The organism is Dactylosporangium darangshiense (assembly GCF_039537565.1).
GTDB classification, from domain to species: Bacteria; Actinomycetota; Actinomycetes; order Mycobacteriales; family Micromonosporaceae; genus Dactylosporangium; species Dactylosporangium darangshiense.
Genome location: NZ_BAABAT010000028.1, coordinates 57672 through 151607 on the forward strand (window position 1 = coordinate 57672; position 93936 = coordinate 151607).

A 93936-nucleotide genomic window follows, 5' to 3' on the forward strand; every position below is an offset into this window, starting at 1 on the left:
ATGTCCGGCACCTGGTCGACGCCGCTGGCGACCAGGACCATCTGCGCGCGGGACAGCTGCTGGCCGTCGGGCCGGAACGTGACGGTGAGGTCCTTGGAGCTGCCGGGCCACCGCTGCACGACCGTCTGCACCAGGTCGTGCGTGTTCGGGTCCTCGCCCTCGGCGTACGACGCCGGCGCGCCGCGGACCTCGACCGGCGTGGCGCCCTGCAGCGGGTTGCCGAACGGCGCGAATGTCGCGGTCAGGGTGCCCTCCAGCTCCATGGAGGCGTCCGCGGTGGCCGAGGCGGCCCAGGTGCCGCGGTCGTCGCCGCCGACGGCGTAGGTGACCCGCGGTGCAACGCCGGGCGCCCACGCGAACGCGAACGGCCTCTCGAACGTCGCCGGCGCGGGCCGGACGCGGGTGGAGTAGGTGATCAGGGCGGTCCGGTCGATGCCCATGCCGGCGGCCTCGAGCTCGGCGACGTGCCCCGGGTCGGGCGCCCAGGCCAGGCGCCGGGCGTCGCCGTCCTCGGCGTAGGTGCCGGACGCCGAGCCGGGGCCGGCGCCGCCGACCTCGTCGCCGTCGGGCAGGGTGGCGCCGGGCCGCACGGTCAGGGTCAGCCGCGGCGCGTCCGCCGGGACCTGGGTCTTCGCGCCGATGCTGCGGCTGGTGTACACCCGGGCGGAGATCGGGCCGTCCGGCGATTCGGTGACGGTGCGCAGCCGCTCCCGGAACCCGGCCGGCGGGTCGCTCAGGCCGTAGGGCATGACGACCACGCGGTCCTGCGCGGAGCCGCTCGGGTCCGGCGAGGCGGGGTGGCGCCCGGCCGGGCGGTGGTCGCCCGGCGGCCCCGAGCCGAGCAGCGCGGCCACGCCGGCGAGCACCGCGACGACGGCCACGGCGACGGCGGCGTACCCGGCGCGGCGCCGCTGTGCCCGGCGCCGGGCCAGGATCGGCAGCGCGCGCCGGATGCGTTCGAGGTCCGGCTCGGCGGCGCGGGCGCGGGCCTCCTGCGCCTGGCGCACGAGCGTCTCCAGCCGGTCGCTCATCGCGGCTCTCCCGTCGGCACCAGGGCGCCGGGCAGCGACTCGCGCAGCGTGGCCATCGCCCGGAGGAGGTGGGTGCGGACCGTGCTGACGCGGCAGCCGAGCAGGTCGGCGATCTGCTCGACGGCCAGGTCCTCGTAGAAGCGCAGCGCGATCACGGCGCGCTGGCGGGGCGGGAGGGTGCCGATCAGCCGGATCACGGCGTCGCGGTCGTCGTAGCCGCCGGTGGGGTCGGCCTGCGGCGCGAGGAGCCCCTCGATCTGGTCGCCGACCTGGACGGTGCGCGAGGCCCGCCGCCGGCGCCACGACAGGAACTCGTTGACGACCATGCGCTGCACGTAGCGCTCGGGCGCGTCGAGCTCCTCGATGTGCGCCCATCGCGCCTGGGCCCTGACCAGGACGTTCTGCACGATGTCCTCGGCCAGGTGGGCGTCCCAGGTGACGACCGCGGCGTAGCGCACCAGCGCACCGAGCCGCGCGGCCACGAACTCCTCGAACGTCACGAACGGTCAACGCCTCGGGGCGGTCGGAACTGCTACGCGGGGCACGAACAATTTCTATCGGTGCCATCACCACGGCGATTGGCCGCCCCCGCCGAAGGCCACCTAGCGTCGGTCGTGTGCTGAATCTTGCTGGCATGCCCGCATACGTGGCCCGCCCCGGCGGCCCCGGCCCCCACCCCGGCGTCGTGGTCGGGCATCTGATCTTCGGCGTGGACGAGAGCACGCGCCGCTGCGCCGACCGGCTCGCCGCGGCCGGCTTCCTGGCGATCGTCCCGGACCTGTACCACCGCACGGCGCCCGGCGCGGACCTGCCGCGCGACGACGAGGGCCGGCGGCGCGGCCTCGAGCTGATGCGGACGCTGACCCGCGACGGCGTCGTCGAGGACGTCGGGCGGTGCGTCGAGTGGCTGCGGGGGCCGGGCCGTGCCGGCCCCCGCGTCGGCATGCTGGGCGTGAGCCTCGGCGGGCACGTCGCCTTCGTCGCCGCCGCGCGGCTCGGCCTGGCGGCGACCGCGGCGCTCTTCCCGGGGTGGCTCACCGGGACCGAGATCCCGCTGAGCACGCCCGAGCCGACCGTCGCGCTCGCGCCCGGCATCCGCGGGCGGGTGCTGTTCCTCGTCGGCGACCGCGACCACGTGGTGCCCGCCGCCGACGTCGCGCGCGTCGGCGAGGCCCTGTCCGGGGCCGGGGTCGCGCACGAGGTCGTCGTCTACCCGGATGCCGAGCACGGGTTCTTTCCGGACGGGCCGGGCCCGGCCGCCGAGGACGCCTGGCGGCGGGTCACCGACCTGTTCGCGACCGCACTCTGAAACAGCTCAGAAGGTCTTCGCCAGCTCGACGGCCTCGGCGTGGGACCGCGAGCGGCGGGCCTCCACCTCCGTGGTGGCCAGGTTGGGGCGGAAGGTCACCTCGGACACGTCGGTGATGCCGGCCCAGCGCAGCCAGTCGTCGAAGTACGGCGCCTGGAAGTCGGAGCCGAACGCGGGGCCGCGGCCCTCGCCGTAGACCGCGCTCGTGTACAGCACCGCCGCCTTGCGGCCCGTCACCAGGCCGGTGTAGCCGAGCTCGCCGTCGAAGCCGAACACCAGGCCGGGCTGGCTCACCACGTCGATGAACTGCTTCAGGATGTACGGGACGCCGGCGTTCCACATGGGTACCGAGAACAGGTATTTGTCGGCGTCGGCGAAGCGGCGGAACGTGTCCCCCGCGGCGCGCCATGCCGCGGCTCCGGCGCCCGTGGGCTCGAGGCCGGCGAAGACGTCCATCTTCGCGGCCGCGGCGGCGGGGCCGAACTCGGGCAACGTGCCGTCCCACAGGTCCCACTCGACGACCTCGTCCTCGGGGTGCAGCTCGCGGTACGCCTGCAGGAACGTGCGGGCCAGCGCGAGCGACTCCGAGCGCTCGCCGCGCGGTGAGGCCGAGATGTGCAGCAGCTTGGACATGACAACCAACCCTTCGTAATAAGTGCGTGCGCACGCACGTTAGCCAATCTGCGTGCGTGCGCACAAGACTGGTACGGTGTGAGCATGGACTCCACCGCCGCCTGGGCGACGCTGCTGCGGGTGCACGCGGCGCTGACACCGCTGCTCGACCAGGAGCTGCAGGCCGCGCACGGGCTCCCCCTGACGTGGTACGACGTGCTGCTCGAGCTCAACGCGGCGCCGGGCCGGCGGCTCACCATGTCGGCGCTGGGCGCCGCCGCGGTCGTCAGCCGCAGCCGGGTCAGCCGCGTCGTCGACGAGCTCGAGCGGGCCGGGCTGGTCGAGCGCGAGGCCAACCCCGACGACCGGCGCTCCGCGTTCGCGAAGCTCACCCCGGCCGGGCGGGCGCGGCTGCGGGCCGCCTCGCCCACCTATGTCGCCGGCATCGAGCGGCACTTCACCGGCCGCATGAGCCGCACCGAGGCCCAGGCGGTGGCGGCCGCGCTGGGCAAGGTCCTGCGGGCGCACGACGCATCGACGGTGGTGCCGCTGCAGACCCGCCCGTAACGGGATCGTGCGCGGCCCGCCGGCACGGTAGGGTGACGCCCATCATGATGCGCGTGCTGCCGCCCCTGCTCGTCATCGGCGGCCCGGCGGGGGCGGGCAAGACCAGCATCGCCGAAGCCGTGGCCAAGCGCGCCGACGCGCCGGTCGTGGGGCTGGCCGACAGCGCCGGCGAGGACCAGCACAGCGTCGACCTGGTCGCGCTGCAGCACCGGCTCGACGTCTTCGAGGACGCCTCGCTGGTCGTGATCGAGGGCGTGTTCGCGCTGACCCTGCCCCCGATTCGCTGGGCCGCGCGGTGGACTGTCTACGTCGACACGCCGCCGGACATCAGCCTCGCCCGCCGTGCGCTGAGCCAGGACGACCCGCGGGCGGTCCTGCGCGCCTACCTCGACGGCGGCCGCGACGCGCACGCCCGCAACGTCGCGCCCGGCCGCCAGCTCGCCGACCTTGTCGTCGACGGCACCGTGGCCCTGCCGGCGCTCGCCGTGCGGATCCACGACTTCATCGCGGCCCGGCCCTGACCAACCATCGCCTGAACACCACCATCACCTGACACTGTCGAGTTGACATCGACGGCCATTGGGGGCGATGCTCCCGAGAGAGCGCTCTCTCCGTGATCATCCACACCCGCCGCCCGATCACACTCCAAGAGCCGAGGTACGCCCCGCCATGACGGTAGAAGCCCTACCGGCGCTGCAACGCGCCCGACAACTGCGCAAACCGCTCCTGCTCGCCGCCGCCACGCTCGCGCTGGTGGCCTGGACCGCCCTGGTCGCGCTGCCCGCCAGCGCCGCGGCCACGCTGCTGTCGCAGGGCCGGCCCGCCACCGCCTCCTCGACCGAGAACGCCGTCTTCCCGGCCACCTCCGCCGTCGACGGCGACGCCGGCACCCGCTGGTCCAGCGCCTTCAGCGACCCGCAGTGGATCCAGGTCGACCTGGGCGGCACCGCCACCATCAGCCAGGTCGTCCTGCAGTGGGAGACCGCGGCCGGCAAGTCGTTCCAGATCCAGACGTCCGCCGACGGCGCGAACTGGGCGAGCATCTACTCGACCACGACCGGCGCCGGGGGCACGCAGACGCTCAACATCACCGGGACCGGGCGGTACGTGCGCATGTACGGCACGGCCCGCACCACCGCCTACGGCTACTCGCTGTGGGAGTTCCAGGTGAACGGCACGCTGGGCACCGGGCCGACCGGCACCCCGACGACGCCGGGCACGCCGACCACGCCGGCCGGCGGCTGCGGCACCACCAACGCCGCCCTCTACGGCACGGCGAGCGCCTCCTCGGCCGAGAACGACGGCAGCAGCGCCGCCGCCGCCATCGACGACAACACGGGCAGCCGCTGGTCCAGCCTGTTCAGCGACCCGCAGTGGATCCAGGTCGACCTCGGCGCCGGCCTGCCGGTCTGCCAGGTGAAGCTGCAGTGGGAGGCGGCGTACGCCACCGCGTTCCAGATCCAGCTGTCGAGCAACGCGAGCAGCTGGACGACGGTGTACTCCACCACGACCGGCAGCGGCGGCACCCAGACGATCACGGTGAGCGGCACCGCGCGGTACGTGCGGATGTACGGCACCGCCCGCGCCACCGGCTACGGCTACTCGCTGTGGGAGTTCGGGGTGTACACCGTCGGCGGCGTCGTCGCCACGCCCACCCCGACCCCGACGCAGCCGGCGCCGGGCAACTGCGCGTGGGTGAACTCCTCGGCGCCGACGGCCACGAAGGTCGCCCAGCTGCTGGGGCAGATGACGCTGCAGCAGAAGACGATGCTGCTGCACGGCACCAACCCGACGAAGACGTACATCGGCGAGGTGATCGGCATCCCGTCGCTGTGCATCCCGACCATCAACTTCCAGGACGGCCCGTCCGGCGTCGGCGACGGGCTCGGCGGCGTCACCCAGATGCCCGACGGCGTGACGACCGCGGCCACGTTCGACTCCGCCTACGCCAAGCTCTACGGGCAGACGATCGGCGCCGAGTTCGCCGGCAAGGGCGTCAACGTCGCGCTCGGCCCGACGATCAACATGATCCGCGACCCGCGCTGGGGCCGCTCGTTCGAGACCTACGGCGAGGACCCCTACCTGGCCGGGCAGATGGCCGCCGCCGACGTGCAGGGCATCCAGAGCCAGGGCGTCATGGCCCAGGTCAAGCACGCGGCCGCGTACAACATCGAGCAGCCGGCCGGCACGATCATCGTCGACCAGCGCACCCTGCAGGAGATCTACCTGCCGGCGTTCCAGACCTCGATCACGCAGGGCGGCGCGGCGTCGGTGATGTGCGGGTACAGCAACGTCAACAACGTCCCCGCGTGCCAGAACCCGCAGCTGCTGAACATCCCGCTGTACCAGCAGGCCGGGTTCACCGGCTTCGTCGGCTCCGACTGGGGCGGTGCGCACTCGACGGTCGAGTCCGCCAACGCCGGCATGACGATGGAGATGCCCGGCGGGTACTTCTACGCCGACTTCCTCGCCCAGGCGGTGCAGAACGGCCAGGTCAGCCAGGCCACCCTCGACACGATGGTGACCCGGGTGCTCACGAAGATGTTCGACTTCGGCATGTTCAACAAGGCGCCCAGCGGCTCGTCCACGGCCACCGTCACCACGTACGCGCACCAGCAGGTCGCCGTGCAGGGCGCCCTGGAGGGCACGGTCCTGCTCAAGAACAACGGCGTCCTGCCCCTGGCCACGACCGGCGGCAGCTCGATCGCCGTGATCGGCGTCGACGCCGGCGCCGGCACGCAGACCATCGGCGGCGGCAGCGGCACGGTCACCAGCTCCGGCACGATCTGGCCGATCACCGGCATCCAGAACCGGGTGGCCGGCACCGGCGTCACCGTCACCTACAACGAGGGCGCCGACCAGGCCGCGGCCGCCAACCTCGCGCGCTCCTCCACCGTCGCGGTCGTGTTCGCCAGCGACAACTACGGCCACGAGGAGGGCGACAACACCAGCCTCAACCTGCCCAACAACCAGGACGCGCTCATTGCCGCGGTGGCCGCGGCCAACCCGCGCACGATCGTGGTGCTCAACAACAACGCCGCCATCCTCATGCCGTGGCTGAACCAGGTGGCGGGCGTGTTCGAGGGCTTCTACGACGGCCAGGGCTGGGGCAAGGCGATCGCCGCGCTGCTCTTCGGCGACGCGAACCCGTCCGGGCACCTGCCGATCAGCTTCCCGACGTCGCTGTCCAACATGCCGACGAGCACCGCCGCGCAGTGGCCCGGCGTCAACGGCCAGGTGCAGTACTCCGAGGGCATGAACATCGGCTACCGCTGGTACGACGCGCGCAACGTCGCGCCGATGTTCCCGTTCGGCTTCGGCCTGTCGTACACCACGTTCGGCTTCAGCAATCTGCACGTGAACGCCATCGCCGGCAACCAGGCGACGGTGACCGCGACGGTGACGAACACCGGCTCCCGCGCCGGCACCGAGGTGGCGCAGCTCTACGTCGGCCACCCCGCCGCCAACGGGGAGCCGCCGCACCAGCTGCAGGGCTTCCAACGGGTCACGCTCAACCCGGGCGCGTCGGCGACGGTGACGTTCACGCTGCCGATGCGGGCGTTCGCGCACTGGGACACCGCGTCCAACGCGTGGGTGGCCTCCGCCGGGGCGTACCAGATCCTGGTCGGCGACTCCTCGCGCAACCTGCCGCTGGCCGGGACCGAAACGGTCCCGGCCACGGTGACGGTGCCACTGCACTGACTAGGAACCGACCACCTCGAAGGGCAACCGAACCGAGGTCACGGTGCCGAGGTCGGCGTTGTTCACCCGGACATCGTCGGCCTCGGCCGCCGTCAGCGAGCGGCGGAAGACCCGGAACTCGTCGAGGGAGCCCTTGAATTGGTCACCGCCGCCCGGCTTCGCGCCGAGCTGGAGGCCGTCGACGGCGAACGCGTCGCCATACGTGGCCGAGCCGGGCGGCGCCGTGCCGGTGGCCAGCGCGACGCCGTCGACGGACAGCGACAGCGTGCCGCCGGCGCGGCTCAGGGCGACGTGGTGCCACTGGTTGTCGCCGAACGCCACCGCCGCCGAGGCGTCGGTCGCGGTCAGCATCGTCGTGGCCGCGTCGGTTTCGAACGCGGCGTAGAGGCCGTCGCGGGACGGGCTCGCCCGCAGCCACAGCTGCCGGTTGGCGGCGCCGACGCCGTACGCCCACAGCAGCACCTGGTCGCCGGCTCCGGAGGCGTACCGCAGCCAGAACGACACCGTGAAGTCCCCGGCGCCGATCGCGGTCGCCGACGAGTACGGGACCTGCACGGCGTCGTCGACGCCGTCGAAGGCGAGCGCCGCGCCGAACCGGCCCGCCGTCGTCGGCTGTGCGCCGCCGCGCACGTAGGCGGTGTTGCAGTGCACGGTCGCGTCGTAGGTGGTCGGCCCGCTCGCCGGGCTCGGGCGCACCACGTTGTGGGCCTGCGTGTAGCCGGACTCGAAGGTCCAGCGCACGGCCGGGTTGTCGCCCGGGTAGGCGCCGCCGGCCAGGGCGGTGGTCTCTGCCGGTGTCAGGGCTCGGCGGTACACCCGGAACTCGTCCAGGTTGCCGGCGAGCACGTCGGCGCCGTCGAGCCGCGAGCCCAGCCGGAGCCCCGAGAGGCCGTGGCCCGCGGTGATCGAGCCGGTCAGCCCCGTGGCGGTGGCCGCCGCGCCGTCGACGGCGAGCCGCACCTGCCCGCCGGTCCGCGTGAGCGTCACGGCGTGCCAGGCCCCGTTGCCGAACGCGGTCGCCGACGAAGAGTCGGGCAGGGCGACGCCGACCGGGCCGGCCGCGGTCTCCACCCAGGCGTAGAGCCGGTCCTGCGCCGGCTGCGCGCGCAGCCAGACCTGCGGGGTATCGGCGCCCATGCCGTACGCCCAGAACAGCACCTGGTTGGGCGAGGCGCTCGTCGCGGAGTACTGCAGCCACGTCGTGAACGTGAAGTCACCGGCGCCGACGTCCAGCGTCGGCACGAACGGCGCCTCCACGCCCGGGTGCGCGGTGTTGACGGCGAGGGCCTTGTCGTTGACGTGCCCGGCCACGAGGCTCGGCGCACCGCCGAGCAGGGTGGCCGTCGCGCAGTGCCCGGACATGTCGTCCTCGACGGCCACCTTGACCCGCGTGGGAACGGTGGCGCCGTCGATGACCTGGAACGGCAGCCGCACCCCGAGGGCGGCGCCGGGCACGTCGGCGTTCGCGCGGACCTGGTCGAGCTGGCCCGTGCCGAGCGCCGTGCGGTACAGCCGGAACTCGTCGAGGGATCCGGCGAACGCCTCGGTGGCGGTGCCGTCGGGCCGGGAGCCGAGGCGCAGCCCGTCGACGCCGCCGGCCGCGGAGCCGGTGACCGAGCCCGACAGGCCCGTCGCGGAGCCGGTGACGGCGCCGTCGACGGTCAGGGTGGCCTGCGCGCCGGCGCGGACCAGGGACAGGTGGTGCCAGGCGCCGTCGCCGAAGGCGGTGGCCGCCGACGGGTCCGGCAGGGCGATCTCGGCACGGCCGCCGACGCCCTCGACCCAGGCGTAGAGGCGGTCCTGCGCCGGCTGGGCGCGCAGCCACAGCTGGGGCTCGCCGGCGCCGAAACCGTAGCCCCACAGCAGCACCTGTTGCGGGCTCGCCGCCGTGGCCTGGTAGTTGAACCACAGCGAGTACGTGAAGTCGCCGGCGCCGGGGTCGATCGTGCGGGCGTAGGGGATCTCGGCGTAGTCGCCGGCGCCGTCGAGGGTGAGGCCCTGTCCGAACCGGCCGGCGGCGAGGGCGGCGTTGCCGCGCAGCAGGGCGTCGTTGGCCTCGCCGGTCACGTCGGGCGTGCTGGCCGCGGCGGCCGGTGAGGCCTGCGGCCAGGGCACGCCGGTGAACGTGCCGGGCAGCCCGAGCTGAGCCGGCGTGAAGCGCACGAAGCGGATCTCGTCGGCGGAGAAGCCGGTGTTGCCGAGCTCGTCGGTCGTCGCGCCGCCCTCGTAGAGCACGCCGATCTCCCCGTCGGTGAGCTCGGCGAGGTCGGAGTAGCCGGACCGCTCGTCGGTGACGAGCCCGCCCGCCGGGCTCTTCCAGGTGACGCCCTTGTCGGTCGAGTAGCGAATTTGCAGCTGGTTGCGAGTCGTCGGGTTCGACGGGCCGGAGAAGAGCATCGTGTCGAGGGCTTTGCTCTGGTACGTCGAACGCAGCGTCAGCACCGCGCCCTCCACGTCCGGCGAGACGAGCGACGGCACCGCGGTGAAGGCGGGCATGGTGTCGCCGCCGTCGGCGCTCACGGCCCGGGCCCGGTGGTTGCCCGTCGACCCGATCTGGTTGCGGGCGGCGGCGTAGACGCTGCCGTCGGGCAGCTCGGCGACGGAGACCTCGCCGGGGTTCATCACGCCTTCGACAAAGGAGTTCGCGGCCACACTGGCGTGCCAGGTGTCGCCGTGGTCGTCGCTGTAGAGCACGCCCGCGTTGACGGTGGTGCTGTTCGGCTGCTGGTGCGCGCCGACGACGAGCCGGCCGGCGTGCGCGCCGGTGGTGAGCTGGATGCCGTGCGACGGCCCGGTGGCGAACCAGCCGGAGTCGCTGCCGCTGAAGTTGACGTTCATGGCCCGGGCCGCCGACCAGGTGAGGCCGTCGTCGTCGCTGCTCTGGACCCAGGGCAGGCGCTTGCCGGAGAGGGTGGCCGGGTTGGAGGTGGTGACGAGCAGGATGCGGCCGGTGGTCATGTCGACGACCGGCGCCGGGTTGCCGCGCGTGTAGGGGGCCGCCGGGTCGGTGTCGCTGCCGGACAGCACCAGCCGGATCGGGCCCCAGGTGCGGCCGTTGTTCGTGGAGCGGCGGACAACGAGGTCGATTTCGCCGCGGTCGGCGCACGTCGGGGACTTACGGGCCTCGGCGAAGGCGAGCAGGCTGCCCGCCTTCGTGCGCAGCAGCGCGGGGATGCGGAAACAGCCGTATCCCGCGGTACCGCTGCGGAAGAGCACCTGCTGCACACCCACCTTGCTGGTGGACAGGCTCACGGATGCGGCGGCCGGTCCGGGGACCGCGGCGGCGGTGAGCACCACCGCCACGGCCCCGGCCAGTACGGCGCGGTTCACGAAGGACATCTCGAGGACTCCATAGCGTTCAAGCCGGGGAAGGTTCATCGGTTCCGGAAGCGGCGCCAGGCGTTGCGCAGGCCGACCCCGAGCGCCGCGGCCACCATGGCCAGGGAGCCGATCGGGTCGCCGGACATCGCGCCCGCCGCCGGGGCGCCGTGCATGATCGACGTCACGGTCTTGCCGACGGTGGCGACGTTGGCCACCGCGTCGCTGCGGGCCTTGTCGAGCTCGGCCGCGTTCGCGAAGTCCTTGCGGTGGTTCTCCTGCCGCTCCTCCCCCTCCGACGCGGCGGTCTTGCGCTTCTTGGGTGTGCCGCCGCCGTTGCCACCGTTGCCCGCGTCGGGGCCGTCGCCCTCCTCGCCGCAGTTGTGCACCAGGACGGGCGCCCCGGCGGTCACCACGTAGTAGGTGTGCACGCCCTCGACGGTGAGGTCGTCCATGTCCTGCTCGCCGGTGAAGCTCTGCACGCCGGTGACGCGCAGGGTCCGCCCGTCGGGGCCGGTGAGCGTGGAGGCGCCGGCCCGCAGCAGCGCGGCCTCACTCCACTTGCCGGCCGCGGCGTCCCAGAACGGGTGGTGGTCGGTCGTGTGGATGACGCTGACCCGCCCGCCGTCGTCGACGGTGACGTCGGTCAGGTCCCGGTCGCGGTTGCGGTGCAGCAGCTGCACCGTCCGCGCCGTGGTCCGGCCGGTGGCCGGGTCGGTGGCCAGGACCCGGTCGCCGAGGCGGACGTCCTCGATCGCCCGGGTGGTGCCGTCGGCCATGAGCACCCGGGTGCCCGGTGCGAAGCTGTGCCGGCAGCCGGACACGCCGCGCTTGGGCGAGCCCTCCGGCTCGGGCGTGCGCCGGGCGCCGCCGCTGAAGCCGCCGAACACCGCGCCGATCCCGGCGCCGGTCACCACGCCCTTGACGTTGACGTGCCCGGTGAGCATGAACTGGCTGACCGCGTCTCCGGCGCCGCCGTTGACCGCGCCGGACAGGGTGCGCCCGGCGAACGACGCCGCGAACGGGCCGAGCTTGCTCATCACGCCGGTGGCCAGTCGGCCGCCGACCGCGCCGCCGACGCCGCCGGCGAGGCCCGACAGCGCGCCGGTGCCGGCCGACTGTGCGAGGTCGCCGAGGTCGTGGATGTTGCCCTCGGCGGCGTCCTTGGCCACGTTGATGATGGCCGCGGCGCCGACCATGCAGGCGACCGCGCCGGCGCCGGCGGTGGCCGCGGTGCACGCCAGGGCGCCGACGATGCCGACACCGATGGCGGCGATCTCGATGATCGCGTTCTTGTGGTCCTTCACGAACTTCTCGGTGGCGTGGTAGGCGTCCCTGACGTGCGTGGCGACCTTCTTGGTGACCCGCACGACCCGCGCGGCCACGTGCTTGGCGGCCTGTTTCACGCGGTGGTACACCTGCCGGACCTTGCGTTTGACCTGCGCGACCTTGCGGGCCACGTAATGGCGCACCTGTCTGATCTTGCGGGTGACGTACTTCTTGACGCTGTGGTAGACGTGCTTGACCGCGTGGACGACCCGGTGCACCACCTTGCGCACCGCGTGCACGACCTTCTTGACGACCTTCTTCACGGCGTGCACCACCTTGTGCACGACCTTCTTCACCGCGTGCACGACGGCGTGCGTGACGTGGGTGGCCGCCTTCTTGACCTTCTTGAAGATGCTGCCGATGCCCCACTGCCCGGTCGGGTCGGTCTCGGTGAGCGGGTTGTCGTCGGCGTAGGCGAAGCGGTTGGCGGCGACCGAGTCCGGCACCGGGTCGACGTCGGCGCCGTCGCGGCTGTCGAACTGGCCGGTGTCGGTGTTGTACCAGCGCGCCTGCATGTTGACGCGGTTGGTGAGCCCGTCGGTCCACTCCGACTGGTAGCCGAGGCTGCCGATCATGCCGGTGCTGGTGGTGACCTTGCCCAGCGGGTCGTACGTCGTCGAGCCGGTCAGCGCGGTGCCGGTGGGCAGGAACTGCCCGACGACGTCGTCGTGCTGGTCGGTCCAGGCTATGCGTTTGAGCGTGCCGGACGTCTCGGCGGCCAGGTCGCCGTCCGGGTCGCGGACGTAGGTGCTGGTGCCGTCGGCGGCGAGGTCGTTCTCGGCGCCGCTGTAGGAGAACCCGGGCCGCAGGGCGCGGCCGAGCGCGTCGTAGGTGTAGGTCTCGTGCACGCCGCCCGGCGCGTCCTGGCTCAGCGCCTGCCCGAAGGCGTCGGACTGGGTGGCCATGGCGCCCTCGCCCGGCACCACCGTGGCCTTGAGGGTGCCGCGGGCGGTGTACTGGTACGTGGTGCCGTCGCTGGAGCTCGTGAGCTGGTTGCGCTGGTCGTAGTTGAACGTCCGGGTGCCCGCCTGGATGCGGTTGCCGGACTTGTCGTAGGCGTAGGCGGTGGTGACGCTGCCGTTGTTCCACGACGTGAGCCGGTCGGCCAGGTCGTAGGTGTAGGCGTTGGCCGCCGCGCCGGCGAAGCCGGTGGTCGTCTTCGACGTCTCGTTGTCGTTGGCGTCGTAGCCGTAGCCGATCTTGCCGACCGAGGCGCCGCCGGCCGTCTTGAGCTCGTCGGTGACGAGGCGGTGCAGGGTGTCGTAGCCGAACGAGCGGGTGTCGCCGCCGGTGCCGTACAGGATGCTCTTGACCTGGGACAGGTTGTTGTAGCTCAGGGTCGCCGCGAGGCCCGCGCCGGCGTTGGTGACGCTGGAGAGCCGGTCGGCGGTGTCGTAGCCGTAGGTGGTGGTGCCGGCGGCGTCGGCCCGGGAGGCCACGAGCCCGTCGGCGGTGTAGGTGAAGGTCGAGCCGCCCGACGGGCCCGACGCCGTCAGCAGCAGGCCCCGGTCGTCGTAGGTGAAGGTGTTCGTGCCGTCGACCGCGGTGGCGCTGGTGAGCCGGCCGGCCAGGTCGTAGCCGAAGCTGCGGTCGGCCGTGGCCACCTCCGCGCCCGTGCCGGTCTGCTTGACCAGGTTGCCGACGTTGTCGTAGGTCATCGCCACGCTCGCGCCGCCGGGCAGCGCGAGCCGGGTCGGCTGGCCGTTGGCGTCGTAGGTGATGGTGTACGTGCGGTCGGCGGCGTTCGGATACCAGCTCGTGGCCGGCTCGATCGTGGACTCGGGCAGGTTCCACGCGTTGTACGTGGTGAGGAACTGGTTGCCGCGCCCGTCGGTGAACCGGGTGCGGTTGCCGCCCGCGTCGTAGCCGAACGACGTCGTGATCGACTCGGTGGCCGTGACCGGCTGGACCTCCGAGAGCACCAGGCCGGTCGGGTCGTAGTTGAACGTGGTCGTGGTGCCGCGCGCGTCGGTCGAGGCGACCACGTTGCCGGCGGCGTCGTAGCGGCTGGTGGCGCGCCGCAGCAGGGTGCCCGCGGCGTCGTAGTCGGCGTCGGCGGTCTGCCGGCCGGCCATGTCGTAGCTGGTGACGCTGTAGGTGCCGTCGGCCAGAGTGGTGCGGGTCGGCCGGCCGGCGCCGTCGTAGGCGTAGTTGGTGACGATGCCGGCCGCGTCGGTGCTGGTGACCGGCTCGCCGGCGGCGTTGTAGGTGGTCGACTCGACCGTGCCGGCCGGGGTCTTCTCGCCGGTCAGCAGGCCGTTGGTGCCGTAGGTGTAGGTGCTGGTGTACGCGGCGCCGGTCTGGCGTACCGCATCCGTCTTGGTCACCACCCGGCCGAGGTAGTCGTAGGTGCTGGCCGAGCGGGCGCCCGTGGCGTCGGTGTCGGTCAGCTCGTCGCCGAGCGCGTCGTAGGTGAAGCTGCGCACGCCGCCGCTGGGCTCGGTGACCGACGCGAGCCGGCCGAGCTGGTCGTAGGCGTAGCTGGTCACCCGGCCGAGCGGGTCGGTGGTGGTGCTGAGCTGCCCGAGGCTGTCGTAGGTGCTGATCGTGACCGGTGTGATCGCCGCGCCGCCGCCGGGCGGGGTGTACGCGGGCAGGCGGGTCGAGGTCTCGCGGCCCTCGGCGTCGTAGCCGGTGACGACGACGTTGCCGTTGGGGTCGCGCTCCTCGACCTGCTCGCCGAAGGTGTCGAAGCCGGCGGCGGTGACCGGCCGCGCCAGCACCGGCGAGCCGCCGCTGCGCTCGGCCATGACCGCCGGGCCCGTGGTGACGGTGAGCTGCCCGGCCTCGTCGTAGTCGTAGTCGGTGACGTTGCCGTTCGGGTCCGTCATCGAACGGGCCAGCCCGTCCTGGTCGAGGCGGTAGCTGGTGCGCACCACCCCGGCGTCGGCGGCGGGCGCGGTGCCCCCGGCGACGGCGGAGACCTCGGTCGCGCTCAGCACCCGGGAGTACACCTGGACGTCGCTGATCCCGCCGGCCCACGGGTTGCCCCGGGTACCGTCGGCCAGGCCCGTGCCGATGAGCAGCGGCCCGCCGGCGGTGAACGACGCGGCGGTGGTGCCGCTGGCCTGCAGTGCGCCGTTGACGTAGAGCCGCATCGCCCCGCTGCCCGCGTCGTACACGGCGGCGAGGTGCGTCCAGGTGCCCAGCGCCGGAGCGCTCGTCGACGTCACCGTCGCCGAAGCCGCGCCCGGCGCGTCGGCGCCGCGCATGACGAACCGCCAGCGGTTGACGTCGTTGTCGTAGCGCAGCTCGAAGGCGTCCTGCTGGGCGCCGGAGCCGCTGACGGCCTTGTGCACGGCGGTGCTGTCGGCGAGGTTGACCCACGCCGACACGGTGAAGCTCGCCGCCGTGTCCAGCGCCGGCCCGGCGGTGGTGATCGCCGACGTGGTGCCGTTGAAGGTGGCGGCGCCGCCCCGGTCGGTACTCCAGGTGACCGCGGTGGCGGTGCCGGCGTTGTTGCCGGCCGAGTCGGCCGCGTTCTGGTTGAGCCGGTAGCGGGCGACCGGGGTCATCGGGCTGTTGTGCAGCGTCTGCGCGGTGACGCGGCCCATCGGGTCGTACATCGTGTCGACGGAGGCGACCAGGCCGGTCGGGTCGGTGAGGGTCTCGCCGACGAGCCGGTCGTCGCGGGAGTAGGTGTAGGTGCTGGTGCGCTTGAGCCCGGCCGGGTCGAACGTCGAGCTCGCCGGGCGACCGGCCGCGTCGACGACGTAGGTGGTGCGGGCGGTGCCGTTGCCGGTGACCTTCGCGACGATGTTGCCGGCGGCGTCGTACGTGTCGTCCTGCAGCACGAACGTGGCGCCGGTCGCCGGGTCCCTGCGGGTCTGCTTCGCCGGCAGGCCGTTGTCGGTGTAGGTGTACTCGGTGACCCAGTTCATCGCGTCGGTCTCCGACGCCAGGCGCCCGGCCGGGTCGTAGGCGTTGCGCTCGATGACGAGGTCCGCCGGAGCGCTCGGGTTGTTCGGGTCGCCGGTGTACCCGGCGATCGTGGTCGTCAGCAGGTTGCCCTCGGAGTCGAACGCCGAGTCGACCTCGGTGCCGTCGGCGTCGATCTCGTGCACCGGGTTGCCGTAGACGTCGTACTCGTATCGGGTCACCTTGCCGGTCCCGTCGGTGACGGTCGCGGGCTGCCCGATCGCGTTGTACGTCGTGGTCTGGCTGCGCGACGCGTCGCCGCCGGTGGCGTCGGAGAGCACGATCGAGGTGGTCAGGCCGTCGCTGTCGAACGCCGTCGTGGTGACCTGGGTGTGCACGGCGCCGCTGACGCGGTTGGTGGTCGGCGGGTCGCTCTGGCGCACGACCCGGTCGAGCTTGTCGTACTGGTACGAGGTGACCAGCCCCGACGGGTAACTGTCGGTGGTCTCCTTCTGCGTGAGCGCCCGGCCCAGCGCGTCGTAGGTGTACTCGGTCACCTTGCCGGCCGGGTCGGTCACCTTGGCCACGTCGCCGCTGCGGTTGTACACGATGCGCTGCACCGCCCCGCCCGGCGTGGTCAGCGTCATCGGCAGGCCGGGCGGCGCGAACCCGCCATCGGCCGCGGCGACGGTGGTGCCGTCGGTGTACGTGGTGCGGGTGACACGCCCGAGCGGGTCGGTGACGGCCGTGCGGTTGCCGGCGGCGTCGTAGGTGTAGGAGGTCAGGTACGTGTTGTCGGTCGCCGACGCCGACCGCCCGTCGCGCATCGTCAGCATGACGTCGTTGCGCGGGTCCGGGGTGAGGATCTTGGTCGTGGCGTCCGGGTAGTAGGTGAAGTAGACCGTCGAGCACTTGTTCGCCGAGCGGTCCTGGCACGTCGTCGACGACACCGTGTTGCCGCGCACGTCGTGCTCGGTGGTGGTGACGTTGCCGTTGGGGTCGGTGACGGTGCGCAGGAAGCCGCCCTCGTCGTAGCCGTACTTCGTCTGCCCGCCCAGCGTGTCGGTCTCGGCCAGGGCGCGGCCGGTGCCGACGTCGTACACGTACGTCATGGTCTTGTTCGTCGGGTCGGTGACGGTGACGGTGCGCGCCGGGGTGCCCGCGGTCGCGTCCCGGGCCGTGTACTGCGCCGTCACCTGGGCCGCGGACAGCTCGCCGCGGAAGAGGGCGACCTCGGCGATCTGGCCCTTGAAGTACGTCGGGTAGGCGGTGTTCGTGCCGGACGTGTTGAGGTTCTGGTCCGGCCACTTGCCGCCGAGGAACCCGGCGCCGACGTAGGTGTAGGGCTGGCCGGTGACGCCGATCGTGCCCGCCTTCGTGCCGACGAGCGCGCCGTCGAGGTACATCGACTGGCTCGTGGTGCCGGCCGACAGCACGACGTGGTGCCACTGGCCGTCGTTGACGGCCTTCGTGGAGGTGAACATGCCGCTGTCGGAGTGCCAGAACTGGCCCAGCAGCTTGCCGCTGGTGCCGACGTACAGCGCCGGCGTGAACGCGGTCGGCGTCGAGGCGTTGGTGATCGGGTCGGCGGAGTAGCCGAAGATGGTGCGATTGGTCGTGGTCGTCTTGAACCACAGGCTGACCGAGATCGGGCCGGCCGCCGGCACGTAGCCCTGCGCCAGGCGCAGGTTGGACTTCGTGCCGTCGAAGCCGGCGACGGTCGCGTCGGGGAACGGGCCGCCGGTCACGCCGAGGGAGACCCCGTCGTAGGACGCGACGGTGCCGTTGACCTCGTTGATGGCGTCGCTGGTGCCGGTCTCGCCGAGGCGCCAGTAGTCGGCGGCGCCGGCGCCGAGGACCGTGCTGGCGTACACCTTGCTCGAACCCGACACCCGCGGCTGGTTGAGCTTCCACACCCCGCCGTTGGCGTCGGTCACCTGCGTGACCGCGCCGCTGCCCGGGTCGTAGGCGACGACCGCCGAGGCGTTGCCCGACGGGCGCACGATCGAGGTGAGCGGGTGGGCGGCCGCGGTCGCGGTGCGGTAGAGCGCGGCGACGTCGGGCGCGGTCAGCGACCGGTCGAAGTAGACGGCGTCGCTGATGGCGCCCTTGAAGAACGAGGCGTAGCCGGTGTTGCTGGTCGTGCTGGCGTGCGGCTCGTCGGGCCAGTCGCCGCCGAGGAAGCCGGCGCCGACGTACTCGTTGGCGGCGCTGAAGTTGTTGATCGTCTGGATGCGGCCGCTCTTCGTGCCGACCTGCGCGCCGTCGAGGTACAGCCACTGCTGGCTGCCGGCGCCGGACAGCAGCACGTGGTGCCACCGGCCGTCGGCGACGGACGCGGCGGTGGACATCGGCGCCGTGCCGCCGTCCCAGAACTGCCCGTAGAGCTTGCCGCTGGCGCCGACGTACAGCGCCGGGGTGAAGTTGCCGGTGGTCGTGGGGTTGTCGATCGGGTCGGCCTGGTAGGTGAACAGCGGCCCCTGGTCGCCGGCGGCGGCCTTGAACCACAGCCCGACCGACATGTAGGTGGCGGTGCTGACCAGCTGCGCGGGCAGCCGCACGGCCGAGGACGTGCCGTCGAACGCCGCCGCCTTCGCCGCCGAGCCCGGCAGCGGGCCGGCCTGGCCGAGGGTGACGTTGCGGTAGGTCGCCACGTCGGTGCCGTAGTTGTCGAGCACGGCGCTGGCCGCCTGGGCGCCGCTGGGCTCGGCCAGCCGCCAGTAGGAGCGCGGGCCGGCGTTGAGCACCGTCGTCGGGAACTGCGAGTTGGTGCCGTACGTGTAGGTGGTGCAGGCCGTCGCGGACGTCGGCGGGCAGACCTTGGTGAGCAGGTCGCCGGTGTAGCCGTACTGCCACGTCTCGGCGATCGACGCGTCGCCGTCGGTGTAGACGCTCGCCACGTGCGCGGCGGTGGCGCCGGACGGCGTCGACCACGTCAGGTGCAGCGATCGGCCCGACACCGCGGTCATCGTCGACAGCCGGCCCGAGCCGTCGTAGCCGAACGTCTCGGCGCGGCCCTGCGCGTCGGCGATCGACGTGATCCCGTAGCGCCCGGTGACGCCGGTGGCCGCGGTGAACGTGTAGACGGTGCCGTCCTTGTCGACGAACCGGTAGCCGCCCGTGATCGCGGTGAACGTCGCGAAGCGGCCCATCGGCGGCGCGTAGCTGCCGTCGGGGTTGCGCCCGAACACCACGTCCTGCCCGCCCGGGTAGGTGACCATGACGGTGCGCAGGGTGCCGCCGTTGTCGCGCTGCTCCTCGGCGTGGGTGTCGACGATGCTGGACCAGCCGGCGCCGAACGCGGATGCGGTGCGCGGGTCCTGGCTGTTGTACGAGCGGGTCACCTCCAGCGCCGGGCCGACCGTCTCGACGGAGGCGTCGGTGGCGCTGGTCGTGTAGTTGGCGACGCTCGGCTCGAAGCCCTGCCCGCCGTTCTGCGCCAGCTCCGAGGTGACCAGCGGCTGCGGCACCGGTGTGCTCAGCGCGTTGACGGTCTGCGACGCGCTGGTCGAGTAGCCGTCGCTGGCCACGACCGACCAGTTGTAGGACTGGCCCCACGCGAGGGTGCCGGCCGGCACGACCCAGCTGCGGGAGGAGATCCAGCCGGACTCGGTGAGCTTCGCGCCGTTCTTGTCGTAGACCGCGAAGTCGTAGGTCAGCGGGCTCGGGAAGGAGTCCGGGTCGTGCGCGGCGACGAGCAGCTCCGGGGTCAGCGTCGGCACGGCGTAGCCGCTCGGCGGGAACTGCTCGTCGACCTGCGGCGACATGCCGGCCGCGTAGGTGACCTGCAGGTACGGCCCGAGGTTGGCCGGTCCGTTGAGCGACGTGAACCGCTTCCACTGCGTGATGTCGGTCTGCGACGCGGTGATAGCCAGGCCGTAGTTCGTGCCGCCCAGCGCCCAGCTCTGGAACGTCGCCGTCTGCAGCGGCACCGTCATCCAGGTGCCGATGCTGCGGTCGCCGCCGGTGTTGGTGCAGGCCGCGCCCGGGTTGGCGGTGACGGTGCCGATCGAGGCGCCGAACGGCGGGCCGGGGTAGGCGCTCACCGAGGCGTTCGTCCACGACTGGGTGATCGGGTTGACGGAGAACGGCTTCGCGGTGCAGGTCGCCGCCCACGAGTCGTAGATCTTCAGCGAGACGGCCGACATCTTCGCGCCGCCGAACGTGGTGCCGAAGGTGTCGAAGTGGATGAACGAGTACGCCTTCGCGGTGCCGTTCCAGGTGCCGGCGAGCAGCTCGTTGTCGCCGCTGTTGTTGCCTGGCTGGGTGCTGTACGCGTAGGTGTCGCCGGACCCGTCCAGCGCGACGGTCGGGTCGACGGTCACCGGGAACACCCGGTCCTTCGCGCGCAGCCACTCGCCGTCGATGCTGATGCGCAGCGCCGGGCCGTCGACGAGCTCGTAGCGCACGCCGCCGGAGCGGGCGAACGAGCCGGAGCGCTCGTCGAACTTCGAGTCGGTCATGTAGCCGGCCGGGATCGTCGCGCGCACCGCGCCGCTGGCGTCGCGCAGCGACACCGAGCCGTCGGTCTCCAGCGCCGGGGTGAGGCCCTGCAGGCGCAGCGGGAAGGTGTACGACGTCGGCGCGTCCGCCGAGTGCAGGACCAGCGACTCCTTCACGCCGGTGGCCCGGGTCTCGAAGCGCAGGTCGACGCCGGGCAGCACGCCTTCGTACACGGCCGTGTCGCCGTCGACCCGGGCCGGGACGTTGCCGGCGCCCGCGAGGGCGTAGGACAGCCCGTGCCCGCCGTCGACGCGCAGCTCCACGAGGCTGGGGTCGGCCGCACCCGGCGCGAGGTCGGTGGCCAGGCCGTTGGCCCGCTGCCGGTAGCGGCCGTCCCCGCCGCGGGCGAGGGTGGTGTCGATCGGCACCCAGCCGCCGGGCGTCTTGTAGTTGACGGGCTGCTGGTACACCTTGCGCGTGTACGAGCCGTCGGGGTTGGCGTAGACGTCGGAGTTCGCCGCCGCCGCCGAGGCCAGCCGCTGGCTGTGCTCCGGGCTGAAGCTCGCGTCGCCGGCGAGGGACGGTGTCGTGCCGGCCGCGGCCCGTTTCTGGCCGGCCGAGTTCGGGTCGACGTACTCGGGCAGCGCGCCGATGCCGTGCCCGGGCGGCCGGCCGGAGCCGCGGTGCGCGTCCGTGTCGTCGGCGGAGACGTGGGATGGCCCGGGGTCGCCGCCCCGGGCCTGTGCGGGAAGACCGCCCACCACCGGCAGGCCGCTCTCGCGCCAGTCGTTGAGGAACCATTGCAGCCCACCGAGCGGGAACCCGCTCCCCGGCCGCTGCGGCTCGGAAACGCCGCCGACACTCAGCACCAACGCCACCATCGTGGCGAGGACGACCCAACGCTTGGCGCGTACGCGCCAGCGGCCCCGCTCCGGAAGCTCCACGGCACGTAGCCTGGTGGACGTCCTACGTTGACGCTATTGAATGTCGCGCTTCTTGAGGATTCCTGGAGACTGGATCAAAACTCGTCGAATCCGGACAGACGCGTAGAACATAGGACGTTGGATGTTGTGGCCCTCAGGAGACGGCCAGGCGCAGGGCCAGGGGCGGGCCGGAGGCGGCGCCGGTGCCGACCGCGACCACGGTGCCGCCGGCCGAGTCGACGGCGGGCAGGGCGGTCGCGCCCGGCGAGGCGGTCACGGTCCACGCGCCGCCGCGCAGCCGGGCAACGCGGGGCTCGGCGCCGGCCGCGCCGCTGACGGTGCCGGTGGCCCACACGTCGCCGCCCGAGACCGCCACCGAGGTGAACTGCACGGGCGAGAGCGCCACGACGGACCAGGCGGTGCCGTCCCAGTGCAGGACGCCGCCCTGCCAGTCGGCGCCGATGGTGGCGTCGAGGTTCAGGCCCGGCGGCGGATGTTGGTGAGCACGGCGACGACGGTGATGCCGGCGTCGAGGTTCAGGCCCGGCGGCGGATGCTGGTGAGCACGGCGACGACGGCGAGCGCGGCCATGGCGGCGCCGAGGGCGACGGCGGGCGGCCCGGCGGGCGGGAGGCCGCGCAGCTGCGCCGGCGCGGCGGCGGCCCTCGCGGCCGCGGCGACCGGCTCGGCGACGAGCCCGGCCGCGAGGACCAGCAGCACGGCGGCGAGGGGTTCCACGGTCGCGGCCCGCCGCGCGGCGAGGCCCTGTGCCCGCAACGCTGCAAGGTCGGGCGTTGCTGCCTCGACGGTACCGCTGAGCAGCGCCGCCGCGGCCAGCGCGACGGCCAGGACGCCGGCGACGAGGTAGAAGCGCAGCCCGAGCGCCGCGCCCTCGCCGGCGAGGGCCGCGCGGGCGTCGGCGACGGTGTGCCGCGCGTCGATCGTCAGGCCGCCCGCGGCGAGGGCCTCGGCGATCGCGGGCGGCGCGTCGGCGCTCAGCCACACCTCGGCGTCGTGGGCGGCGCTGTCCACGGCGAGGCGGTCGGCGTACTCGAGGTCGACGAGCGTCCCGCTGGTGCCCAGCCGCGGCAGCCGCGGTATCGAGGCGACCACGGCGGCCGGGGCCGGGTGCTGCTTGTCGAAGCCGACGAAGAGCCCGTCGGGCGGCAGGGGGCCGGTGCCGGCGACGGGCAGGACGGCCGGCCCGTCGTCGGGGCGCAGGATGCCGGCGCCGGGCCCGGTGCCCGGCGGCAGCGTGACGGACACGTCGGCGCCGGACGCGGTGGCGGCGCCGCCGGGCGGGGGCTGCCACGCGGTGGACGGTGCATTGTGGACGGTCAGCTCGACGGGCTCGGTGCCGAACGCGGCCAAGCGCACGGCCACCTGCACGATCCGGCAGCCGGCCGCGCACGGCATGTCGGCGGAGTAGGTCTTCCGCCCGGCGGCGAGCGCGCCGAGCTCGACGGCGGCGGTGGGGCGCCCGTCGAGGGGCGCGACGGCGACCGACAGCGAGTCGTCGGCCCGGTCGAGGCGGGTGACGGTGATGTCGAGGCTCAGCCTGGTGCCCGTGACCGTCACCGCGTCGCCGGCCGGCTTCGGGTGCAGGCGGTCGGCGAGGCCCTCGGGTGCGGCGCCGCCGGGCCACAGCGGCACGCTCGCCAGCCGGGAGGAGTCCACGGCGAGGGCGCCCTCGAGGGGTACCACGGCCATCGCATACCGGCCGCCGGGGTCCGCGGCGTGGACTGCGTCGAGCAGCTGGCGGCGGCTGCTCGCCCCGACGGACAGCACGACCGGTGCGCCGGTCTCGGCCTCGGCGCGCTCCTGCTGGCGCTGCTGGGCGGTGGCGGTGGCCGCGGCGGCGAACCCGAGCGAGGACAGCGCGACGACGAGCACGGCGAGGAGCCGGGCCGCGGACGGGCGGCGGGCCAGGCCCAGCCCGGCGAGCCCGGCGGTGAGCCGGCCGCGGCGCAGCGCCGCGGCGCCGAGGCGGGCGGCCAGCGGCGGGGCGACGACGGCGGCGAGGAGCCCGGCGGCGAGCAGGACGAGCGCGGGCGCGAGGGCGGCGACCCCGCCGCCGGAGCCGCGCACCTGCACGGTGGCGGCGGCCGCGGCGACGGCGGCGAACACAGCGATCCGCGCGCCCCACCGCCCGGCGCGCACGTCGACGCGGCGCAGCAGCGCGGACACGGGCGCGGAGACGGTGGCGACACCGACGGCCAGGCCGGCCAGCAGCGCGCCGACGACGGCGACGGCGGCGTAGGTGAGCGCGCCGGGCGTGCGCCAGCCGCCCGCGGCGGTGAACCCCGCGAGGGCGCCGGCGACCATCGGGATCAGCGTCTCGCCGGTCGCGAGCCACCAGCGGCCGGGCCTGGCGACCCCGCGCAGCGCGATGACGCCGTGCTCGAAGCGGCGGGCCCGGGTGGCCGCGGAGACGGCCAGGATGATGACCGCCCAGGCGAGGACGAGCACCGGCGCGACGGCGAACGGCACGGTGCGGCGCACGTCGGCGCGGCGCTCGGCGATGCGGTCGAGCAGGTCGCCGAGGTCGGTGTCCAGGCGAGCGGCGCCGCTGCTGCGCTCCTGCGACTCGTCGAGCCAGGTCCGCAGCTTGCCGAGGTTGGCGACGCTGATCGCGCCGGGCCGCGGGTAGGCGTCGTAGGTCTGCAGGTCGGCGGGGCGGATGAACGTGGACAGGGTGCGCCGGTCGATGGAGAACGCCGGGCCGCCGGCGTCGTTGAGCGCTCCCCCGCTGCCCCAGTAGGGCTCGGTGCCGTCGCGGGCCCGCACGATGCCGACGACCGTGAGCGGCGTCGCCGGGCCGGCCCGCAGGTAGTGGTTGGCCGTCGAGTCGTAGAGGGAGGCGCTGAGCTGCACGGCGTCGCCGGGCTTCAGGGCGAGCTGGCGGGCGGCGGCCACGCCGAGGACCGCGTCGCCGGCGCCCATGAGGCAGCGGCCGGCGACGACCACGACGTGGTCGCACAGGCCCTCGCGGTAGGACACCCGGCTGAGCTGCTCGGCGGAGGCGACCTCGAGCTCGGCCGGCTGCGCGGCGAACTGGGCGCTGAAGACGGTGGCGTAGCCGGGCGCGTCGAGCCAGCCGGAGGCGAGCCGCTCGAAGGTCGGCGGCATCGAGCCGTCGCCGCCGGCCTCGACGGTGCCGTTGACCACGATGTTGCGCTCGCCGGCGCCGGCGCGGGCCACCTCGGACTCGACGATGCGCCGGTCGGTGCGGTCGAGGTACACGGGCGCGGCGACCGCGGCCACCGTCGCCAGCGCGGTCAGCACGGCGACGGTGAGTGCCCGCGCCCAGCGGGAGCGCAGCATGGCGAGCACGAGCGCGGTCATCGCCGCCGCCCGGGATGCAGGACGGCGACCGCGCCGAACAGCGCGAGCGCGACGGCCCCGGCGACGAGCAGGGCGAGCGGCTGCACGGACGGCTCCGGCACGGGCCAGCGATCGGAGAACGGGCGGACCGGCGGCGGCGCCAGCAGGCGCAGCAGGACCGAGGCGGCGACGCCGACGAGCACGGCGACGAGCACGGGCGCGAGGGCGGCGCGGCGCTCGACCCGGCGCACGGTGCCGTGCGCGACGCCCTGCCGGCGCAGGGCGGCGAGCTCCGCATCGCGGTCGCGGCGGTCGACGGCGGCGACGACGAACGCGGCGACCGCGGCCAGCAGCAGCACGACGCCGGCGGCGGCGAGGTCGCCGAGCAGCGTCACGGCCGGCGCGAGCCGACCGGCCCGCTCCTTCGCCGCGGCCACGCTGTCGCCGCCGCCGACGTCCAGCCCGGCGGCGCGCAGCCGGTCCACGACGGCGCCGCTTGCGCCGGGGGCGAGCCACACCTCGGGGTGCTCGGCGGCGGGGATCACACCGACGGCCGCGGCGGCGATCCGGGCGGAGTACTCGAGGTCGACCAGCACGCCGTTGCCGCCGCCGCGGGGCACGAGGGCGGCCGGGCGGAGATCCAGCGGTACCGAAACGCCGAAAACGCTCGCCGAAGGCTGGTCGTTGGTGTTGTTCTCCGCGGCCTCCCCCGCGGCGAGGGCCGGCAGCGGCACGGGGGTGTCGACGGCGTAGAGGCGGCTGTCGACGGGCCGGTCGGTGCGCGGGCGCACGTCGGTGAGGCGCAGCCCGCCGCCGCCCTGCGCGACCTGGACGCCGCTGGCCTGCTGGCCGATCGTGGTGCGCCACCGCACCGGGTCGGCGAAGACGTCGCCGGCCACCACGACGGTGCCGCCGGCGGCGAGCTCGCGCAGCTCGACCGGGCCGTGGTCCTGCCCGGTAACAGCGGCGGCGGTCTCGAGGGCCTCGACCCGGCAGCCGCGCACGCAGGCCGGCACCGTCGCGCGGTAGCGGGCCGGCTGCGCGCTCAGCGGCCCGAACTCGGCGACGACCTGCTCGCCCGTGCCGTCGACGCCGAGCAGCAGCCGCACCCGGGCGCCGTCGCCGGACGCCGCGAGCTGCAGGTCGGTGCCGGAGAACGCGAGCGGTGCGGGCGCTGCCGGGTGCAGGGCGGCGCCGTCGACGCCCGCGACGGAACGCAGCCGGGCGCTGTCCACGGCGATGACCGGAGGCCCGCCGGACGGCCCGGTGACGACGACGGCCATCGCCTCGTGGCCGCCCGGGTCGGCGGCGCGCACGGCGGCGAGCAGCCGCTCCCGGTTGACCGGCGCGACCGGCAGGACCCGGTCGGCGCCGAGCTCCACGCCGGCGCGCCGGGCGCGCGCGTCGGCGCCGCCGGCGTAGTCCTGCGCCGCGAGCCCGAGGACGCAGGTGGCCGCGGCGAGGACGGGGATGATGCGGTAGGCCGTGCGGCGCCGCCCCAGCGTCAACCCGGCGAGGGCCGCGGTGAGGCGCCCGGCGGCGAGCGCGTGGCGCCCGTAGAGCCCGGCGGCGGCCAGCAGCACGCGGGTGCCCAGCACGCCGAGCGCGGCGGCGACGAGCAGCGGCGCGACCTGTGCGAGCCCGAAGCCGGCGTCGCGACGCACGTCGGCGGCGGGCGCGGCGACGATCTGGAACAGCGCCGCGGCGCCGAGGCCGAGCGCGCACACCTCGGCGGTGGCGGCGACGAGGGGCCGGCGCGGCCGCACGTCGCGCATGAGCTCGCCGACCCCGCCGCGGGTGGCGCTCCAGTCGGCGGCGGCGACGATGACGACGCCGGCGGCGAAGAGCCGCGGCGCCCACACCGACCCGAGGGCCAGCGGCAGGATGCTCTGCCCGGCGGTCGCGGCCCGGATGCGCCACGTCGGCAGCCCGCGGATCGCCATCCGGGCGGCGTCGCCGCGCCGCTCCTGCGCCGCGTACGCGGCGGCGACGGCGATGGCGAGCCCGCCGAAGAGCAGGATCTCGACCTCGGCGAGCCCGATGCCGCGGCTCACCGCCCGCCGGTCGGCGGCGACGGCGTCGGCGAGCGCGGGCGCGCCCGAGGTGGCCTCGAAGCGGGCGCCGCGCAGCCGGTCCAGGCCGGTGCGCAGCCCGCCGGCGTCGTCGAACGCCTCGGGGCGCAGCAGCGCGGCCATCGTGACGGTGACGGTGGCCTTGGCGGAGTCGATGGTCGCCGCGGTGGTGTACGCCGCGACGCCGTCCTGCCCGGACCAGAACCAGCCGCCCGCGTCGGCGGGCGCGTAGACGCCGACGACCCGCAGCGGCACGGCGGTCGCGACGAGCCCGGACTCGTGCTGCAGCCGGTCGCCGACCCCGGCGCCGAGCAGCCGCGCGAGGTCGTCGGGCAGGACGACCTCCCCGTCGGCGGCCGGGCAGCGCCCGTCGCGCAGCGTGAGGTTGTCGCACAGCCCGTCGGCGTACCGCAGCTCGGCCGTCTGCCGCCGCCCGCCGGACTCGTCGAGCAGGCTGCCGGGCAGCCGCATCCCGCCGGCCTTGCGCTCGACGGGCGCGTCGACGAGCGAGTCGATGCGCCGCAGCGCGTCCTCGGGCCGGTCGCCGGCGGCGACGAGGCCGCGCACCCGCAGCGTGCGCTCGGCGACGGTGGCCTGGTCGATGCGCGCCCGGGCAGCGTCGCGCCCGGCCGTGCCCGCGGCTCGCCCCGCGACCATGGCCGCGACCACGGTCAGCGCGGCGAGGACCACCATGACGAGTGCCTGCACCCACCGGGCCCGCAGCGCGCCGAAGACCAGCCCCAGCACGCAACGACCCTAGCGGAGATCGTCTCCGTGTAAAGGCCCTGTCTATCTGCTCGCTGCGCTCGCGGTGGGGGAGCTTCGCTCCACCCACACCACCTCAAAGTCTCCGGCGGCGTGCCCTGGCAGCGGAAGGTGCTCGGTACGCTGCCGCGCACCCGCGGAGTCCGGCAGGCGGATCACCGGGAGAAGACGGCCACCAGGAAGTTGGAGTCCGGGGTGAACGGGCGCAGGTCCCAGGTGCTGAGCAGGACGTCCTGGTGCAGGCCCGCCGCGGCGGCGTCGGCCAGGAAGTCCTCGAAGGCGTAGCCGCGCCCGGCGCCGAAGCCGATCACCACGCGGCCGTCCGGCGCGGCGTGCGCGCCCAGGCGGCGCAGGATCTCGACGCGGGTGGACGGTGCGACGAACGCGATGACGTTGCCGGCGCAGACGACGGCGTCGAAGCCGTCCTTGATGCCGGCGGCCGGGAGGTCGAGCTCGGCGAGGTCGCCGGTCAGCCAGGTCGGGCCGGGATGGTCCTGCTCGGCGACGGCGACCAGGTCGGGGTCGAGGTCGACGCCGACGACCTCGTGGCCGGCGGCGTGCAGGCGGGCGCCCACCCGGCCGGTGCCGCTGCCCGCGTCGAGGATGCGGGCGCATCGCGGGACCATCGCGTCGATGAGGCGGGCCTCGCCGGCCAGGTCGGCGCCGCTCGCGGCCAGGTCGCGGAAGCGCTGCACGTACCAGTTCACGTGCTCGGGCTCCTCCGCGCGGCGGCGCAGCCAGGCGTTCTCGTCAGCCATGCGTTCGTTCCTTCCCTCTGTGATCAACGTAGCGCGGCCCGGAGGCCTCGACCGAGGCGCGCGTCACGTCCGCGGGGTTCGCTCGTGGGGTACGATGTCTGCGTGAACTTCTGCTATCGCGCGTTTACCGTGGCTCCGGGTGGAGCCGGCGGTCACTTGCGCTGACCTAGTTCACCCGGAGCCAGCAAGGGCAGAGACCTCGGTCTCTGCCCTTCGTCGTGTCACACGGCGGGCTGGTTTTCCACCGGGCCCGCCTCCCCACCGCATCGAATGGAGAGACGGGCCATGACCAACACCAGCAACCTGCGCGTCACCGGCTACCAGCCCCTGGTCACGCCGCGGGAGCTCACCGCCGAGCTGCCCATGGACGACGAGCGCGCCGCCGTCGTGCAGCGCGGGCGCGAGGCCGTGCACGGCATTGTGACCGGCGCCGACGACCGACTACTCGTGGTCGTCGGGCCGTGCTCGGTGCACGATCCGGTGGCGGCGGTCGACTACGCGCACCGGCTCGCCGCCGCGGCGCAGCGACTGTCCGCCGACCTCGCCGTGGTCATGCGGGTGTACTTCGAGAAGCCCCGCACCACCGTCGGCTGGAAGGGGCTCATCAACGACCCCGGGCTCGACGACACCTTCGACGTGCCCCGCGGCCTGCGCCTGGCCCGCCGGCTGCTGCTGGACGTGCTCGGCCTGGGGTTGCCGGTCGGGTGCGAGTTCCTGGAGCCGACGAGCCCGCAGTACATCGCCGACGCCGTCTCCTGGGGCGCGATCGGCGCGCGGACGCCGGAGAGCCAGGTGCACCGGCAGCTGGCCTCGGGCCTGTCGATGCCGGTCGGGTTCAAGAACGGCACCGACGGCGACGTGCAGGTGGCCATCGACGGCTGCCGCACCGCGGCGAGCCGGCACGTGTTCTTCGGCGTCGACGAGGACGGGCGGGCCGCGGTCGTCTCCACGACGGGCAACCCGGACTGCCACATCATCCTGCGCGGCTCCCGCACCGGCCCGAACTACGGCCCCGGCGACGTCGCCGACGCCCTCGCGCGGCTGGAGAAGGCGCAGATGCCGCGCCGGCTGATCGTGGACGCGAGCCACGGCAACAGCGGCAAGGACCACGTGCGCCAGGCCGCGGTGGCCCGCGAGATCGGCGAGCAGGTCGCCGCCGGCCAGGACGGCATCGCCGGGGTGATGCTGGAGAGCTTCATCGTGGCCGGGCGGCAGGACCTGGGCGGCGAGCTGACGTACGGCCAGAGCGTCACCGACGCCTGCGTGTCATGGGAGGACACCGAGCTGCTGCTGGAGGACCTGGCCGCCGCGGTGCGCGCCCGCCGCGCCGCATGACTTGAGTCTCCAGCGACGGGAGACCCTACGGTCGCGGCCATGGAAACCCCGACCGAAGCCATCACCCGCGACATTTACGGCATGCCGGCGTTCGTCACGTTCACCGTGGCCGACCTGGCGCGCACCGTCGACTGGTACGTCAACGGGCTCGACTTCATCGAGCTGTTCTCGATGCCGGGGCCGCAGGGGCCCGTGCTGGTGCACCTGCGGCGCTGGCGTTACCAGGACATCCTGGTGCGCCCGGGCCCGGTGGCGCCCGGCGGCGGGTGGACGTACAGCGTCAGCGCGAACATCGCCGAGCTCGACGCCCTCGCCGAACGGGCGTGGGCGCACGGCGGCGGCTCGGTGCACGGCCCGTTCGACACGCCGTGGAACACCCGCGACGTGCACGCGACGGACCCGGACGGCTACACGGTCGTCTACACCGCGCACCGCCCGCCGCAGCACCAGGACGAGGCGTTCAACGAGATGATGCGCCGCGAGGCCGGATCGCAGGGCCTCTAGGTCTCTATGCGAAAACCGGTGGCTGGCCGGTCGCTTCGAGGACCGACAGCCACAGGTCGCCGTCGGGGTCGACGAGGTTGCGCGAGCTGATCGCCAGGGCGATCGGCACGTGGACGAACCGGCCCCGCCAGCGGCCGACCACCATCTCGGTGCGCCCGGCCATGGCGGCGTGCACGGCGGCGTGCGCGAGGCGGATGCAGTACACGCTGTCGTACGGGTCGGCGGGCACGCTGCGGATGGTGTAGCTGGGGTCGATGTACTTGAGGTTGGCCTCGACTCTGGCGGCGGCGAAGTGCTCGGCGATGCGCCCGCGCAGGTACCGCCCGAAGTCCTCCAGCCGCGCGTTGCCCGACACGTCGACGCCCTTCGCGGAGAGGTACTCCTGCCCGGCGCCCTCGGCGACGACCACCATGGCGTGGCCGCGCTCGACGACCCGCTGGCGCAGGTGCTCGAGGAACCCGCCCGGCCCGTCCAGGGCGAAGGGCACCTCGGGGATGAGCACGTAGTCGGAGTCGTTGTTGGCCAGGGCCGCGTAGCAGGCGATGAAGCCGGAGTGCCGGCCCATGAGCTGCACCAGGCCGATGCCGTTGGGGAACGCGGTCGCCTCCACGTGCGCGGCGCGGATCGCCTCGGTGGCCTTGCCGAACGCGGTCTGGAAGCCGAAGGAGCGCTCGATGTAGGGGATGTCGTTGTCGATCGTCTTGGGCACGCCGACGACCGCGATGCGCAGGCCCCGCTCGGCGACGACCTCGGCGATGCGCAGGGCGCCGCGCATCGAGCCGTCGCCGCCGATGACGAACAGCACGTTGACGCTGAGCTGCTCGAGGCAGTCGACGATCTCGTCGGGGTCCTGGTTGCCCCGCGAGGTGCCCAGGATTGTGCCGCCGTACTCGTTGATGCCGGCCACCGCGTCGGGGTCCAGGTCCACGACCGGGCGGCCGTAGCGGGCGGTCATGCCTTGGTACCCGTTGCGGAACCCGAAGATGCGGCGCACGCCGTAGTGGTTGGTCAGCTCGAGCACCAGCGCCCGGATCACGTCGTTGAGGCCCGGGCAGAGCCCGCCGCAGGTGACGATCCCGACCCGGGTCTTGGACGGGTCGAAGTAGATCTTCGAGCGCGGCCCGCCGGGCTCGAAGCCGGGCAGCTCCTCGACCGGCACGCCGCGCGCGGCCAGCAGCGACACGGTGTCGTCCAGCAGCACCCGGTCGTCCTCGTCGACGTAGTGCTGCGTGGTGCGCTGCCGGCGCAGCATCGCCGACAGCGGCGAGTCGATCCGGCACTCGCCGAGCCGGCTGACCTCGAGCTGTGCGCGTTCATCGACCATGCCTTCATGGTCGGGCAGTGCCGTTTCGGGCCGGTTAATCGGTTGATGCGTCCCATTGCGCGGGGCCATGGTGGGCGGATGCGGGTTACGTTCATCCGGTTCGCCGACCACGAGTGGGGTTATGTGGTCATCGCGCGCGACGACGGCGTCGTCTACCGCATGAACACCGGCCCGATCACCGGCGAGACGCCGCACGACCTGGTGCACTACACCGTCGAGGACGCGCTGCGCATCCCGGACGGCATCTGGGGCTCGATCGCGGGCGGCGTGGTGTTCCGCAGCATGACCCACGTCTGCGGACGGCGGCCACCGCACGCCGCCGAGCGCTCGAAGGAGCTGATCCGCGAGCACCGCGACCTGCTGCAGCGCGCCGAGCTCATCGGCGGCCTGTGCGAGCGCGCGGCCGAGCTGCCCGAGGCGGAGCTGGCCCGGTTCGCGGCGAAGGAGCCGTTCCAGCCGCTGACCGTCGAGCAGCTGGCCACGGCCACGGCCGCGCTACGGGCGGTTGCCGAGCGCTGGGCCGGCCTCGCGGTCGGCGACCGGCTGGAGCTGGAGTGGCCGCGGCACCGGGCGGTCAGGCCATCAGCGGCGACGCCTGGGCGGACGGGGCGACCGGAACGATCTCGAAGTCGACAAGGTCGCTCCAGCGGGCGACCCACGCCATCAGCAACGTGACGTCGTCGCACTCCATCAGCTGGAAACAGCGGGCGAAGTCGGCCGCGACCCAGCTGTCGACGTAGCGCAGGCCGTCGGGGAGCATCCGGCCGCGCTCGCGCGCCCGGTCGTACACCGGGCGGGGCTGACCGCCGCGGAACCGCTCGATCACCATGAACAGCACCGCACCAACATAACGACCGGGTCCCGGACGACCACCCCACCGTCGCCGTCCGGGACCCGGGCGTCTTCAGCTGCGTGTAACGAATGAAACATCCTGTAACATCGCAGGACATCAGGAAACAGCCACGGCGTTTAACTGTCAAGAGTCCTAATAGAAGCTCTATGCTTTGATCATGGAACGGGGGTTGTGACGATGGCCGGCCACCGGCGGGTCACGGTCCGCGACATCGCCGCCGAGACCGGCATGTCGATCGCCACCGTCTCGCGCGCGCTCAACAACCACCACGCGGTCACGCCGGCCACCCGCGCCCTGGTGCACGACGCGGCGGAGCGGCTGCGCGCGCGCATCGGCCAGAGCGGCAAGCCCAAGGGCGGCGCCGTCTTCGTCCGCTGCCCGTACGTGCTGACCGACTACTTCGGCCTCATCGTCTCCTCCATCGCCGAAACCCTGACCCTGCACGGCCGCCAGCTCGTGCTCACCGCCGGCGAGGCGGCCCAGCGCACCCCGCTGCTCGCGGACCTCGACGGCCGCGACGGCCTGACCGGCGTCATCGTCATCCTGCCGCCGGAGCCCGGCGACGACCTGGTCGAGCTGCAGCGGCGGCGGATCCCGTTCGTCGTCGTCGACCCGCGCACCACCCTGCCCCGCGACATCGTCTCGGTCTCCGCCGCGCACTTCGCCGGCGCCCGCCGCCTCACCGCGCACCTGGTCGAGCTCGGCCATCGCCGCATCGGCGTCATCGGCGGCCCGACCGAGTGGCTGGCCAGCGACGCCCGGCTGGCCGGGCACAACGCCGCCCTCGCCGACGTCGGCGTGCTCCCGTCCGGCGAGCTGCTGCGCAGCGTCGAGCCGAACACCGATCGCGGCCACGGCGCCGCCGGCGAGCTGCTCGACCTGCCGGAGCGCCCGACGGCGCTGGTCTGCTTCAACGACAAGGCCGCCGTCGGCGCGCTGTCCGCCGCTGCCGAGCGCGGCCTGCGGGTGCCCGGCGACCTGTCCATCACCGGCTTCGACGACCTCGACCTGGCCCAGGCGACGGGCCTGACCACGGTGCGCCAGCCGCTGCAGGAGATGGGCCGCATGGCGGTCTCGCTGCTGGTGCGCCTGCTCGAGCAGCACGAGCTCGACGCCCTGCACATCGAGCTGGCGACCGAGCTCGTGGTGCGCTCCTCGACGGCCCCACCCGCCGGCCGCTGAGTGCGATCCTGTTAGGCATGACGCGTCCCCGCATCTGGTACCTCCTGCAGCACCGCCCGGGCCCCGCCGCCATCGAGGGCGTCCGCCCCATGGACCAGCCCGGATTCGAGGAGCACCTGGCGTTCCTGCGCCGCCGCGCCGCCGACGGCACGCTGATCGCCGCCGGCCCGCTCGAGGACAACGACACCGGCGAGGGCGAGGGCGTCACGGTCCTCGCCGCCCAATCCCTCGAGGACGCCCGCCGCCTGGCCGAGCAGGATGACGAGTCTGTGCGCTCGGGCCTGCTCGCGGTGACGGTCCGCACCTGGACCGTCGTCATGTCGCCCGCACTTCCGCCCGCCGGGTGAGGACTAACCCGCCGTCAGTTCGCCTCGCAATGTGAGGCCCGGCCCACCACCACCGGGTCTTTGCTTTCCGCATCGTTTGTTCAAAGGATGCTGGGAGGCCTCGTGTCACGTGCCGTTCTCAAGTTCTCACTAGCCGCCGCCGGCTGCGCAGCCGCGATCATCGTCGGCCCGGGCGCCCTGGCGGCCTGGTCGGCGAGCAGCGGAGCGCCGGCAGCGCTCACTCCGACCACGTCGGTCCAGCCGGACGACCGCTGGCACAGCCCGAACCCGTGGCCGACGAGGACCCGGACGAAGACCCCGTCGAAGTCCCCGTCGATGTCGCCGTCGCGCTCGCACTCGATGTCGGCCTCGCCCAGCCGCTCCTCGGCCTCGCCCAGCCACACGACGGCTTCGCCGAGCAGCTCCACGCTCCCGGTCACCGGCGGCACCTCGAGCGGCACCCTGGGCGGCCTCGTCCTCGGCGGTGTGGCCGCGATCGGCCTCGGCACCGCGATGTACCGCAACGGCCGCCGCCGCGCAGCCCAGCAGTAACTCGCACGTTTCGCTCAGTCGCGACGACGGGCGGCCAGCTCATCGAGCATGGCCGCCGTCGTCGTCGCCCCGAACCGGGTGGCGCCGGCGTCCACCATGGACAGCAGCAGATCCAGCGTCCGCACCCCACCGGCCGCCTTGACCCCGATGTGCGGCGACACCGCCGCGCGCATGAGCCGCACGTCCTCGAGGGTGGCGCCGGTGGGCGCGAACCCCGTCGAGGTCTTCACGTACCCGGCGCCGGCCGCCTCGGCCAACCGGCAGCCGCGCCGCTTCTCCTCGTCGGTCAGGTAGGCGTTCTCGAGGATCACCTTGACCAGAGCGCCGCCGGCCGCGTCGACCACGGCGGCGAGGTCTTCGCGCACCTCGTCGTCGCGCCCTTCCCGCAGCCGCCCGATGTTGAGCACGACGTCGATCTCGGCCGCCCCGTCGTCGCGCGCCGCCGCGGCCTCGGCGGCCTTGACCCGGGTCGCGTGCGCCCCGTGCGGGAACCCGGCGACGGTGCCGACCGCGACATCCGTACCGGCGAGCAGCCCGACGGCGAACGCCACGTCGCACGGTTTCACGCACACCGAGGCCACGTCGTACTCGGCGGCAAGCTCACACCCGGCGGCGACGTCGGCGCGGGTGAGCTCGGGCCGCAGGAGCGAGTGGTCGATCATCTTCGCGACCTGCCGTACCGAAAGCATGCGTCTCTCCTTTTTCCTCAGCTGTCCACCGTGAACGCGACCTGCAGCCCGTAGCGCGCGCCCACGTACCGCGACTCGGTCAGCTCCACCGGCCGGTCGCCGCGGTCGAGGATGAGCCGCCGCTCCACCAGCAGCGCGGCGCCGACCGGCACCTCGAGCAGCAGCGCCTCCTCCGCGCTCGCGGCCCGCGCATCGAGCGTCGCGTGCCCGCGCGAGGGCTCCCGCCCGAGCCGGACGAGCGCCTCGTGCAGCGACCGCGCCGCGGGCCCGTCGAGCTCGGCGTGCAGCAGCGCCCGCAGCTCCCCCGGGAACACCGCGTGCTCGATCGCCACCGGCACCCCGTCGGCCAGCCGCAGCCGCGACACGGCCACCACTTCGGTCTGGCCCTTGCCGAGCTCGAGCTGCGCCGCCTCGACCTCGCCGGCCGGCCTCACCTCGGCCCCGAGCAGCCGCGACGACGGCCGCCGCCCCTGTCTGCGCATCTCCGCGCTGAACCGCACGAGCATGTCGGCCCTGCGCGGCGGCGCCGGCGGCGCGACGAAGGTACCTCGCCCGACCCGCCGATAGACCAGCCCGTCGGCCACGAGCCGCTGCAGTGCCGCACGGGCCGTCATCCGGCTCACCCCGAACTCTTCGCAGAGCTGCGCCTCGGACGCCACCGCATCGTGCGCCCGGGCACCGGCGATCCGCACCCGCAGCGCCTGCTCGATCTGGTGGTACTTCGGCTCGAACTCGTCATCCCGGCTCACGCTCGCCTCTCCCCCGCTCGCGCCGGCCCCGCTCGCACCGGCCCCGCTCGCGCCGGCCTGGCCGATCCCCGCCATCCTCCGCGCCGCGGGCGCAGCGCCACCGCCGGCCCGCTTCCGCGATTCGCGCGAGCCCGGGGCACGGCCGCAGCGCACCGCCGGCTTCGATTGCACCGTCGGCCCGAGGCACTGCGCCGCGTGCCCGTCGCCGGCGTGCCGATGCGTCAATTGTATAGCCAACCGAATGTCTATACAAATGGCCGCGCCACCGGCGACGGCGCCCCCCGCCGACGGCCCACCCGCGACGGCGCCGCTCGGGGACCCGCGCACCGGCGATGGCGCCAATCGGCGACTGCGCACCAGCGGCAGCGCCCACGCGACAACAGCGCCACTCGGCGACTGCGCCCACCGGCGGCGGCGCCCACCCGGCGATGGCGCCAGTCGGTGACTGCGCCGGGGAGCGGAACGACGAAGCGGCGGCGGAGAGGCGGCAACCGTCCTGGCGAGGACCTGCGTGTGAGCGATCACAAGTCACCGTTGACTGACGACGAAAGCATCCCTATGTTAGCGATAACATCGACGTCCGTGGACCGCCAACCACGTCAGGAGCGCTCGTGTCTCGTCTGTCTGCGTTGATCCTTGCCGGGCTGCTTGCCGTACCGCTGCTCGCCGCGCCGCCGCGCGGGGAGTTGCCGCGAACCGTTGCGGTCACCAGCAACCAGGTCGCGGTGCCGCCGCCCGCGATGGGGTGGGCCTCGTGGAACAGCTTTGCGGCCAATATCAACGCCGGCGTCATCAAGCGGCAGGCCGACGCGATGGTGGCCGCGGGGCTGCCGGCGGCGGGGTACAAGTACGTCAACATCGACGAAGGATGGTGGCAGGGCACCCGCGACTCGGGCGGCAACATCACGGTCGACCTGAACGAGTGGCCCGGCGGGATGGCGGCCATCGCCGACTACATCCACTCCAAGGGGCTCAAGGCCGGGATCTACACCGACGCGGGGCGCGACGGCTGCGGGTACTACTACCCGACCGGGCGGCCCGCCGCGCCCGGCAGTGGCAGTGAAGGGCACTACGCGCAGGACATGCTGCAGTTCTCGCGCTGGGGGTTCGACTTCGTGAAGGTCGACTGGTGCGGCGGCAGCGCCGAAGGGCTCGATCCGCAGGCGACCTACCGCTCGATCAGTGCCGCGGTCGCGCAGGCCGCCGCGACGACCGGGCGGGCGCTGCTGCTGTCCATCTGCGAGTGGGGCGTGAAGAGCCCGTGGGACTGGGGGGCGGGGCTCGGGGCGATGTGGCGCACCAGCACCGACATCATCTACTGGGGGCAAACGGCGAACCAGTCCATGGTGCTGACCAACTTCGACCGCGGGCTGCACCCGGCGGCGCAGCACACCGGGTACGTCAACGACCCGGACATGATGATCGCCGGCATGCCGGGGCTCACCGCCGCGCAGAATCGCACGCACCTCAACCTGTGGGCGATCTCCGGGGCGCCGCTGCTGCTCGGTGCCGATCTGTCCACACTGGACGCCACGACGGTCGCGGCGCTGAAGAACGCCGACGTCGTCGCGGTCGATCAGGATGCGCGAGGGCTGCAGGCGGTGAAGGTCGCCGACGACGCCGGCAAGCAGACCTATGCGAAGGTGCTGTCGGGCAGCGGGCGGCGGGCCGTCGCGCTGCTCAACCGGACCGGATCGGCGGCGACGATGACGGTGCGCTGGGCCGATCTCGGGCTCGCGACGACCTCCGCGTCCGTGCGCAATGCGTGGACCGGGCAGACGAGCAGCGCCGCCACCTCCTACAGCGTCTCGGTGCCGGCGTTCGACTCGGTGCTGCTGACGGTGTCGGGCACCGAGGCGGCCGCGGCGACGTACGAGGCCGAGGCCGCCGGGAACACCCGCGGCGGTAGCGCGGCGGTTGTGGCCTGCGCCGGCTGCTCGGGCGGGCAGAAGGTGGGCAGCGTCGGCAACGGCGGGACGCTGCGGTTCAACGGGGTCGCGTCGGCGAACGGCGGGTATGCGGTGGTGAGCATCGCGTACGTCAACGGGGACGCGGGCGGGCGCACCGCGACCCTGCAGGTCAACGGGCGGGCGGCGACGGTGGTCGCGTTCCCGCCGACCGGGTCGTGGACGACGGCGGGCAGCGTCAGCGTTGTGGTACCGCTGAATCCCGGCAGTTCGAACACGCTGACGTTTGCCAACTCCGGGGCGTGGGCGCCGGATCTCGACGCGATCGAGGTCCGGGGGCTCTCCGGCGGGCTCGGCATCGTCGGGGCGCAGTCCGGGCGTTGCGTGGACGTGGACGGCGCCGGGAGTACCAACGGCGCCAAGGTGCAGCTGTGGGACTGCAACAACCAGGGCAACCAGGCGTGGGCCTCGACGTCGGGCAAGGCGCTGACCGTCTACGGCACCAAATGCCTCGACGCCTACAACGGCGGCACCACCAACGGGACCGCCGTGGTGATCTGGGACTGCAACGGGCAGGCCAACCAGCAGTGGACGGTCGGCTCCGACGGCACGATCCGGGGTGTGCAGTCGGGGTTGTGCCTGGACGCGTACAACAACGGCACCGCCAACGCCACGAAGCTCGTGCTGTGGGCGTGCGGCGGCGGGGCCAACCAGCGCTGGACGGTCGGCTGACTCAGCCGGCCAGCACGTCCGCCGCGGCCTTGCGGGCGGGGTTGTTGCCGCCCCAGGCCGCGTCGGGGTGCACCCGGTTGGTCAGCAGGACCAGCAGCGCCTTGCGGTGCGGGTCCATGACGATCGAGGTGCCGGTGAACCCGGTGTGGCCGAACGCGCCGCGGCCGGCGAGCCGGCCCATGTACCGGGCCTGGTCGATGTCGACGCCGAGGCCGTGCGCGGCGGCGGGGCCGAAGCGGGCGTTGGCGTTGGTGCGCATCAGCTCCACGGTGGCGGGTCGCAGCAGCGGCCCGCCGCCGCCGAGCAGCGCCCGGCCGAACAGGGCCAGGTCGGCGACCGTGGAGAACAGGCCGGCGTGGCCCGAGACGCCGCCGAACGCGGCCGCCGACGGGTCGTGGACGGTGCCGCGCAGCGGGCCCTCGGTCGCGGCGATGCGCGGCAGGAGCGCGTTCGGCGGGAGGTAGCCGGTGCCGGCCATGCCCAGCGGTGCGGCGATCTGGGTACGCACCAGGGTGTCGAGGCGGTCCTGCGCGAGGTCGGCGACGATGGCGCCGAGGGCGATGTAGTTCTGGTCGGCGTAGAGGTACGCGGTGCCGGGCGGCGCGACGGGCGGCTCGCGCAGCACGTGCTCGAGCTGCGCCTCGGGCGGGCCGCCGGCCAGCGGGGTGGCCTTCGACAGGCCGGAGGTGTGGGTGAACAGCATCCGCACGGTGATGCCGGGCTTGTCCACGAACGACGGCAGGTACCGCGAGACGGGCGCGTCGAGGTCGAGCCGGCCCCGCTCGAGCAGGCGCAGCGCGAGCACGGCGGTGAACACCTTGGTCAGCGACGCCAGGTCGTAGATGGTGTCGGGGCGGGCGGGCACGCGCTCGGCGGCCGGCAGCTCGCTCTTGTCGGCGGCGTAGCGCACCGCGTCGCCGACGGCGAAGTGCGCGGCGCCGCGGCCGTCGACGGCGGCGAAGCAGGCGGCGCCAGGGTACAGCGGATGCTCCGGATGCTCCGGCGTCGGCTGCAGGTAGCGGCTCACCGCGGCGCGCAGCCCGGCGTCGAAGCGCGTGACCGGCGGCGTCGCCCACGGCTGGGGCAGCGACACCGGGATGGACCACGCCGACGCGGACGACGGCGACGCGGCCACCGGCACGGGCAGCGGGCGGGGTGCATCGCAGCCGGCGAGCGCCGCGCCGGCCGCGGACGCGGCGCCGAGGGCCAGCAGCCGGCGGCGGGTCAGCGTCACTTCGGCGAGCGGATGGCCTCGTAGACGGCCGCCAGGTCGTCGGCGGCGAACCCGCGGGCGACCGCCTCCTCGTACAGGGCCCGGGCGGCGTCGACGACGGACGAGTCGACGCCGGCGCGGGCGGCGAGCTCGCCGACGAGCCGGGCGTCCTTGGCCGCGCCCTCCGCGGGGAACGCGACCGGGTACTCACGCCCCCGCATGAGCGGCGTCTTGACCTGCGCGTAGGGCATGTCGAGCGCGCCGCCGGAGACGAGGGAGAGGAAGTCGACGTCGAGGGCGTCGGCGAGGGCGACGCTCTGCGCCAGGGCGGCGACGCTGGTCACGACCCAGCTGTTGACGACGAGCTTGGCCCGGCTGCCCTGCCCGGCCGGGCCGAGCCAGGTGACCTTCGCCGCGATCGGCGCGGCGAGCTCCTCGACGCGGGCGCGGACCTCCTCGGGGCCGGACGCGAGCACGTTGAGCTTGCCCTGCTCGGCCGGGCCGCGGGTGCCGAGGACGGGGGCGTCGACGTAGACCAGGCCCAGTTCGGCGGCGAGCGCACCGAGCTCGTCGGCGCCGCCGGCCCCGACGGTGCTCATCTGCAGCCACAGGGTGCCGGGCGCGAGCTCGGGCGCGGCGGCGCGCATGACCTCGGCGACGGACTCGGCGTCGAAGAGCATGGTGACGACCGGGTCGGCGCCGCGGACCGCGTCGGCGGGGGTGCCGGCCACGACCGCGCCGTCGGCGGCGAGCGGCTGGGCGTTGGCGCGGGTGCGGTTCCACACGCGCACGTCGCGGCTCGTCCTGAGCCAGTTGCGGGCGATCGCAGCGCCCATGATCCCGGTGCCGAGCACTGCCAGTGTCATGCAGCGATCGTCGCACGCGCGGGCGCCGCCGAGCGCACCGGGCGGCGGCCGCCGAAGCTGCTCAATGCGGCCTCCAGCAGCGGCAACGCGTGCAGGACCTGGCGCGTGCGGATCAGTGCGTCCCACACGCGTTCGAACTTCTTCCAGCCGCCGGCGTACGCCAGGTGCCGCAGCCGGTCGCCGGAACGCTCGTGCGTCGCGGCGCCCCGCCACAGCGCGCCCCAGCGGTAGAAGTCCCGGTAGGCGCGCCAGTAGCCGTCCTCCAGCTGGCGGGCCGTCATCCCGCGCGGCTCGTAGACCACGTGCCGGGTGTCGTACAGCTCCCAGTCGCGATGCGCGATGCGCCCCTCGGCCTCGATGCGGCGGAAGAGCCCGGTGCCCGGGTACGGCGTCATGATGTGGAAGGTGGCGGTCTCGATGCCCTGCGAGACGGCCCACTCGACGGTGCGGTCGAAGACGTCCGGCCCGTCGGAGTCCATGCCGAAGACGAAGCTGGCGTTGACCATCGCGCCCGCATCGTGGACGCGCCGGGCGACGGCGGCGTAGTCGCGCCCGACGTTCTGGCGCTTGCGCTGCTCGGCGAGGTTGGCCGCGTTCACCGACTCGAAGCCGACGAACACGCTGCGCAGCCCGGCCGCGACCGCCGCCTCGATCAGGTCCGGCGCCAGGATCGCGTCCACTGTGGACGCCGCCTGGAAGACCCGGCCCATGCCGCGCATGCCCTCGAACAGCTCGCGGGCGAAGCGGCGGTTGCCCAGCAGGTGGTCGTCGAGGAAGTACAGGTGCCGGCCGGGCAGCCGCTCGATCTCGGCGAGCGCGTCGTCGACGGCCTGCGTGTAGAACGACTTCCCGCCCTCGAAGAACGCGTCCTTGTAGCAGAAGTCGCAGTGGTGCGGGCAGCCGCGCGTCACCACGATCGAGTTGGGCACCAGGTAGCGGTGGCGCTGAATGAGGTCCCGCCGGATCGGCGGGAGCTTCGCCAGGGTTCGTTCCTTCGAGGTGTACCGCGACAGCGGCGCCCGCCGCCGCAGGTCCTCGAGGAACTGCGGCCACGTGTCCTCACCCGGCCCGAGGAAGATCGCGTCGGCGTGGGCGGCGGCCTCGTCCGGCAGCGACGTGACGTGCAGCCCGCCGAGGGCGACGAAGACCCCGCGGGCCCGGTAGTGGTCGGCGAGCTCGTACGAGCGGCGCGCCGAGGTGATGTACACCTGGATGACCACGAGATCCGGCAGCTCGGCCTCGGCCGGGTCGAAGCGCTCGACGTGCTCGTCGACGATGCGCACGTCGTCGCCGTCGGGCAGGTAGGCCGCGAGCGTGGCCAGGCCCAGCGGCGGGAAGAGGGAGTACTTGATCGGCCGGAACAGCGGACTCGTCGCCTCCGTGAGCGCCGGCAGAATCATCAGGACCCGCATGCCCCGACCGTAGGCCGCGCGGCCGGGGCATGGGGTGTTCGAACTGTGCAGATTCGGTGCGGACCTCAGGTGACGTGCCCGCACGAGCACGCGTTCTCGATCGACCGCAGCGTCTGGCGCATGTCGACGGTCTTGAGCCCGGCGCCGATCACCACCACGGTGGTGTCGGCGATCAGCGACGGGTACAGGCCGACCGCGTCGTCGGCGTAGTCGTTGGCCGCCTTGGTGTCGGCGAACGTGACGTAGATGACCTGGGCGATGCGGTGCGGGACGAGCTCGCCGTCGGTGAGATGGCAGTCGTACTCGGCGAAGTCCGTCGCGCTGGTCCGGTACGGCTCGTCGAGGTTGCCCTTGTCGGTGACCCACTCGCCCTTGGGGCAGTCGGGGTCCTTGGTGAAGACCGGCTCGATCTGTTGCTTGACCACGTCCACGCTGAGCTTCTGCGCCGCGGCGGCGGTCGTCGGCGCGGCGGCCGTGGTGGCCGCGGCCGCCGGGACCGAGGCTGCGGGTGCGGCCGGCACCGGCTGTTTGGGAGAGCAGGCGGCCATCGCGAGGAGAGCCGCGACGAGCAGGGGAATCATTCGGGATCGCATGGCGCCAAGGTAGGAACGGGGCCGGATCCCGGACATCAGTGCCAGCACGTATTCCCCTGATACGTCGGGTGCCCGACGATACGGTGATGCGGACGGGCCTGCGGGTCGCGGCGGCGGCGACGGCCGTCGCCGTGGCGGTGCTGGGCGCCCGCGGCGGCTGGGAGCCGTGGGAGCTGGCCTGTTTCGTGGCCACCGGGCTGCTGCACGCCGAGGTCGGGCAGCGGATGTGGCGGGCCCGGCCGGACTCGGCGATGGGCCCGCTGATGCTCGCCGCCGGGCTGTGCTGGCTCGCCGACGGGGCCGGCCGGGTCGCGCTGCCGTGGCTGTTCCGCGACGACCTGATGCTCGGCGCCGTGTACCAGCCGCTGGTGCTGCACTGCGCGCTGGTCATCCCGGTCGGGCGGCTGCAGGGCCGGCTGGATCGGGCGACGGCCGCCGCCGGCTACCTGTTCTGGCCGGTCGCCGCCTCGATCTGGTGGCTGGCGCCGGGGCACCCGCCCGGCATCGCGGGGCTGCTCGAGGTCCGCGCGGCCGCGTACCCGGTCGTCGGCGCGCTGTTGCTGCTGTTCCTGCTGTGGCGGTACCGCAGAGCCAGCCCTCCCTACCGTGCCGCCTACGCCCCGTTCTGGGTCGCCAACCTCGTCAACGTCGCCGCGACGGCGATCGTCAGCGCCGACTGGTACGTGCCCGGCTCGGTGCCGCAGATCGTCTACTACGCCGGCAGCGCCGCGATCCCGGTCGGCGCGGCGCTGAGCCTCGCCCGCAGCCAGCCGCCGCCGGCGGCGATCCGCTCGCTCGTCGCCGCGCTCGGCGCCGGCGACGCCACGGCCGAGGCGGACCTGCCGGCGCTGGGCGACGCGCTGCGGGCCGGGCTCGGCGACCCGTCTCTTGCCGTGCTGACCCCGCAGGACGTCGCGCTGCTCGGCGCGGACCGCCCGCCGGGCACGGTGCTGACCCCGCTGCGCCACGCCGGTCGCGACGTGGGCGCGCTGGCGCACGACCCGGCGCTGGCCGCGGCGCCGGAGGTGCTGCATGCGGTACTGCGCATGGCCGCCCTGGTGCTGGACCACCGCCACCAGCTCGACGAGGTGCGCCGCTCCCGCCGCCGGATCGTCGAGGCCGCCGACGCCGAGCGCCGACGCATCGAGCGCAACATCCACGACGGCGTCCAGCAGCGGCTCATCGCCGCCTCCCTGCTGCTGCGCCGCGCGCAGCGCGCCGATCCCGGCGGCGCCGACGACGGCGCCGCGCTGCTGGACCAGGGACTGTCCGAACTGGACACCGCCGTCGCCGAGCTGCGCGAGATCGCCCGCGGCATGAACCCGCCCGCGCTGGTCATGCACGGCCTCGCCGGCGCGCTGGAGTCCCTCGCGGAGCGCTCCCGGGTCGCGGTGCACGTCGACGACCGGGCCGGCGGCGCCGCGGTCGGCGAGGAGACCGCCGCGACCGCCTACTACGTGGCCCTGGAGGCGGTCACCAACGCCGAGAAGCACGGCGGCGCCGACGCGGTCGAGCTGAGCCTCACCGCGGAGGCGGGCGAGCTCGTCGTGCGGGTCCGCGACACCGGCGCCGGCGGTGCCCGGTTCGTGCCCGGCGGCGGCCTGGAGGGGCTGCGCGACCGGGTCGAGGCCGGCGGCGGGCGGCTGTCGCTGCGCAGCCCGCCGGGCGGCGGGACCCGCCTGACCGCCCGACTGCCCCTGACCGCGGAGGAGCCGCCGTGACCGACCGTGTGGTGCTCGCCGACGACTCCCTGCTGCTGCGGGTCGGCCTCGAGCGGCTGCTGGCCGCCGAGGGCTTCGACGTGGTGGGGTCGGTCGGCGACGCGGACCAGCTGCTGCGCCGCGTCGCCGAGGTGCGCCCCGACGCCGTCATCGTCGACATCCGCATGCCGCCGACGTTCACCGACGAGGGGCTGCGGGCCGCGCTGCGGCTGCGGCGGGAGGAGCCGGGGCTGGCGGTGCTGCTGCTGTCGCAGTACATCGAGACCCGTGACGTGGTCACGATCCTGGAGCAGGGCGAGGCCGGCGTCGGCTACCTGCTCAAGGACCGCATCACCGACATCGACCGGTTCCTGGCCGACGTGCGGCGGGTCCTGGCCGGCGGCACGGCCGTGGACCCGCTCGTCGTCGAGCGCGTGATGCGCCGCCCGCGCCGCCGCGGCGAGGGCCTGGACGCGCTGTCTGAGCGCGAGCGGGAGATCCTCGCGCTGATGGCCGAAGGGCTGTCGAACGTGGCCGTCTCCGAGCGGCTGTTCCTGGCCGAGCGGACCGTCGAGGCGCACATCCGCAGCATCTTCGTCAAGCTCGGCCTGCCGGCGTTGCCCGATGTGAACCGCCGCGTCCTTGCGGTACTGACGCTGCTTCGCTCTTAGGTTTTCGGGTTGTTAGAAGTCCAGGTCGACCCACACGGCGGCGTGGTCGCTGGCGGCGTGCCTGGCCGCCGTGAGCTCCGGGTAGATGCTCCACAGCTTCGGCGGGTTCTTGTTCTCCGGACCGCCCCACAGGCCCTTGCGGAACACGCCGCCGCCGGTGACCTTCGCCGCCAGCTCGGGCGAGAGCAGGATGTAGTCGAGCCGGTTGGAGATGTTGCAGGTCTGGAACGTGCCGGGCCGCTCCTGCTCGTCGTCCTTGGGGTCGAACAGCTCGCCGAATGCGTCGAGGTCGAAGCAGCTGACCAGCGGCGTGCCCGGGCCGAGCAGCGCCTCCAGCGTCGGGTGCTTCTTCGGGTCGCGGCGGTCCGGGCCCTTGTTGAAGTCGCCGAGGACGGCGACGTACTCGGCGCCGTCGGCGCGCAGCGCGTCGTAGATGGCGCGTACCGCGGCGCTCTGCCGGGTGCGCAGCGGATCCGGGTCGCCGGAGGCGAACGACTGGCTCTTGAGGTGGTTGAGCAGCAGGTAGAGGTCCTCGCCGCCGGGCAGTCGCAGCTTGTACAGCGGGCAGTCCCGGCTGAACAGCCGCTTGCCCTCCACGGCCGGGTCGGGGTAGTCGACGTGGCTGCGCACCCAGTCGATGGCGATCTCCGCGGTGCACAGCAGCCCGACGTCGATGCCGCGCGGGTCGTTGCCGTCGACGAGCATCGCGTGGCCGTAGCGGCCGCCGAGCAGGTCGTCGTTGAAGCGCGCCAGCGCCGGGCGGTTCTCGGCCTCGACGAGGCAGATCGCGTCGGCGCCGACGTCGTTGATGACCCGCGCGGTCATCCGGGTGGCGAGCTCGTCGACGGGCTCGGTGATGAGCTCGACCCACCCGGTCCAGTCCCCGCGCCCGGTGGCCACGATGTGCGGCTCCCGGTCGCTCGGCGCGGCGAGGAAGTCGCCGCGGTTCTCGCGCAGCAGGGCCCAGGCGGTGTCGAACTGGTGGGGGTTGAGCCGCCGCCCGTCCCGGGTCTGCGTCAGCACGCCGAGGGTCAGCAGGGCGTCGAGCATCGCCGCCTTGTCTTCCTCGGTGTACACGTCGTGGGCCGCGATGCGATTGAACGTCTCGAACGCCGCCAGTGCGGGCTGCCCGACGTCCCGCACGGCGTTGTCCATCGCCTTGGCCCGGGCGAAGAGGTTTTCCACGTTGAACGTTGCCAGCCGCATGTCACGCAACGTAGCAGCCGGGCACGCTGCGTCAGGTCGGCAACGCGACACCGCGGGGCGCGGTCACCGGCGCCGCCCAGTCGATCGGGTGGTCGAACTGCCACGCGAACTTCTCCGGGCTGGCCAGCAAACGCATCGCCACCGGCATGATGAGGTCGCGCAGCACCCGGGCGACGGGGCCGGCGGCCTTGTCGCTGTTGGTCTTCTCGGCCATCCTGATGATCCGCTCGACCCGCTCGCGGCGCAGCCCCTCGAAGGCCGCGAACGCGTCCGGCACCGGCAGGTCGCGCAGGCAGCGGGCCAGCTGCACGGCGCTCTCGATGGCCAGCGACGCGCCCTGCCCGGAGCTCGGCGAGGTGGCGTGCGCGGCGTCGCCGAGCAGCACGACCCGGCCGCGGTGCCACGTCGGCACGCTCGGGATGTCCTCGAGCCCGCCGGTGATGACGAGGTCCTCCGGCGCGGTGCGCCGGATCATCTCCACGGCCGGGGTGCGGTCGTCGCGGAACACCTCCTGCAGCCGGCGCAGCCACTCGGCGGCGCCGATGCCGCGGGCCTCGGCCGCGCTCATCGGCCGCGGGTGCGGCAGGTTGGCGAACCAGCCGCTGTCGGTGTCCGTCACCTGGTAGCCGAAGAAGGCGCGCTTGCCGAAGACCATGTGCATCTTGTCCGCGGTCGGGGTGAGGCCCTCGCCGCTGGTGCGGGCGCCGAAGCCGAGCAGGCCGGCGTAGCGGGGCTCGGGCGCGGCCGGGTCGATGAGCCGGCGCACGGTGGAACGGATGCCGTCGGCGCCGATGAGGACGTCGGCGGCGGCGCTGGTGCCGTCGGCGAACTGGGCGACGACCCGGCCGCCTTCGTCGCTCAGCGACACCAGGCGCCGGCCGTGCTCGACGCGCACGCCGCGGCGGGCGGCCTCGCCGTAGAGGGCGCGGTACAGGTCGGAGCGCCACACCAGCAGCATCTCCGGCAGGCCGGGCGGGGTGCCGAACTCGGCGAGCCGCTTGCCCGTCCAGCTCTGCATCACCATGCCCCGCATCGGCGACCCGGCGGCGGCGACGCGCTCCTCGGCGCCGATCGCCGCGAGGGCCGTGCGGCCGTTGGGCGCGATGCTGAGCGCGCCGCCGACGCCGTCGGCCGATCCCTCGTAGGCCTCGTAGACGGTCGCCTCGATGCCCGCCTTCTGCAGCGCCATCGCGGCCACCGGGCCCCCGATGCCGCCGCCGATCACGATCGCATTGCCGATCCTGCTCATGCCGACTCCCCGCTCGCTGGATTAGTTGGTACTAACTATCCATGAGCGACTAGTCAGAGTCAACTATTCAGGATTGAACGTCGTCCCGTGTGCGGCGGCCCACATCGGGCCCCACCCCTCATCGGGGTCGGAGATCTTGGCGAGGAACTCCTCCACGAAGGCACTCTCGGCGTCGAGCAGGCGGACGCGGTACACCTCCTCGATGAGAAACAGCGGGGGCACCCCTTCGGCCTCGGACTTCTCGATGAGCTCGGCGGCCTCCTTGCGCTGCGCCGCGAGGCCGTCCAGCCGCTCCCGCAGCAGCGCGACGACCTCGTTCGGCGTGAGCGCGGCGACCAGCGACAGCGCGGAGACGAACGCCGGGTACTCGTGCTGGGGCTGCCCGACCAGCTCGCGCAGCCAGTCGCGCAGCTCGGCGCGCCCGGCGTCGGTGATCCCGTAGACGGTGCGCTCGGGCCGCGCGCCTTCGCGGCTGACCTCCTGCTCGGCCACGAAGCCGGCCTTGGCCAGCTGCTGGATCACCATGTACAGCGAGCCGTGGGTGAACTTGATGCTGCGCTCGTCGCCGTAGGTGCGCAGCGTCTTGGACAGCTCGTAGGGGTGCATGGGCTGGCGGCTCAGGTACGACAGCGCCGCGAGCGCCAGCAGGTTGCCGACCTGGCGCCGTTTCACGCCGCTCGCCCCGGCAGCCCGAGCGCGGCGCGCGCCTCGTCGTCGAGGCGCAGGTGCCCGGCGGCGACGTTCTGCTCCAGGTGCTCCAGCGACGCGGTGCCCGGGATGAGCAGCGTGTTGGGCGCGACGGCGAGCACCCAGGCCAGTGCGACCTGCGCCGGGGTGGCGTCCAGCCGAGCGGCGACCGCCTTCACCTGCGGGTGGCCGAGGACCCGCTCGCGCCCGAACGCCGCGCCGAGCGGGAAGAAGGGCACGAAGGCGATGCCGCGCTCGAGGCACAGGTCCAGGACCGGCCGGGACTGCTGGTCCACGATGTTGAACGGGTTCTGCACGCACACGATCTCGGTGCGCTCGAGCGCGTGCCGCAGCTGCTCGGTGTCGACGTTGCTCAGCCCGACCCCGCCGATCAGCCCTTCGTCGCGCATCGCGACCATCGCGTCGAGCTGCCGGTCGAACACCTCGGGCGCCGACTTCGCGTGCAGCCGCAGGTTGACGGCGTGGATCCGCTCGACGCCGAGGGAGCGCACGTTGTCCAGCACGCCCGCGCGCAGCTCCTCCGGCTCGAGCGCCGGCAGCCAGCCTCCCTTGTCGTCCCGCTTGGCGCCGACCTTGCTCACGAAGGCGAGCTGGCCCGGGTACGGGTACAGGGCGCTGCGCAGGATCTCGTTGGCCACGTCGGGCCCGTAGTACTGCGCGGTGTCGATGTGATCGACGCCGAGGTCCACCGCGCGGCGGACCACGGCGAGGGCCTCGGCGCGGTCGCGGGGCGGCCCGAAGGCGCCGCGTCCGGGCAGCTGCATGGCGCCGAACCCGACGCGGTGGACGGTGCGCTTGCCGAGCGGGAACGTTTTCACGCCCCTTACCCTACGGTTCTACATGACGAGATTGAGGCGGCGCTGGGCGACACCGATGCTCACCCGTTGCCCCCAGGCGAGTTCCAGCCGGTCCGCCTCCAGGCCGTCGGCGAACACCACCAGGCGCTCCCCCTCGCAGGTGAGCTCGAGCCGCTGGTCCTGTTCCAGCCTCCCGCTCGTCAGCGCCACGCCCGTGGCCGGCGACGGCCACGCCTCCCGCACGAACCAGCACAGCGCCGCCTCCCGGGGCCCCGGCAGCCCGGGCGCGGCGGCGCGCTCCCGGGCGATGGAGGAGCACCACCCGGTCGCGCCGGTCCCGGTGCCGGCCACGACGCCGGAGGACGAGTGCCGCTCGCGGTCGCCGCCGGGGGTCGACAGGGTGTACCGCGCGGACTGGTGGCTGACGTGGCCGAAGTACACCTCGTTCAACCCCAGCAGTTCCTGCCCGTCGTCGAGCCGCGCCGAGACCATCGTGCGCTCCTCGGTGTTGTCCCGCGCGTTCTGCAGGACCTTTTGCAATGTTTTTGGGGTGTGCCGGACGAGCACGCCCGGGTTGCGCCCCGGCTCGGGATCGACCCCGATCACGGGCTGCCCGTCGAGGTACTTGGCGACGTTGGCCACCAGCCCGTCCTGTCCGACGGCGATGACGACGTCCTCGGGCCCGAACAGGAACCGGGGCAGGTCGTCGCGGTCGATGTGCCCGCGCCGCCAGTCCGCCGGGACGGCCGCACCCGCCGCGGCCAGCGCCCCTTGCAGCGCCGCGTGGCGGGCCGCGACCTCCTCGAGGTCGCGGCCGCGCTGCCGCAGGTAGTAGTCCGCCGCCGCCCGGGTGCCGTGCCGGGCGAGCAGCTCGTCGAGCTCACTGCGGCGCGACACCATGACGGCCCGCGGTGCCAGCGTGCTCACGCCGTCAGCTCCGCCCGAGCCGGCTCAGCAGCCCGGTGACCACGTCGGGCGTCACCGTGAGCTGCCCGATCTCCGGCAGCTGTCCCGCGAGCTCCCGCAGCGCCAGGGCCTGCAGCACGGCCGGCGGCAGGTCGCGGTACGCGGCCAGCTTCGCCGCCTCCGCCTCCCCTTCGGCCACCCCGACCGCCCGCACGCCGTCCGCCCGCGCCTCGGTCCGCACCCGGTCCGCCTCGGCTTCGGCCGCCGCCGCGACCCGCGACCGCTCCGCCTCGCCCTGCGCCGCAACGAGCGCCGCGGCGGCGTCCAGCTCCACCTGCCGCTGCGCGTTGGCACCGCGCTGCTCGACCAGCTGCTGCTCCCGCCGGGCCAGCTCGATCTTGTTCTGCAGCTCGTTCTCGGCGATCGCCCGCTCCTGCTCGACCGCCCGCGCCTGCCGCGCGTAGGTCGCCCGGTCGGCCTCCTGCTGCACCGCCTCGCGAGTGGGCGTCTGCAGCGCCCGCTCGAGATCGGGCTCCGGCCGGATCGCCACGACCCGCGCGCTGACCACGCTGACCCCCGTCTCGGCCAGCCGCGGATCGCTCCCCAGCGCCGCCGACACCGCTTCGCGCACGGGCGCGATCCCGGCCGTCAGCGCCTCGGTCAGCGGCAGCCGGGCCAGCAGGTCGAGCGCCGGCTGCTGCGCCAGCTCGGCCAGCAGCGTGGCAACCTGGTCGAGCGGCTGCCCCCGCCACGACCCGAGCGCCGGATCGACGGAGAAGTCGAGCCGCTCGGCCGCGAGGGCCGGCGCGCTGATCCGATAGGTCACGGTCGCCTGCACGGTGACGTCGGCGAAGTCACTGGTCCGCGCGTGGAACAGCAGCGGCAGCTCCCGGTCGTCGACGGGCACCTCGGACAGCACGGCCGTCAGCGCCCGGTACCAGAACGACTGCCCGATCCCTTCGTGGCGCACCTTGCCTTTGACGTGATGCCGAACCCAGCTGGTCGGCGCCCCGCGCAAGTGCCGCAGAAACAGCCGGCGCGTCACATCCGCCATGGCGACCCTCCCCATAAGTTATCGTCAGCTAGACGATATAGTCGTCCAACCTTTCTCGTCAACGTGGTGATAAATACATGGCATTCAAGGTGACCGTCGACCTGGTCATGCTCACGATCCGCAACGCCGCCCTGTCCGCCTTGCTGATCCGCCGAGCCATCCCCCCGTTCGAGGGCGAGCACGCCCTGCCGGGCGGCTTCGTCCTGGACCACGAGGACCTCCCGGACGCGGCGGCACGGGAGCTCGCGGAGGAAACCGGCGTCACGGCGGCCGGCCACCTGGAGCAGCTGGGCACGTACGGCTCCCCGGCACGCGACCCAAGGGGCCGGGTGGTCACGATCGCGTACCTGGCCCTGCTCCCGGACGCCCCACTCCCAAGGGCCGGCAGCGACGCGGCAACGGCAGAGTGGCTCCCGGTGGCCGACGCCCCGCCCTTGGCTTTCGACCACGCGACGATCCTCGCCGACGGCGTGGAGCGCGCTCGATCGAAGCTCGAGTACTCCCCGCTGGCCACCGCCTTCTGCCCGCCGGAGTTCACGATCGCCGACCTGCGCCAGGTCTACGAGGCCGTGTGGTCCGCGCCCCTGGACCCCCGCAACTTCCACCGCAAGGTCACGTCCACACCGGGCTTCGTCACGCCAACGGGCCGCTCAACGGCGGGCGACCGGGGCCGCCCGGCTCAGCTGTTCACCCGCGGCCCGGCGACGCTCCTCTACCCCCCGATGCTGCGCGCCCTCCCTCAGGACATCGCATAATCCGTGCCGGCCTACGGCCCGCCGGGTCAGCGCCCGGGCGTGGCCTTGTTGCGCACAAGTGCCATCACGACGAGGACGGCCAGCGCGACCAACGGCAGGACCGTGACCCCGAGCGCCACGGCACTGCCGACATCATGCGGCGCCCAAAGGATGTTGTCCGTGAATCCGAACAGCCCCGACAGCAGCGACAGCCCTACGAAGAGCACCACGGCCACGGCCACCGTGACCGCCCATCGCCGCCCGCTCCACAGGTCCGGCGATCCACCCACACGTTCCATCCGCGCCTCCGTTACCTTTCAGTGCGCTTTGGTGGGCGCACGTTTGGTAGTCCCGCCTTGTGGTGGGACGGTCCCGGTCTGACCGACTAGTGTCGTGCCGGGTGGACGGTTCATCGCCACCGGCCCAGCGAACGGGGTCTTACGGTCGGCTCCACGTCCGTTCGAACCTTGCGGCTCCGGGTGCGCGGCCACTCCGGCACCCGTATTACAGACGAGTCCGGCGAGGTTACGGGCCGCGTTCAGGTCGCGGTCCAGGATCAGGCCACACTCGGCACACGTGAACGTTCGGACACGCAGCGGCAGCTTGGCTTTCACCGCACCGCAGCCCGAACAGGTCCTGCTCGACGGGAACCAGCGATCGGCGACCACGAGCAGACCGCCGTTCCATAGCATCTTGTAGCCCAGCATGGTCCGGATGGTGCCGAAGCCGCAATCGGAGATCGCCTTGGCGAGCTTGCGGTTGCGCACCATCCCGGCCACGTTGAGGTCTTCCACCACGATCGTGGCGTGCTCGACGGCGAGGCGGGTGGTGAGTTTGTGCAGTCCATCGCGGCGCAGGTTCGCCACCCGGCCGTGGGCGCGGCCAAGTTCGGCTTTGGCGCGCAGCCACTGCTTCGACGGCTGCTGGCCGGTGCGCCGATTTGGGCCGGTGCGGCGGGACATGCGCCGGGCGGTGCAACGCAGGCGCCGGGTGGCGCCGGTCAGGTGGCGCGGGTTGTCGACCAGCTCACCGGTGGACAACACCGCCAGGTGCGTGATGCCGACGTCGACGCCGACAATCGAGTCTGGTCGGGGCGGGCGGCGTTCCGCCTTGTCGACCTCGCAGGAGAACGACGCGTACCAGCGCGCGCCGTCGCGTTTGACGGTGACGGACAGGATTCGGGCGGTGCCGTTGTCGAGGCGGCGGGCGAGCTTACGGGCCGACTCGTGCAGCCGCAGCGTGCCCAGGCGGGGCAGTGTCACGTGCCGCCGGTCGGCCTCGACGCGGATGGTGCCGGTGGTGAACCTGCACGACACCGTTTCGCGGCGCTTGGAGTTGAACCGGGGGAACCGCACCGGCGGCCCCTTGCGCTTGCCGGACTGCGCATCACGCCAGGCGTCCAGGCCGCGTACCAGGTTGCGAATGCCGGCTGAGTACGCCTCTTTCGAGCACTCCGCCCACCACGGCGCGATATCGGCCTTGGCCTCGTTCCAGCGTTTACGCAGCGCCGGCAGCGACCACGACACGCACGGGGTGAGCTGGTTATCGGCCACTCCGTACGACCGCTCTGCTGCCCGTTGATCCAACTGGGCTTTGATCAGCCCGAGCGCCCAGTTGAACGCCTTACGCGACGCCCCCGCATGCGAGAGGAGATCCCGCAGCTGCCGCGGCGTCGGGTCGAGCGCGAACCGGTACGCCTGGTTGACGATCATGCCGGGCACGCTTGCATCGCCTCGACTGCGCGGCGGGCACGGGTCGCGGCGGCACGGCGCCCGTACAGCTTCTGGTCGGCCGATGCCACCCAGGCGTACAACACGACCCGCCCGCTGTCCGGGACCGCACCGGTCACCGGCCACCGACCAGACGCCCGAGCCGATACGCAGGAACGGGAAGTGCCCCAGACTCGTAACGCAGCCACACGGTCGCGCAGGAGATGCCGGTGGCTGCTGCCCACTCCTTCAAGTTCACGCCGTCACTCCAGCCGACCATTGAGCACTCATGACGACCAGCACGCCAGCAGTTGTTAACCCCCTCAAGCGGCAGCCGCACCTCAGGTTAAGCCCGCACCCATGATCGATGTTGCCCCATACGTCGATCATCCGACCACACCTCCCGTCCAGGCCCGACGCCCTCGGCGCCGGCCTCCGACCACGTGACCGCGTTTTCCGAGGCCGGACTCCAACCACGTGCCCCCGATAGACGAGGCCCCACCACGACCACGTCGGCGCGTCAGAGCAGTCCGCACACCTACCCCCTCGCCGTGCTGGACGAGGCCGCATTCCAACCCTGTCGGCGCGCTGGACGCACCTGGCCTCCCACTACGTCGCTCGCGTTGGAGGAGGTCGCGTTCCGATCACCGTCGGCGCGCTGGACGCACCGGCCCTCCGACCGCGTCGCCGGAGTTGGATGAGGCCGGACTCGGACGGCGGCCGCGTTGGACGAGGCCGGGCGCCGACGCCCCGTAAGCCGCACTCGCTAGGCATCGGCCCGGGCGCGCTGGCGCGGCAACATGAAGCCCACCGCGATCAGCCAGGCGAGGGCGGTGAAGCGGGCGATCGGCAGCAGGTAGGCCGCGGGCTCGACCAGCAGCGTCAACGTCGACAGCTCCGCGATCCCGGCGATCACGAGCCCCGCCCAGGCCAGCCAGGCCGGGAGCAGCCGGGCCAACAGGCCGGGCACCGCGAGGCCGGCCAGGAGCAGCCCCAGCGGTACCACATGTGCGACCCCGCCCGCCGCGAAGTTCAGCAGCTGCAGCGCCCGGATCAGGGCCGGTTCGTCGAGCACCTCGGACCGGGACAGCACCCAGCCCAGCAGGCCCGACAGCGCCAGGAAGGCCGACGCGAGCAGCCCGCCGGCGAGCGCGATCGTGGCGCCCGGTGCGCGGATGCCGAGCTGGTGCAGGCGCGCGCTCGCCGTCGCCGAGTAGATGGCCAGCGGGATGGCGGCGCCGAACTGCAGTGCGCCGCCGATCTGGACGGCGAGTCGATGGTCGCGGAAGTACGCAATGATCTCCGCACCGTCCACGAACGGCGACGGATACGGCTTGCCGCCCGCCACGATCGTGGCGATGACGACGCCGCCCACGAACAGCGCGGCGAAGACGATGCCGAGCGCGCCCAGGTGCGGGCCGCCCTGTGCCTGACGACGGCGCGGTGCGGTGCCCTGCGCGGTCATACGATCACCCCTCCAGCGATGAACGGACTGGTCACGATTCCTTGCGTGGTCACACGATCACCCGGCCGCCGGTGAGGTCGAGCGTGGCGCCGGTGATCCAGGAGGCCGCGTCGGAGGCCAGGTAGAGCACGGCCTCGGCGACGTCCTCGGGCTTGCCGATGCGCCCGAGCGGGAACCGTGCGGCCAGGTCGGCGAGCTGCTCTTCGGTCATGTGCTGCTGCATGCGGCTGTTGAGCACCGCCGACGGCGCCAGGCAGTTGACCCGGATGCCGTGCGGCCCGACCCCGGCGGCCAGGTGCTTGCTGAACATGACGACGCCCGCCTTCGCGGCCGCGTAGGCGGCGCTGGCGAGGCCCGGCAGACGGCCCGCGGTCGAGGACATCATGACGATCACGCCGGTGCGGCGCTCGATCATGCTGGGTAGCACCTCGCTCACGGCCAGGAACACCGAGGTCAGGTCGGCCTCGACGGTGGCGCGCCACTGCTCGGCGCCGAGCTGGTGGGTGGGCGTCGGGCGGCCCTGACCGCCCACGAACGGGGCGAGCACGTCGATCGGCCCGAACGCCCGCTCGACCTCCTCCCGGATGCGCCGGACGGTCTCGGCGTCGGTGGCGTCGCCCGGCACGGCGAGCGCGCTGCCGCCGGCCGCGGTGATGTCGGCGACGAGCGCGTCGACGGCCGCGGGGTCCCGCCCGTTGACGGCGACGCGCACCCCGTTGGCGGCGAGCGCTCGGCAGGTGGCGGCGCCGATGCCGCGGGATCCGCCGGTGACGAGGGCGACCTTGCCGCCGAGGTCGGGATGGCTTGTGTAGGACATCAGGCACTCCCTTCTTCGCGATGAATAGTTCAGTCGAGTGAATCGTTCGTTGTGGTGTACGATAGACCCATGAAGCACGGCAGGCAACCCGGACCGCGGGGAGCGGCATTCCTCCTCGCTCAGGTCGGCGCGCACGCATCGGAGCGTTTCGCCGACCGCGTGCAGGAGATCGGGCTGTCATCGGCGGAGGTCGGACTGCTGCGCATGATCGCCGGGCAGCCCGGCCGCAGCCAGCAGTCGGTCGCCGTCGACCTCGGCGTGGTCCCGAGCCGCGTCGTCGTGCTCATCGACGGCCTCGGCCACAAGGGCCTGGTCGAACGCCGGCCGGGCGCCACCGACCGGCGGCACCACGAGCTGTACCTGACCGTCGACGGGGAACAGATCATGATGGACATGCGAACGATCGCGACCGCACACAACGACGACCTGCTCACCGCGCTCGATCCCGACGAGCGAGCCGAGCTCGCCCGCCTCCTGCAACGCATCGCCGACCAGCAGGGCCTGACTCCGGGCGTGCATCCGGGATACAGGCAGGCGAGCGGACGCCGAAAACCCGGCGACGCCGGCAAGACGGCCCCGGAGGCGACCGACGCGCCCGGTCGGTCGGCCGGCCGCGGCGAGCAACCCGCAGAGGAGGCTCGCGCCCGCCCGCCCCGGTAGCGGAGGCGAGGACGAAGGAGGCCACGCCCAGCCCGGCACTCGCCAAGCTCGACCACCTGCCGCCCGGTCCATGGAGGCGTTGTTCCGAGCCCGCCTTCATCGACCGCGAGATCGGCCCGGCGAAGCGGGATACACGAGCGCTGCGATGCATGAGCGCCACGCCCACCGCTGCAGGCGATCCACGACCAGCGCGCGGGCCGTCCTCCCCGCCGGCGGCGTGGCGCACCTCGCCGGTCCGGTTGCCGTTCGACATCGACCCGGCATGACGAACGCCACGCCCACCCGCGGGCCGCCCGACCTGGTAGCGGCATATTGACGAGCACCGCGTCCGGTTCCGCGGCAGCGATCGACGACGAGCCCTGTCGGCGACGAGCCGGTGCGCCCTGACTTCCTTTGACAGTCAGGGGGTTGGGGCGAGTGACGTGGGTGGTGCGGTCCGACTACGGTCTACGGGCATGAGCTCACCGCAGGAGGCCATCGTCGGTCAGCCCGAGCAGATCACGCCGACGCCACCGCCCGGGCCCACGCCGGCCGGGATCGGCAGCCGGGTCGTGGCGCTCATCGGTGCGCTCGCAGCGTTACTGGCGCTCGCACTGCCGTGGGCGCGCGAGGACAACACCGTCACCGTCGCCACCGACCTCGGCGGCACGGCGACGCTGGTGCAGCGCGGCGGTGAGCAGTGGACCGGGTGGGCGCTGCACGGCGCCAGCCGCCTCGACGGACATCGGCCGATCACGATCGTGATGGCGATGGCGATCATCACGGCGACCGTGTTCCTCGCCGGCGCGGCGTGGGCGGCCTTCGAGCGACCGCGGTCGATCTGGCTCGCGCCGACGATGGCGGGCGCGGCGATATTGACGCTGATCGTGAGCATTCCGGGGCTGAACGGGGTCGCCGGCCGGTTCGGTGCCGGGCACGTCACGACCGTGGAGTTCGGCGTTGTGGTGTGGCGCACCGCCCTCGCCATCGTGGCCGTCGGCGCCGCACGGCTCGCACTGCTGCAGGAACTCAGCCGACGACGGGCGAAATAGCCGCGCCGCGAGCCCCGCTGATCATGCCCTGGCGGCGCGTGGTCACGCCCTGGCGGCGCGCCCGCACGAACGCAATGGCCCATCGGCGCCGTAAAGCCCTATCGGCGCCGCGAACCGGACGGACGCCAGGCCGACCAGCCCTTCGCGGCTCGGCGCCGTGAACCGGACGGGCGCCAGGCCGATCAGGCCTCCGCGGCGCGGCGCTGTGAACGGGACGGGTGCCAGGGCGATCAGGCGTCCGCGGCAGGGAGCCGTGAACGGGACGGGTGCCAGGGCGATCAGGCGTCCGCGGCCCGGCGCCGCTCCTCCGCCGCGCGCTTCTGGTTCTCCCGCATCCGCTTGTACTGCTCCCGCGCCTCCGGACTCCACCCCTGAATCGCACCTTCGACGGTCGCCGGCCCGAAGATCTGGAACAGGAAGGCGCCGACGCGGTCCTTCTTCGGCTCCGAACGACGCTTGAACGCAAACATGGGCGATTCCTTAGTGCTCTAATCGTTGGTGTACCAACTATTGGTGTACCTGTAGTGTGGCACTCAACGAACATGTTCGGAAGGGGTCGAGCCACGTGACCGACGACGCAGATCTCGCCGCGAAGATCCCCAACCCGCTCGCCCTGGAGCATCAGGTCTGCTTTGCGCTCGCCGTCGCATCACGCAACGTGATCGCGCTCTACCGGCCGATGCTGGAGCCGATGGGGCTCACGCATCCGCAGTACCTCGTCATGCTGGCACTGTGGCAACACGCTCCGCTGTCGGTGAAGGACCTCAGCCGGCTGTTACAGCTCGACCCCGGAACGTTGTCCCCGCTGCTCAAGCGGCTGGAAACGGCCGGCCTCATCCACCGGCGCCGCGCCCCGCACGACGAACGCGTTCTGGAGGTCACGCTGACCGAGCCCGGCCGCGCGCTGCGGGCCGACGCCGAGCGCATCCCGCCGGCCGTCGTGGAACGCCTGGGCATGCCCCTCGAGGAGCTGCTCCAACTGCACGCCGCCCTCACGAGGGTCATCGAGATCACGACGACGTAGCAGAAGAGCTAATCCCCGTCGGTACCGCGTGAGGCGTACAACTCCGCCTCGAAACGCTGACGCAGCGCGGGAATCCGGTCCGTCGCCCGCAGGAAGGTGCGCAGGCCGGCCAGGGCGACCCGGCCGATGACCGGACGGTGGACGAGCTGGTCGCCGCCGGTCTGCTTCTTGGACGCCTCGACGGCCGCAAACCCGTACTCGATCATCTCGCGCTCGTAGTCCCGCACCGCGTCGATCAGTGCCTTGCCCGAGGTGAGCTCGCGCAACAGATTGTGCGCGTCCCGCAACGCGGTGTTGGCCCCGACGCCCTGACCCGGCGTCATCGTGTGGATGGCGTCGCCCAGCAGCGTTACGTTGTCGCTCGGCCACGGATCGACACGGACCGACGTGCGGATGTTGATCGGAAAGCACGTGCCCGGATCGGTCAGCGCAAACAGCCGGTGCATCCGCGGGTCCCAGCCCGGCGTCATGCGGGTCACGAGGTCGACGAGGTCGGCGCCGCCGCGCTGCATGATGTCGGCCGGCCACTTGTCCGTCGACGCCGAAAGGCCCCAGTTCAGGTAGTCGCGGGTGTTGTCGAACAGCAGCCCCGGCCAGTTCGCGATCAGCTCGGCGTCGTTGCCTCCGATCCCGTCCTTCGGCCGCCCTGTCTCACCCCACGGGAACTCCATCCAGTGCAGGATGCACGCCATCCCCTTCGGCGCCAGGATCATCCCGATGCCCGGAAAGAGCCCGGCCGGCATCAATGAAGTGCTTTCAGGCGTCATCGGTACCTTCGCGGCCACGGCGATGATCCCGGCGTCCTCGAGCCGGGCGTGCGGCAGCCGCTGCTGGCGCACCGGAGAGTTGACGCCGTCGGCGCCGACCAGCAGGTCCGCGGTGTCGATGGTGCCGTCGGCGAAGTGTGCGGTGACGCGGCCGTCGGGCTCGTGCTGGTACCGGATGAAGGTCTTGCCGAACCGCAGCACGTCCTCCATGCCCGTGAACAGGACCTGACGCAGCGTCATCCGGCTCACCGACTTCTCGTCGTTGACGTCGTCGGTCGGCTCACGCAGCGTGATCGTCAGCGTGCGGTTGAGGCGCTCGTCCAGGAACGCGAACCGCTCGGGCGCGCGGGCGCAGGTGGCGACGAACGTGCGGTACAACTCGGGCGGCAGGCACGCCTTCAGCGCCCGCGACCCGTGCGGGTCGATGCCGACCCGGTATCCGTGCAGCCCATCGGTGCGGTTGCGGTCCCGCTCATACACGACGACATCGACCCCGGCGCGCCGCAGCCCGTGCGCGAGGCACATGCCCCCGGTACCCGCCCCAACGATGATGACCTTCACCTGAAGTTACCTCACAGATCTAGTTGCTAGATTTTCTAGTTACTTACCCTACGAGCGATCCGGTAACATCGCAAGCGTGGATTCCGGGGAGCGGCGGCTGATCGGCGAGTTCGGCCGGGCGATGCAGGCTTACCAGCGCGCGGTGGACGTGCTCGACCAGCGCGCGGCCGACCGCCTGGGCCTCAACCGCACCGACCTGCGCTGCCTGGACCTGCTGTTCGAGTCGGCGGAGGCGCCGCTGTCACCGGGCGAACTGGCCGCCGCCGCGGGCATGACGACCGGCGGGGTCACGACGGCCATCGACCGCCTGGAACGTGCTGGTTACGTAACGCGAGAGCGCGACTCGGCCGACCGCCGCCGCGTCACCGTCCGCCCCACCCCACTGGCGGAACGTGTCGCCGCCGAGATCTACGGCCCGATCGTGCAGGACGGCGCCGCCCTACTGGAGCGCTTCGACGACGCCGTGCTGCAGCGGATGATCGAGATCCTCGAACACTCGACCCGCCAGCACCTCGACCACGCACAGCGACTGGCCAGCTCCTAGCCGGCGCCGTCGCTTACTCTTGGACGCCTCCTCACTCGACGTCCGCACTCCCTCACGCGACGTTCCTCATCCGCGTTCGTACTCGTGCAGCGCCCGCCTCACGCGGCGCCGCCCCTCACACGCAACGTTGTTCCTCACACAGCGTTGCCTCGCGTGGCGTCAGCCGGAGTGAGAGCGACGTTCAATCCGCGGCCGCGCTGGGCATGAAGGCCGCATGCGTGCGCTGACCGTCACCGGCCGCTCTCTGCAAGTGCGCGACGTCCCGGATCCACAGCCCGGGCCCGGCGAACTGCTGGTCGAGGCGGTCGCGCTGGGCATCTGCGGCACCGACCGTGAGATCGTCGGTGCAGGCCGTGGCACTCCCCCGCCCGGCCGCGACTTCCTCGTCCTGGGCCACGAGTCCCTCGGCCGCGTGGTCGCGAGCGCCGGCGCCGGAACCCCCGCGGTCGGCGACCTCGTCGTCGGCGTGGTGCGCCGCCCGGACCCCGAACCGTGCGGCGCCTGCGCGCGCGGCCAGTTCGACATGTGCCGCAACGGCCGCTACACGGAGCGTGGCATCAAGGGCCTGGACGGCTACGGCAGTACCTTGTGGACGGTCGAACCCGAGTACGCCGTCGTGCTGCCCGCGGAGCTCGGCGACGGCGAGGTCGGCGTGCTGCTGGAACCGGCGAGCGTCGTCGCGAAGGCCTGGGAGCAGATCGAGCGAATCGGCGGCCGGGCATGGTTCGAACCGGAGACCGTGCTGGTCACCGGCGCCGGCCCGATCGGCCAGCTGGCCGCGCTGCTCGGCGTGCAGCGCGGCCTCGACGTGCACGTGCTGGACCGCGTCGAGGACGGACCCAAGCCGAGGCTGGTACGGCAGCTCGGCGCCGAGTACCACCACGGAACCGCCGACGAGGTGCTGAGCCGCCTGCGCCCGGACGTGGTCATCGAGGCGACCGGCGTCGGCGACTTGGTGTTCGCTGCGATCGCCGGCACCGCCGCGTACGGCATCATCTGCCTCACGGGCGTGTCCACCGGCGGCCGCGCGCTGAGCTTCGACGCCGGCTCGGTCGGCCGCGACATGGTCCTGGAGAACGACGCCGTCGTCGGCTCGGTCAACGCCAACCTGTCGCACTACGCGCTCGCGGTCGACGCCCTGCAACGGGCCGATCACGCCTGGCTGGAGTCCTTGATCACCGACCGCATCCCGCTGCAGGACGCCCCAACGAACGCGTTCGCGACGAACAGCGCCGTCAAGACGATCGTCACCTTCTGACCCCGCCCCGCACACGCCAACGATCCGCAGCCCCGCCGCCCGAACGCGTTCGTCACGAACACGGCCAGCCCACGACCACCACCGCATCGCGGCGCCCGACCGAACGCGTTCGTCACGAACGGTGGTGGCATGAGCGAGTGTCGCCGCTAAGCGGTGAGGGTTCCGCGGGTGATCCAGGTCAGGTTCGAAGGCTTCAAGGCATCCGAGCGCGTGCCCAGGATCTCGTGCTGGTTCGTGTGTTCGGCGGTCATGCCGTGCGCGGCGAGCAGCGTTGCCAGGTCGGCCGGGGAAAAGAACGACAGCCAGGCCTCGCCGTTCTGGGCGTTCATCGGGCCGACGGCCGCGACGTACGCCTGCGCCGCCGAGTCGCGGTCGGGCTCGGGGACCATGTGGTCGAGCACCAGGACGGTGCCGGGGGCGAGGTGCGCGATGCCGGCGAGCGTCCGTTCCACCGCTGGGCGAGTCAGGTACATGGTCACGCCCAGCCAGCTGACGACCGCGGGACGTAGTGGGTCGAAGCCGTGCGCGACCAGGCGATCGAGGAGGTCGTCCTGCTCGAAGTCGAGCGGGACGTACACAGCCTCCACGGCGTCAGCACCGTCCGTGAGGCCGGCCGCACGCACCGCGGTCCGCTTGTACTCCTGCGTTGCCGCGCGGTCGACCTCGAACACGCGGACGCCGTCGCGCGACCGGTACGCGTAGCTGTCCAGACCCGCGCCCAGCACCACGTACTGCGTGTAACCGGAGCGGTGCAGGGTGTCCTCGGCGTACCGGCTGCGGCACAGGACCTGGGCCCGCGCGCCGGCGAGCACCGGGTGGTCGCCGTGCAGGCGGTGGTAGTCGATCAGCTCGTCCGCGCGGTCGCCGAGCAGCGGCGCGGCCAGCGGGTCCTCGAACACGTACGGTTCGTCGTCGACGACGAGATGTGCCGCTCGCGCGGCGGCCGCCATGAGCGCGGTGCGGCTGATGGCGGCGGAAGTGTCGGTGTCGGTCACGCGGCAAACGGTAGGCCGACTATTCGGACATCATATCACAAAGATCAATATTTATCCAGTACCGCACGGGCCTGCCCCACCGGCCGAACGCCCGATTCCGCCGATGCCCGGCCCGCGACGCTCATCCGACGGTCAGCACGATCTTGCCAGGCCGGCGGGGGTGTGCGCCGCTCTCGTACGCCGCGCGGCCCTGCTCCAGCGGGAACGTCTGCGACACCACAGGGCGTAGACGGCCGGCGTCGACGAGGGCGGCGAGGTGGGTGAGCTCGGCGCGGTCGGGGCGTACGACGAAGAACAGCGCTCGCACGTCGTGCGCCTCGGCGAGGCCCGGCGGTGCCGGCTCGGCGAGCGTGACCAGGCGGCCGCCGGGGCGCAGCAGATCGATCGAAGCAGGGATGAACGGGCCGCCGACGGTGTCGATCGCGACGTCGATGCTGCCGCGCAGGTCGCCGGCGTCGGAGAACTCGTCGGCGCCGAGGTCGCGCACGTACGCCTCGTCCTGCGGGCGACTGCTGGCGATCACGTGCGCGTCGAGGCCCGCGGCGAGCTGCACCAGATACACGCCCACGCCCCCGGCAGCGCCGCGGACGAAGACGCGCTCGCCGGGCTGCACGGCCGCCTGGTCGACCAGCGCCTGCCAGGCCGTCAGCGCGGCGAGGGGCAACGTGGCCGCCTCGACGTGCGGTACCGTGGCCGGCTTCGTAGCGAGGTCCGCCGCCGGCACGGTGACGTACTGCGCCGCGGCGCCGTCCCGGTCGAAGTCGATCAGGCCGTACACCTCCTGGCCGACCTCCGGCCCGGACACACCCTCGCCGAGCGCCTCGACAACGCCGGACACCTCGTGCGAGGGCACCACCGGCGTGCGGTCCGCACCGTCGCGGGTCTGCCACGACAGGTCCCAGTCGAGCTCCGCGAGCGTGATCGCCGCCGCACGCACAGCGACGAGTGCGTCGCCGGGGCCCGGGACCGGCCGGGGTGCGTCCTCGAACACGAGCTGCTCCGCACCGCCGCGGACGTGTGCGCGCAGCGCCTTCATCGTCGTCACGCGGTTACGGTACGCATACCCGACCGGCCGGTTCCCGGGTCAACCGAGTGCGGTTCATACGGTCGCTCGCCCGCCGCGCGCCCCGGATCACTCTGTTCAGGTCGAACGGGCGGGCTAATCCAGATGCCAGGCCTCGGTCATCGGCGCCCACTGCTCGCCGTCGGGGGTGCCGTCGAGGCGCAGCTGGCACGGGTCGGTGAGCTTCCACCACTCCTGCGTGACCGGGTCCGCGGCGATCGCAGCGGCGTCCGACTCGTAGTCGTCGCCCGTGTACTCGTAGTAGGCGAACAGCAGGTCGCCCCTGTGGAAGATGGTGTAGTTGGTAAAGTGGCTGGCAGTGAGGCGGGCCTCGACCGCCGGCCAGACCTCGCGGTGCAGGCGCAGGTACGTTTCGCGGTGCTCGGGGCGTAGCCCGATGACGGCTCCAAATCGGCGCATGCCGACGAGCATGGACGATCATGCCGCCGTGGGCCAGGGCACGCTCCGGCCGAACACTGCGATTGCGGGCCGGCCGCGGCGCATGGATGTGCGTCGGTCAGCGGCGGCCAACCCCAGCACAGCGCCGCGCGGCCCAGGTCAACTACCAGAACATCACCGCGCGGCCCAGGCCAAAGGACCAGAACGCCGCCGCGCGGCCGGGCCGGCGCCGAGCCACGAACGCGGCCCGAGCGGTGCCGCTACAAGCCCAGGGCGGACGGCAGGTCGCGGACCGACGGCAGCACGTGCGTCGCGCCCGCGGCCAGCAGAGCCGGCTCGTCGTGTGCGCCGGTCAGCACGCCCGCCGCGAAACGGGCGCCCGCGCGCAGGCCGCAGAGCACGTCGTAGGTGGTGTCGCCGGCCGTCGCCACCTCGCGCACGTCGTCGATCTCCAGGCGGAGCACGGCGGTGATCACCAGGTCGGGGAACGGGCGGCCGCGGCCGGCGTCGGCGGGGACCAGGGTGAGGTCGGCGATGTCCTTCCAGCCCAGGGCAGCGAGGATGCGGTCGGCCGTGTCGCGCGAGAAACCGGTGGTGAGGGCGACCTTGATGCCCGCCGTGCGCAGGCGGTCGATCACGTCGGCGGCGCCGGGGATGGGGGCGCAGAGGCCGTCGTCGACGAGGGCGGCGTACGCGCGCTCGAAGGCGGCGTTGCCGGCCTGGGCGGCGGGCTCGTTCCCGTCGAGCAGGTGGCGGAAGACGCTGATCTTCGACTCGCCCATGGTGGCGCGCACGTGGGCGAGCATGCGGTCGTAGGACGGGTCGCCGGGGTGCACGCCCTGCTCGGCGATGGCGGTGGTGAAGGCGCGCTCGACCAGGCCGCCGTCCTGCACGGTGGTGCCGGCCATGTCCAGGACTACGAGATCTACCACGACAGCTCCTCGGCGGTCTGCTCGGCGATGGCGGGGGAACAGGTCATGCCGCGGCCGCCGGGGCCCGTCACCAGCCAGACACCGGCGGTGACCGCGGCGCTGTAGGCGACGGCGGCGGGGTCCAGGCACTGGGCGTACACCCCGTTCCATCGCCGCTCGATGCGCGGCAGCGGGCGGCCCAGCAAGGCCGAGGCGACCTCGGTCAGGTGGTCGTACGGTGCCTCGACCTCGTCGAACGGGAACGGCTCGGCGTAAGCGTGCGTGTCGCCGATGGTGAGGCCGCCGTCGAGGCGCTGCACCATGAGCAGCTGCATCTTGTGCTCGGCGGCGACCGGGGGTTGCGGCTGCGTTTGGACGAGCCCTTCCGATCGGTACGCCGGGTAGTACCGGAAACTGTCGCCGTCGGCGACGGACGTGCTCAGCGGCTCGCCCAGCGGCGCGGTCTGGGCCATCTGCAGCCAGACCCGGCGGACGGGCAGCTGGCCGGCGAGCTCGCGCACGAGGCCGCCGAGCGCGGCGCCGGTGGCGAGGACGACCTGGTCGGCGGCGTGGACGGCGCCGGTGTCGTCGCGGACCGAGCCCTCGGCGACGGCGCGGACCTCGCGGCCGGGCAGCCACGTGTAGCGCCCGGTCGGCTCGAGCGCGGCGCGCAGGGCCGGCAGGGCGACGCGCGACTCGACGGCGCCGTCGGCGGCGCAGTGCAGGCCGCCGAGGAAGTCGCCGCGCAGCGCCGGGTTGACCTGGCGTACCGCGGGGGCGTCCAAAAGCCGCCAGCCCCGCTCGGCGGCGTCGGGCGCGCCGGCCGCCGCCTCCGCGACGGCCCACTCGGCGGCGGTGCGGATCAGAGTCATGGAGCCGTTGCCGCGGAAGCCGACGCCGGGGACCTCGGCGCCGATCTCCTCCCACAGCCGGCGGGCGCGCAGCGCGGTGTCCAGCTCCGGGCCGGTCGCGCGGCCGGAGACCCAGACCAGGCCGAAGTTGCGCACGGACGCGCCGCGGGCCTCGGCCTCGCGCTCGAGGTGCACGACCTCGTGGCCGCGCCGCACGGCGTGCCAGGCGTGCATGGTGCCGAGCACCCCGCCGCCGACGATCACGATTCGCAAGGCCCGGCCCCCAAAGATTAAAGGTTCGAACCTTTAATCTACCCGCAACACGGTCTCGAAGCCAATGCGGTCGCCGCGGTACAGCGAGCGGACCCATTCGATCGGCTCGCCGCGCTGGTCGACGGAGAGGCGCTGGATCAGCAGCATCGGCGTGGACGGGTTGGTCTCGAGCAGGTGCGCGTCGCGCGGGGTGGCCAGGACGGTCTCGATCCGCTCGCGCGCCTCGGTGTACACCAGGTTGTACCGCTCCCCCACATGCCGGTACAGCGACGTCGTCGGGTCGAAGCCGTCCAGCAGGTCCGGGAAGCGGGACACCGGCAGGTACGTGCTCTCCAGACCCAGCGGCTCGTCGTCGGCGAGCAGCACCCGTTCGAGGTGCAGCACGTGCGTCTGCGGGTCGATGCGCAGGTCGGCGGCGAGCCCGGGCCCGGGCGCACGGGTCTCGACGGTCACGACCCGCCGGCCGGGACGGCGGCCCTGCTCGCGCACCGCCTCGGTGTAGCTGACCAGGCCCAGCGGCTGGATCAGCTTCGGCGGGGCGACGAAGGTGCCCCGGCCGCGGTACGCGTTGAGCCGCCCCTCCACCGTGAGCTCCTGGATCGCCAGGCGCACCGTGGAGCGGGCCACGCCGTACCGGGCGGCGAGCTCGCGCTCGGCCGGCAGCAGCGCGCCGACCCCGAGCTCCGCGAGCAGGCTCAGCAGCTGCGCCTTCACCGCATAGTGCTTGGGGATGCGCCCGTGCGAGGGCACGCCGGAGTCGACTGCGCTGGTCATTTTGCGTTTGTACCGCATGAGAAATCTCCACACGCCGCAGCACGCAGCAGGTACGGTGCGCAACCGTGGACGATCTCGTGCAAGGCAGCGTGGCCCGTGGGTTCGAGCCCGTCGCCGACGCCTTCCGCCGGCTGGTCGAGGACGGGACCGAGACCGGCGCGTCGGTCGCGGCGTACGCCGGCGGCGAGCTCGTCGTCGACCTGTGGGGCGGCTGGGCCGATGCCGCGCGCACCCGACCCTGGCGGGCCGACACCCTGACCACCGTGTTCTCGGTGAGCAAGCCGATCGCCGCGCTGGCCGTGCTCACCCGCGTCGCCGACGGGCGGATCGGGCTCGACGACCCGGTCGCGCGCTACTGGCCGGCGTTCGGCGACCCCCGCGGTACCGTGCGGCATGCCCTGTCCCACCAGCTCGGACTGCCGGCCGTCGCCGAGGCGCTCACGCCGGACGAGGCGCTGCAGTGGGAGCGCTGCACGGCGGCGATATTCGCGAGCCCCCTGGAGTGGGAGCCGGGGACCGCGGTGGGCGAGCACGCGCTGACGTACGGCAACATCCTCGGCGCCATCCTGCGCGGCGCGACGGGCGAGACCATCGGCGAGGTGGTCCGCGGCCTCGGCCATGACGTCCACTTCGGACTGTCCGTGGTGGACGCCGGGCGGTGCGCGGAGGTCGAGCACGCCACGCCGGGCTGGCCGGACGAGGCGGTGCACGGCCACGGCGAGCTGTGGGCGCGGGCGCTGGGCAACCCGGCGGGCCTGCTGGACACCGCGGTGCTCAACGGCCCGGCGTGGCGCGGCGGCGAGCTGCCGGCCGTGAACGGGCACGCGACCGCGCGCGGGCTGGCCGGGCTGTACCAGGCGCTGCCCTCGCTGCTGCCCGCGGACCTGCTCGCCGAGGCGCTCGCACCGCAGGTCGAAGGCTTCGACCGGCTGTTGCAGCAGGACGCGGTGTGGACGCTCGGCTGGCGCCGCGACGAGGGCTGGGTCGGCATGGGCGGCATCGGCGGGTCGTCGGCGGGCGGGTTCCTCGACGAGCCGGGCGGCTACCGGATGGCGTACGTGACCCGCCACCTGGCCGGCCACGAGCGCAGCAACGCCCTGTACGACGCGGTCGAGGCCTGCTTGTAAGAGTTTCGCGCCGCCCGATGCGTCGGTCATCGGGAGGATGACGCATGAAGCTCAAGATCGGACGCCGGCGGCTGCTCGTCGGCGTCGCCGCCGTCGTGGTGCTGCTCGGCGTGGCCGGCGCCGCCGCCGGCGTGTACGCGAACTCGGTCGCGGTGCCGGACCTGCCGCCGCTGCGCGGTTCGACGGACATCCGCTACGCCGACGGCAGCCCGCTCGCGCTGGTCGGCCGGGACGACCAGCTGCCGATCGACACCCGGCACCTGCCGCCGCACGTGGCCGCGGCCGTGCTCGCCGCCGAGAACCCCGGCTTCCGCGACGAGCACTGGTTCGGCCGGCCGTCGCGGCTCGGCGTGCAGTACACCCGGATCCTCATCGACGCGCCGAACATCGGAACGGCGAAGCTGGCGCTCATCGCCAGAAAGGTCGAGGACCGTTACGGCAAGGACACCATTCTCGATCGGTACCTCAACAGCGTGTACTTCGGCCGCTACGCGTACGGCGTCGAGGCGGCCGCGCTCGACTTCTTCGGCAAACAGGCCGCCGAGCTCACCCCGGGCGAGGCGATCGTGCTCGCCGCGCAGCTGGACTCGCCCGGCGACGGCGCGTTCGACCCGACGCTGCACCCCGACGCCGCCCGCCGGCGCTTCGACGAGATCCGCAAGGAGATGCCGGGCGGCGACGGGGCGCAGTTCCCCGCCGGCACGCTCACGACGGCGCAGTGGGAGCAGCAGCGCAAGGCGCGCCACCCCGAGGGCGTCGCGCAGTACCTCGCGGACAAGGCGATCCTCGACATCGCCGCCCTGAACCTGCCGTACGAGGGTGCCCGGGTGATCACCACGATCGACCCGCGCCTGCAGCAGGCGCTCGTCAAGCAGGTCGACGCCGCCGCGGACGGCTCGGTGATGCACGGCCAGCCGGCCAACCTGCGGGCCGCCGCCGTCGCGGTGCAGCCCGGCACCGGCCGCATCCTCGCGTACTACGACGATGCCCGCGCGACGCCGGGCCCGCCCGGCAATGCGTTCGTGCCGATCACCCTCGCCGCCGCGATCAAGGCCGGCATCTCGCTGCAGTCGCGCTGGCTGGCCCCGGCGGAGATGGACTTCCCGTCCGAGGGCCGCCTCGCCAAGCAAGGCAACCCGGTGCGCGACGTGAAGCGGTGCCCGGGCGGCAAGCCGTCGTGCACGCTGCTCGACGCGCAGCGCGACGGCCTGCGCCTGCCGCTGTTCGCGGTGGCGTCCAAGGTCGGCGCGCCCGCGATCGTGGACATGGCCCGCGCGTGCGGCGTCGGGACGATGTGGGCCTACGAGCAGGACAAGCTCACGCCGGTCCCGCTCGACCGCGCCGGCAAGGAGCTGGCGCCGAAGTACTTCCAGGCGGAGATCGGGCTCGGGCAGTACCCCTTGACGCTCGCCGACGAGGCGAACCTCATGGCGACGTTCGCCTCCGGCGGCAAGCGGGCCACCGCGCACATCGTCGCCGAGGTGTCCTACGCCGGCCAGACGAGGTACCACGCCGACGAGCACACCGAGGCCGCGCTCGACGAGGGCGTCGCGCGGGACGTGACCTGGGCGCTGGCGCAGCAGCCGGCCGGACGCCTCGCCGACGGGCGCCCGACCGCCGCGGCGACCGGCGAGTGGACGCTCGCGCCGACGCTCGCCGAGCGCTCGCAGCCCCCGGGCCAGTTCCAGGTCGACCTGACGAAGTTCGCACACGCGTCGATCGCCGGGTTCACGCCGCAGCTCGCGGTCGCGGTCCGGGTCGGCAACAAGGGCGACGAGGAGCACGTGCTCGTCGACCGCACGGGCGCGCGGATCAACGCGACCACAATGCCCGCGCAGATCTATCGGCAGTTCCTCGCCGAGGCGCTGGCCGGTGCGCCGCGCTTCGACGTACCTCAGCCGCTCGCGCTCGGCGACCCGAACACCGGCAACGCCCGCTGACCTGCCCACGCCCGCTTTGTGCTTTTTCGGACGTACCTTGCGGCACCGAAAGCTTTTAGGATAGCTTTTAGAAAAGCTTTTGGAGGTCGTACCCATGGATCTGCTCATCAAGGGCGGGCGGCTCGTCTCGGGCGAGCCCGCCGACGTGCTGGTCGACGGCGGCGCCATCGTCGCCGTCGGCTCGCACCCCGGCGCCGTCGCGGACGAGGTCGTCGACGCCGCCGGGCTCGTCGTCGCGCCGGGGCTCGTCGACGGGCACCGGCACGTCTGGCAGGCACCGCTGCGCGGCATCGGCGCCGACATGACGCTGCCCGACTACTTCGTCGCGGTGCTGGGGCGGGCGCTCGACGCGTACACGCCGGCGGACGCTCACCTGGCGACCCTCCTCGGCGCCGCCGAGGCCCTCGACGCCGGTATCACGACGGTGTTCGACTGGTGCAACGCCGCGAAGACGCCGGAGCATCTGGACGCGGTGCTCGACGCATACGCGACGGCGGGCATCCGCGCGGTCGTGGCGCACGCCGGACCGGGGCAGGAGGCCGCCGCCGAGGTCCTGGCCGGGTTGCGCGGGCGGGTGCGGGGCGGACTGGCGATCCTCGGGCCGCAGTACGGCGGGTGGGACGACTCGGCGCGCCAGATCCGCCTGGCCCGCGACCTCGGCATGGTCGCGTCGATGCACCTCGCGGGCGGTTTCGGCGCCGAGCCGGACGCGCCGCTGACCCGGCTGCACGAGGCGGGCCTGCTCGGCGGGCACCTGCAGCTCGTACACCTCAATGCCATGACGCCGCACGAGGCCCGGCTGCTGGCCGAGTCCGGGGCCGGCGTGACGGCGACGCCGGTGGTGGAGGGCACGATGGGCCACGGCGCCTCCCCCTACACGCGGTTCGCCGCGGCGGGCGGGCGGTGCGGACTCGGCACCGACGTGGCCGTGAATGCCGCGCCGGATCTCTTCGAGCCGATGCGCGACACCGTGCGCCGCCACCGCGCCGAGACCGGCACCATGGCCCCGGCCGGCTCGGTGCTCGCCGCCGCGACGATCGACAGCGCCGCGGCGATCGGCCTGGCCTCGAGCGTCGGCGCGCTGACCCCGGGCCACCGGGCGGACCTGGTCCTGCTGTCGGGCCTCGCCCACGTGCGCGGCGACGTCTCGAGCGCCCTGGTGACGACGGCCGGGCCGGCCGACGTGCACACCGTGCTCGTCGACGGCCAGGTCGTGAAGCGCGCCGGCCGCCTCACGAGCCTCGATCTGCCCAAACTTCGCGAGGCCGCTGTTCCACTGGCCATCCTGGCGACGGACCATTAAATCATGAAATGTCCGATAAGTCGTGGCGCGCCAGCGCCCGACTTATCGTTCCAGGCTCGCAGTGCGCCGAGTCAAGCCTGCAAGGGAACGGTGACGGTTATCCGCGTCGGGCCGCCGCGCGGGCTGGCGATGCGCAGCGTGCCGTCGACGGCGTCGAGGCGGTCGGCGATGCCGCGCAGGCCGGTGCCTCCCCCGAAGGCCGCTCCGCCCGGGCCGTCGTCCTCGACCGCGATCCGCAGCGCGTGCGGTGCCGGCTCGAACGTCACCGTGGCGTGGGTGGCGGCGGTGTGCTTGACGACGTTGCCGAGGCATTCGGCGACGGCGAAGTACGCCGCCGTCTCCACCGCCGGCTCCAGCCCGGCCGGCGGGTCGCCCTCGACCGTCACCGGCACGGCCAGGTCCAGCGCGAGAGCGCGGACGGCGGCGCCGAGGCCGCGGTCGGCGAGGACCGCCGGGTGGATGCTGTGCATGACCGCGCGCAGGTCCGAAAGGGCGGCGACCGCCGTCGTGCGGGCCTCCTCGACCAGCTTCGCGGCGGCGTCCGCGTCGTGGCGCAGCAGCCCGCCGGCCATGCCCAGGGTCAGCGACAGGGAGACCAGGCGGGCCTGGGCGCCGTCGTGCAGGTCCCGTTCGACCCGCTTGAGCTCGGCGGCCTGGCGGTCCACGGCGCCGCGGCGGGAGCGCAGCAGGGCCGCGACCCGGTCGGCGAGGTGCCGCTCGCGGCGGTCGATCCACACGGCGGCACCGAACAGCGCGGACAGGCCGAGCATCGTCCACGCCGGCCAGAAGTAGCCGCCGCCGGTGAGCACCCACACGGTCAGGTCGACGGTGGCGAGCCACACGCAGAAGGAACCGGTGATGGCGAGCGCGCGCCGGTCCCGCGGTGCGCGCCGGGCGCGGGCGAGCAGCAGGGCCGCGGCGGCGATCACGGCGACGGCGAAGTACACCCAGCGGGGCCAGAACTCGCCGCCGCCCGTGGCCGCCCACGCGGCCGTGGCCGCGACGCAGAGCGCCGCGGCCAGGACGATCGTGCGCTGCGCACGGCTCATCGGTAGGCGAACTTCCGCAGCAGGGTCTCGGCCGGGCCGCGGTACCCGCGCTCGGACATCGCCTGCGCCACCAGGGCCGAGCCGGCCCACACCGCGACGGCGGCGAGCGCGGCGGTCCAGGTCCCGTTCAGGTTCAGGGCCCACGGGGAGAACAGCGCGAGCCAGCAGACGGACTGCAGGAGGTACCCACTGAGGGAACGCTGACCGAGCGCGACCACCGGCGCGAGGACGCGCGGGGCGCGGCCGCCGAGGCGCAGTGCGGCCAGGCCGAAGAGCGCGACGTAGCCGGGGCCGCCGTATTCGCCGGTCACCGCGTGGACACGTGCCATGGCCTCGACGGTACCGGGGGCGGCGTGGACCAGACCGGCGCAGATCAGGGCGTACGGCACGGCGCCGAGCGTCGACAGGCCCAGCGACCACGCGGCGGTGTGCCGCAGGAGACCGCGGTGTGCGGCCGGGTCCTCCAGCACGCGCCGGCGGGCCGCCCAGATGCCGAGCCACACGATGACGATGAAGGGCAGCACGGTGGCGGTGTGCACGGGCCACTCGGCGAGGCGGTCCAGCAGCGAGCGGCCGTAGGACTCGGCGGCCAGGGACGGGTTCGGGCTGTTCGAGACGCCGGCCGTGCCGCCGTGTGCGCCGGCGAACGCGGTGACGGCCAGGACGACGGCGTACAGGGTCTGGAAGCCCCACAGCCACAGCACCACGCGGTGCAAGCGGTCGCCGCGGCGCACCAGCAGCAGGGTGGCGATGATGCCGACGACGCCGTACGCGCCGAGGAAGTCGCCGAAGTACAGCAGCGTGGCGTGCGCGAGCCCGAACGCGACCAGTGCGGCGTTGCGCCGCAGCAGCACCCGGTTGCCGTTGCGCCGGGCCAGCTGCACCAGGCCGTAGCCGAACATGACCGCGAACACCGGGTAGGCGCGGCTGTCCACGAACGTGGCCATGAAGAAGTTCACGAGCCGCTGCAGCCCGTGCGGCGCCGGGTCGATGCCCGGCTGGCCCGCGAAGGCGAAGTTGGCGGCGTTGGCGAGGGCGATGAACAGCAGCATCGCCCCGCGGGCGAGATCGGGCGCGAGGCTCCGCTCTGATTGGCGGACCGGCGCTTCGAGAACCGTCGTCGTCATGCACATCAGCCTCGCGATTCGCGGGCCGGGCAGCGAGGACACTGGTATGCCGGCGACAGGGGTAGTAGAACCCCCCATAACGTGCCGCCTTCGAGATACGCCAGGACGGCCAGCACGCGGCGGTTGTCGTCCTCGGAGGACTGCAGCCCGAGCTTGGCGAAGATGTTGTTGGTGTGCTTGCCGACGGCCTTCTCGGTGATGAACAGGGCGGCGCCGATCGCCGCGTTGGACCGGCCCTGCGCCATGTGCGCCAGCACCTCGCGCTCCCGCGGCGTGAGCCGGTCCAGCGGCAGCGTCCGTTCGCGGCTGTCGAGCAGCTTGGCCACGACGGTCGGGTCGAGCGCCGTGCCGCCGCCGGCGACCCGCCGCACCGCCTCGACGAAGTCTCCGACATCGGAGACGCGGTCCTTGAGCAGGTACCCGATGCCGCCCCGCCCGTCGGCGAGCAGCTCGCGGGCGTAGAGGCGCTCGACGTACTGCGAGAGCACGAGGACCGGCAGGCCCGGCACCTCGGCACGGGCGGCGAGCGCGGCGCGCAGCCCTTCGTCGGTGTGCGTGGGCGGCAGCCGCACGTCGACGACGGCCACGTCGGGCCGCTGCTCGACCAGCTCGCGCAGCAGATCGGGCCCGTTGTCCACGGCGGCGACGACGTCGAAGCCGTGCGCCTGCAGCAGCCTGATCAGTCCGTCGCGCAGCAACGCCAGGTCTTCGGCCACCACCGCTCGCACCCGGTCACCCTACGCGACTGCCAGCAGCTGGGTTGCGGCGCGCAGGGCCAGGCCGTTGAGCGGGGTGGCGCGCATCACCGCGCGGACGGCGGCGCCGTCGAAGAGCATCGTCAGCTGCGCGGCGAGGAAGGCCGGGTCGGGTGCGCCCAGGTCCTCGGCGTGCTGCAGGAAGTACGACTCGAGCTGCTGCTTGAAACCCAGCGCGACCCCGCTCGCCGGGTGGGACGGGTCGTGCAGCTCGATCGCGGTGTTCACGAACGGGCAGCCGTGGAAGGACGCCGTGGACGACTGCTCCTCCAACCGGGCGAACACGTGCAGGATTCGGTCCCGCGCAGACATGTCGGCCTCGGCGTCCGGGAAGTAGCCGGCGACCGTGACCGGGCCGTGTGTGCGGAGGGCCTCCGCGATCACGTCGTCCTTCGTGGCGAAGAGCTGGTACATCGAGCGCTTCGACACGCCGGCGGTCTGGCACAGCCGCTCGACGCCCACGGAGGGGGCGCCCTCGGCGTAGAAGAGCTCGGCGGCGGCACGGAGCAGGCGTTCGCGGGGCGGGGCGATCGAGGTCACACCAGCAGGTTAGCTCGGATCTCGACAAACGGAAACCGATCGGTTTACCTTGAAGACGCGAGTGGAAACCGATCGGTTTCCCGCAGGGAGGGAGAACCACCATGGAGCTCGAAAACGCGGTCGTCCTGGTGACCGGCGGCAACCGGGGGCTCGGGAAGGCGTTCGTGGAGGAGGCGCTGGCCCGCGGGGCGCGCAAGGTCTACGCGGCGGCCCGCGACCCGCGGTCGGTCGACACGCCCGGCGCCACGCCGCTCGCCCTCGACGTCACGGATCCGGATTCGGTACGCCAGGCCGCCGCCGCGGCGCCCGACGTCACCCTCGTGGTGAACAACGCGGGGATCACGACCCACTCGAGCATGCTCGACGGGGACCTCGACGACATCCGCCGCGAGTTCGAGACGAACTTCTACGGGCCGGTGCTGGTCACCCGCGCGTTCGCGCCGGTGCTGGGGCGCAACGGCGGCGGGCACCTGCTCAACGTGCACTCGGTGCTGTCGTGGATCAGCCAGGGCACCTCGTACAGCGCGAACAAGGCCGCGCTGTGGCAGGCGACCAACGGGTTCCGGCTCGAGCTCGCGCCGCAGGGCACCGGGGTGACGGGGCTGCACGTGGGCTACGTCGACACGGAAATGGCCGCGAACGTCACCGGGCCGAAGGTGGCCGCGCGGGACGTTGCGCGGCAGGCGTTCGACGGGGTCGAGGCGGGCGCGTTCGAGGTGCTCGCCGACGACGTCAGCCGCAACGTCAAGCGCGGCCTGTCCGCAGACCCCGCGGCGCTGTACCCGCAGCTGGTGTAATGCCCGGATGGAGAACATCACGATCGTGACCGGCGGCAGCCGGGGCATCGGGGCGGCGGCCTGTCTTCGGCTCGCGCGGGACGGGCATCGGGTCGTGGTCGGGTACCGCAGCGACGAGGACGCGGCCCGCACCGTCGTCCACGCGGTGACCGCGGACGGCGGCACGGCGATCGCGGTGCGGGCCGACACGTCGGACGAGCACGAGGTCGTGGCGCTGTTCGACACGGCCGCGCAGCGCCTCGGGCCGGTCACCGGCCTCGTCAACAACGCCGGCATCGCGTCCGAGCTGACCCGGCTGGCGGACCTCAAGACCGACGACCTGCGCCGGGTGATGGACGTCAACGTCATCGGGGCGTTCCTGTGCGCCCGGCAGGCGGCGCGGGTGATGGGCGCCGGCGGCGCGATCGTCAACGTGTCCTCGTCCGCGGCGACGCTGGGCAGCCCGGGCAACTACATCCACTACGCGGCGAGCAAGGCCGCCGTCGACGCGCTGACCCTGGGCCTGGCCAAGGAGCTGGCCGCGGACGGCATCCGGGTCAACGGCGTGGCGCCCGGGTTCGTCGACACGGAGATCCACGCGCAGACCGGCGACCCGGACCGCGCCGCCAACGTGGTGTCCCGCATCCCGGTCGGGCGCCTGGGCACCCCGGAGGAGATCGCGGAGGCGATCGCGTGGCTGCTCAGCCCCGCCGCCTCGTACACGACCGGCACGACGCTGCGGGTCGCGGGCGGCCTGTGAGCCCTCGCCTCACGAGGCGAAGTTGGTGCCGTGGTAGAAGTAGCGGCCCAGGCCGACGGTGAAGATGAGCAGGCCGTACGCGGCGTGCTCGACGCAGACGGTGAGCAGTGAGCGGGTCTGCTGGTAGCGGCGGGCGAACAGCCAGCCGCCCAGCAGGGTCAGGATCACCGCCACGGGGTTGCCGAAGAGCAGGTGGGCCAGGCCGAAGGAGACGGCACTCGCCGCGGCCGCCGTGCGCTCGCCGCGGAACAGCCGGGCGTAGCGGTGCAGCAGGAAGGCGCGGAACAGCAGCTCCTGCGGGTAGACGGAGACGACCGGGTACGCGATCACGATCAGCACCCACAGGGCGGGGTTGTGCCGGGGCAGGTCGAACAGGTGCTCGCGGTCGAAGACGAACACGGCGGCGACGGCGGCGATCGCGGCGATCGCCCACAGGCGCAGGATCGACGGCAGGGCGGGGCGCAGCGCCGAGGCCCGCCACAGGTCGGCGCGGTCGAAGTCGCGGGCGCGCCGCACGTAGAACACCACGGCGATCGTCAGCAGCAGCAGGACCGGGATCGGGCCGCCCGGGACGTGGACGAAGGCGAACGCCACGGGAAGCGCGACGAACACGAGCATGAACTCGGCGATCATCCGGGGGACCATGTCACCCACAGGTGACGATCTGACCATAGTCTCGTGGACGATGCGCATCGCGAGCTACAACGTCGAGAACCTGTTCAACCGGGCCAAGGCGCTGGACCAGCGCACGTGGGCGGCCGGGCGGCCGGTGCTGGAGGCGTTCGCCCGGGCCGGTGAGCTGCTCGAGGAGCCCGTCTACACCGACGAGGTCAAGCGGGAGATCCTGCGTGAGCTGACGCGGCTGGGCCTGCGCAATGGGGACCTGGCGAAGTTCGCGCGGCTGCGGCAGAACCGCGGCCGGCTGCTGCGCCGGGCCCGCGACGGGCGGGTCGAGGTGGTCGCCGGCGGGCGGGCGGACTGGATCGGCTGGGTGGAGCTGACCACGGACCGCTGCGACGAGCTGGCGCTGGTGAACACGGCGCGGGTGATCCTGGACGTGCGCGCGGACGTGCTCGGCGTCGTGGAGGCCGAGAGCCGCCACGCGCTCAAGCGGTTCACCGAGGGCGGGCTGCGGGGGTTGTACCGCCACATCATGGTCATGGACGGCAACGACGAGCGGGGCATCGACGTCGGTGTCATGTCCACTGAGGACTTCCCGCTGGCCGGGCAGCGCACCCACGTCGACGACGAGGACGAGCGGGGCCGGGTGTTCAGCCGCGACTGCCCGGAGTACCACTTCGTGCTGCCCGGCCGCGACGAGCGCCTGGTGGTGCTGGTCAACCACCTCAAGAGCAAGGGATACGGCGGCAAGGTCGCCTCGGACGCGACCCGGCGGCGCCAGGCGGAGCGGGTCGCGGCGATCTACCGGGCGCAGCGCTCGCCGTTCGTGGTGGTGCTCGGCGACCTCAACGACACGCCGGAGAGCGAGCCGCTCGCGCCGCTGCTGCGCGGCACCGACCTGCGCGACGTGTCCACGCACCCGGGCTTCGACGACGGCGGCCGGCCGGGGACGTACGGGTACTGCACGGCGCGCAACAAGCTCGACTACGTGCTGCTGTCCCCCGCGCTGTTCGCGGCGGCGACCGGCGGCGGCATTGCGCGCAAGGGCGTGTGGGGCGGGCGCAACGGCGTGCTGTGGCCCATCTACGACACGATGACGCGGTCGGTACACGCCGGCTCGGATCACGCCGCCATCTACGCGGACGTCAATCTCGACAAACTGTGATCACACTTTCGGTGAAATTTGTGCTCACAGTAGCGGTTACATTGCCCCGCGTGAAAACCTTGGGCCTAGAAGATCGCAACAGGCGGGGGTCAGAGGGCGAGGGGAGATGACGGCGACTGCGGCTTCCACCAGCCTTGCCTCCGGTGAGCCCCCGATCAACTTCGCCGCGCACCAGTTGCGGGCCGGCAACCTTGCCGGTGCGCGCGACGACTTCGAGCAGATGCTGGCGATGCTGCTCGCGGCGATCTACCCCGGCGCCCGCGCGATCAGCGCAAACCCCGGCGACTGGGGCATCGACATCCTGCTCGGCGAGCTGTCCGGCCTCGTCGTGATCTGGCAGTCGAAGTACTTCTGGCCGATCGTCACGCGCTCGCACCAGGGCCAGATCCGGGAGTCGTTCGACTCGGCGGTCGCCGCCGCGGCCCGCAACGGCTACCGGCTCGCGCAGTGGGTGCTGTGCGTGCCGGCGAGCATGGACGCGCCGACCGCGCAGTGGTGGGACAACTGGCGGGCGCGGCGGCAGCGCGAGACCGGCGTGCAGATCGAGCTGTGGCACGAGAACGCGCTGCGCAACCTGCTGGTGAAGCCGGACTGCGCGCACGTGCGCCGGCACTTCTACGACCCCTACGCGGCGCCGGTCGGCGTGGTGCAGGCACCTCGGGTACCACTGCATGATCTTGCTCCGGAGGGCGCCGACGCCCTCGAGCACGCGCTGTTCGTGCGCCAGCTGCGCGCGGCCGGGCACGTGGAGGTCGGCGCGGCGAAGCGGGAGTTCTTCAACGCCGACCTGCTCGCGCGGGAGATCCTCGACAAGCGCGTCCCGGCCGAGGTGGAGGCGCTCGACGAGGCCGACGGCGTGGTCCATGGGATCTGGGAGGCCGGGTTCAACCACCACGCCGCCAGGCACCCCCGCGACCCGCGCCTGCCGGGGCTGCACGCCTCCGTCATGCACGACATCCGCGAGTCCACGGCCTTTCCGGCGGGGCTGCGGGCCGGGCCGGTGCACCGCTGCGGGCTCATGCACCGCGTCGTCGAGCAGCGCCGGGCGGGCTGGGTGCGGCACTGGCGGGAGCTCATATGACCCCCGAGGACCTGACCGCGTTCCGGCAGGCGCGGCTGCTGCTGGTGCTGCAGGCGGCCGGCGGGGACGGCCTGGACGCCGAGCGGCTCGGCGTCTACGAGTTCCTCGCCGGGCATCCGCTGCTGCTGGCCCGCGGCGACGACGACCCGGACCGGCTGGCGCTGCGCTTGGCCGGGTTCGACGAGCGGGGCACGGCCTACGAGAGCCCGGCGCAGCGGTTCGTGACCGCGCAGCTGCACCTGGGCCGGGATCTGGGTGCGCTGGTCGGGCGGGGCCTTGTCGCGGTCGCGGCCGGCGGCCGGGTGACGTATCGCCTCACCGATGAGGGAGCGACCATGGCCAGCCGATTCACGGCAATGTATGCTCAGTCATACATCACAGCGGTACGCATCGTCATACGGCGACTCAGGCGCCTCAGCGGTCGTAAGCTTCGAGAGGGCTTGCGAACGTGGCTCCTCCCCGTGCCAGTCAAGGACGTGCCATGATCGGTTTGCGGACCCACGGCATCCGGATAAGACGACTGCGCCTGCACGGCGACGACCGCGCCTACGACGTCGACTTCCGCGCCCAGGACGACACCCCCCGGCCGCTGTCGATCCTGGCCGGGGCGTTCAGCACCGGCAAGACGACCATCCTCGAGTTCGTCGACTACTGCCTCGGCGCCTTCGACCACCCGCGCCACCCCGAGATCACGCCCAAGGTCAAGTCGGCGACCCTCGAAGTGGAGCTGTCCGGCTCCCCGTACCTCATCGAGCGCGCCGTCGGCGAGCCGTCGATGTTCGCCTACGTGCGCGCCGGGCGCCTGGACGAGCCCGGCTCCGCGCCGCGCGTGCGCCGGCCGCTGCGGCCCGCCGGGCACCCGGAGAGCCTGTCGAGCCTGCTGCTGTCGCACTGCAAGCTGCAGGGGGTGCGGCTGTCGCACGACGTCGACGACCCGCTGAGCTTCCGCGACCTGATGTGGCTGTGCTTCCTGCCCAACGAGCGCCTCGACGGCAAGGACCTGCTGTTCGAGAGCGTGCCGATGAAGCACCTGAAACTGCGCCAGGTCGTCGACGTCGTCTTCGACGTCCACGACGACCACACGGTGGAGATCGGCCGGCGCATCCGCACCGTCGAGTCGGACCTCGCCGCGGCCCGCGCCGCCTACCGGACCGCCGAGCAGCTCGTCGACGAGCAGCACATCGGCGGCCGCGCCGACCTGGAGGCCCTGCAGAACGGCGCCAAGGAGGAGCTGGCCGCCTGCGCGCAGTCCCTCGCCGACCTCGACGCCCGCGCCCGGGCCGGCACCGGCTTCGCCGCCGAGCTGCGCGAGCGGCACCGCGACGCGGCCCGCGCCGCGCTGCACGCCGCGAACGAGCTGCGCGACCGCGAGACGCAGCTGTCGCGCATGACGGCGCTGCGCGGCAGCTACGCCGACGACGTCAGCAAATGGACGATGCTCGCCGAGGCCGAGCGGCTCTTCGAGACCGCCGCGAACGTGTGCGCCTCCTGCCAGACCCCGCTGGGCGCCACCGACGAGCGCTGCCCCGCCTGCCGGTTCCCGGTCGCGCCGGTCGACGTCTCCGGCGAGCTGCGCTCGGCCAAGACCCGCCTCGCCGAGCTGACCCGCTACGTCGAGGAGCTCGACCGGGAGATCCCGCGGCTGCGCTCCGTCGCCTCCCGCGCCCAGGAGGCCGAGTCCCGGGCCGCCGCCGACGTCGACGCCGCCACCGCGCACGCCGTCACGCCGTTACTGGCCGAGCGCGACGCCATCGCCCGGCGCCGCGAGGAGGCCGCCGCCACCCTCCAGCGGGCCGTCGGCGGCCTCCGGCTCGTCCAGAGCCTGGAGCGGCGCGCCGCCGGCATCCTGCAGATGATGGACCAGGCCGCCGCCGACCGGGAGGAGCTGGCCGCGGCCGGCGCCCAGGCCCGCCGCGCCGACCGTTCGGCCGTCGTGCGCCGCGTCGCGGAGCGCTACCGTGCCATCCTTGCCGAGTTCCGGTATCCGAAGCTCGCCGACGCCTACCTCGCGGAGGACCTCACGCCGTACGTGCGGGGGGAGCCCTACACCACGGCGTCCTCGGGCGGGCGCACCCTCATCGCCCTGGCCTGGCAGCTGGCGATGTTCGAGACCGCGTGGGAGTCCCGCTCCTCCCACCCGGGGTTCCTGCTGCTGGACAGCCCGCAGAAGAACCTCGGCGCGCTCGGCGACCTCGAGGACGGCCAGACGATCGAGCGCATCTACCGCCACATCGAGGACTGGCTGGCCGGCCGCGGCGTCGGCGCGCAGGTCGTCGTCGCCGACAACGCCCCTCCCCCGACCGCCGCCGACGATGTGATCGTGCGCTACTCGCGCCGCGCCGACCAGCCGCCCTACGGCCTCATCGACGACGACGTCTGAGCACTACGGCCGTGCCTCGTGTGCGGCGGGCACCAGGTGCCGGTAGAGGGTACGCAGGGCCGCGCGGACCTCGGGCAGCGCCCGCGGGTCGTCGATGGCGCCCAGCAGCGCCTCGTCGGCGGGCTCGGCGCCGATGACCAGGAACCCGCCGCGGGCGTCCGGCGCGGGCCGCACGAGGGTGCGCCGCCGGTCGCGCGGGTCGGGCCCGGTGACGACGGCGCCGCGCTCCTGCAGGCGGGCGACCGACGCCGAGACGTGGCTCTGCGGGAAGCCGGTCCGGGCGGCGATCTCGCCGACGGAGCTGCCCGGGTGCGCCGACACGTCGATGAGCACCGAGCGGACGCTGGCCGGCAGCTCTTCGGACCCGAGCGCCGGCATCGCCACGCCGGCGAGGCGCACGAGGGTGCGCCCGAGGACGAGCAGTTCGAGGCCGTTCACGCCGCCCACAATACAGCAGACTTGATGCATCAGAAATGATGGTTTACGCTCGCCGCATGTACGTTTCGAAGCAAGGCGACGGCGAGCGCACGCTCGTGATCATCCAGCCCGGCGACGGCGACGCGGACGGCAGCGCCGCCCTGGTCCGCGAGCTCGTGGCCGGCGGCGGCTACACCGTGCTCACCTACGACCGGCGCGGGCTGTCGCGCAGCCCGGCCGGCGAGGACGACGAGGCTGTCACCATCGAGTCGCACACCGACGACCTGGCGCTGATGCTGGCCACGCACGCCAAGGCGCCCGTCGACGTGGTCGGGCTGAGCATCGGCGCCCTCATCGGCCTGGACCTGGCGGCGCGGTACCCGGGCCTGGTGCACACCCTGGTCGCACACGAGCCGCCGCTGACCCAGGTCCTCGACGACCCGGCGCCGTTCGTGGCCCGGCAACGGGCGGTCGAGGACGCGTTCCGGGCCGAGGGCATCCAGGCCGCGATGCGCCAGTTCCTGGCCCTGACCGCGCTGGACCCGAACGACCGCGAGCCCGACGCGGAGCTGCCGCGCCCCACCCCGGCCCCGGCCCGGGAAGCGAACCTGACGTTCTTCCTGACCCACGACGCCCCCGCCGCGCGCCGCTTCCGCCTGTACCTGGAGCCGCTGCTCGCCGGCGCCCCGCCGACGGTCATCCCCGCGGTCGGCGCGAGCACCCGCGACAGCCCGCACGCCGCGCCGGCCCTCGCGCTGGCGCGCCTGCTGGGCCGCGAGGCCGCCGAGTTCGAGGGCGGGCACTCGGCGCACGTGTTCCGCCCGAAGGCGTTCGCGGCCCGCCTGCGCGAACTGCTCGCCGAGTAGCCGTCACCCGCCGGCGGGCCGCGCCGGCTCCACCTTCTCCGGCTCCCCACGCTGGATGCGCCATTTGAAATGATCCATAGCTGTTCGGGGCCGCTGCCGGGTGCCCACCTGCGAACATCCTTCGGTCCTCGCCCACGGGCCCCGATTCGCACGACAGAGAAGCGCTGGACCTACGTGTCCGAACTCGCTGGGGTCGGCGGAGCACCGCCTGCGCCAGCACCCGGGGATTCCTGGGTCGGCGTGGGGTCGTCAACCCTGGGCTGAACCCCAACGATCGGTGTGCACAGCGGCGTGCAGGGGTCGGCGTCGACGCCAGCCGTGCTGTTCGAGGTCCGGTACGGCTTCCAGGTGGGTGACCGGCCCAACGCAGAGCCAGGCGACCGGGCGGATACCGTCCGGAATGTCCAGCAGCTGTCGCAGGAACGCCTCACGGTAGAACGACACCCAGCCGACGCCGAGCTGTTCGGCGGTGGCCGCCAACCACAGGTTCTGGATGGCCAGGCACACCGAGTACAGACCAGTCTCAGCGATGGCGTGCCGGCCCAACACGGCGGGAGCGCCGCGATCGGCGTCATAGGTCACCACGATCGACAACGTGGACTCCAGCACACCGTCAATCTTGATGTTGGCGAACCGTTCAGCGGCTTCAGTATCGAGCGTGGCGGCAAATACTTCCCGCTCGTGACGGACATGACGGTGGAACGCCTCCCGGACCGCCCAGTCGCGCACCACAATGAAGTCCCACGGCTGGGACATCCCCACGCTTGGCGCGGCGTGGGCTGCGGCGAGTACACGGTCGAGGACCTCGGCCGTGATCGGGGCGCCGGTGAATTGGCCGCGTACATCGCGGCGCCGGTGGATAACGTCGTAAAGCTCGCTGATCATGGGCAGGCTCCCGCTGCGCTCACGCCCCGGCAGGCCAGGGCTGGGGACGCGAGGCCGGTCTTCGGACTTCCAGATCGACGCCTCACCACCCGCCTTCCCAGCCTGATGGCCAGTGGCTGCGCATGACGCGCATGGGCGGCAGCTCCCTGGTCACCGCGGCGGGCCCGTGCCGGACTCACACCGGCTTCCCGATTCTCCCCGCCGGAGCGGGGCACCTCGCAACAGTTCGTGCCACGACGCACCCTACCGGGTCGCCGACCCCACCGCCGTATCAGGCATCGGTCACCGCCCGCATCCTCCCCGTAGCGGCGGCGGTGCGACCGCGTCAGGGCCGGTGACCGGCCAGCAACTCAGCCATATCCACAGCCATGATCCACTCACTGTGCAACGTGTGACCGGCAGATCCTTACCGCGCTGCACCAAGGTGCCGTGCAGCATCCAGGTCAGCACGTCGCGAGCCTGCAATCGCTGCACTACCAGCACATCCTGCGTCGAAACCGGGATCACAAAGCGCAAACCCACCCGTTAACGGGAATGCCTCATTCTCCGGCGGGAGAGGATTTCCGGCGGGAGCATGCGCGGCAGCGCGCTTGGGGGCTGGCCAGACGGCACGCCGAGAAGCTGCGCCGCCTGCACGCCGCGGCCCCGGCGGCCGGCCCCGCCGACGATCGCCCGGCAGGCTCAGCGCCCGAACCGGTGCCATCCCCGCCGCCGGCCATCGCTGCTGAGCAGGCCGAGCCGCTCGCGACCGACGCCAGCCCGGGCGAGTCCGGTCCGGACGAGGGCGATGTCGAGCCACAGCGGGCGCAGGGCTCCGATCGACCCGCCCGCGCGGCGCCGCGCGGACCCTCCGGCCGCGGGAATGCCCGCTGTAGGGTCGTCGTGGCACGAGCGCGGGTTCAGGCCGTCTGCCGCCGCTGGGTCCACGCGGGTCATCAGTCGGTGGTCCAGGGCGTCAGCGGCCGGGTTGGAGTCCGTCTCAAGGTGCGCGGCCCGAAACGATGACCGCGGTCCGGAACAGGCCGGACCGCGGTCGCAGCGGTGACTAGCTCAGTGCTTGCTCAAGGCGTACACGCCGATGATCACGGCGATGACCGCCAGTGCGGCGAGGATGGCCATGGCGATCTTCAGGGCGCTGTACGGGCGCTCGCCCGCGACCTCGCCGGTGATGCCGTTGACCTGGATGTTGTACGTCTTGCCGGCGTAGAGGTAGCACGCGATCCACACCGGCAGCAGCATGAGCTTGAACGTGACGTCGTTGTACTGGGTGTGCATGCGGTCGACGCGCTGCTCGTCGCCGCCGATGTCGTCGCGGCAGTCGCGCTCGATCACCGGGACCATTTTCTGCTTCGCGTTCTCCAGGCCCGACTCCGGCTCGACGTCGTAGCGCAGCGTCTCGTGGCCGGCCAGGAACTCGGGACGGTACGGCTGCGCGTTGGGCAGCGGCCACGGATCCAGCGAGTCGAGGTGCTTCTGCGAGACCTTCGTCGTGCCGGTCACCAGCACGTCGTCGAACGCCCGGGCGACGGTGCCGTTTGCGTAGTACCAGCGAGTCTTCTGCACCTCGCGGGTCTTCGTCTCACCGTTCTCGGTGTAGGTCTCGGTGACCCAGTAGTGCTCGCCGCGCTGGCCCTCGTAGTCGGTCACCGTGCTGGTGTCGTACGTCCAGTGTGGCAGGTACATGCTCTTGGCCGTCTCGGCCTCGGTGACCTTCTTCAGGCCCGACGGCGCGAACCAGCGCGACTTCGCCCACGTGCCCAGCGACTCACGCAGCGCGCGCTTGTCGAGGACGAACGGCAGCACCGCCTCGGGCACGACGAGGTCCTGCGGGCTGAGCTCGGCCACGACGGGGGCGTTGCAGAACCGGCACCGGTCGGAGATCTGGTCGGTCTCGGTCTGCGCGCCGCAGTTGCGGCACACGAACACGTGCTTGGCGAGCATCGCGATCGGCTTGCGGGGCAGGCTGGTGAACGTGAGGTAGTCGTGTTCGCGGACGCGGGCGCCGGTGGTCTCCAGGACGGTCGTGTGGCCACAGTACGGGCACTTGAGCGCGTTGGCGCCGGGCGCGAACTCGACGTTGGCGCCGCAGCCGGCGCAGGGGTACTGACTTTGTGACATGGATCAATCAGCCCATCGGGGGGAGCGGCGGGGGGACAGCGGCGAAGATGCCGCCGAGCTCGGGCAGCTGACCGGCGGCCGTCCAGTTGGCCATGCCGTTCTTCCACACGAGCGTGTCGCGGTTGATCTGACCGGCCTGCACGGCCGCGCCGAGGCCGGCGGCGTCGAACGGGCCGGCCTGCGCGCCGTTGATCGCGGCGAACCACTGGTCCTGCTGCGGCAGCGGCGGCGGACCGGCCGGCTGCGGCGGCGCCGCGGCCTGCGGGGCGTACTGCGGTGCTGCCTGCGGGGCGTACTGCGGCGCCCCCTGCGGCGGGTACTGCTGCTGCGGCGGGTAGGGCTGCTGCTGCGGGCGGTTGAGCGTGTTGGCCACCTGCTGCGCGGCCGCCATGCCCAGGCCCAAGCCGAAGCCCTCGCCCGCGCCGCCCTGGTTGTTCGCCGCCGCCTCCATGGCGTTGGCGGCCTGGAACTTCGTGTACTGGTCCAGGTTGCCCAGCGCCCCCATCGAGGTGCGCTTGTCGATGGCCTCTTCGACCTCGGGCGGCAGCGAGATGTTCTCGATGATGAACTTGGGGATCTGGATGCCGTACTCGGCCAGCTCCTGGCTCAGCACCCCGGCGAGCTTCTGGCCGATCATGAGCTGCTGGCCGACGAGGTCCAGCACCGGCACCTGCGCGGCGGCCAGGGCGGGGCCGAGGTGGCCGACAATGAGCTGGCGCAGGAACTCCGACACCTCTTCGGTGCGGAACTGCGGGTCGGTGCCGACGAGCTGCTTGAGCAGGTTCTCGGGGTGCACCACGCGCAGCGAGTAGGCGCCGAACGCCCGGATGCGGACCATCCCGAACTCCGCGTCACGCATCATGACCGGGTTCTGGGTGCCCCACTTGAAGTCGGTGAACTGCCGGGTGTTGACGTAGTACACCTCGGCCTTCCACGGCGAGTCGAACCCGTACTTCCAGCCCTTCAGCGTGGACAGGATCGGCATGTTCTGCGTCTGCAGGGTGTAGGTGCCGGGCACGAAGACGTCGGCGACCTGGCCCTCGTTGACGAACACGGCGACCTGCGACTCGCGCACGACGAGCTTGGCGCCCATCTTGATTTCGTTCTGGTAGCGCGGGAACCGCCAGACGATCGTGTCCCGGCTATCGTCGAGCCACTCGATGATATCGATGAACTCGCCCTTGACCTTGTCCCACAGTCCCACGTCGTCCCCCTTGCGTCCAGATCATCGAGCGTCGCAGACCCTAGCAACAGTTTCTGGGAGCCAGGCAAGTGTTGTCGGGAAGACGCTGCTGTGTATTTCAGCGTAAGATCGCGGCCGCGTCAGTCAGGAACCGGGCATCTGCCGCGGCCGCTGCCGGCGACAGGTGCGTCATGGTCGAGAAGTTGTGCACGAGCCCCGGCTCGACGCGGAACACGACCGGCACCCCGGCCGCCTCGAGCCGCTTCGCGTAGCGCTCGGCCCCGTCGCGCAGCGGATCGAGCTGAGCCGCCACCACCAGCGCCGGCGGCATCCCCTCAAGATCAAAAAGCAGCGGATTCGGTACCGCGGAAGCCTCGCCCGCCCACCACGACACCCACTGCCGCTGCGTCGGCATGTCGAGCGTGAACCCGGTGCCGAGCTCCTCTGCGCTCGGCTGGTCGAACGTGATGTCGACCAGCGGACAGAGCAGCAGCTGCGCGGTGAGCGACGCCGCGGTACGCCGGGAGGCCAGCAGGCCCACGAACGCGCCCGCCGAGTCCCCGCCGACCGCGACCGGCCCGAGCGCGCCCGCCCAGTCGAGCACGGCGACGGCGTCGTCGATCGCCGCCGGGTAGGGGTGCTCCGGCGCGAGCCGGTACGCCACCGACACCACGGTCGTCCCCGTCGCGGCGGCGAGGCGCCGGCACAGCGCGTCGTGCGTGTCGAGATCGCCGAGCACGAAGCCGCCGCCGTGGAGGTACACGATGCGGCTTGTGGACTGCTGGTCGAAGACGCGGACGGCAACCCCGGCGACCACCGTGTCGTGCGCGGGCATGTCCGGCCCCTTGGGCCGCAGGTGCGCCCGGTCGCGCGAGCCCTGCCGCAGCTCGTCCACGCCCGGCGCCGGCCCCGCCTGCCGCGAGTCGAGCACGAACCGTTCGATGGCCTCGTCGGCGAAGATCGTCATCGAGTACATATACCGCGCGCAAGGTGGCCGAAGATCCACGACCCACGACCGCCGCGCCTGGTGCATGGTCATCGTCGACATCGCTGGCTGCGCTCTGTGTGGACGCGCGAAGCCTTCCCGAAAATAATCTGAAACTTGCAATAGATCGTGTTAGTTTTGCCGCCGTTCATCGGAAAACGGGGGAGGCGGTATGGCAGCGGACGTGCTGGTCGAGGCCGAAGGGCTTGCCAAGGTGCACCGGGCCGGCGGGGTGCGGGCCGTCGACGGGGTCGACTTCCGGATCAGCCGCGGCGAGGCGTTCGGGTTTCTCGGGCCCAACGGCGCCGGCAAGTCGACCACCATGCGAATGATCGCCTGCGTCTCGCCGCCCAGCGGCGGGCGGCTGCGCGTCCTCGGGCTCGACCCGGTCCGCGACGGCTCGAGCGTGCGGGCCCGCATCGGTGTGGTACCGCAGGACGACGCCCTGGACAACGAGCTCTCGGTGCAGGAGAACCTGGTCATCTACGGCCGCTACTTCGGGCTCTCCCGCCGTCAGGCCCGCGACAAGGCCGTACAACTGCTGGACTTTGCGCAGTTGAACGACAAGGCCGGCGCGAAGGTGGCCGCGCTGTCCGGCGGGATGCGGCGGCGCCTCACGATCGCCCGGTCGCTCGTGAACGACCCCGAGATCCTCCTGCTCGACGAGCCGACGACGGGGCTGGACCCGCAGGCCCGGCACGTGCTGTGGGACCGGCTGTTCCGGCTCAAGCAGGACGGCGTGACCCTCATCCTCACCACGCACTACATGGACGAGGCCGAGCAGCTGTGCGACCGGCTCGTCGTCATGGACAAGGGCACCATCGCCGCGGAGGGCTCGCCGCGCGAGCTCATCGAGCGGTACGTGACCCGCGAGGTCCTCGAGCTGCGCCTCCCGCCCGGCGCGCCGCCGCCCCGGCCCAGCACGCTCGTCGAGCGCGTCGAGGTGCTGCCCGACCGGGTGCTGCTCTACACCGAGGACGGCGAGGCGGCCCTCGCCAAGGCCAACGCCGACGGCGCCGAGCCGATCACCGCCCTCGTGCGCCGGGCCACCCTCGAGGACGTCTTCCTGCGCCTCACCGGAAGGTCGCTGGTCGAATGAGCGCCCTGACCCTGAAACCGCTCGCCCTGAAACCGCTCGCCCTGCGCGAGTTCGACTACTGGATGCTGCACTACCGCCGCAACTGGCGGGCCACGATCGTCATCAGTGTCCTCAACCCGCTGCTGTTCCTGCTGGCCATGGGCGCCGGCCTCGGCCGCCTCGTCGACGACAACGCCGCGCCCGGCGCCCTGCACGGCGCCGCGTTCCTGGCCTTCGTCGCCCCCGGCCTGCTCGCCGCCGCCACCATGCAGACCGCCATCACCGAGGCGGGCCGGCCCGTGTTCATGGCGGTGAGCCCCGGCGGCAGCTACCGCAGCGCCACCGCCGGACCGCTCGGCCCCGACGATGTCCTCGCCGGGCACATGCTGTTCATGGCGTTCCGGATCGTCTCCTCGGCGGCGTGCTTCGTCGCCGCGCTGCTGTGCTTCCCGAGCCTGCGCACCGCCGGGCTGCTGTGGCTGACCCCGGCCGCGCTGCTGACCGGGCTGGCGTTCGCCGCGCCGATGGCCGCGTGGGTCGCCACCCTGGAGACCGGCGCGCCGATGATGCGCCTCTTCCGGTTCGTGATCATGCCGATGTATGTGTTCTCCGGCGTGTTCTTCCCCGCCGACCAGGTGCCGGTCGCGCTGCGCTACCTCATCTACGGCACCCCGCTGTGGCACGGCACCGAGCTGTGCCGCGGCCTGTTCCTCGGCGACGCAAGCCGGCCCGCACTGCTGGGCCACACGGCATACCTCGCCGCGCTCACCGTCCTGGGCCTGCTGCTGGCCCGCCGCACCTACCGACGGCGGTTGTTCGCATGACCCGCGCCCTGCTCCTCGTCGAACGCAACCTCATGATCTCGCGGTACACCTGGGCGATGATCGCCGCCGAGGTCCTCGAGCCGCTGCTGTACCTGCTGTCGATCGGCGTCGGCGTCGGCGCCCTCGTCGGCCACGTGCCCGGCCTCGACGACCCCGACGTCACCTACGCCCAGTTCGTCGCGCCCGCGCTCCTCGCCACGGCGGCGATGAACGGCGCGATGAACGAGACCTCGTTCGGCACCTTCTTCAAGCTGCGCTTCGAGCGCACCTACGACACGATGGTCACCACCCCGCTGACCGTGCGCGACATCGCGTTCGGCGAGACCGCCTGGGCGCTGCTGCGCGGCGCGGTCGCCAGCAGCGGGTTCCTCGCCATCGTGGCCGTGCTCGGCTACGCCCGCTCGCCGTGGGTGCTGCTGGCCGTCCCCGGCGCCGCGCTCATCGGGTTCGCGTTCGCCGCCGTCGGCCTCGCCGTGGCCACGTTCCTGCGCAGCACCCACGACTTCCAGCTCATCCAGCTGGTCATGCTGCCGATGTTCCTGTTCGCCACGACGTTCTTCCCGGTCACCGTCTACCCGCGCCCGGTGCAGCTGTTCGTCGAGTGCCTGCCGCTGTACCACGCCATCCAGCTGCTGCGCGAGCCGGCGCTCGGCCACGTCTCGCCCGCGCTGCTGCCGTCCGCCGCGTACCTGGTGGCGCTCGGCGCGCTCGGCCTGGCGATCGCCCTGCCGAGGATGCGCCGCGCCCTACTCGCCTGACAGCCGGATCACCGGCAGCGCCCGGCTGGTCTTGCGCTGGTACGCCCCGTAGCGCGGCTGCGCGGCCACGATCCGCTCGAGGGCCGCGCTGCGACGCTCGCCTTCGAGCTGCTCGACGCGCGCGTGGACGCGCCGCCCGCCCACCTCGATCCACACCCGGTCGGGGTGGGCGCGCAGGTTGTGGTACCAGCTGGGATTGCGACGCGCGCCGGCGTTGGACGCCACCACGAGCCAGGCACCGTCCCCGTCGTCGAACCGGGCCAGCGGCGACACCCGCTCCTGCCCGCTCTTCGCCCCGACGGTCGTGAGATAGAGCAGGTCCATCCCCTGGAAGCGGTCCCCGCTACGCTTGTGCACCCGGATCATCAGGTTCTTCATCATCCCCATGCACAGCATTCTGTCCCCGCCCGGGCGCGCCCGCCCGAGCGAAGCATCCACGAACACCACTGACATTTGTCACGGCCGCGTCGGTCACGGCGCCGCCGGAGGAATGCGGGCGCACATCGGCGAGGCACCGCTCGACCAGCCCCCGCCAGGCCCGCCACCCCCGGCCCGCCGGCGGTCCTGCGCAGCGCCTTCCCCGGCTCCTCCCACGCCTGCACCGTCGCCGTGACCTCATCGAGGAACGCGCGAGCCAGCCCGTCGACGACGGCCTGGCCGGCGGTTGCGGGCCTCATGACGTACACCAGGAGCAGCCCCAACGTCAGGAACGGCAACGCCTCGGGCGCGCCGCGCCACACCCCGGGCTCGTCCCGCCGGCACCACGCGAGATACCGCACGGCGGGCTCGATCGCCTCGTCGCCGAGCTCGAGCACCGCATCGACCAGCCCGGCGAGCGTCTCGGCCGGCATGACCGTCCCGTCAGCGCGCACCAGCACCATGCAGGCGAACAACCGCGCGGCGGCCGGCCCCGAGTAGCGCGCCAGCTCGAGCACCTCGCGCGGGTTCCACTCGATCTCCGCCGGCAGCCGCCGCGTGTTGAGCAGGCCCTCGATCCCACGCAGGTGTTCGTCGATCTGCATGCCGTAGTCGAGCGCCGCCATCTCCCGCAGGGTCCCGGCGTCGAGCCTGGGCCGCACCCAGTCGCGCAGCGCGACCTCGTCCGGCCGCAGCGCCTCGACGATCCGGTCGAGCTCGGGCGTCGCCATGCCCCCGGACGCTAATCGTCGAGGGCCCCAGCCTTCCGAGCGCACCCGGCCGCCGGCGGGCAAACCACTGCGGAACGCCGCGAACTGCCCCGCTGCGCCGCCTGCGCACCACCGCTCGGCACGCCGGGACAGGGGGATCGGCGGCAAGTCACCGGGAGGGCCGGGCCGTCCGCGGGATGCTGGTCGACGTGGACGCGGTCAGCGCCGCTTCGGGTAGTTCGGCCGGGATGTGCGTGCGGACCAGAACTGCGGCCGCGATCAGGAGGCCGGACAGGCCGCCCGCGATGGCGCCGATGCCGTGGGCTACCTGGGTGACGCCGATGAACTGCGGAGCACGGTGCAGACCCTGGCTGATGACGGCATAGCTGGTTGCGTCGCCGGCGCCGACGGCGAAGGCGGCGATGGCGCTGGCGAACGTCACGCGGCGCAGCGCCGGAATGCCGGCGAGGAACCGGAAGCCGGCACCGACCTGGCCGGCGGCGCGGCGCAGTGGATGTATCAGGCGTTCGTGCCGGGCGGCGGCGTCGGCCACGTGTGTTTCGGTGATCCGGATTCTCGCGGTGAGGGCGGCTGCGGCGAGGAAGCTGACCATGGAAGTCTGTCGAGAGAGTTGGCGCGAAAGTGGTGATCATTCCTGTTCACGCTGCGGTACCGGCCCGGCTTCAGCCCCGGTAACGGGAAGGCGGCCGGGCCGGATCATCGATGTTGTTTAGATTTCCGCGGGGTCGGTCACGTCGGTTCGACGGGCAGCCACAGCTCGCAGGTCGCGGTGCTGAAGTCGTCCGCGCGCTCCAGGACCGAAACGATCGACGGGCCTGGCCGCAGACGCCACGGGTTGGAGGGGAACCACTCCGTCGCGGTCGCGGCCCAGGTCTCCTGCAGAGTCTGCGGGAAAGGTCCGGCGGTGCGGAAGATCGCCCACCTGCCGGCCGGTACCTCGATGGCGTGCAGGTCGTCGGGGGCCGGCGTGTCCCGAGAGACGGCGGCCCCGTGCAGGTAGGTGAGTGCGCTGCCCTCGGTGGCGTCGGGGTCGAGGTCGTCGCTGACTTGCAGCAGGCCCGCCGGCTCGGTATTGCTGAGGGTCTTCAGCCGGGCATGCTCCTCCTGCGGCAGTGCGGCGATGAGGTGCTGGATGTGCGGGTTGATGCCGCGGTGGATCAGCGGAACCCGGGCCGCGTGTCCGACGAGCCGGAACGCGGGGCGGTCGACGATGCGGGTGTCCATGGGGATGCTCCCTTCGACGGTCAGGCGGAACCTGACCTGTGGTTGTGTGCGAAGAGGGCCTCCGTCGCGGCGTACGTCACCGGGACTGGCGCCGTGGACCGCGCGGAACGCACGTCCGAACGCCTCGGTTGAGCCGTATCCGTGCCGGACGGCGATGCTCAGCAGGTCGTCCTCACCCCGCACGACGGCGGCGGCCGCGACGGTCATGCGACGTCGGCGCACGTACTCCGACAGCGGCATGCCGGCCAGCGACGAGAACATCCGGCGCAGGTGGTACTCGGTCGTGCCGAGCGCCCTGGCCAGTCCGTTGACGTCGAGCTCCTCGGTGAGGTGCTCCTCGACAAGGTCGACGAGCCGGTTGAGTGCCGAGATCACGAGGCCCTCCTTTCACCGTCAACCCTGGCCGAACGCACCCCGCCCGCGCCCGACCGCTGTGGCCCGATCCGATCATGTGCCTGGACCGTCGCGGCGCTCACGCACGCAAGCCGCTGGTGGGCGTGCATCTTGCCGCAATGGTCCCGGTGATCGAGCGCGACTGCCGCGACGACATCGGCGGCGACGAGCAGCGCATCGACCGCATGCACACCCAGTACAACGACGTCACGTTCAAGCTCATGCTGCTGCCGGTGTGGATCGCGTGCTACCTCTACGCCGGCAAGACGTACAACATCCAGGTCAACGGCATCACCGGCGAGGTCGCGGGCGAGCGCCCGTACAGCGCCCTGAAGATCGCCATGGCCATCCTCGCCGCACTGGCGGTCATCGCCGTGATCATCGGCGTGTACGCCTTGAGCAAGCACTGAGCTAGTCACCGCTGCGACCGCGGTCCGGCCTGTTCCGGACCGCGGTCACAGTTTCCGGCCGCCAGGCAAGCCGCCATCTCATCGTCCGCGGCTTGCCTGGCGACCGGAAACCACGACCGCACGTCACCACGACTCGGACCAGCGCCGTAATCGAAACGCGTGGCGAATTGACGCCGGCGGACCGTTCGAATAATGGCCGCTCGACGTTGCGCGCGCCATTTTTGGAGAACATCTGCCAATTTTCGTCGGCCGCGCATTCCCGCGGCCGGCAGGTCCGCGCGGCGCCACGCGGCCGGGTCGATCGGAGCCCTGCGTCTGCTGTGGCGCGACATCGCCCTCACCCGGACCGGATTCGCTCGGGCTGGTGTCGCTCGCGAGCGGTTCGGCCTGTTCAGCAGCGATGGCTGGTGGCGGCGGGCACGGCACCGTTTCGGGCGCTGAGCCTGCCGGGCGATCGTCGGCCAGGGCGGCGGCATGCAGGCGGCGCAGCTTCTCGGCGTGCCGTCTGGCCAGCCCCCAGGCGCAATGCCACGTAGCCTAGTTTGATCTTGGTGGTTGTTCGGCGTGGTGGGGTGACATTGACAGCGATGGCGGTTTGGATCGCGGGTCATGACGTCGGTGGTGGTGCGTCCTGATCAGGTCACGCTGG

The 93936-nt window shown here is 72.9% G+C and carries 82 protein-coding genes and 1 riboswitch (1 of these 83 cut by a window edge); of the genes, 32 read left to right on the forward strand and 50 right to left on the reverse strand.

Annotation, left to right across the window (positions count from 1 at the left end; translation table 11 throughout):
• Together ABD901_RS37600 and ABD901_RS37605 are read right to left on the reverse strand one after the other, a co-directional pair.
• A protein-coding gene (locus ABD901_RS37600) for a hypothetical protein (protein ID WP_345134625.1) crosses the window boundary here: on the reverse strand, nucleotides 1–1031 show its 5' portion. 25 nt of this gene lie to the left of the window's left edge; the window shows 1031 of its 1056 coding nt (coding positions 1–1031); it begins with the start codon at nucleotides 1029–1031; its stop codon lies beyond the left edge, outside the window.
• Nucleotides 1028–1531 (reverse strand): SigE family RNA polymerase sigma factor, encoded by a 504-nt coding sequence (locus ABD901_RS37605; RefSeq protein WP_345134627.1) that lies wholly within the window; start codon nucleotides 1529–1531, stop codon nucleotides 1028–1030. The genes ABD901_RS37600 and ABD901_RS37605 overlap by 4 nt, the downstream gene beginning before the upstream one ends.
• 134 nt (nucleotides 1532–1665) lie before the next feature.
• Here ABD901_RS37605 and ABD901_RS37610 point away from each other — a divergent pair, with 134 nt between their 5' ends.
• Nucleotides 1666–2340, forward strand: a complete 675-nt coding sequence (locus ABD901_RS37610) for a dienelactone hydrolase family protein (protein ID WP_345134629.1) — start codon at nucleotides 1666–1668, stop codon at nucleotides 2338–2340.
• Nucleotides 2341–2346: 6 nt separating this feature from the next.
• Here ABD901_RS37610 and ABD901_RS37615 read toward each other — a convergent pair whose 3' ends face one another.
• Entirely contained in the window at nucleotides 2347–2973 is a 627-nt protein-coding gene (locus ABD901_RS37615; RefSeq protein WP_345134631.1) for an FMN-dependent NADH-azoreductase, read from the reverse strand.
• A gap of 84 nt (nucleotides 2974–3057) precedes the next feature.
• Between ABD901_RS37615 and ABD901_RS37620 the strand changes: the two genes are divergently transcribed.
• From ABD901_RS37620 to ABD901_RS37630, 3 genes are all read left to right on the forward strand, one after another.
• Nucleotides 3058–3519 carry a MarR family winged helix-turn-helix transcriptional regulator gene (locus tag ABD901_RS37620; protein WP_345134633.1) on the forward strand — a complete coding sequence of 154 codons (462 nt, stop codon included), beginning with the start codon at nucleotides 3058–3060 and terminating at the stop codon, nucleotides 3517–3519.
• Nucleotides 3520–3563: 44 nt separating this feature from the next.
• Complete coding sequence (locus ABD901_RS37625; protein ID WP_345134635.1) at nucleotides 3564–4040, forward strand: hypothetical protein; 477 nt, start codon at nucleotides 3564–3566, stop codon at nucleotides 4038–4040.
• 148 nt (nucleotides 4041–4188) lie between these two features.
• Nucleotides 4189–7221 (forward strand): glycoside hydrolase family 3 C-terminal domain-containing protein, encoded by a 3033-nt coding sequence (locus ABD901_RS37630; RefSeq protein ID WP_345134637.1) that lies wholly within the window; start codon nucleotides 4189–4191, stop codon nucleotides 7219–7221.
• Here ABD901_RS37630 and ABD901_RS37635 read toward each other — a convergent pair whose 3' ends face one another.
• From ABD901_RS37635 to ABD901_RS37660, 6 genes are all read right to left on the reverse strand, one after another.
• On the reverse strand, nucleotides 7222–10560 hold the full coding sequence (locus ABD901_RS37635; RefSeq protein WP_345134639.1) for a LamG-like jellyroll fold domain-containing protein: 3339 nt from the start codon (nucleotides 10558–10560) through the stop codon (nucleotides 7222–7224). It abuts the gene before it with no gap.
• 35 nt (nucleotides 10561–10595) lie between these two features.
• Complete coding sequence (locus tag ABD901_RS37640) at nucleotides 10596–21113, reverse strand: LamG-like jellyroll fold domain-containing protein (RefSeq protein ID WP_345134641.1); 10518 nt, start codon at nucleotides 21111–21113, stop codon at nucleotides 10596–10598.
• A gap of 133 nt (nucleotides 21114–21246) precedes the next feature.
• Nucleotides 21247–21498: a hypothetical protein gene (locus ABD901_RS37645; protein ID WP_345134643.1), complete on the reverse strand. Its 252-nt coding sequence runs from the start codon at nucleotides 21496–21498 to the stop codon at nucleotides 21247–21249.
• Between the two features lie 130 nt (nucleotides 21499–21628).
• Entirely contained in the window at nucleotides 21629–24436 is a 2808-nt protein-coding gene (locus tag ABD901_RS37650; protein WP_345134645.1) for a hypothetical protein, read from the reverse strand.
• Nucleotides 24433–27234, reverse strand: coding sequence for a hypothetical protein (locus ABD901_RS37655; protein WP_345134647.1), 2802 nt, complete (start codon nucleotides 27232–27234; stop codon nucleotides 24433–24435). The genes ABD901_RS37650 and ABD901_RS37655 overlap by 4 nt, the downstream gene beginning before the upstream one ends.
• Nucleotides 27235–27407: 173 nt before the next feature.
• The gene (locus tag ABD901_RS37660) at nucleotides 27408–28010 is read right to left on the reverse strand and encodes a class I SAM-dependent methyltransferase (RefSeq protein WP_345134649.1); all 603 of its coding nucleotides are present in this window, start codon (nucleotides 28008–28010) and stop codon (nucleotides 27408–27410) included.
• Between the two features lie 270 nt (nucleotides 28011–28280).
• Between ABD901_RS37660 and ABD901_RS37665 the strand changes: the two genes are divergently transcribed.
• Nucleotides 28281–29345 carry a 3-deoxy-7-phosphoheptulonate synthase gene (locus ABD901_RS37665; protein ID WP_380135097.1) on the forward strand — a complete coding sequence of 355 codons (1065 nt, stop codon included), beginning with the start codon at nucleotides 28281–28283 and terminating at the stop codon, nucleotides 29343–29345.
• 39 nt (nucleotides 29346–29384) lie between these two features.
• Nucleotides 29385–29849, forward strand: a complete 465-nt coding sequence (locus tag ABD901_RS37670) for a VOC family protein (RefSeq protein WP_345134652.1) — start codon at nucleotides 29385–29387, stop codon at nucleotides 29847–29849.
• A gap of 4 nt (nucleotides 29850–29853) precedes the next feature.
• On the opposite strand, the gene ABD901_RS37675 is transcribed toward ABD901_RS37670, so the two are convergent.
• Complete coding sequence (locus tag ABD901_RS37675; RefSeq protein ID WP_345134654.1) at nucleotides 29854–31173, reverse strand: ATP-dependent 6-phosphofructokinase; 1320 nt, start codon at nucleotides 31171–31173, stop codon at nucleotides 29854–29856.
• A 78-nt stretch (nucleotides 31174–31251) separates the two neighbouring features.
• Here ABD901_RS37675 and ABD901_RS37680 point away from each other — a divergent pair, with 78 nt between their 5' ends.
• A complete protein-coding gene (locus ABD901_RS37680; protein ID WP_345134656.1) occupies nucleotides 31252–31848 on the forward strand; it encodes a hypothetical protein in 597 nt (198 codons plus the stop codon).
• Here ABD901_RS37680 and ABD901_RS37685 read toward each other — a convergent pair.
• The gene (locus tag ABD901_RS37685) at nucleotides 31748–32002 is read right to left on the reverse strand and encodes a DUF3303 domain-containing protein (protein WP_345134777.1); all 255 of its coding nucleotides are present in this window, start codon (nucleotides 32000–32002) and stop codon (nucleotides 31748–31750) included. The genes ABD901_RS37680 and ABD901_RS37685 overlap by 101 nt on opposite strands.
• A 201-nt stretch (nucleotides 32003–32203) precedes the next feature.
• Here ABD901_RS37685 and ABD901_RS37690 point away from each other — a divergent pair, with 201 nt between their 5' ends.
• Together ABD901_RS37690 and ABD901_RS37695 are read left to right on the forward strand one after the other, a co-directional pair.
• Entirely contained in the window at nucleotides 32204–33208 is a 1005-nt protein-coding gene (locus tag ABD901_RS37690) for a LacI family DNA-binding transcriptional regulator (RefSeq protein WP_345134658.1), read from the forward strand.
• Between the two features lie 17 nt (nucleotides 33209–33225).
• Complete coding sequence (locus ABD901_RS37695) at nucleotides 33226–33555, forward strand: YciI family protein (RefSeq protein WP_345134660.1); 330 nt, start codon at nucleotides 33226–33228, stop codon at nucleotides 33553–33555.
• 80 nt (nucleotides 33556–33635) lie between these two features.
• Here the strand turns inward: ABD901_RS37695 and ABD901_RS37700 are convergent, their stop codons facing one another.
• The 3 genes from ABD901_RS37700 to ABD901_RS37710 all read right to left on the reverse strand — a co-directional run bounded on the left by ABD901_RS37700 (nucleotide 33636) and on the right by ABD901_RS37710 (nucleotide 35524).
• The gene (locus ABD901_RS37700) at nucleotides 33636–33974 is read right to left on the reverse strand and encodes a hypothetical protein (protein WP_345134662.1); all 339 of its coding nucleotides are present in this window, start codon (nucleotides 33972–33974) and stop codon (nucleotides 33636–33638) included.
• A gap of 126 nt (nucleotides 33975–34100) precedes the next feature.
• On the reverse strand, nucleotides 34101–34775 hold the full coding sequence (gene deoC / locus ABD901_RS37705; RefSeq protein ID WP_345134665.1) for a deoxyribose-phosphate aldolase: 675 nt from the start codon (nucleotides 34773–34775) through the stop codon (nucleotides 34101–34103).
• Nucleotides 34776–34792: 17 nt separating this feature from the next.
• On the reverse strand, nucleotides 34793–35524 hold the full coding sequence (locus tag ABD901_RS37710; protein WP_345134667.1) for a GntR family transcriptional regulator: 732 nt from the start codon (nucleotides 35522–35524) through the stop codon (nucleotides 34793–34795).
• A gap of 611 nt (nucleotides 35525–36135) precedes the next feature.
• On the opposite strand from ABD901_RS37710, the gene ABD901_RS37715 reads away from it, so the two are divergent.
• Nucleotides 36136–38163 carry an RICIN domain-containing protein gene (locus ABD901_RS37715; protein WP_345134669.1) on the forward strand — a complete coding sequence of 676 codons (2028 nt, stop codon included), beginning with the start codon at nucleotides 36136–36138 and terminating at the stop codon, nucleotides 38161–38163.
• A gap of 1 nt (nucleotide 38164) precedes the next feature.
• Here ABD901_RS37715 and ABD901_RS37720 read toward each other — a convergent pair whose 3' ends face one another.
• The 4 genes from ABD901_RS37720 to ABD901_RS37735 all read right to left on the reverse strand — a co-directional run bounded on the left by ABD901_RS37720 (nucleotide 38165) and on the right by ABD901_RS37735 (nucleotide 42247).
• A complete protein-coding gene (locus ABD901_RS37720; RefSeq protein WP_345134671.1) occupies nucleotides 38165–39397 on the reverse strand; it encodes a serine hydrolase domain-containing protein in 1233 nt (410 codons plus the stop codon).
• On the reverse strand, nucleotides 39394–40242 hold the full coding sequence (locus ABD901_RS37725) for an NAD(P)-dependent oxidoreductase (protein WP_345134673.1): 849 nt from the start codon (nucleotides 40240–40242) through the stop codon (nucleotides 39394–39396). The genes ABD901_RS37720 and ABD901_RS37725 overlap by 4 nt, the downstream gene beginning before the upstream one ends.
• Nucleotides 40239–41654 (reverse strand): B12-binding domain-containing radical SAM protein, encoded by a 1416-nt coding sequence (locus tag ABD901_RS37730; protein WP_345134675.1) that lies wholly within the window; start codon nucleotides 41652–41654, stop codon nucleotides 40239–40241. Before ABD901_RS37730 ends, ABD901_RS37725 begins: the two co-directional genes overlap by 4 nt.
• A 65-nt stretch (nucleotides 41655–41719) precedes the next feature.
• On the reverse strand, nucleotides 41720–42247 hold the full coding sequence (locus tag ABD901_RS37735) for a hypothetical protein (protein ID WP_345134677.1): 528 nt from the start codon (nucleotides 42245–42247) through the stop codon (nucleotides 41720–41722).
• A gap of 86 nt (nucleotides 42248–42333) precedes the next feature.
• Between ABD901_RS37735 and ABD901_RS37740 the strand changes: the two genes are divergently transcribed.
• Both ABD901_RS37740 and ABD901_RS37745 read left to right on the forward strand, forming a co-directional pair.
• Complete coding sequence (locus ABD901_RS37740; protein WP_345134679.1) at nucleotides 42334–43968, forward strand: sensor histidine kinase; 1635 nt, start codon at nucleotides 42334–42336, stop codon at nucleotides 43966–43968.
• Nucleotides 43965–44618 carry a response regulator transcription factor gene (locus tag ABD901_RS37745; RefSeq protein ID WP_345134681.1) on the forward strand — a complete coding sequence of 218 codons (654 nt, stop codon included), beginning with the start codon at nucleotides 43965–43967 and terminating at the stop codon, nucleotides 44616–44618. Before ABD901_RS37740 ends, ABD901_RS37745 begins: the two co-directional genes overlap by 4 nt.
• Before the next feature lie 12 nt (nucleotides 44619–44630).
• Here ABD901_RS37745 and ABD901_RS37750 read toward each other — a convergent pair whose 3' ends face one another.
• The 6 genes from ABD901_RS37750 to ABD901_RS37775 form a co-directional block, all read right to left on the reverse strand.
• Nucleotides 44631–45824 (reverse strand): endonuclease/exonuclease/phosphatase family protein, encoded by a 1194-nt coding sequence (locus ABD901_RS37750; RefSeq protein ID WP_345134683.1) that lies wholly within the window; start codon nucleotides 45822–45824, stop codon nucleotides 44631–44633.
• Nucleotides 45825–45855: 31 nt separating this feature from the next.
• Nucleotides 45856–47073, reverse strand: a complete 1218-nt coding sequence (locus tag ABD901_RS37755; RefSeq protein WP_345134685.1) for an FAD-dependent oxidoreductase — start codon at nucleotides 47071–47073, stop codon at nucleotides 45856–45858.
• Between the two features lie 63 nt (nucleotides 47074–47136).
• Nucleotides 47137–47745 carry a PadR family transcriptional regulator gene (locus ABD901_RS37760; protein WP_345134687.1) on the reverse strand — a complete coding sequence of 203 codons (609 nt, stop codon included), beginning with the start codon at nucleotides 47743–47745 and terminating at the stop codon, nucleotides 47137–47139.
• Entirely contained in the window at nucleotides 47742–48599 is an 858-nt protein-coding gene (locus ABD901_RS37765; protein ID WP_345134689.1) for an oxidoreductase, read from the reverse strand. Before ABD901_RS37765 ends, ABD901_RS37760 begins: the two co-directional genes overlap by 4 nt.
• An 18-nt stretch (nucleotides 48600–48617) precedes the next feature.
• Complete coding sequence (locus ABD901_RS37770) at nucleotides 48618–49505, reverse strand: diacylglycerol kinase catalytic domain-containing protein (protein WP_345134691.1); 888 nt, start codon at nucleotides 49503–49505, stop codon at nucleotides 48618–48620.
• Between the two features lie 4 nt (nucleotides 49506–49509).
• Nucleotides 49510–50538: an SPFH domain-containing protein gene (locus ABD901_RS37775; RefSeq protein ID WP_345134693.1), complete on the reverse strand. Its 1029-nt coding sequence runs from the start codon at nucleotides 50536–50538 to the stop codon at nucleotides 49510–49512.
• Between the two features lie 77 nt (nucleotides 50539–50615).
• Here ABD901_RS37775 and ABD901_RS37780 point away from each other — a divergent pair, with 77 nt between their 5' ends.
• On the forward strand, nucleotides 50616–51293 hold the full coding sequence (locus ABD901_RS37780; RefSeq protein WP_345134695.1) for an NUDIX hydrolase: 678 nt from the start codon (nucleotides 50616–50618) through the stop codon (nucleotides 51291–51293).
• Nucleotides 51294–51319: 26 nt separating this feature from the next.
• Here ABD901_RS37780 and ABD901_RS37785 read toward each other — a convergent pair whose 3' ends face one another.
• The 4 genes from ABD901_RS37785 to ABD901_RS37800 all read right to left on the reverse strand — a co-directional run bounded on the left by ABD901_RS37785 (nucleotide 51320) and on the right by ABD901_RS37800 (nucleotide 55263).
• Nucleotides 51320–51571, reverse strand: a complete 252-nt coding sequence (locus ABD901_RS37785; protein ID WP_345134697.1) for a hypothetical protein — start codon at nucleotides 51569–51571, stop codon at nucleotides 51320–51322.
• 18 nt (nucleotides 51572–51589) lie between these two features.
• Complete coding sequence (gene tnpB, locus ABD901_RS37790; protein WP_345134698.1) at nucleotides 51590–52984, reverse strand: IS607 family element RNA-guided endonuclease TnpB; 1395 nt, start codon at nucleotides 52982–52984, stop codon at nucleotides 51590–51592.
• 763 nt (nucleotides 52985–53747) lie between these two features.
• Nucleotides 53748–54446 carry a DUF4386 domain-containing protein gene (locus ABD901_RS37795; protein ID WP_345134699.1) on the reverse strand — a complete coding sequence of 233 codons (699 nt, stop codon included), beginning with the start codon at nucleotides 54444–54446 and terminating at the stop codon, nucleotides 53748–53750.
• 49 nt (nucleotides 54447–54495) lie between these two features.
• A complete protein-coding gene (locus tag ABD901_RS37800) occupies nucleotides 54496–55263 on the reverse strand; it encodes an SDR family NAD(P)-dependent oxidoreductase (protein ID WP_345134700.1) in 768 nt (255 codons plus the stop codon).
• Between the two features lie 69 nt (nucleotides 55264–55332).
• Here ABD901_RS37800 and ABD901_RS37805 point away from each other — a divergent pair, with 69 nt between their 5' ends.
• Together ABD901_RS37805 and ABD901_RS37810 are read left to right on the forward strand one after the other, a co-directional pair.
• Nucleotides 55333–55923 (forward strand): MarR family winged helix-turn-helix transcriptional regulator, encoded by a 591-nt coding sequence (locus tag ABD901_RS37805; RefSeq protein WP_345134702.1) that lies wholly within the window; start codon nucleotides 55333–55335, stop codon nucleotides 55921–55923.
• Between the two features lie 455 nt (nucleotides 55924–56378).
• The gene (locus tag ABD901_RS37810; RefSeq protein WP_345134704.1) at nucleotides 56379–56954 is read left to right on the forward strand and encodes a hypothetical protein; all 576 of its coding nucleotides are present in this window, start codon (nucleotides 56379–56381) and stop codon (nucleotides 56952–56954) included.
• Between the two features lie 278 nt (nucleotides 56955–57232).
• Here the strand turns inward: ABD901_RS37810 and ABD901_RS37815 are convergent, their stop codons facing one another.
• A complete protein-coding gene (locus ABD901_RS37815; RefSeq protein ID WP_345134705.1) occupies nucleotides 57233–57424 on the reverse strand; it encodes a hypothetical protein in 192 nt (63 codons plus the stop codon).
• A gap of 95 nt (nucleotides 57425–57519) precedes the next feature.
• Here ABD901_RS37815 and ABD901_RS37820 point away from each other — a divergent pair, with 95 nt between their 5' ends.
• Entirely contained in the window at nucleotides 57520–57978 is a 459-nt protein-coding gene (locus ABD901_RS37820) for a MarR family winged helix-turn-helix transcriptional regulator (RefSeq protein WP_345134707.1), read from the forward strand.
• An 8-nt stretch (nucleotides 57979–57986) separates the two neighbouring features.
• Here the strand turns inward: ABD901_RS37820 and ABD901_RS37825 are convergent, their stop codons facing one another.
• Nucleotides 57987–59306, reverse strand: a complete 1320-nt coding sequence (locus tag ABD901_RS37825) for an FAD-dependent oxidoreductase (RefSeq protein WP_345134709.1) — start codon at nucleotides 59304–59306, stop codon at nucleotides 57987–57989.
• A 76-nt stretch (nucleotides 59307–59382) separates the two neighbouring features.
• Between ABD901_RS37825 and ABD901_RS37830 the strand changes: the two genes are divergently transcribed.
• Both ABD901_RS37830 and ABD901_RS37835 read left to right on the forward strand, forming a co-directional pair.
• Complete coding sequence (locus ABD901_RS37830; RefSeq protein WP_345134711.1) at nucleotides 59383–59850, forward strand: MarR family winged helix-turn-helix transcriptional regulator; 468 nt, start codon at nucleotides 59383–59385, stop codon at nucleotides 59848–59850.
• 214 nt (nucleotides 59851–60064) lie between these two features.
• A complete protein-coding gene (locus ABD901_RS37835) occupies nucleotides 60065–61108 on the forward strand; it encodes a glucose 1-dehydrogenase (protein ID WP_345134713.1) in 1044 nt (347 codons plus the stop codon).
• A gap of 146 nt (nucleotides 61109–61254) precedes the next feature.
• Here ABD901_RS37835 and ABD901_RS37840 read toward each other — a convergent pair whose 3' ends face one another.
• The 6 genes from ABD901_RS37840 to ABD901_RS37865 all read right to left on the reverse strand — a co-directional run bounded on the left by ABD901_RS37840 (nucleotide 61255) and on the right by ABD901_RS37865 (nucleotide 66374).
• Nucleotides 61255–62103, reverse strand: a complete 849-nt coding sequence (locus ABD901_RS37840; protein ID WP_345134715.1) for a class I SAM-dependent methyltransferase — start codon at nucleotides 62101–62103, stop codon at nucleotides 61255–61257.
• Between the two features lie 121 nt (nucleotides 62104–62224).
• Entirely contained in the window at nucleotides 62225–63139 is a 915-nt protein-coding gene (locus ABD901_RS37845; protein ID WP_345134779.1) for an NADP-dependent oxidoreductase, read from the reverse strand.
• 123 nt (nucleotides 63140–63262) lie between these two features.
• Nucleotides 63263–63586 carry an L-rhamnose mutarotase gene (locus tag ABD901_RS37850; RefSeq protein ID WP_345134716.1) on the reverse strand — a complete coding sequence of 108 codons (324 nt, stop codon included), beginning with the start codon at nucleotides 63584–63586 and terminating at the stop codon, nucleotides 63263–63265.
• Nucleotides 63587–63825: 239 nt separating this feature from the next.
• On the reverse strand, nucleotides 63826–64497 hold the full coding sequence (locus ABD901_RS37855; protein WP_345134718.1) for a phosphonatase-like hydrolase: 672 nt from the start codon (nucleotides 64495–64497) through the stop codon (nucleotides 63826–63828).
• Entirely contained in the window at nucleotides 64491–65600 is a 1110-nt protein-coding gene (locus ABD901_RS37860) for a TIGR03364 family FAD-dependent oxidoreductase (protein WP_345134720.1), read from the reverse strand. The genes ABD901_RS37855 and ABD901_RS37860 overlap by 7 nt, the downstream gene beginning before the upstream one ends.
• A 33-nt stretch (nucleotides 65601–65633) precedes the next feature.
• Nucleotides 65634–66374 (reverse strand): GntR family transcriptional regulator, encoded by a 741-nt coding sequence (locus ABD901_RS37865; protein ID WP_345134722.1) that lies wholly within the window; start codon nucleotides 66372–66374, stop codon nucleotides 65634–65636.
• Between the two features lie 65 nt (nucleotides 66375–66439).
• Between ABD901_RS37865 and ABD901_RS37870 the strand changes: the two genes are divergently transcribed.
• From ABD901_RS37870 to ABD901_RS37880, 3 genes are all read left to right on the forward strand, one after another.
• A complete protein-coding gene (locus ABD901_RS37870; protein ID WP_345134723.1) occupies nucleotides 66440–67501 on the forward strand; it encodes a serine hydrolase domain-containing protein in 1062 nt (353 codons plus the stop codon).
• A 44-nt stretch (nucleotides 67502–67545) separates the two neighbouring features.
• Nucleotides 67546–69441: a transglycosylase domain-containing protein gene (locus ABD901_RS37875; RefSeq protein ID WP_345134725.1), complete on the forward strand. Its 1896-nt coding sequence runs from the start codon at nucleotides 67546–67548 to the stop codon at nucleotides 69439–69441.
• A 94-nt stretch (nucleotides 69442–69535) separates the two neighbouring features.
• Nucleotides 69536–70744 (forward strand): amidohydrolase family protein, encoded by a 1209-nt coding sequence (locus ABD901_RS37880; RefSeq protein ID WP_345134727.1) that lies wholly within the window; start codon nucleotides 69536–69538, stop codon nucleotides 70742–70744.
• Nucleotides 70745–70815: 71 nt separating this feature from the next.
• On the opposite strand, the gene ABD901_RS37885 is transcribed toward ABD901_RS37880, so the two are convergent.
• Genes ABD901_RS37885 through ABD901_RS37900 form a run of 4 tightly spaced genes read right to left on the reverse strand, consistent with a single transcriptional unit; the run spans nucleotide 70816 to nucleotide 74215 of the window.
• The gene (locus ABD901_RS37885) at nucleotides 70816–71793 is read right to left on the reverse strand and encodes a sensor histidine kinase (RefSeq protein ID WP_345134728.1); all 978 of its coding nucleotides are present in this window, start codon (nucleotides 71791–71793) and stop codon (nucleotides 70816–70818) included.
• Complete coding sequence (locus ABD901_RS37890; protein ID WP_345134730.1) at nucleotides 71790–72920, reverse strand: DUF418 domain-containing protein; 1131 nt, start codon at nucleotides 72918–72920, stop codon at nucleotides 71790–71792. Before ABD901_RS37890 ends, ABD901_RS37885 begins: the two co-directional genes overlap by 4 nt.
• A gap of 5 nt (nucleotides 72921–72925) precedes the next feature.
• On the reverse strand, nucleotides 72926–73648 hold the full coding sequence (locus tag ABD901_RS37895) for a response regulator transcription factor (protein ID WP_345134732.1): 723 nt from the start codon (nucleotides 73646–73648) through the stop codon (nucleotides 72926–72928).
• A gap of 9 nt (nucleotides 73649–73657) precedes the next feature.
• Nucleotides 73658–74215, reverse strand: coding sequence for a TetR/AcrR family transcriptional regulator (locus ABD901_RS37900; RefSeq protein WP_345134734.1), 558 nt, complete (start codon nucleotides 74213–74215; stop codon nucleotides 73658–73660).
• Between the two features lie 101 nt (nucleotides 74216–74316).
• Between ABD901_RS37900 and ABD901_RS37905 the strand changes: the two genes are divergently transcribed.
• Nucleotides 74317–75012 carry an SDR family oxidoreductase gene (locus ABD901_RS37905; protein ID WP_345134736.1) on the forward strand — a complete coding sequence of 232 codons (696 nt, stop codon included), beginning with the start codon at nucleotides 74317–74319 and terminating at the stop codon, nucleotides 75010–75012.
• 7 nt (nucleotides 75013–75019) lie between these two features.
• Nucleotides 75020–75751, forward strand: a complete 732-nt coding sequence (locus ABD901_RS37910) for a glucose 1-dehydrogenase (RefSeq protein WP_345134738.1) — start codon at nucleotides 75020–75022, stop codon at nucleotides 75749–75751.
• Nucleotides 75752–75760: 9 nt separating this feature from the next.
• Here ABD901_RS37910 and ABD901_RS37915 read toward each other — a convergent pair whose 3' ends face one another.
• Complete coding sequence (locus ABD901_RS37915) at nucleotides 75761–76384, reverse strand: CPBP family intramembrane glutamic endopeptidase (protein ID WP_345134740.1); 624 nt, start codon at nucleotides 76382–76384, stop codon at nucleotides 75761–75763.
• Between the two features lie 52 nt (nucleotides 76385–76436).
• On the opposite strand from ABD901_RS37915, the gene ABD901_RS37920 reads away from it, so the two are divergent.
• The 4 genes from ABD901_RS37920 to ABD901_RS37935 all read left to right on the forward strand — a co-directional run bounded on the left by ABD901_RS37920 (nucleotide 76437) and on the right by ABD901_RS37935 (nucleotide 80998).
• On the forward strand, nucleotides 76437–77537 hold the full coding sequence (locus ABD901_RS37920; RefSeq protein WP_345134742.1) for an endonuclease/exonuclease/phosphatase family protein: 1101 nt from the start codon (nucleotides 76437–76439) through the stop codon (nucleotides 77535–77537).
• A gap of 106 nt (nucleotides 77538–77643) precedes the next feature.
• Nucleotides 77644–78618, forward strand: a complete 975-nt coding sequence (locus ABD901_RS37925; RefSeq protein ID WP_345134744.1) for a hypothetical protein — start codon at nucleotides 77644–77646, stop codon at nucleotides 78616–78618.
• Nucleotides 78615–79103, forward strand: a complete 489-nt coding sequence (locus tag ABD901_RS37930) for a hypothetical protein (RefSeq protein WP_345134746.1) — start codon at nucleotides 78615–78617, stop codon at nucleotides 79101–79103. Before ABD901_RS37925 ends, ABD901_RS37930 begins: the two co-directional genes overlap by 4 nt.
• Nucleotides 79100–80998 carry a DNA recombination protein RecN gene (locus tag ABD901_RS37935; RefSeq protein WP_345134748.1) on the forward strand — a complete coding sequence of 633 codons (1899 nt, stop codon included), beginning with the start codon at nucleotides 79100–79102 and terminating at the stop codon, nucleotides 80996–80998. The genes ABD901_RS37930 and ABD901_RS37935 overlap by 4 nt, the downstream gene beginning before the upstream one ends.
• A gap of 3 nt (nucleotides 80999–81001) precedes the next feature.
• Here ABD901_RS37935 and ABD901_RS37940 read toward each other — a convergent pair whose 3' ends face one another.
• Complete coding sequence (locus ABD901_RS37940) at nucleotides 81002–81436, reverse strand: MarR family transcriptional regulator (protein WP_345134750.1); 435 nt, start codon at nucleotides 81434–81436, stop codon at nucleotides 81002–81004.
• A gap of 56 nt (nucleotides 81437–81492) precedes the next feature.
• Between ABD901_RS37940 and ABD901_RS37945 the strand changes: the two genes are divergently transcribed.
• Nucleotides 81493–82281: an alpha/beta fold hydrolase gene (locus ABD901_RS37945; RefSeq protein WP_345134752.1), complete on the forward strand. Its 789-nt coding sequence runs from the start codon at nucleotides 81493–81495 to the stop codon at nucleotides 82279–82281.
• Nucleotides 82282–82530: 249 nt separating this feature from the next.
• Here ABD901_RS37945 and bluB read toward each other — a convergent pair whose 3' ends face one another.
• The 4 genes from bluB to ABD901_RS37965 all read right to left on the reverse strand — a co-directional run bounded on the left by bluB (nucleotide 82531) and on the right by ABD901_RS37965 (nucleotide 87434).
• A complete protein-coding gene (bluB, locus tag ABD901_RS37950) occupies nucleotides 82531–83166 on the reverse strand; it encodes a 5,6-dimethylbenzimidazole synthase (RefSeq protein ID WP_345134754.1) in 636 nt (211 codons plus the stop codon).
• Nucleotides 83167–83201: 35 nt separating this feature from the next.
• Nucleotides 83202–83400, reverse strand: a riboswitch (cobalamin riboswitch).
• An 816-nt stretch (nucleotides 83401–84216) separates the two neighbouring features.
• A complete protein-coding gene (locus tag ABD901_RS37955; protein WP_345134756.1) occupies nucleotides 84217–85284 on the reverse strand; it encodes a TFIIB-type zinc ribbon-containing protein in 1068 nt (355 codons plus the stop codon).
• A gap of 7 nt (nucleotides 85285–85291) precedes the next feature.
• Nucleotides 85292–86488, reverse strand: a complete 1197-nt coding sequence (locus ABD901_RS37960; RefSeq protein ID WP_345134758.1) for an SPFH domain-containing protein — start codon at nucleotides 86486–86488, stop codon at nucleotides 85292–85294.
• Nucleotides 86489–86585: 97 nt separating this feature from the next.
• Nucleotides 86586–87434, reverse strand: coding sequence for an alpha/beta hydrolase (locus tag ABD901_RS37965; protein WP_345134760.1), 849 nt, complete (start codon nucleotides 87432–87434; stop codon nucleotides 86586–86588).
• A gap of 190 nt (nucleotides 87435–87624) precedes the next feature.
• Between ABD901_RS37965 and ABD901_RS37970 the strand changes: the two genes are divergently transcribed.
• Genes ABD901_RS37970 through ABD901_RS37980 form a run of 3 tightly spaced genes read left to right on the forward strand, consistent with a single transcriptional unit; the run spans nucleotide 87625 to nucleotide 90112 of the window.
• On the forward strand, nucleotides 87625–88551 hold the full coding sequence (locus ABD901_RS37970) for an ABC transporter ATP-binding protein (protein WP_345134762.1): 927 nt from the start codon (nucleotides 87625–87627) through the stop codon (nucleotides 88549–88551).
• The gene (locus ABD901_RS37975; protein WP_345134763.1) at nucleotides 88548–89354 is read left to right on the forward strand and encodes an ABC transporter permease; all 807 of its coding nucleotides are present in this window, start codon (nucleotides 88548–88550) and stop codon (nucleotides 89352–89354) included. Before ABD901_RS37970 ends, ABD901_RS37975 begins: the two co-directional genes overlap by 4 nt.
• Nucleotides 89351–90112 carry an ABC transporter permease gene (locus ABD901_RS37980; protein WP_345134764.1) on the forward strand — a complete coding sequence of 254 codons (762 nt, stop codon included), beginning with the start codon at nucleotides 89351–89353 and terminating at the stop codon, nucleotides 90110–90112. Before ABD901_RS37975 ends, ABD901_RS37980 begins: the two co-directional genes overlap by 4 nt.
• Here ABD901_RS37980 and ABD901_RS37985 read toward each other — a convergent pair.
• From ABD901_RS37985 to ABD901_RS38000, 4 genes are all read right to left on the reverse strand, one after another.
• Nucleotides 90101–90499 (reverse strand): nitroreductase family deazaflavin-dependent oxidoreductase, encoded by a 399-nt coding sequence (locus tag ABD901_RS37985; protein WP_345134765.1) that lies wholly within the window; start codon nucleotides 90497–90499, stop codon nucleotides 90101–90103. The genes ABD901_RS37980 and ABD901_RS37985 overlap by 12 nt on opposite strands.
• Complete coding sequence (locus ABD901_RS37990; RefSeq protein ID WP_345134767.1) at nucleotides 90490–91260, reverse strand: hypothetical protein; 771 nt, start codon at nucleotides 91258–91260, stop codon at nucleotides 90490–90492. The genes ABD901_RS37985 and ABD901_RS37990 overlap by 10 nt, the downstream gene beginning before the upstream one ends.
• Before the next feature lie 148 nt (nucleotides 91261–91408).
• Complete coding sequence (locus tag ABD901_RS37995; RefSeq protein ID WP_345134769.1) at nucleotides 91409–91852, reverse strand: hypothetical protein; 444 nt, start codon at nucleotides 91850–91852, stop codon at nucleotides 91409–91411.
• 137 nt (nucleotides 91853–91989) lie between these two features.
• On the reverse strand, nucleotides 91990–92859 hold the full coding sequence (locus tag ABD901_RS38000; protein WP_345134771.1) for an AraC family transcriptional regulator: 870 nt from the start codon (nucleotides 92857–92859) through the stop codon (nucleotides 91990–91992).
• 137 nt (nucleotides 92860–92996) lie between these two features.
• Here ABD901_RS38000 and ABD901_RS38005 point away from each other — a divergent pair, with 137 nt between their 5' ends.
• The gene (locus tag ABD901_RS38005; protein WP_345134773.1) at nucleotides 92997–93287 is read left to right on the forward strand and encodes a hypothetical protein; all 291 of its coding nucleotides are present in this window, start codon (nucleotides 92997–92999) and stop codon (nucleotides 93285–93287) included.
• Nucleotides 93288–93936: the final 649 nt, after the last annotated feature.

Excerpts from the sequence above, each read along its gene's own strand:
- ABD901_RS37755 (WP_345134685.1), bottom strand. The coding sequence starts at position 47,073 with ATGAGCAGGATCGGCAATGCGATCGTGATCGGCGGCGGCATCGGGGGC.
- ABD901_RS37885 (WP_345134728.1), bottom strand. The coding sequence starts at position 71,793 with ATGAGCCGTGCGCAGCGCACGATCGTCCTGGCCGCGGCGCTCTGCGTC.
- ABD901_RS37630 (WP_345134637.1), top strand. The coding sequence starts at position 4,189 with ATGACGGTAGAAGCCCTACCGGCGCTGCAACGCGCCCGACAACTGCGC.
- ABD901_RS37990 (WP_345134767.1), bottom strand. The coding sequence starts at position 91,260 with ATGGCGACGCCCGAGCTCGACCGGATCGTCGAGGCGCTGCGGCCGGAC.
- ABD901_RS37730 (WP_345134675.1), bottom strand. The coding sequence starts at position 41,654 with ATGCGGGTCCTGATGATTCTGCCGGCGCTCACGGAGGCGACGAGTCCG.
- ABD901_RS37835 (WP_345134713.1), top strand. The coding sequence starts at position 60,065 with ATGCGTGCGCTGACCGTCACCGGCCGCTCTCTGCAAGTGCGCGACGTC.
- ABD901_RS37925 (WP_345134744.1), top strand. The coding sequence starts at position 77,644 with ATGACGGCGACTGCGGCTTCCACCAGCCTTGCCTCCGGTGAGCCCCCG.
- ABD901_RS37675 (WP_345134654.1), bottom strand. The coding sequence starts at position 31,173 with ATGGTCGATGAACGCGCACAGCTCGAGGTCAGCCGGCTCGGCGAGTGC.
- ABD901_RS37880 (WP_345134727.1), top strand. The coding sequence starts at position 69,536 with ATGGATCTGCTCATCAAGGGCGGGCGGCTCGTCTCGGGCGAGCCCGCC.
- ABD901_RS38005 (WP_345134773.1), top strand. The coding sequence starts at position 92,997 with ATGGTCCCGGTGATCGAGCGCGACTGCCGCGACGACATCGGCGGCGAC.
- ABD901_RS37685 (WP_345134777.1), bottom strand. The coding sequence starts at position 32,002 with ATGGTGATCGAGCGGTTCCGCGGCGGTCAGCCCCGCCCGGTGTACGAC.
- ABD901_RS37975 (WP_345134763.1), top strand. The coding sequence starts at position 88,548 with ATGAGCGCCCTGACCCTGAAACCGCTCGCCCTGAAACCGCTCGCCCTG.
- ABD901_RS37690 (WP_345134658.1), top strand. The coding sequence starts at position 32,204 with ATGGCCGGCCACCGGCGGGTCACGGTCCGCGACATCGCCGCCGAGACC.
- ABD901_RS37680 (WP_345134656.1), top strand. The coding sequence starts at position 31,252 with ATGCGGGTTACGTTCATCCGGTTCGCCGACCACGAGTGGGGTTATGTG.
- ABD901_RS37930 (WP_345134746.1), top strand. The coding sequence starts at position 78,615 with ATGACCCCCGAGGACCTGACCGCGTTCCGGCAGGCGCGGCTGCTGCTG.
- ABD901_RS37875 (WP_345134725.1), top strand. The coding sequence starts at position 67,546 with ATGAAGCTCAAGATCGGACGCCGGCGGCTGCTCGTCGGCGTCGCCGCC.
- ABD901_RS37800 (WP_345134700.1), bottom strand. The coding sequence starts at position 55,263 with ATGTCCTACACAAGCCATCCCGACCTCGGCGGCAAGGTCGCCCTCGTC.
- ABD901_RS37620 (WP_345134633.1), top strand. The coding sequence starts at position 3,058 with ATGGACTCCACCGCCGCCTGGGCGACGCTGCTGCGGGTGCACGCGGCG.
- ABD901_RS37985 (WP_345134765.1), bottom strand. The coding sequence starts at position 90,499 with ATGGGGATGATGAAGAACCTGATGATCCGGGTGCACAAGCGTAGCGGG.
- ABD901_RS37785 (WP_345134697.1), bottom strand. The coding sequence starts at position 51,571 with ATGGAACGTGTGGGTGGATCGCCGGACCTGTGGAGCGGGCGGCGATGG.
- ABD901_RS37665 (WP_380135097.1), top strand. The coding sequence starts at position 28,281 with ATGGAGAGACGGGCCATGACCAACACCAGCAACCTGCGCGTCACCGGC.
- ABD901_RS37695 (WP_345134660.1), top strand. The coding sequence starts at position 33,226 with ATGACGCGTCCCCGCATCTGGTACCTCCTGCAGCACCGCCCGGGCCCC.
- ABD901_RS37735 (WP_345134677.1), bottom strand. The coding sequence starts at position 42,247 with ATGCGATCCCGAATGATTCCCCTGCTCGTCGCGGCTCTCCTCGCGATG.
- tnpB (WP_345134698.1), bottom strand. The coding sequence starts at position 52,984 with ATGATCGTCAACCAGGCGTACCGGTTCGCGCTCGACCCGACGCCGCGG.
- ABD901_RS37810 (WP_345134704.1), top strand. The coding sequence starts at position 56,379 with ATGAGCTCACCGCAGGAGGCCATCGTCGGTCAGCCCGAGCAGATCACG.
- ABD901_RS37970 (WP_345134762.1), top strand. The coding sequence starts at position 87,625 with ATGGCAGCGGACGTGCTGGTCGAGGCCGAAGGGCTTGCCAAGGTGCAC.
- ABD901_RS37945 (WP_345134752.1), top strand. The coding sequence starts at position 81,493 with ATGTACGTTTCGAAGCAAGGCGACGGCGAGCGCACGCTCGTGATCATC.
- ABD901_RS37935 (WP_345134748.1), top strand. The coding sequence starts at position 79,100 with ATGATCGGTTTGCGGACCCACGGCATCCGGATAAGACGACTGCGCCTG.
- ABD901_RS37850 (WP_345134716.1), bottom strand. The coding sequence starts at position 63,586 with ATGCGCCGATTTGGAGCCGTCATCGGGCTACGCCCCGAGCACCGCGAA.
- ABD901_RS37780 (WP_345134695.1), top strand. The coding sequence starts at position 50,616 with ATGGCATTCAAGGTGACCGTCGACCTGGTCATGCTCACGATCCGCAAC.
- bluB (WP_345134754.1), bottom strand. The coding sequence starts at position 83,166 with ATGATCAGCGAGCTTTACGACGTTATCCACCGGCGCCGCGATGTACGC.
- ABD901_RS37995 (WP_345134769.1), bottom strand. The coding sequence starts at position 91,852 with ATGGTCAGCTTCCTCGCCGCAGCCGCCCTCACCGCGAGAATCCGGATC.
- ABD901_RS37660 (WP_345134649.1), bottom strand. The coding sequence starts at position 28,010 with ATGGCTGACGAGAACGCCTGGCTGCGCCGCCGCGCGGAGGAGCCCGAG.
- ABD901_RS37725 (WP_345134673.1), bottom strand. The coding sequence starts at position 40,242 with ATGACACTGGCAGTGCTCGGCACCGGGATCATGGGCGCTGCGATCGCC.
- ABD901_RS37615 (WP_345134631.1), bottom strand. The coding sequence starts at position 2,973 with ATGTCCAAGCTGCTGCACATCTCGGCCTCACCGCGCGGCGAGCGCTCG.
- ABD901_RS37890 (WP_345134730.1), bottom strand. The coding sequence starts at position 72,920 with ATGACGACGACGGTTCTCGAAGCGCCGGTCCGCCAATCAGAGCGGAGC.
- ABD901_RS37865 (WP_345134722.1), bottom strand. The coding sequence starts at position 66,374 with ATGACCAGCGCAGTCGACTCCGGCGTGCCCTCGCACGGGCGCATCCCC.
- ABD901_RS37625 (WP_345134635.1), top strand. The coding sequence starts at position 3,564 with ATGATGCGCGTGCTGCCGCCCCTGCTCGTCATCGGCGGCCCGGCGGGG.
- ABD901_RS37805 (WP_345134702.1), top strand. The coding sequence starts at position 55,333 with ATGAAGCACGGCAGGCAACCCGGACCGCGGGGAGCGGCATTCCTCCTC.
- ABD901_RS37610 (WP_345134629.1), top strand. The coding sequence starts at position 1,666 with ATGCCCGCATACGTGGCCCGCCCCGGCGGCCCCGGCCCCCACCCCGGC.
- deoC (WP_345134665.1), bottom strand. The coding sequence starts at position 34,775 with ATGCTTTCGGTACGGCAGGTCGCGAAGATGATCGACCACTCGCTCCTG.
- ABD901_RS37955 (WP_345134756.1), bottom strand. The coding sequence starts at position 85,284 with ATGTCACAAAGTCAGTACCCCTGCGCCGGCTGCGGCGCCAACGTCGAG.
- ABD901_RS37965 (WP_345134760.1), bottom strand. The coding sequence starts at position 87,434 with ATGACGATCTTCGCCGACGAGGCCATCGAACGGTTCGTGCTCGACTCG.
- ABD901_RS37910 (WP_345134738.1), top strand. The coding sequence starts at position 75,020 with ATGGAGAACATCACGATCGTGACCGGCGGCAGCCGGGGCATCGGGGCG.
- ABD901_RS37635 (WP_345134639.1), bottom strand. The coding sequence starts at position 10,560 with ATGTCCTTCGTGAACCGCGCCGTACTGGCCGGGGCCGTGGCGGTGGTG.
- ABD901_RS37905 (WP_345134736.1), top strand. The coding sequence starts at position 74,317 with ATGGAGCTCGAAAACGCGGTCGTCCTGGTGACCGGCGGCAACCGGGGG.
- ABD901_RS37670 (WP_345134652.1), top strand. The coding sequence starts at position 29,385 with ATGGAAACCCCGACCGAAGCCATCACCCGCGACATTTACGGCATGCCG.
- ABD901_RS37740 (WP_345134679.1), top strand. The coding sequence starts at position 42,334 with ATGCGGACGGGCCTGCGGGTCGCGGCGGCGGCGACGGCCGTCGCCGTG.
- ABD901_RS37815 (WP_345134705.1), bottom strand. The coding sequence starts at position 57,424 with ATGTTTGCGTTCAAGCGTCGTTCGGAGCCGAAGAAGGACCGCGTCGGC.
- ABD901_RS37795 (WP_345134699.1), bottom strand. The coding sequence starts at position 54,446 with ATGACCGCGCAGGGCACCGCACCGCGCCGTCGTCAGGCACAGGGCGGC.
- ABD901_RS37920 (WP_345134742.1), top strand. The coding sequence starts at position 76,437 with ATGCGCATCGCGAGCTACAACGTCGAGAACCTGTTCAACCGGGCCAAG.
- ABD901_RS37750 (WP_345134683.1), bottom strand. The coding sequence starts at position 45,824 with ATGCGGCTGGCAACGTTCAACGTGGAAAACCTCTTCGCCCGGGCCAAG.
- ABD901_RS37775 (WP_345134693.1), bottom strand. The coding sequence starts at position 50,538 with ATGGCGGATGTGACGCGCCGGCTGTTTCTGCGGCACTTGCGCGGGGCG.
- ABD901_RS37980 (WP_345134764.1), top strand. The coding sequence starts at position 89,351 with ATGACCCGCGCCCTGCTCCTCGTCGAACGCAACCTCATGATCTCGCGG.
- ABD901_RS37650 (WP_345134645.1), bottom strand. The coding sequence starts at position 24,436 with ATGACCGCGCTCGTGCTCGCCATGCTGCGCTCCCGCTGGGCGCGGGCA.
- ABD901_RS37915 (WP_345134740.1), bottom strand. The coding sequence starts at position 76,384 with ATGATCGCCGAGTTCATGCTCGTGTTCGTCGCGCTTCCCGTGGCGTTC.
- ABD901_RS37845 (WP_345134779.1), bottom strand. The coding sequence starts at position 63,139 with ATGAAGGCGCTGCGCGCACACGTCCGCGGCGGTGCGGAGCAGCTCGTG.